The organism is Pseudoalteromonas luteoviolacea NCIMB 1944, from assembly GCF_001625565.1.
GTDB lineage: Bacteria > Pseudomonadota > Gammaproteobacteria > Enterobacterales > Alteromonadaceae > Pseudoalteromonas > Pseudoalteromonas luteoviolacea_F.
On record NZ_AUXS01000016.1, the window covers coordinates 346,030 to 461,372 of the forward strand.

The 115,343-nt window shown below is 42.1% G+C and carries 106 protein-coding genes, 1 other RNA gene and 3 pseudogenes (2 of these 110 only partly in view); 20 read left to right on the forward strand and 90 right to left on the reverse strand.

Annotation, left to right across the window (positions count from 1 at the left end; all coding sequences use genetic code 11):
- From N483_RS06305 to N483_RS06330, 6 genes and pseudogenes are all read right to left on the reverse strand, one after another.
- A protein-coding gene (locus N483_RS06305) for a hypothetical protein (RefSeq protein ID WP_023401895.1) crosses the window boundary here: on the reverse strand, positions 1–255 show its 5' portion. It extends 270 nt beyond the left edge of the window; the window shows 255 of its 525 coding nt (coding positions 1–255); its start codon is at positions 253–255; the stop codon falls past the left edge of the window.
- Positions 256–365: 110 nt separating this feature from the next.
- Positions 366–716, reverse strand: a complete 351-nt coding sequence (locus tag N483_RS06310; RefSeq protein ID WP_036977321.1) for a hypothetical protein — start codon at positions 714–716, stop codon at positions 366–368.
- A gap of 101 nt (positions 717–817) precedes the next feature.
- A complete protein-coding gene (locus tag N483_RS06315) occupies positions 818–1,351 on the reverse strand; it encodes a hypothetical protein (protein ID WP_023401893.1) in 534 nt (177 codons plus the stop codon).
- Positions 1,352–1,449: 98 nt separating this feature from the next.
- Positions 1,450–1,735, reverse strand: a pseudogene (locus N483_RS06320) (hypothetical protein); the annotation flags it as partial.
- A gap of 128 nt (positions 1,736–1,863) precedes the next feature.
- Entirely contained in the window at positions 1,864–2,196 is a 333-nt protein-coding gene (locus N483_RS06325) for a hypothetical protein (protein ID WP_023401891.1), read from the reverse strand.
- A gap of 1 nt (position 2,197) precedes the next feature.
- Positions 2,198–2,692: a hypothetical protein gene (locus N483_RS06330; RefSeq protein ID WP_023401890.1), complete on the reverse strand. Its 495-nt coding sequence runs from the start codon at positions 2,690–2,692 to the stop codon at positions 2,198–2,200.
- Positions 2,693–3,092: 400 nt separating this feature from the next.
- On the opposite strand from N483_RS06330, the pseudogene N483_RS27665 reads away from it, so the two are divergent.
- Positions 3,093–3,264 (forward strand): annotated as a pseudogene (locus N483_RS27665) (IS3 family transposase); the annotation flags it as partial.
- A gap of 480 nt (positions 3,265–3,744) precedes the next feature.
- On the opposite strand, the gene N483_RS06340 reads toward N483_RS27665, so the two are convergent.
- Positions 3,745–5,091 carry an amidohydrolase family protein gene (locus N483_RS06340; protein WP_023401888.1) on the reverse strand — a complete coding sequence of 449 codons (1,347 nt, stop codon included), beginning with the start codon at positions 5,089–5,091 and terminating at the stop codon, positions 3,745–3,747.
- Between the two features lie 720 nt (positions 5,092–5,811).
- Between N483_RS06340 and N483_RS27430 the strand changes: the two genes are divergently transcribed.
- Positions 5,812–6,006 (forward strand): phage integrase N-terminal SAM-like domain-containing protein, encoded by a 195-nt coding sequence (locus tag N483_RS27430; RefSeq protein ID WP_063383318.1) that lies wholly within the window; start codon positions 5,812–5,814, stop codon positions 6,004–6,006.
- Between the two features lie 332 nt (positions 6,007–6,338).
- Here N483_RS27430 and N483_RS27435 read toward each other — a convergent pair whose 3' ends face one another.
- The 6 genes from N483_RS27435 to N483_RS06370 all read right to left on the reverse strand — a co-directional run bounded on the left by N483_RS27435 (position 6,339) and on the right by N483_RS06370 (position 10,816).
- Positions 6,339–6,830: a hypothetical protein gene (locus tag N483_RS27435; protein ID WP_023401887.1), complete on the reverse strand. Its 492-nt coding sequence runs from the start codon at positions 6,828–6,830 to the stop codon at positions 6,339–6,341.
- Complete coding sequence (locus N483_RS06355) at positions 6,820–7,449, reverse strand: TnsA endonuclease N-terminal domain-containing protein (RefSeq protein ID WP_023401886.1); 630 nt, start codon at positions 7,447–7,449, stop codon at positions 6,820–6,822. The genes N483_RS27435 and N483_RS06355 overlap by 11 nt, the downstream gene beginning before the upstream one ends.
- Before the next feature lie 287 nt (positions 7,450–7,736).
- Entirely contained in the window at positions 7,737–8,861 is a 1,125-nt protein-coding gene (locus N483_RS06360) for an SIR2 family protein (RefSeq protein WP_023401885.1), read from the reverse strand.
- Entirely contained in the window at positions 8,839–9,294 is a 456-nt protein-coding gene (locus N483_RS27220) for a hypothetical protein (RefSeq protein ID WP_023401884.1), read from the reverse strand. The genes N483_RS06360 and N483_RS27220 overlap by 23 nt, the downstream gene beginning before the upstream one ends.
- A 48-nt stretch (positions 9,295–9,342) precedes the next feature.
- Entirely contained in the window at positions 9,343–9,996 is a 654-nt protein-coding gene (locus N483_RS06365) for a DCL family protein (RefSeq protein ID WP_023401883.1), read from the reverse strand.
- A gap of 163 nt (positions 9,997–10,159) precedes the next feature.
- The gene (locus N483_RS06370; RefSeq protein ID WP_023401882.1) at positions 10,160–10,816 is read right to left on the reverse strand and encodes a hypothetical protein; all 657 of its coding nucleotides are present in this window, start codon (positions 10,814–10,816) and stop codon (positions 10,160–10,162) included.
- Between the two features lie 159 nt (positions 10,817–10,975).
- On the opposite strand from N483_RS06370, the gene N483_RS06375 reads away from it, so the two are divergent.
- A complete protein-coding gene (locus N483_RS06375; protein WP_023401881.1) occupies positions 10,976–11,527 on the forward strand; it encodes a recombinase family protein in 552 nt (183 codons plus the stop codon).
- 234 nt (positions 11,528–11,761) lie between these two features.
- Here N483_RS06375 and N483_RS27440 read toward each other — a convergent pair.
- The 9 genes and pseudogenes from N483_RS27440 to N483_RS06420 all read right to left on the reverse strand — a co-directional run.
- Positions 11,762–12,297: pseudogene (locus tag N483_RS27440) on the reverse strand (transposase); the annotation flags it as partial.
- A gap of 246 nt (positions 12,298–12,543) precedes the next feature.
- The gene (locus N483_RS06385) at positions 12,544–13,383 is read right to left on the reverse strand and encodes a hypothetical protein (protein WP_023401878.1); all 840 of its coding nucleotides are present in this window, start codon (positions 13,381–13,383) and stop codon (positions 12,544–12,546) included.
- 9 nt (positions 13,384–13,392) lie between these two features.
- Positions 13,393–14,868, reverse strand: coding sequence for an AAA family ATPase (locus N483_RS06390; protein ID WP_023401877.1), 1,476 nt, complete (start codon positions 14,866–14,868; stop codon positions 13,393–13,395).
- Between the two features lie 109 nt (positions 14,869–14,977).
- Positions 14,978–16,618: an ATP-binding protein gene (locus N483_RS06395; protein WP_023401876.1), complete on the reverse strand. Its 1,641-nt coding sequence runs from the start codon at positions 16,616–16,618 to the stop codon at positions 14,978–14,980.
- A complete protein-coding gene (locus N483_RS06400) occupies positions 16,615–17,688 on the reverse strand; it encodes a DUF4297 domain-containing protein (protein ID WP_080672675.1) in 1,074 nt (357 codons plus the stop codon). The genes N483_RS06395 and N483_RS06400 overlap by 4 nt, the downstream gene beginning before the upstream one ends.
- A 406-nt stretch (positions 17,689–18,094) precedes the next feature.
- The gene (gene gmtX, locus N483_RS06405; RefSeq protein WP_023401874.1) at positions 18,095–18,733 is read right to left on the reverse strand and encodes a gamma-mobile-trio protein GmtX; all 639 of its coding nucleotides are present in this window, start codon (positions 18,731–18,733) and stop codon (positions 18,095–18,097) included.
- Positions 18,726–19,196 carry a hypothetical protein gene (locus tag N483_RS06410; RefSeq protein ID WP_023401873.1) on the reverse strand — a complete coding sequence of 157 codons (471 nt, stop codon included), beginning with the start codon at positions 19,194–19,196 and terminating at the stop codon, positions 18,726–18,728. The genes gmtX and N483_RS06410 overlap by 8 nt, the downstream gene beginning before the upstream one ends.
- A 186-nt stretch (positions 19,197–19,382) precedes the next feature.
- Positions 19,383–19,479, reverse strand: an RNA gene (gene ffs / locus N483_RS06415) — signal recognition particle sRNA small type.
- A 147-nt stretch (positions 19,480–19,626) separates the two neighbouring features.
- The gene (locus N483_RS06420) at positions 19,627–20,541 is read right to left on the reverse strand and encodes a DUF3014 domain-containing protein (RefSeq protein WP_023401872.1); all 915 of its coding nucleotides are present in this window, start codon (positions 20,539–20,541) and stop codon (positions 19,627–19,629) included.
- Between the two features lie 361 nt (positions 20,542–20,902).
- On the opposite strand from N483_RS06420, the gene N483_RS06425 reads away from it, so the two are divergent.
- Complete coding sequence (locus tag N483_RS06425; protein WP_023401871.1) at positions 20,903–22,048, forward strand: patatin-like phospholipase family protein; 1,146 nt, start codon at positions 20,903–20,905, stop codon at positions 22,046–22,048.
- Here the strand turns inward: N483_RS06425 and N483_RS06430 are convergent.
- Positions 22,045–24,042 (reverse strand): monovalent cation:proton antiporter family protein, encoded by a 1,998-nt coding sequence (locus N483_RS06430; protein WP_036977359.1) that lies wholly within the window; start codon positions 24,040–24,042, stop codon positions 22,045–22,047. The two genes, N483_RS06425 and N483_RS06430, sit on opposite strands and share 4 nt — an antisense overlap.
- Before the next feature lie 196 nt (positions 24,043–24,238).
- On the opposite strand from N483_RS06430, the gene N483_RS06435 reads away from it, so the two are divergent.
- Positions 24,239–25,135, forward strand: a complete 897-nt coding sequence (locus tag N483_RS06435; protein WP_023401869.1) for a GGDEF domain-containing protein — start codon at positions 24,239–24,241, stop codon at positions 25,133–25,135.
- A gap of 42 nt (positions 25,136–25,177) precedes the next feature.
- On the opposite strand, the gene N483_RS06440 is transcribed toward N483_RS06435, so the two are convergent.
- Positions 25,178–25,519, reverse strand: coding sequence for a hypothetical protein (locus tag N483_RS06440; RefSeq protein ID WP_023401868.1), 342 nt, complete (start codon positions 25,517–25,519; stop codon positions 25,178–25,180).
- Positions 25,509–26,831, reverse strand: a complete 1,323-nt coding sequence (gene tilS, locus N483_RS06445) for a tRNA lysidine(34) synthetase TilS (protein ID WP_023401867.1) — start codon at positions 26,829–26,831, stop codon at positions 25,509–25,511. The genes N483_RS06440 and tilS overlap by 11 nt, the downstream gene beginning before the upstream one ends.
- Before the next feature lie 666 nt (positions 26,832–27,497).
- Between tilS and accA the strand changes: the two genes are divergently transcribed.
- Positions 27,498–28,457, forward strand: a complete 960-nt coding sequence (accA, locus tag N483_RS06450) for an acetyl-CoA carboxylase carboxyl transferase subunit alpha (protein ID WP_023401866.1) — start codon at positions 27,498–27,500, stop codon at positions 28,455–28,457.
- A gap of 71 nt (positions 28,458–28,528) precedes the next feature.
- Here accA and dnaE read toward each other — a convergent pair whose 3' ends face one another.
- From dnaE to rpsB, 16 genes are all read right to left on the reverse strand, one after another.
- On the reverse strand, positions 28,529–32,020 hold the full coding sequence (gene dnaE / locus N483_RS06455; RefSeq protein ID WP_023401865.1) for a DNA polymerase III subunit alpha: 3,492 nt from the start codon (positions 32,018–32,020) through the stop codon (positions 28,529–28,531).
- Between the two features lie 2 nt (positions 32,021–32,022).
- Positions 32,023–32,616: a ribonuclease HII gene (gene rnhB / locus N483_RS06460; RefSeq protein ID WP_023401864.1), complete on the reverse strand. Its 594-nt coding sequence runs from the start codon at positions 32,614–32,616 to the stop codon at positions 32,023–32,025.
- Complete coding sequence (lpxB, locus tag N483_RS06465) at positions 32,606–33,760, reverse strand: lipid-A-disaccharide synthase (protein ID WP_023401863.1); 1,155 nt, start codon at positions 33,758–33,760, stop codon at positions 32,606–32,608. The genes rnhB and lpxB overlap by 11 nt, the downstream gene beginning before the upstream one ends.
- A gap of 112 nt (positions 33,761–33,872) precedes the next feature.
- Positions 33,873–34,643 carry an acyl-ACP--UDP-N-acetylglucosamine O-acyltransferase gene (gene lpxA / locus N483_RS06470; protein WP_023401862.1) on the reverse strand — a complete coding sequence of 257 codons (771 nt, stop codon included), beginning with the start codon at positions 34,641–34,643 and terminating at the stop codon, positions 33,873–33,875.
- Positions 34,644–34,645: 2 nt separating this feature from the next.
- Positions 34,646–35,098 carry a 3-hydroxyacyl-ACP dehydratase FabZ gene (fabZ, locus tag N483_RS06475; protein WP_023401861.1) on the reverse strand — a complete coding sequence of 151 codons (453 nt, stop codon included), beginning with the start codon at positions 35,096–35,098 and terminating at the stop codon, positions 34,646–34,648.
- 11 nt (positions 35,099–35,109) lie between these two features.
- Positions 35,110–36,150, reverse strand: a complete 1,041-nt coding sequence (gene lpxD / locus N483_RS06480; RefSeq protein WP_023401860.1) for a UDP-3-O-(3-hydroxymyristoyl)glucosamine N-acyltransferase — start codon at positions 36,148–36,150, stop codon at positions 35,110–35,112.
- Positions 36,150–36,668, reverse strand: coding sequence for an OmpH family outer membrane protein (locus N483_RS06485; protein WP_023401859.1), 519 nt, complete (start codon positions 36,666–36,668; stop codon positions 36,150–36,152). The genes lpxD and N483_RS06485 overlap by 1 nt, the downstream gene beginning before the upstream one ends.
- 11 nt (positions 36,669–36,679) lie before the next feature.
- Positions 36,680–39,151, reverse strand: coding sequence for an outer membrane protein assembly factor BamA (gene bamA / locus N483_RS06490; RefSeq protein ID WP_023401858.1), 2,472 nt, complete (start codon positions 39,149–39,151; stop codon positions 36,680–36,682).
- A 72-nt stretch (positions 39,152–39,223) separates the two neighbouring features.
- Entirely contained in the window at positions 39,224–40,576 is a 1,353-nt protein-coding gene (gene rseP, locus N483_RS06495; RefSeq protein ID WP_023401857.1) for a sigma E protease regulator RseP, read from the reverse strand.
- Entirely contained in the window at positions 40,576–41,784 is a 1,209-nt protein-coding gene (ispC, locus tag N483_RS06500; protein ID WP_023401856.1) for a 1-deoxy-D-xylulose-5-phosphate reductoisomerase, read from the reverse strand. Before ispC ends, rseP begins: the two co-directional genes overlap by 1 nt.
- Entirely contained in the window at positions 41,781–42,647 is an 867-nt protein-coding gene (locus tag N483_RS06505) for a phosphatidate cytidylyltransferase (RefSeq protein WP_036977315.1), read from the reverse strand. The genes ispC and N483_RS06505 overlap by 4 nt, the downstream gene beginning before the upstream one ends.
- Positions 42,648–42,658: 11 nt before the next feature.
- Entirely contained in the window at positions 42,659–43,432 is a 774-nt protein-coding gene (locus N483_RS06510) for an isoprenyl transferase (protein ID WP_023401854.1), read from the reverse strand.
- A 218-nt stretch (positions 43,433–43,650) separates the two neighbouring features.
- Positions 43,651–44,208: a ribosome recycling factor gene (gene frr, locus N483_RS06515; RefSeq protein ID WP_023401853.1), complete on the reverse strand. Its 558-nt coding sequence runs from the start codon at positions 44,206–44,208 to the stop codon at positions 43,651–43,653.
- A gap of 104 nt (positions 44,209–44,312) precedes the next feature.
- Positions 44,313–45,053 (reverse strand): UMP kinase, encoded by a 741-nt coding sequence (gene pyrH / locus N483_RS06520; RefSeq protein ID WP_023401852.1) that lies wholly within the window; start codon positions 45,051–45,053, stop codon positions 44,313–44,315.
- Between the two features lie 141 nt (positions 45,054–45,194).
- Positions 45,195–46,046, reverse strand: a complete 852-nt coding sequence (gene tsf, locus N483_RS06525; protein WP_023401851.1) for a translation elongation factor Ts — start codon at positions 46,044–46,046, stop codon at positions 45,195–45,197.
- 104 nt (positions 46,047–46,150) lie between these two features.
- A complete protein-coding gene (gene rpsB, locus N483_RS06530) occupies positions 46,151–46,879 on the reverse strand; it encodes a 30S ribosomal protein S2 (protein ID WP_023401850.1) in 729 nt (242 codons plus the stop codon).
- A 290-nt stretch (positions 46,880–47,169) separates the two neighbouring features.
- On the opposite strand from rpsB, the gene map reads away from it, so the two are divergent.
- The 3 genes from map to dapD all read left to right on the forward strand — a co-directional run bounded on the left by map (position 47,170) and on the right by dapD (position 51,607).
- The gene (map, locus tag N483_RS06535; RefSeq protein WP_023401849.1) at positions 47,170–47,958 is read left to right on the forward strand and encodes a type I methionyl aminopeptidase; all 789 of its coding nucleotides are present in this window, start codon (positions 47,170–47,172) and stop codon (positions 47,956–47,958) included.
- A gap of 191 nt (positions 47,959–48,149) precedes the next feature.
- On the forward strand, positions 48,150–50,768 hold the full coding sequence (gene glnD, locus N483_RS06540) for a [protein-PII] uridylyltransferase (protein WP_023401848.1): 2,619 nt from the start codon (positions 48,150–48,152) through the stop codon (positions 50,766–50,768).
- 11 nt (positions 50,769–50,779) lie between these two features.
- Entirely contained in the window at positions 50,780–51,607 is an 828-nt protein-coding gene (dapD, locus tag N483_RS06545; RefSeq protein WP_023401847.1) for a 2,3,4,5-tetrahydropyridine-2,6-dicarboxylate N-succinyltransferase, read from the forward strand.
- A gap of 454 nt (positions 51,608–52,061) precedes the next feature.
- Here dapD and putP read toward each other — a convergent pair whose 3' ends face one another.
- On the reverse strand, positions 52,062–53,540 hold the full coding sequence (gene putP / locus N483_RS06555) for a sodium/proline symporter PutP (RefSeq protein WP_036977311.1): 1,479 nt from the start codon (positions 53,538–53,540) through the stop codon (positions 52,062–52,064).
- A 275-nt stretch (positions 53,541–53,815) separates the two neighbouring features.
- On the opposite strand from putP, the gene N483_RS06560 reads away from it, so the two are divergent.
- A complete protein-coding gene (locus N483_RS06560; RefSeq protein ID WP_023401844.1) occupies positions 53,816–55,039 on the forward strand; it encodes an EAL and HDOD domain-containing protein in 1,224 nt (407 codons plus the stop codon).
- A gap of 229 nt (positions 55,040–55,268) precedes the next feature.
- Positions 55,269–57,296: a TonB-dependent copper receptor gene (locus N483_RS06565; protein WP_023401843.1), complete on the forward strand. Its 2,028-nt coding sequence runs from the start codon at positions 55,269–55,271 to the stop codon at positions 57,294–57,296.
- 62 nt (positions 57,297–57,358) lie between these two features.
- Here N483_RS06565 and N483_RS06570 read toward each other — a convergent pair whose 3' ends face one another.
- Genes N483_RS06570 through ccmA form a run of 10 tightly spaced genes read right to left on the reverse strand, consistent with a single transcriptional unit; the run spans position 57,359 to position 65,097 of the window.
- Positions 57,359–58,090, reverse strand: coding sequence for a VacJ family lipoprotein (locus N483_RS06570; RefSeq protein WP_023401842.1), 732 nt, complete (start codon positions 58,088–58,090; stop codon positions 57,359–57,361).
- A complete protein-coding gene (gene ccmI, locus N483_RS06575) occupies positions 58,091–59,365 on the reverse strand; it encodes a c-type cytochrome biogenesis protein CcmI (RefSeq protein WP_023401841.1) in 1,275 nt (424 codons plus the stop codon).
- A complete protein-coding gene (locus N483_RS06580; protein WP_080672685.1) occupies positions 59,362–59,814 on the reverse strand; it encodes a cytochrome c-type biogenesis protein in 453 nt (150 codons plus the stop codon). Before N483_RS06580 ends, ccmI begins: the two co-directional genes overlap by 4 nt.
- A 23-nt stretch (positions 59,815–59,837) precedes the next feature.
- Positions 59,838–60,407: a redoxin family protein gene (locus tag N483_RS06585; RefSeq protein WP_023401839.1), complete on the reverse strand. Its 570-nt coding sequence runs from the start codon at positions 60,405–60,407 to the stop codon at positions 59,838–59,840.
- Positions 60,404–62,362, reverse strand: a complete 1,959-nt coding sequence (locus N483_RS06590; RefSeq protein ID WP_023401838.1) for a heme lyase CcmF/NrfE family subunit — start codon at positions 62,360–62,362, stop codon at positions 60,404–60,406. The genes N483_RS06585 and N483_RS06590 overlap by 4 nt, the downstream gene beginning before the upstream one ends.
- Before the next feature lies 1 nt (position 62,363).
- Positions 62,364–62,843 (reverse strand): cytochrome c maturation protein CcmE, encoded by a 480-nt coding sequence (gene ccmE, locus N483_RS06595; protein WP_023401837.1) that lies wholly within the window; start codon positions 62,841–62,843, stop codon positions 62,364–62,366.
- On the reverse strand, positions 62,840–63,046 hold the full coding sequence (ccmD, locus tag N483_RS06600) for a heme exporter protein CcmD (protein WP_063383319.1): 207 nt from the start codon (positions 63,044–63,046) through the stop codon (positions 62,840–62,842). Before ccmD ends, ccmE begins: the two co-directional genes overlap by 4 nt.
- Before the next feature lie 2 nt (positions 63,047–63,048).
- Positions 63,049–63,786 (reverse strand): heme ABC transporter permease, encoded by a 738-nt coding sequence (locus N483_RS06605; RefSeq protein WP_023401835.1) that lies wholly within the window; start codon positions 63,784–63,786, stop codon positions 63,049–63,051.
- A 1-nt stretch (position 63,787) separates the two neighbouring features.
- Positions 63,788–64,474, reverse strand: a complete 687-nt coding sequence (gene ccmB / locus N483_RS06610; protein ID WP_023401834.1) for a heme exporter protein CcmB — start codon at positions 64,472–64,474, stop codon at positions 63,788–63,790.
- Positions 64,474–65,097: a cytochrome c biogenesis heme-transporting ATPase CcmA gene (gene ccmA / locus N483_RS06615; RefSeq protein WP_080672674.1), complete on the reverse strand. Its 624-nt coding sequence runs from the start codon at positions 65,095–65,097 to the stop codon at positions 64,474–64,476. Before ccmA ends, ccmB begins: the two co-directional genes overlap by 1 nt.
- Before the next feature lie 105 nt (positions 65,098–65,202).
- Here ccmA and N483_RS06620 point away from each other — a divergent pair, with 105 nt between their 5' ends.
- From N483_RS06620 to N483_RS06630, 3 genes are all read left to right on the forward strand, one after another.
- Entirely contained in the window at positions 65,203–67,707 is a 2,505-nt protein-coding gene (locus N483_RS06620; RefSeq protein WP_023401832.1) for a flagellar hook-length control protein FliK, read from the forward strand.
- Positions 67,708–67,709: 2 nt separating this feature from the next.
- Positions 67,710–68,006 (forward strand): EscU/YscU/HrcU family type III secretion system export apparatus switch protein, encoded by a 297-nt coding sequence (locus N483_RS06625; RefSeq protein WP_023401831.1) that lies wholly within the window; start codon positions 67,710–67,712, stop codon positions 68,004–68,006.
- A 226-nt stretch (positions 68,007–68,232) separates the two neighbouring features.
- On the forward strand, positions 68,233–69,105 hold the full coding sequence (locus tag N483_RS06630; protein WP_023401830.1) for a PD40 domain-containing protein: 873 nt from the start codon (positions 68,233–68,235) through the stop codon (positions 69,103–69,105).
- A 512-nt stretch (positions 69,106–69,617) separates the two neighbouring features.
- On the opposite strand, the gene N483_RS06640 is transcribed toward N483_RS06630, so the two are convergent.
- Entirely contained in the window at positions 69,618–70,529 is a 912-nt protein-coding gene (locus N483_RS06640; protein WP_023401828.1) for a glycosyltransferase, read from the reverse strand.
- Between the two features lie 98 nt (positions 70,530–70,627).
- Between N483_RS06640 and N483_RS06645 the strand changes: the two genes are divergently transcribed.
- Positions 70,628–70,846, forward strand: a complete 219-nt coding sequence (locus tag N483_RS06645; protein WP_023401827.1) for a hypothetical protein — start codon at positions 70,628–70,630, stop codon at positions 70,844–70,846.
- A gap of 92 nt (positions 70,847–70,938) precedes the next feature.
- Here N483_RS06645 and N483_RS06650 read toward each other — a convergent pair whose 3' ends face one another.
- From N483_RS06650 to N483_RS06800, 31 genes are all read right to left on the reverse strand, one after another.
- Positions 70,939–72,057, reverse strand: a complete 1,119-nt coding sequence (locus N483_RS06650; protein ID WP_023401826.1) for a serine hydrolase domain-containing protein — start codon at positions 72,055–72,057, stop codon at positions 70,939–70,941.
- Between the two features lie 158 nt (positions 72,058–72,215).
- Complete coding sequence (locus tag N483_RS06655) at positions 72,216–72,644, reverse strand: DUF2802 domain-containing protein (protein ID WP_419555106.1); 429 nt, start codon at positions 72,642–72,644, stop codon at positions 72,216–72,218.
- Positions 72,645–73,142 carry a chemotaxis protein CheW gene (locus tag N483_RS06660; RefSeq protein ID WP_023401824.1) on the reverse strand — a complete coding sequence of 166 codons (498 nt, stop codon included), beginning with the start codon at positions 73,140–73,142 and terminating at the stop codon, positions 72,645–72,647.
- Positions 73,143–73,166: 24 nt separating this feature from the next.
- A complete protein-coding gene (locus N483_RS06665; RefSeq protein ID WP_023401823.1) occupies positions 73,167–73,952 on the reverse strand; it encodes a chemotaxis protein CheW in 786 nt (261 codons plus the stop codon).
- Positions 73,945–74,730 (reverse strand): ParA family protein, encoded by a 786-nt coding sequence (locus tag N483_RS06670; protein WP_023401822.1) that lies wholly within the window; start codon positions 74,728–74,730, stop codon positions 73,945–73,947. Before N483_RS06670 ends, N483_RS06665 begins: the two co-directional genes overlap by 8 nt.
- Before the next feature lie 58 nt (positions 74,731–74,788).
- Positions 74,789–75,943, reverse strand: a complete 1,155-nt coding sequence (locus N483_RS06675) for a protein-glutamate methylesterase/protein-glutamine glutaminase (protein WP_023401821.1) — start codon at positions 75,941–75,943, stop codon at positions 74,789–74,791.
- A gap of 84 nt (positions 75,944–76,027) precedes the next feature.
- Positions 76,028–78,286, reverse strand: a complete 2,259-nt coding sequence (locus N483_RS06680; RefSeq protein WP_023401820.1) for a chemotaxis protein CheA — start codon at positions 78,284–78,286, stop codon at positions 76,028–76,030.
- A gap of 15 nt (positions 78,287–78,301) precedes the next feature.
- Positions 78,302–79,069 carry a protein phosphatase CheZ gene (locus N483_RS06685; protein ID WP_023401819.1) on the reverse strand — a complete coding sequence of 256 codons (768 nt, stop codon included), beginning with the start codon at positions 79,067–79,069 and terminating at the stop codon, positions 78,302–78,304.
- Between the two features lie 20 nt (positions 79,070–79,089).
- Positions 79,090–79,473, reverse strand: coding sequence for a chemotaxis response regulator CheY (gene cheY, locus N483_RS06690; protein ID WP_010364893.1), 384 nt, complete (start codon positions 79,471–79,473; stop codon positions 79,090–79,092).
- A gap of 47 nt (positions 79,474–79,520) precedes the next feature.
- On the reverse strand, positions 79,521–80,255 hold the full coding sequence (locus tag N483_RS06695) for an RNA polymerase sigma factor FliA (RefSeq protein WP_023401817.1): 735 nt from the start codon (positions 80,253–80,255) through the stop codon (positions 79,521–79,523).
- A gap of 2 nt (positions 80,256–80,257) precedes the next feature.
- Positions 80,258–81,118 (reverse strand): MinD/ParA family ATP-binding protein, encoded by an 861-nt coding sequence (locus N483_RS06700; RefSeq protein ID WP_023401816.1) that lies wholly within the window; start codon positions 81,116–81,118, stop codon positions 80,258–80,260.
- Positions 81,111–82,607, reverse strand: coding sequence for a flagellar biosynthesis protein FlhF (flhF, locus tag N483_RS06705; protein ID WP_023401815.1), 1,497 nt, complete (start codon positions 82,605–82,607; stop codon positions 81,111–81,113). Before flhF ends, N483_RS06700 begins: the two co-directional genes overlap by 8 nt.
- A 22-nt stretch (positions 82,608–82,629) precedes the next feature.
- A complete protein-coding gene (flhA, locus tag N483_RS06710; protein ID WP_023401814.1) occupies positions 82,630–84,729 on the reverse strand; it encodes a flagellar biosynthesis protein FlhA in 2,100 nt (699 codons plus the stop codon).
- Between the two features lie 74 nt (positions 84,730–84,803).
- Positions 84,804–85,934, reverse strand: a complete 1,131-nt coding sequence (gene flhB, locus N483_RS06715) for a flagellar biosynthesis protein FlhB (RefSeq protein WP_023401813.1) — start codon at positions 85,932–85,934, stop codon at positions 84,804–84,806.
- 9 nt (positions 85,935–85,943) lie between these two features.
- On the reverse strand, positions 85,944–86,723 hold the full coding sequence (gene fliR / locus N483_RS06720; protein ID WP_023401812.1) for a flagellar biosynthetic protein FliR: 780 nt from the start codon (positions 86,721–86,723) through the stop codon (positions 85,944–85,946).
- A gap of 1 nt (position 86,724) precedes the next feature.
- A complete protein-coding gene (gene fliQ / locus N483_RS06725; protein WP_023401811.1) occupies positions 86,725–86,994 on the reverse strand; it encodes a flagellar biosynthesis protein FliQ in 270 nt (89 codons plus the stop codon).
- A gap of 1 nt (position 86,995) precedes the next feature.
- Positions 86,996–87,739 carry a flagellar type III secretion system pore protein FliP gene (gene fliP, locus N483_RS06730; protein ID WP_023401810.1) on the reverse strand — a complete coding sequence of 248 codons (744 nt, stop codon included), beginning with the start codon at positions 87,737–87,739 and terminating at the stop codon, positions 86,996–86,998.
- Positions 87,740–87,744: 5 nt separating this feature from the next.
- A complete protein-coding gene (gene fliO, locus N483_RS06735) occupies positions 87,745–88,116 on the reverse strand; it encodes a flagellar biosynthetic protein FliO (RefSeq protein ID WP_023401809.1) in 372 nt (123 codons plus the stop codon).
- Positions 88,117–88,127: 11 nt separating this feature from the next.
- Positions 88,128–88,523: a flagellar motor switch protein FliN gene (fliN, locus tag N483_RS06740; RefSeq protein ID WP_023401808.1), complete on the reverse strand. Its 396-nt coding sequence runs from the start codon at positions 88,521–88,523 to the stop codon at positions 88,128–88,130.
- Between the two features lie 24 nt (positions 88,524–88,547).
- Positions 88,548–89,642 (reverse strand): flagellar motor switch protein FliM, encoded by a 1,095-nt coding sequence (fliM, locus tag N483_RS06745; protein WP_023401807.1) that lies wholly within the window; start codon positions 89,640–89,642, stop codon positions 88,548–88,550.
- Positions 89,643–89,651: 9 nt separating this feature from the next.
- Complete coding sequence (gene fliL, locus N483_RS06750) at positions 89,652–90,176, reverse strand: flagellar basal body-associated protein FliL (protein ID WP_023401806.1); 525 nt, start codon at positions 90,174–90,176, stop codon at positions 89,652–89,654.
- Between the two features lie 46 nt (positions 90,177–90,222).
- On the reverse strand, positions 90,223–92,469 hold the full coding sequence (locus N483_RS27445) for a flagellar hook-length control protein FliK (RefSeq protein ID WP_023401805.1): 2,247 nt from the start codon (positions 92,467–92,469) through the stop codon (positions 90,223–90,225).
- Between the two features lie 83 nt (positions 92,470–92,552).
- Positions 92,553–92,999 (reverse strand): flagellar export protein FliJ, encoded by a 447-nt coding sequence (gene fliJ, locus N483_RS06760; protein WP_023401804.1) that lies wholly within the window; start codon positions 92,997–92,999, stop codon positions 92,553–92,555.
- Positions 92,999–94,342 (reverse strand): flagellar protein export ATPase FliI, encoded by a 1,344-nt coding sequence (gene fliI / locus N483_RS06765; RefSeq protein ID WP_023401803.1) that lies wholly within the window; start codon positions 94,340–94,342, stop codon positions 92,999–93,001. Before fliI ends, fliJ begins: the two co-directional genes overlap by 1 nt.
- A gap of 20 nt (positions 94,343–94,362) precedes the next feature.
- Entirely contained in the window at positions 94,363–95,181 is an 819-nt protein-coding gene (gene fliH, locus N483_RS06770) for a flagellar assembly protein FliH (RefSeq protein WP_023401802.1), read from the reverse strand.
- Positions 95,182–95,184: 3 nt separating this feature from the next.
- On the reverse strand, positions 95,185–96,225 hold the full coding sequence (gene fliG / locus N483_RS06775) for a flagellar motor switch protein FliG (RefSeq protein WP_023401801.1): 1,041 nt from the start codon (positions 96,223–96,225) through the stop codon (positions 95,185–95,187).
- Positions 96,218–97,936, reverse strand: a complete 1,719-nt coding sequence (gene fliF, locus N483_RS06780; protein WP_023401800.1) for a flagellar basal-body MS-ring/collar protein FliF — start codon at positions 97,934–97,936, stop codon at positions 96,218–96,220. The genes fliG and fliF overlap by 8 nt, the downstream gene beginning before the upstream one ends.
- Positions 97,937–97,961: 25 nt before the next feature.
- Complete coding sequence (fliE, locus tag N483_RS06785; protein ID WP_023401799.1) at positions 97,962–98,297, reverse strand: flagellar hook-basal body complex protein FliE; 336 nt, start codon at positions 98,295–98,297, stop codon at positions 97,962–97,964.
- Positions 98,298–98,450: 153 nt separating this feature from the next.
- On the reverse strand, positions 98,451–99,860 hold the full coding sequence (locus tag N483_RS06790) for a sigma-54-dependent transcriptional regulator (RefSeq protein ID WP_023401798.1): 1,410 nt from the start codon (positions 99,858–99,860) through the stop codon (positions 98,451–98,453).
- Complete coding sequence (locus N483_RS06795; RefSeq protein ID WP_023401797.1) at positions 99,857–100,963, reverse strand: sensor histidine kinase; 1,107 nt, start codon at positions 100,961–100,963, stop codon at positions 99,857–99,859. Before N483_RS06795 ends, N483_RS06790 begins: the two co-directional genes overlap by 4 nt.
- Positions 100,964–101,187: 224 nt before the next feature.
- Positions 101,188–103,854: a leucine-rich repeat domain-containing protein gene (locus N483_RS06800; protein ID WP_023401796.1), complete on the reverse strand. Its 2,667-nt coding sequence runs from the start codon at positions 103,852–103,854 to the stop codon at positions 101,188–101,190.
- Positions 103,855–104,046: 192 nt separating this feature from the next.
- Between N483_RS06800 and N483_RS06805 the strand changes: the two genes are divergently transcribed.
- A complete protein-coding gene (locus tag N483_RS06805) occupies positions 104,047–104,652 on the forward strand; it encodes a DNA-3-methyladenine glycosylase I (protein WP_023401795.1) in 606 nt (201 codons plus the stop codon).
- A 16-nt stretch (positions 104,653–104,668) separates the two neighbouring features.
- Here N483_RS06805 and N483_RS06810 read toward each other — a convergent pair whose 3' ends face one another.
- Both N483_RS06810 and N483_RS06815 read right to left on the reverse strand, forming a co-directional pair.
- A complete protein-coding gene (locus tag N483_RS06810; RefSeq protein WP_023401794.1) occupies positions 104,669–106,105 on the reverse strand; it encodes a sigma-54 dependent transcriptional regulator in 1,437 nt (478 codons plus the stop codon).
- Positions 106,106–106,254: 149 nt separating this feature from the next.
- A complete protein-coding gene (locus N483_RS06815; protein ID WP_023401793.1) occupies positions 106,255–107,043 on the reverse strand; it encodes a flagellin in 789 nt (262 codons plus the stop codon).
- A gap of 225 nt (positions 107,044–107,268) precedes the next feature.
- On the opposite strand from N483_RS06815, the gene pseB reads away from it, so the two are divergent.
- Genes pseB through N483_RS06830 form a run of 3 tightly spaced genes read left to right on the forward strand, consistent with a single transcriptional unit; the run spans position 107,269 to position 110,588 of the window.
- A complete protein-coding gene (pseB, locus tag N483_RS06820) occupies positions 107,269–108,270 on the forward strand; it encodes a UDP-N-acetylglucosamine 4,6-dehydratase (inverting) (RefSeq protein WP_023401792.1) in 1,002 nt (333 codons plus the stop codon).
- Positions 108,267–109,445 carry a UDP-4-amino-4,6-dideoxy-N-acetyl-beta-L-altrosamine transaminase gene (gene pseC / locus N483_RS06825; protein ID WP_023401791.1) on the forward strand — a complete coding sequence of 393 codons (1,179 nt, stop codon included), beginning with the start codon at positions 108,267–108,269 and terminating at the stop codon, positions 109,443–109,445. Before pseB ends, pseC begins: the two co-directional genes overlap by 4 nt.
- Before the next feature lie 9 nt (positions 109,446–109,454).
- Entirely contained in the window at positions 109,455–110,588 is a 1,134-nt protein-coding gene (locus N483_RS06830) for a Gfo/Idh/MocA family protein (protein ID WP_023401790.1), read from the forward strand.
- 37 nt (positions 110,589–110,625) lie between these two features.
- Here N483_RS06830 and N483_RS06835 read toward each other — a convergent pair whose 3' ends face one another.
- Genes N483_RS06835 through pseI form a run of 4 tightly spaced genes read right to left on the reverse strand, consistent with a single transcriptional unit; the run spans position 110,626 to position 115,019 of the window.
- On the reverse strand, positions 110,626–112,176 hold the full coding sequence (locus tag N483_RS06835; RefSeq protein WP_023401789.1) for a class I adenylate-forming enzyme family protein: 1,551 nt from the start codon (positions 112,174–112,176) through the stop codon (positions 110,626–110,628).
- A complete protein-coding gene (locus N483_RS06840) occupies positions 112,145–113,734 on the reverse strand; it encodes a PseG/SpsG family protein (protein WP_023401788.1) in 1,590 nt (529 codons plus the stop codon). Before N483_RS06840 ends, N483_RS06835 begins: the two co-directional genes overlap by 32 nt.
- Complete coding sequence (locus N483_RS06845; protein ID WP_023401787.1) at positions 113,731–113,979, reverse strand: hypothetical protein; 249 nt, start codon at positions 113,977–113,979, stop codon at positions 113,731–113,733. The genes N483_RS06840 and N483_RS06845 overlap by 4 nt, the downstream gene beginning before the upstream one ends.
- Positions 113,979–115,019 carry a pseudaminic acid synthase gene (gene pseI / locus N483_RS06850; RefSeq protein ID WP_036977356.1) on the reverse strand — a complete coding sequence of 347 codons (1,041 nt, stop codon included), beginning with the start codon at positions 115,017–115,019 and terminating at the stop codon, positions 113,979–113,981. Before pseI ends, N483_RS06845 begins: the two co-directional genes overlap by 1 nt.
- Before the next feature lie 167 nt (positions 115,020–115,186).
- Between pseI and N483_RS06855 the strand changes: the two genes are divergently transcribed.
- On the forward strand, positions 115,187–115,343 hold the start of the coding sequence (locus N483_RS06855) for a cytidylyltransferase domain-containing protein (protein ID WP_023401785.1). Its footprint extends 587 nt past the window's final position; only the first 157 of its 744 coding nucleotides appear in the window; the start codon lies at positions 115,187–115,189; its stop codon lies beyond the right edge, outside the window.

The window sequence follows — 115,343 nt, forward strand, 5'->3', positions numbered from 1 at the left end:
CGTTTTTTCTTTGTCATCTTCACTTTTATATTCGTCTACACTCAAAGTCCAAGCGGACCAATCAATATCTTGATCAGGAAAACGCTTATCCAAGTTCTCAAATAGTTGCGGAGCAAACACGTTCTGTAATATGAACTTACCCTTGTCTTTATCAATTCTACTTACTTCATAAGACAGGCATGAAGCAAGTGGAGCTGGTTCTTGCGCCTCACTGAAATAACTAAAAAACATCAATACGATATAGAATGTGCGCAAGCTTCCTCCTTGTAACGCCTCGTTAAGAGGCAATAAAATAGTTGGCTAAAACTAGCGACGAAGGAGCGCGAGCCAACTTTTACGCGTCCGTTTTGAGCACTTTGTTAGGACTACTTTTCAGCGAAGTCTCTAAATATGACCTCAATAAAAGAGCCAATTGCATTAAACCCAACAAACCAATGTTTAAAATGCTCCTCTGGCGTTATTTCACCACACTTAATTAAATTTGCCAGTAACTCTGAATTTAGGACTTCGTAAACTCGATCATCACTTAAATCAGAAACAATGCATTCGTCGCTACTTAGAAACTTAAAATGGGGTACGTCAAAGAAGTTAAGTTGAACATCTTCATTCATCCAATTTTTGAACCGAACGCTTAAATCAAAGTTACTCCATTCAACCATAGGCTGCTCTGCACAGTCGGCAGTTGATGAGTTTAAATTTATCGATTTAACTTTCATTTATCAGTAGCCCTAACGCTCGCCGTAAACGGCACAAAATAGCAGGCTAAAATTGTCGACGAAGGAGCACAAGCCTGCTGTGTTTGTGGCCTTTTTAGGCATCAAAATGCTAATATTCTAGAAAAGCTATATAACAATTTACCTTCACAGCATTCATGATTATTTGAAATAAATTGAGCTGTCCATCCCTTTGTACCACTTGAACCAATTTTAAATTTAGTTAGCTGGTTATATAACTGCTCTAAGTTTAATTCTTGGAACGAAGATAGCCTTTCTTCCAAGTCTGTCGTACACCCCGATGAAGGTATATTTACATTTGCGTTGTAAATAGCATCAATTCTCTTAGGCTGGTAAGTATCAAATTTTGCAACCAGCTCAGGGTTATTTTCTATAAACGATTCCAACTCGTCTTTTTCATCAGAATCCAAATGAGAAACAAACGCTAAATCACAACATTCAGTTGAAAAGGAGCGCTTGTAAGAGTCGTTTACAAAACGTGAAGAGAAAACAATAGTTCTGGTTTTACAGCTTTGGCTTTGAATATCGAAATCACTTAGCTCTAGAATTCGGTGAACTCTCCATATTCCTGAGCCATAACTTCTGACCCAATCTCCTATCTTAATGTTTTTTACCATACTTGCCTGGATCCCTACGCCTCGTTATGAGGCTACAAAATGTTGGCTAAAATTTGTGAAGTACGAACAAGATAACAAATAGGACAGGCACTTTTCTTTTTACTAAGAGCATCACCGTTTAGGTGTCTATCAATGATTGACCTACCCTTGTATAACTTGTATCACCTCGTTATCTCGCCAATCCAGTGCTTTCAACCTATTCACTTTAACAACCAAGTTATAGCGGTTACTCATAATGGCATATGCGGCTATTTCAATCGCAAATACACCGCTTAACAGCTTCATTCGCTCTACTAGCCATGTCCGTCTGTGGTCAAAGTTTTTACCTGTGTACTTATCCTCTCCATATAAAAAAGCACGGCGTACACACCGTGCTTTTATCATTTCTATTCAACTCAATCTCAAGCTGGATATTTAAACAGAAGTAAAATAGCACGATTTAAGCAATAAGTTTGTGCCAGTCCTAAATAGTGACAAATTACTTTCTATATCGTATCCACCTATATATTACTCTAAAAAAGAACTTTATGAATTCGACACAAACCCGTAGCATTCTTACTTTTATCTGTTTGTATAGTAACTGTACCGCCAGACACCTTTGATGTAAGTAAGCCGCTATAAACGATATCTTTGTTTGAAGCGTTATGTTGTAAATAATAAGTCAGACCACAACCGCTTGGCGTTGCGGAGCCACTCCCTAAAGTAACCCAGACTCCATACGGGTCACTGCCATTGGCCCATACTTGAATATTACTGATTTTTCCAGATGCATTGGCCCATGTACTCGCTTTAGTACCAAAAGAAATAGCTCCAATGAGTAACCCAATAAAGAGAATTGTTTTCATATTACAGTCCTGTTTTAAGTTTTTTTTCGAGGCTTTGCCAGAAAGCATCTGACGTTTTTAAATCATCGAACTTGATTGTTTCTAGTTCAATAGAAACAAAGTCAATGTCACTATTATCTTCCACTTTAATAACCAAGCTTGTGTTTACCAAATTTTCATCTCTTTGTGCAGCCGTGAAATCAAGCTGTGACAAGCTAAAACTTTCAGCGTTTGGAAAATATCCGTTTAGTAGAAAAGAAATATTTTTAATATATTTGGCTTTATGTATTTCAATTTGTTGATGAAAGTCTTTAGCTATACCTATATCTATTGCTACACCTACACCAATTCCCATAGCACCAAGAGAGCCAACCAACATAGGCCCGGCATTTGTTCCCTTTCCTGTATATGACGCCTCAGGAATTTCCGGGCTAAGGGGTGCTGTAGCTCTTGAGCTAGAACAACCTGTAATTACGAAAATTACGGTAGATAAAATTAATAAAATTCTTATATTCATGCTAACAATTACCGATAAAGGCTTTTGAAATCCAGATTAAAATAAAATTTAAGGCTGTTTTAAGTATTTAAAATCAGCTAAAACCAGTCCTTTAAGCAGAGTTGTAATTTCAAACTACACATAACCATTAAAAGGAACTTAATTCAAAAAATAAAAACAATGGAAGTATACACTTATTGTTGTTTTATTAAAACTATTCTCAGCAACCAAATTAGGTTACATTAATTCTCTGCTAAAATAGCTCGCATATTTTAGCTAACCAATATTGTGTTTATAGACTTGAAGCATAAACGCATCTGGGGGCCGTGTTGTTTATAAGCTAATGCTAGCATTAACTCTGATTTATTAGTTTAAGACTTGGTGAAAGTTGGAAATTAATGTTAATGCAATCAAAGTGCATGTACTGGAAATATGTCGTAAACATGGGGGTACATTTTATAAGTGGCGTTCTAAATATGGTCCTCTGATGTAAAGATTTAAAAGAGCTTGAATTTGAAAACCGCAAGCTAAAAGATATGTTTGCGACCCTCCGTTTAAAACACTCGATGCTTGAGGAAACCACCTCAAAAAAGGCGTAAAAACAATTAGACGCAGAGCTTGGGTCGAGCACTTACGAGCACGGTTTGAAGTAAGCGCGGCATTTGCTTATGATGCAGCTCTAATAATTTATAAACCTTATTAATGTCATCTGATTCAAATTTCATGTAGCCACCTACAGATGAGGTAGTATCAATGACATCCTTACTTCCAATTTGGAGTCTAGTGCTAATTTCGCTTCCACCATTGAACATACCACTTTGGGTGCGATAGTAATGAAATACTCCCATTGCTCGGGACTGTGGGAGTATCCGCGTTATTATGAATAAATAAAATATACTCCATGGTTTATCTCCTGAGAAACTTAACGCTGCAATAAGCGGTGAGTAACAGTTGGCTAAATGTGGAACGAAGCGGAACCGAGCCAATTGTTACGAATCCGGCTTAATTACTTTGTTAAACGGCACATTTCTATGCACACAAGAATATTAACTTACCAGTGGTCTCTGCAAAAACTACGACTTGTCATCGTTAAAACTATTTTGTACCACGATGTTTCCATTTTTGACCACAAGAGAAATACTCTGTGTATTCATAATATCCTCGCTCGGTGAGGCATTTAAGATAACAAAATTGGCCTTATCGCCTTCATTGACACCACTTTTAATACCCATAAAGTTGGCAGAGTAAGATGTTGCTGAAGCAATCGCTTGGTGAGGTGTCATACCCGCATCAACTAGAAGTTTCATCTCTCTATGAACAGAATAACCTTGAATAGTGTTCCAATTCCCCGAGTCCGTGCCTACAAGAACCCTAACACCAGCATTAATCATTGCGTTGACTGAAGAAAAAGTGACAGAATTTCGCTCTCTAAATTTAGCCTGCTTACTCTTATATTTAGCAATTAGATCTGCGTGGCGATAGGCTGATATTAAAGCATCTGGAACAAGTTCCTTGATTAAAGGGGCATCTAACACCGTTGGGTCAAATAAATAATTAACGAAATCTGTATGAATGGTTAATGTGGGTATCATCACAATTCCGGCTTTCGCCATAAGGGCTGGTATGTCCTTTGGAATTTCACCGCGTGGTACATGGGTGACAGCTGAAGCACCAACTTCTATCGCATCTCTAATATCTTGCCAGGTTTTAATGTGAACAATAGATTTGATACCAAACTGCTTAGATGTTTTAACTAATTGCGCAAATACTTCTTTTGAAATCGAAGGTTGATCGTCAGAAGGTTGATAAACAATTTTTATCACATCAGGGTCCTGGGTCGCTAACTCGGTCATCTCTCTTACTGCATCCGCAACAGATGTCACCGTTCTTGTAGCAATACCATATTCGGAACAATGGCCTTTAGGTGCTGTAAAACAAGTCAGGCTAGCATATATATCTGCCCCCAGAAATTCCCCATTTCGTTGCTTAGTTCTAACATTAATAAGACTTTGTTCATCACCGAATAAGTCAACAAAGCCAGTGACTCCTGCTTTCAATACTCTTTCTGAAACAGCCTGTGTGCCCGGTGCATCGTTCTTAGAATAAGGTATAAAGTTTCCAAACGAATGGGTGTGCATGTCAATAAGGCCCGGGATCCCCCATTTTCCCTGCAGATCGATTTTTTCCCCTGGAAAGTCGTCAGGTAAAGTCTCTGTTTTGGTGAAAACAGTCCCATCTCTAACAACAATAACCTTGTTTTCAAAACCATTCTTTGGATCAAAAAAGTGTCCATTTACATAAGCGGTATCTTGTACAGAATAAACATTTTGGTTGGTTTCAATCTGGCCTAATGAGCAGCCAAACAACAATACTGAAAAAAGTATAATCGTTAAATACTTTAGGTTAATGGGTAAAAACATGTCTAAAACTCCATGATCATGTAAACACAATTTTTTTGTAATTATTTTTATACCAAGGCTAGGAATTACGCGCCGTGATGTTTAACGCCACGCACAGCGGCTGGAAAATCTGGCGGTTTTTGTGCTACGTAGCTGCACAAAAAATGACAGGTTTGACAGTCCGTTGCTGCGCCTTGTTATGCTGTTATTGCTCAAGTATTGCATATACCAACTCGTTAATTTGAAACAGATCTGACTCGGTGAAACCTGTCTTCAGCTCAATTCTCTTGATAGCAGCGCCATTGTAGTTGCCCTAGGCTTGATCAGATGTTGCAAAAATCCACCCTGCAAGCTCTTTTTCAATGATATCTGATCCTGATAAATGTGCTGATACAGCCTCTAACGCTGAAATTAATTTGGATATTTACCAAATCTCGAAGTGTAACCAACCCCCTCGAGAGCATGATATTGAATAATTTCCTTAACCTCTTTGTATTCCATAATCTCTTAGTGCATAACAATTTTATAGTTCACGCGTCGCGCATCTTTCTGCCGATGTCACGCTCATATATTTAATAAATCTACTTTTTAAAATAACGTAATGCATTACCAACTATAAATATTTTACTGGTGATAAAGATATTCAGAAAAAAGAAAATGCGCTCGGTGCTCATTTTCTTGAATACGGGAGCAGAATAGTCAGAACTGTATATTTACATAGTCACCCTTATTGATGATGACATGAAAACACGCTCCCCACTTTTAAATTATATCGCTGATTATATGTTGGTACGTCAGCATTCATTACGCGCCGTAGAAACGTACCTAAAATGGATTGCATCTTATATCCATTTTCATAACAAGCGTCACCCCGCTTCAATGGGGGACAACGAGGTCGAGTACTACCTAGAGCATTTAACAAGAGTTGCACCATGAACACAAGCCACGGCACTCATTTCATTATTATTTTTATAAAAACATATAATAAAAAAGAACTGTCGCTAAACTTAAATTTTGCCCACAGAAAAAACAAGCAAAACTATCTGTCGTTATGACACCAGAAGAAGTTAAGCTGCTTATAACTCATTTAACTAAGCGTTATTGCCTTATTGCCTTATTGCAGGCCTTATATACGGAAGTGGTTTAAGAGTAATGAAAGCGGTACAATTAAGAGTGAAACAATATTGACTTTAATTGTAAGTGCATTCAAGTATGGAATAGCAAAGGCAATAAGCACCCTATTGTAACGCTATCTACTGAACCAATACCTATTCATATAAATAAATTATACATATTGATAACTTTCTAAAACTTGAATTAAATAATTCGGAATACGCTGACGCAACAGACGGTATTTCTCTTATTAAATAACGCATGAGGGCAAGTTCGAAGAGTTTATCTGTCTCGGTGCGAGCTTGGCGGTTGCCCTTGCGATGATGCTTTGGGATCAAAGCATGAATGTCTTCCTCGGCTTTAATATAGTCAGCATGCCACCCAGCAACAGTGCGCCACTTTGGCTTTTCTTGCCCTTGAAATTCAGGCATTTCATCCAGTAATGGCGTTAAATTTTTTTGTGTCCAACCACCAATTAAACGCTGTTTGAGCCACTTGATATATTTAAGTCGAGCAAGTGTAGCTGCCTGCACTTCCTCTGGTAGTGACTCTAAATCGCGAGGTTGAGGGTTAGGCTCTTCCGCTTTAGCGGTTTCAACTAACTTTTGGGGTTCTTCCTCAACGTTAAACTCGTCTTCAAACTCCATCAGCCCAAATCACCGACTCTAAAGTAAGTTCTGTGTTTAAGTCTGAATTAACACTGCCTAAAGACAATAAACGATATACCGAGGCAAGTACCTCACCGATGGAGGCTTTTAGGGTCATTACCAAATCTTGAATAGTAAGCTTTTGCCATTGGTTAAGTAGCTGAATGATGGAGAGTTGGAGGTCTGTTAAAGACTGAAACCCCGAGTAACGATGAAGCAACTTTAAGTTGTCTAAGGTTGGATAAACACGAATTTGCTTGTCGGTAACTAATATCAGTTCAATACCTAATTGCTCTTTGGCAACTAACTGTTTTTGCGCAAAGCGTGCCCTAAATTCAGGGTTTGATATTTTACTAAAGGGTTTAACTTCAATAAGTTTTTGCGGCTTCTCATGATGAGTAATCAAAAAATCAGGAGTGTACGCGCAAACCTTGCCATTGAATTCATATCCAAATACTAACGGTTGAGCCTCAAAAGCTTTTATTTCACGAGAGTATTCAAAGTGAAAACACGCATCGAACTCTAAGGATGATTCAACTAAGCAAGTGGCTTTGTTCTTTTGACTTGCAAACTTATAGAGATTTTTGACTCTGGAGTGCTTTAGTTTACGCCTGATCATAACCATCACCGAATATACGAGACGATTTAAAAGTAGGCTATGCAGGGATTATAATTCAATTTTTATGCGGGGTTTTACTACAAATTTGCAGACTTACAAATTTATAGTGGAAAGTGTACTAAATATAGAATACACAAATAAAACAATGAGATATAGCAATGAAAAATTAGTAGTCAAAAAAGGAAGTCACTTACATAACATTTCAACTGTATCAAGCATTTTGACTTGCTATATACTAATACCGAAAGTTTGGGGAATAAGCACCTAAAAATTTCTATCGAGGCTTGTTATTGCCAGCCCCATTTCAGTCGATCATAAAGTGCAGCTAGCTTTCTAAAACTACTTGCGTAGCTAGAGTTTTCATAATCAAATTTGTCTTCATTCTCAATTAAAAATTGATGTAATAAATCAACGTTAATTTTATCTAGACTTAGAAATGGAATGTATGCTGCGGCATTTTCAGGTGTACAAGCCTCAAGGATCTGTTCCATATTCATATGCCTATAATTCCTAAAATATGGCTTTGAGTATGAGTTCATTCGAAGTTTCTTAGGATCTCTAAATACAACTTTATCTAACATAAACTCTGAACTTTTGTAAGCCAGCTCGTCAGTAATACCAATCTTGTGTAAATACATAAACACAGGAACATTTGGTGTTGATTTGCAAGATTTTGGCGCCACATGCCTTAGGATTTGTTCACCATCGTATTCTTTATTTTCGTGCAGTAAGTCCTCAAAAAGATCATTAGTATCAAGGCTTTCGTAGCCAATAGGAGATGGTCCAACTGACGCTTGCTGAGCAACTCCAACACCAACTAGAAATTCAACATCATCTTTTGATTCTATTTCATCAATATCAACCACGCATATTTTTTTCTCCGGCTCAGAAGACTGTACCAATTCGTATAATTGCTCCTTGCAATATCTAAGCACTCTTGCTGGTATTTTTCTCTTTGTAGAATGTATTGCCTTATAAACTGGAAGAAAATCATTTGTTTTGACTAATACTAGCGGTATTTGAATTCCTTCAATGGTCAAGTAAGTATCGGATATGTTAGGTTCTTCCCCCTCTGATAGTCGCTGAATAAATATTAAATTCTTTCGAAGTTGTTCTATATTCTCTCTTCCTATACAACCAGATATTGCCTTAAGTAGGCTACTAATATTCTCATCAGAAATTGAATACCCTATAAATACTACTGGGTGTTCAACAAACAAGGTAATTAATTTCGCTGCTAAATAAGTGTTTTTTAGATTAAATGAATCATAATCAGAATCGGTTAAAACCAAAGAGCTGGAACTTGTTGAACAGCCGTGAATTTTATATATTTCACCTATTTCTTGCGGGTTAGAGAATAGGAGCTCTTCTTGTCCAATGTATGTTTTTCTATTCTGGGAATAGTTGCTCAATAAACATATCCCAGTTTGTAGTAATTACTCCATCAACATTTAAGTTTGAGAGTAGTTTTACTTCTTCCGCGTATTTAGACTCTTTAGCTATAGATTGATCTAATGTCGATAGGTAATTACAAATCTCTATTCTAAGAGCTGATGTTTCATCTAAAATTTTTAATTTAAATCTCTCTACACTTTTTGAGTACTCAGCTTCACTCCACCAATATTCATTAAAGTCCTTAGCAAGCAGTGCCGCAACCTTAGGGTAATTACCATTAGCTGCTGACAAGTAATATTCGAAAGGCTTTCCTGTAATACAGAACTTGCTAAGTAGTCCTCTCCAGTCCTCTAAGCCCAAAAATCTCCTTGAAAACCCAGAACCTAAAAATAAAAAAGGCCCAGCAGAGCGGCTACGAAATATCTCAACTAGCTTACTCTCTATATCCATACTTACTCTCGTTATTTCCACTTAATTCAAAGGACGTTTAAAGCCCTGTTAGATTTTCAATCTACGTAGATTTGCTTTTGCACTAAGCAACTGCAAAGTCGCATTATTTTGATGATAATTACGCCACTCCTCTACCAAGCTAGGCTCCGCTACCTGCCCACGTTGATCTGTGTCATCGGGGCTAGGGTTTGTTAACGCAACAGACTCAATGTCTATTTGACGTTCACTGAGGAAGTTATTTAAAAGATTTTCAAATGAAGGGGTTAAGTAAGAAACATGGCTATTGTCATAAGTCAACGTAACCCCGAGTATTGGGCACATATCAACTTCCTCTAACTGGGCTTTTTTATACGCCATAATCAATTTTTTAACCGCTCTCCTAAATGCCATTGAGATCACTGTTTTCCTAGATGCTGGTTGTATACAGTGCACCCAACTACAATCGATTTCAGTGCCATCTACTCTGTGTATATATAAACATCGATTATTGTGAAAATCTCTTTGAACTTTAATATGATCTATCCCAACACCTTTCTTTTCCTCAAACTCAGAATGAAGCGTAAATAGAGATGCAAAAAAAAGCTCGTCCTCAACACTAAGTCGCTCACCTCCTTGATATTTATTTATCCTGAGACGTGCCTCTTCAATAGCTCTTTTCTTGGTTCTAAATTGGTATACTCCAAAAGCAATCGGTTTTGCCATCTAACTCTCCTTGAAAAACTAACAATCTTAGTGAACGAGAACCTTGTAACTAAAAAGCCAAAAATAAAGAAAGCGAAGATCTGCTCCTCGCTTTTTCACTTCATTTCTGCGTATTTTGAAGCCTATTCACCATCCATCTATAGCTGCATGGTTTTAGCTCACTTTAATCAGCTTCACGCCTTTCAGCATTAAGCTTCTCAAGCTGCTCTAAAAGCTGGTCATAAACCTTTTGATACCTCACAACCGTATGCGTGCGCAGGTATTCGTTGATCACTTCATCAATTAGGTTATGTACTTCTTGAGGTAGTTGCTTGGTGCGATTACCTTTGGCTTTATGCCTTGGCATAAGTGCGTGTTTATCCCAGCCGCTTTCCACAAAGGTTTTGTTCCAATGGGCTAGCGTGCGCCATGAAGGTGGGCTGCTGTCGTTTATTTCCGCTGCCTTTTGGGTAATATACGGAGTTAACCATTTTTCGGTATAAGCTGGTACGCTTTGTTCAATTGCGCCTTGCACATACTTATAACGTCGCTCCATTTCTTTTCTGGAAGCAAGGTCTTCAGCTGCCTCCATTTCAGGCTTTTTAACGTTATTGAGTGGTTTAAAGGTTAGCTTGGTGGGCAGTTCTCGCCGTGCAATGGTTCTGAGATGACCGTTTGAAACCAGTTGCTCAAGCCTTGGCTTTGCAAAATTAAACAGCCCACCGCTTTCAATATCCGTCAACACCACATCGGTACCCGCAATGCTTTCAACCGCGAAGTAAGAGCATGAATGCTCCGATAGGCGCTTGACTAAAATCAGGTCGGGGTTTTGCAAGTCCATTGTGGTGGCGTTTCCTAAAACTGCGGCAAAGCATAAGTTCAAATAGCGTATACCCTAATTGATCATCACCAATGCTGATTAAAAGTGTTCATTTAGGGTGGTTTAAGGCGTTAGTACGCACTATGTTTATTTAGTCTAGATGCTAAATGAACAATTACCATGAGTAAGATTGGATATGCGCGAGTTTCAACTACAGATCAGTCTTTAGATTTACAAGTAGCCAAACTTGAGGAAGCTGGTTGTGACAAGGTGTTTACCGATATGGCATCAGCATCGAATACCAAACGCGATGGGTTTCAAGCCCTACTTGCCTACCTTCGTGCCGGTGATACCTTAATCGTGACTCGAGTCGACCGTATCGCTCGTTCCGTACTCGATCTACAAACCTTAGTGAACCTCTTAAAATCCAACGACATTCAGCTACAAGCGCTAGAGCAGCCCATCTCAACCGACTCGGCCTCGGGCAAAGCCTTTTTAGATATGCTCTCCGTGTTCGCCGAGTTTGAGCTTAATATTAGAAAAGAGCGCCAGCTCGAGGGCATTGCAGCTGCTAAAAAAGCAGGTAAATACAAGGGCCGCAAGCCAATATCCAACGACGTAAAACTTGATATCCACCGCTTACACAAGCAAAATCAACCGATTGCAGCAATCGCTAGAGAGCTAAATATCTCTAGAAATACTATTTATAAAACCATCAAGACTAATAATTAGTTGTACTCATAGGTTTATCATAAGGAAAATTTAGTGATTTTAAGTCTAGGACAATATGTAGAGGCTGTTTCTGAGCTCAACCATGACCTTTGGTTTAGAGGTGTAGGAAGTACAGATTTTCAATTAACTCCGGAAAAAATAGGACAGGCACTTTTTAAAAGTTAGAATTAAATTGTGGAAATATATTTCCAAGCCTAAGGTTTTTTCGTCGCAATGCGATTAAAATCCGCCTGATTTTAAAAGGCCAACATCAATATCATACTCGGCCAGCATTGCCGAGAGTGTTCGACTTCCTGCGGAGCCTCGGCTTAATTTAAAGCACTCTTTGAGTTTAGCTCGAAGGTACACCTCGCAAGTATCAATGGCACTAAGGCGACGCTTGTAGTCATAAAAACTTGAACGGGCGACATCGAAGACATTACAAACCAGTTCAACCGGATCTTGCTCACTTAATTGGTCTATTAACGAATACTGTTTGTTTCTTCTGACATTAAGAGAGCGGTAGCCTTTTTTAGAATCGATTTCTCTCGTTCTAAGCGATTGATACGGGCTTCAAGCTCTTGGATCTTCTGTTGTTCAGGCGTCAAAGCTTTCGACTTCGGTGTTTCACCGCTCCTTTCAACCTCAAGTTGCTGAACCCACCGTCTTAGGGTAGTTTCACCCACATCCAAGGAGCGGCATGCATCTGGAAATGAGTAACCTTTATCTAAAACTAAGCAAGCTGCTTCAAGTTTAAACTCTTTACTAAATGTTCGACGTTTTCTGTCCATTTGACACGACTAGTTAAGTGGTAATCATACTACCTAAAGTTGTGTCCGGGTTTATTGAACCACAACACCGTGCAATTAAGTGATAATAAGATGTCGACGTCAAATCTATCAGTGCTTCCTTGCTCTTGTAATTCCTATTTAACTCAACCTTAACTGGATATTTAAACAGTATTCAAGCAACGTAATTTATGCAAATAGTTTGTGACTGTCACATTAGGTTATTCCTGATTTGGTTATTATTATACGCTATTTCACCACAGGCTTTTGAAACCCTCCATTACAAAAATCTACAGACCCTGATAGGGCTTTGTAAAGGACTGGCTTCCAGTGGTTCTTTGAATATTCCACCTCTAATTTTGAAGCCTCAGTCCTTAAAGATCTTGCTACATCACAAGCTGTTCCTCCTCCGAAAAATATCCTTTCTAAACTTCGTCTTTTTCTACTTATTTCAGATGCAGCTTTTATTCTGTACCTTTTCTGTAAGGCTAGCTTTTTGAAATGGTTGTCAAACAAATCAGAAAAGTAAGGCTCATTAACTACTGCAATTGGCAAGAATTCTATTGCGACCTTATTATTTACTGTAATTAATGCATTCAAAAAACATTCATCTGGAAAAATATCATAGTATGTATGAATAAATAGACGCTGACCATTATTAATCCAATTGGAACCTTTGTAATTGCTATTACAAACCCCACAAATAGGAATTAGGTTTTTTGCTAAAACAGAAAACTCAGGAAAATTCTCTTTGGGCAAGTAATGGTCAAGTGTAGTAGGTTCACCAATCCCACAAAATGGACAAGCATCAAAGTCTTCTATATCTGGATACAAAAGCTCATCTCTTAAAGTTGACATTTCACCAGTTTTAGATGTGTAGCATTTTATAAGAGCATCAGCATTAACACCTGTGATGGTACTTATAGCCAAGTTTTCAAGCTGCTCTGCATGAGCATCATATTCATCATACCTGCGTTTTACCGCTGGTCGAACACGAACTAGTCTACCTTTGTAAGGTCTGTTTTTAGAGTTAATTATTCTTGTTAGTTTCTTTTTATTTAAAGTAGTTGGTATAGGTAAATTTCTCATACTAATAACCTACAACGTCTCAATAAAGCTTTTTGCAGTAAAGCCTAAACGTTTTTCAAACAACTTCTCTATTTCTGAAATTGAATATCCCTCTTTAGAAAGCTTACTAAGTGTTTTGTAAAAGTTCGCATCTTCATAAGATACGTGAAACACTTCTTCAGTTAGTGTCGATATTTCTTCGCCAAAGGACTCTAACTTCAAAGATTTTACAGAAGGTATACTCGTAGTTCCACCGAGTACTTGTACAAACATTGACGGTGTTTCTTGCAAAATAACAGGAGAGTGAGTCGCTATAATTGCGTAAGAGTCAAAAGACTCTAGAATATCTCTGAGAGAGTGCATAAATGCAGACATTAAGGATGGATGTAAGTGAGTTTCTGGTTCATCTAAGATTATAAGTGAATTATTTTCAATATGCTCATACACACCAGCAAGTATAGAGAGTATTATCTTTTGGCCAGAACTTAACTTCTTAAAACTTTTCCTTAACTTATTCTTACTTAAATTTTGAAATGACAAATCATTTAACACATGCTCTATACATGAAAACCACTCATCCTCTTTTCCTAGATTTTCTATTTTCTCAAAGGAGGCGTGAAAGTCTTTAGTTATTTCTGATATATCCTTCAATCTATACTGTTCGCTACTAATTCTTTCTCTTAGACCACAGTACTTATAACCATGAACGTGACCTGCTAAACTGAGTTTATTTCTTTCTTGTTCATCTTTTCCAGGTATTTCAAAGCTGTCAAATGCAGAATATGAAATAACTATTACATGGCCAAAAACAGGGTTAGTATTGCCAAACTTATTATCTCTAGATTCTATTAGCTCATCTTTGTCAAAACCATAACCTGAGATCGTTTTAGCTAAATCACTAAGTAATTGTGTTTTACCTGTGCCATTTCTGCCTATAACAACATTTATATTTGACGGTATTTTTTTGTCTTTTTTATCAAAAAATTTAAAATTTAGCTTGTGGCTTTTCTTAAAACCTTTTAGCAAAGTATTAAATGTAAAAGAGTGGCAAGGTTTAATATCACTGTTAATAGTTCTTGAAAATACCTCCCGCCCAAAACTCAAAGCTTGCTCCGCAGTACTGAATCTTACAGCGGAAGACTTAAACTGGTCTAAATCTCGGAAAATTTTATATATACCATCATCATATGCACAATCATTTAGAGCTTTAAGTATTAAATCAAACTCAGTTTTTGATAATTTCTTTAAGTCTCTATAGTATTCCTTTGTTTGGCCAAGAGAGCACAAATTGTAAGGTAAAGAGCTTATATCATTGTCAACCTTTACCTTGCCAACACCTTTCTCTGAGTCAATTAGTTTTGCTTCACCGAGATGAATCTCTTTGAATCCATTGTAATAATAGACATTATATGTTGACTGATATGAGTAGTCATCCCAATTACTATGCTCTAGAAATATGTACTTTTCTTTGCTTTTCTTTGGGTGGCTATCAGTATAAATTTTCATATGATCGTCTCAATATTATAAATAATGGATTAAAAAATTCTTTTCTGGCATATAGCACCTCGTTAAAAGCCAACTGTTTTCGGTCTTTTTAACGATTTGTTACAAGCCGTTAATAGCACATACCTTTTTCATAAAAAGGCATTATTTTTTTATAAGCCTCTTCATAATCATCTAACTTCAATAAACTATACTTTTCTGTAAGCTCAATTTGATGGTAACCATGCATATTACTTTCTAGTGATACAGCGCCAATAATTACTTGATTATTTCTCCCTAAATCTTCTGTACATAAAGCAATTAGCTTCTCGGTACCTTCCGTATCAAGATCTTGCTGTTTAGGAGAATCAATTACAATAGGTAGCATGTTTACAGAAGAGTGTTTTTCCATAGTTTTTAGTAGCCCATAATGATAAGCAAAAATAGATCTTGGGCTTCTACTACCTGTCTTGCTCTTTGTGATTTTCCCATACTGAATTAAGGGAGCAATAATAGGCGAGCCTATGCCCAACTTTTCCTGCGCCATCGATAGATAAGATTTGAAATCATCGTTTATACTTTGCGTGCGTTTTTTATCAGTAAACTCATTTTGACGTTTAATTAACGCTTCTAAAGCAGTCGTTTTAGAACCAATTTTTTCATGAAGGCTTTTTATTTGTTCATCAAAAGTAAACTCTACTTCTTTACTTGCTTGAGACTTTATTACATCCTGTAATGTCAATTCACCTCTAACCTCTTTCATCATTGAGTTTAGTTCTGAACTTAATGTTTGTGACTGGCGCAACTCTTCTTTGATTGAGTTTATTTGGTCATCTAAACCTTGCTTCTCATCATACATTTGAGGAAGAATTTCTAAAATTTGCTCCCTATTTTCAAACATGTGATATTTTTCTGCTGCGTCATTAGTTGTATAATCATCAAAGTTTTCTATGAGACCTCTGCATATGTCAATTTCATTTGCTATAGAATCTCTATTAGAAAGTAAGCTTAATAGTTTTAATCTAAACTCTGATTCTTCTTCATTGAGTTCCTGACATTTTGCTAAAAATTTATTCAGCAAATCTTGATAGTATTCAATATCTATATCAAATAATACTCTGCCAAACGACTCTTCAAATCTCTTCTTAGCTGCAAGAACTACTGTAAGTGTTGCACTAAGTTCTTCAAGTTCGAGCTGTATTGTTTTGATTTCACCTACCAATTCATAATATTCTTTTGGCTTCATCCCTGAATGAAACTGTAAAGAGTTTTTTTGCCAATCATCATACATCGCTAAACCTAAAAATGATGATAAAACGGTGTGCCAACCATTATCTTGATCGATATAAAAAGGCAGGTATAGACATGCTGGATTAGCTTGGCTTTGTTTGCCTGTTTTTTTGTAAGATAGCTGTAAATTAAAATCGAAAATTTCCCGAACTTTATCAGCAATAGCGCTCATGTGGCTCGATGTTACTATTGGCTTCGTATCGTCTGAATTTGAGAATATTGAAATCCTCTTGTTATGCCTGACAAATGTATAACTTTTCCCTTTAACGCTTATGCAAACTTTTGTAATAATATCATCATCTTTCCAATCTTTATCAATCCGACAATCGCCGCCAAGCGTGAAGTATAGCGCCTTAATCAAACTCGATTTACCTGTATCATTATCACCAAAGATCATATTTACAGTAGGTGAAAACTCAAAGCTAAAACCTTTTTTATCTCTTCGAGAAAGAATCGATATATCTTTAAAATGTATGAGGCTCATAATTCCTCGCCTCCTATGATATTTTTAATTACTGAATAAACAATGATGCATTCTTTCTTAGGTTCAGTAAGAGCCAAAGAGTAATCAGGAAGAGTTATTTCTAATGATTTAATTGATTCGGCGATATACGCAATCATCGATGCTTCTACAGCTTGTTTGTCGAATAACAAGTCTGCTTTTTCCAAGTACAGTTTCTCAACACTTGTAGATGACTTTACTGAGATGCTTATACGCGTAAATGTCGACTGCAATGAAAGTAACTGAATATGATTTTTCCCCATATCAGCGAATATCGCACGTGCATTTTCCCAATCAGGTTGTAAGATCTTTGTTGCACAAATATTATTAAGCGTTTCTTTTACAAATGTAGAAGTAAAACCTTTCCTTCTGATTAGTTCATCGAAGCTTCGAATATCTGATGATCTTACTTTCGCTCTGTCTCTGCATGCACTTTCTAGAGTTCTAGCAAAAGATGCTGGATTAATTTCAAGATTATCGTTGAAATAGCTCTCAAAAAAGTCACAAATTTTACCTTTTAAATGAACAGAGTGGTCTTCTAAACTCAAATCAGATGTTAAGAATGTTAATTTTGAGAGTTCTAAAGCTTCCTTACTAGATAATTGATTAGATACTTTGCTTATTAAAGCATCTTGATCCTCTGGTTTGAGCTCATCAGCCTTGAACGTATTCCTATTATCAAAACTAAAATAAGCATTAGAAACAAACATTAATTCAACATCTGAATTATTGAACTTATTCTTTTGTTCAAATAACTTTCCAATAAATGAAATAGGCTTTTTCTTTGTTGCCGAAATTAATTTACTTAATGTCCAAGGTTTCTCATTAGTTTTAACTTGAGCAAACGTAGCTTTTTTTGGAAAGTTTTCAGAATCAAGAATAAGTACGTCGTCATGATATTCAAAAACAAAAACATATTCCTTACCTTGTAGTTCATATTCAAACATATGAGAAAGTGCCCAACAGGCTTGAAAGTCAAATCCTCTTTGAGCTATTTCTCCGCCTCTTTCTGTTTGAGGTACATCAATAAGACTTTTAGCTAACTCCATCATAATCCTTTACAAGAATCACAGGTATACTCCATGCCGGCTTACGGCTTACGGCTTATAACAATTTAACATCGACCCAATGGTTCGTTTTCTACCACTAATTGAGTCGTTTATCTGATTGTTCCAGTTTTAACATAAATAATAACATGTTGCTACCTATCACATTTTTATGGTCACGGTGTTTTAGCAAATATATAAAAACGACCCATTTGGTCGTTTCCATGACTACAGGAGCAAGTTGCTAGTTAAGGAGCTAAAAAGCAACGTTCTCAAAAAACGATGAAGGTCCACTTTTCGCTCAAAGCAGTCTTTTAGAGCATTTATGTTAACCCATTAAGAGGCAGAAACGAGTTACGCTGATAGACCGTTTCTGGCATTTAGACAACCGCCAGGTTAGAATTCGCTCACCTCAAAGCAACTTCCTCAACCCATTCACATACCCGCGCTTATAAACCTCATTCCCCTCAGCATCTTTAACTTGCCCTGTGGGCATAACTCCCCAGCCATATTTATTGAAAAACGCATCAGAAATTGCGTCTTTAATGGCTTCAACTTCCAGCGGTACCAGTTGTTTGTTTTCAAGTGTGGTGTTGGTTTTATCGCCTTTGGTTCGGTCAATAAACAAGTCTGAGTTGGCTTTTAATGTATTGAGTTGGTCACGGTATTTGTTACGCTCGGCAATCAATGACCCTACTACGGCTCTAATTACAGGGTCGTCGATAGCATCCAAAATATGTTGGTCGTTGCTGTTCAATAACTGCTTTTGACGCACTGAGAGTGGCTTTTTACACGTTGTGCCTGTATAGGCTGCCCAGGCCTCAATTAATTGCTGAAAATGCTTACCTGTGCGATTACGGATGGTTTGTGTTGATGGGCCGCCTTGCTCTTTAGACAGCCGCCCGATCGTTGCCATGGAAAAATCAAGAGGCGTTATTTTACTTTGTTGCTCCAACACAGCATTCAATACCGTTAAAGCATTGGCGGTTCTTGTGGTGGCGCTTGCGCAAAGCTCTTGCAGCACTATCGTTGGGTCAACTGGATTAGCCATTTTTCTTCACTCCTAAAGTGGCTGTTGCCATGTTTGCTAATGTTCTGATGCTAATGCCTGTTTTACTTTCAATCGCTTGTACACCTTTCTCGAGCAAACCTGCGTCTTTTAAGTAAGCTTCAGTATCAAGGTAAGTAGAGAGCATTGTCATGGCTTTGCTTTTGTCTGGCTCTTTAGTGGCAGTTAGCATGGCATTGACCATCACATTACCAAGCTTAAGCTGCGCTTCGTCGTCGAGCGGCATCAGGATTGGTTGGTAGCCCATGCGCATCAGCATGGTATTTAGCATGTTTGATCTATGATTGATGGCCGTGGTTTTCTTTAAGTCATCTTTTAAGTCTGTAAAAACTTCTGCGTCATCGCAAATTTGGATCAGCTGCCTAAATTCAGATGTCGTGTCTAAAAAGCTAAAGAATGGTGATATGTCTTGCTCCGAGCCAAGCGAAATAACTTTGACTAACACGGTAACTAAACCAATTAGTGCTGATTAGTTTTAGTAGATTAGTATATGAAGTGCTATTGATCTAATGAACTACTGTCTAGTTTTTTACTTTAGAAAGATAGGAATTAGTACAGATTAGTATAGTTTTAAGTACTATAAATAAGACTTACACTTCAAACAACATCAATGAGGAAATTTGGGTGGTAGTCTTACCAGCCACATCCCGGCACACAAGTCATCCGCTGTGGCTGCTTCCTTCCGGACCTGACCAGGTTCACGAACTATTGTTGCGAGAGGACCAATAAGACTACCATTGAGGGCCTTGTTTGGCGCGGGTTGAATTATGGCGATTTTCTTACTGGGATGCAAGCGAAAACTAAAAAAGCTTGCTCGTTTGCTGTTTGTTTAAGCAAGTAAGCAAGCTTTTGATTATTTAAGTATTAAATTTGTACTAGTTAGCCAATGCACGCTGAAAAGCTTGTAGGCGCTTTTTGGCTTTTTTCATATTTTCAGGACCCATACGCAAGAACAGTTTTTGTGCATCTGACAACTGCTCCCACTCTGCGTAAGCATACTTATAGGTCACTGACTCTTGAATAAGCGGCAAGTTTGACTCTGGAATAGGCGTTTCAAGTAACTCGCCCAGCGCTTCTTGTAAGGTATAATCGAATTCGCCGCCGTTGTAGCCAATCTCTTCATAGGCTTCATTGATAAGCGGCTTATACTGCTCATATAAACGCACAAGTTGCGCGGTGCTCATTGAGTTCAACATATTTACATAAGGCGTGTAGCGCTCAAAGCTATTCGGGTCCGTGATAATTAAGTCATCTTCAATGACCATAAAGTTATCGGAAGGTTTACTCACAGGGTAATGTTTTTTAGCCACTTTACCTTGCGCTAAATTGTCAATAAACACCACACTGCGCCTAACCATATCTTCTGTTACCAGCAGCTCCATCGCCTGTTTGCTCAGGTAGTTTGCAACTGTGTCACGCACACTATTGTCGCTGTCATCTAAACTTGGTAGTACAGGTTCTACTGGCTCTTGAGGTCTTGGCTCAGGTTCTGTCACTTGAGAAACCGTTGGCTCTTCAACCACTGGTTCTGGCTCAACACTTGGTGCAACCTCAGCTGATTTGTTTTGCTCAGCTTCTTGACGCGCTGTATTCACAACGGTTTTAGGGGTTTCTTCAGGCACGACGACATCCTGTCGAAATTTTGTATTTTCTGCGGGCTTACTATCTTTGTTCGCTAATACAAATACAGCCACAATGATCAAGGCAACCACTGCGATTGCCGCAAGAAGTAATTGACTGTTAGAAGGCTTTTTATTTGTCCTTGGTTCTGCTGAACTGTGCTCTGACATGGAGGCTCCGTAAAATTCGCTTAAAAAACTCGGCGGCTAAGGCATTTACCTCAGCGGCACTTTGTAATTAAAACACAAACTAAAAGATATCTCATCTGCGTCAACGCGCATTAACGAGAGTTTATCTCAAACTCGCGCCGATTTGCTGACAATTACATGAACACCCGCGCAAACAAGCACCAAATCGACAATAAACCACATAATCATGACACTTTTTTACCACTTAATATTTGTCAAAATTACGTAACAGGCTGATATTTATAAGAGATGTAAAATATACATTCGTCATCAATTGATTATAGTATAAGAAAGCGACTTGTTTTTATCGTTGCAACTTACACCCTACTTCGAAGGAACAAATATGAAAAAAGTACAGTGTAAAATTGGCAAGCCGCATATCGCGTTGTTACTTACCGGTGGTGGAGCGAGAGCGGCATATCAAGTGGGTGTACTCAAGGCCATTGCGCTGAGTTTACCCAGAAGTGCCCCTCTACCATTTAAAATTATCAATGGGACTTCTGCCGGGGCTATCAACTCCACCGGCCTTGCGTGTTACTCCTCTAACATGCACCTCGCCATTCGAAAAATTGAATGGATCTGGAAAAATTTTCATACCAACATGGTGTATAAAAGTACATTGCTCGGCGCATTCGGACACTTATTTAATAACGTTATGCGCAGTTTTCAAGCTGATTACTTAAATCACCCACCAGCCAGTTTACTCGATAACACCCCGTTACGTGTCTTGCTAGAAGAGGTGCTTGATTTGGCGAGAATTGACCGAAATATTCAACGTGGTTTTATTGATGCTTTATCAGTGACCGTATCGAGTTACTCCAGTGGAAAATCGGTGGCATTTTTTCAGTCAAAGGAAGCCAAACCGTGGCAGCGCGCTAAACGAGAGGGCATTCAAACCCAGCTAAATATAGACCACCTTATGGCTTCTAGTGCTATTCCCATGGTGTTTCCAAGTGTTAGAGTTAAACATAACTATTATGGCGACGGTTCCATCCACCAGCTCTCGCCTTTGAGCCCATCAATACACCTAGGTGCAAGCAAGATATTCATCATTGGTGTTGAACAACCAAAAGTACAACAACCCCTTGGCTATGAGCCCCACTTCCCGGGTATGTCTGTCGTCGCTGGCCACCTGTTAGATAGTATTTTTAGCGATACTTTGCAGTCGGATTTAGAGCGACTTGAACGAGTCAACCGCACACTCAGTTTGCTGCCAGCCAGAGATAAACACAAAGAGTTAAAACGCGTTGATACACTTATTGTCAACCCATCACATAACTTCAATGAATTGGCTATCGATTTTTACGACGACCTCCCCATTGCGGTGAAGCTCCTACTGAGAACCATAGGTGTGAAAAAGCATTCTCAATCAAGTTTAACCAGTTACTTGTTGTTTGAAAAAAGCTATACCCAAGAGCTCATTAATATTGGATATCAAGACGGGCTAGAACGACTGGATGAGATCAAAGCATTTTTAGAGTTAGATTAAGGCAAACCGTCTAGAATAAACTGCTCTGCCCGCTCTACCCGTCTTGGTTTGCCTTTGAGCAATAGCACATCGCTCGATTGCAGCAAAATATCTTCATCAGGCATGGAAATTTCAATACCATCACGTCTGAGCGCCTTAACCACCACTTTATGTCTAACGAGTTGTAACTCTGAGATGGTTTTATCCACTGCATAGGCATCTTCGGGCAGCGCAACCGCATGTAAATACTCTAGTCTATCGGTCACAAAGCTAGAGTGATTGTTTCCATACTCGTTCATTTCATCTGGACTGCCGGTAAAAAAGCCATGGAGGTATTCATAGCGATTCTGCCGCTCTTTACTCACCCGCTTAAATATTCGACGCATCGGCACCCCTGACATATAAAGCACATGAGAAACCAGCATGAGGCTTGCTTCCAAAGACTCCGGGACCACTTCAGTCACACCCAGTTGCTTTAAGTCCTCCAAATGGGTGTCATCTTGCATTCTTACCAAGATTTTTACTTCAGGGGCGTAGTGCTTCAAAGCATCTATTACTATTTGGCTTTGCTCAAAGTCATCCATGGTCACAATTACCAACCGCGCTTTATTGACACAGGCCGATTTTAAAATGGCCTTTTGCCCCGCGTGGCCAAAAATAACAGGCTCTCCTGCAGTTTGCGCTTCTTGCACAATAATTGGATTGCGCTCAATGGCGATATAAGGGATTGCTTCTGGTTTTAAAAATCGTGCGATAGTTTGGCCAACACGGGCATACCCAAAGATCACCACATGATCTTTCACTGTATTTTCTTTAAATCCCGCATAAGAAAAATCAGATTTATGTTCACCATCTAATTTGAACAATTTAAGTAACCGCTCAATTTCTCCAATTAAGTACGGTGTAAGGGCCATAGATAACACACCGAGTGCAATCAAAAATGAGGCTGTATCTGGGGTTAGTAAATTATGCTGTCCTGCTAGGGCAACCAACACAAAACCAAACTCCCCCATTTGCCAAAGCATCACACCCGATGCCAGAGCATCTCTTTTCCTCTCCCCCATCAACTGGGCGCTAAAATAAATAATGGTTACTTTAGCCAACAACAACGCAGCAAGTGCCGCCACAATATAGCCAAAAGCTGTTATCACATAAGCCACATCTAATTGCATGCCGACGGTCACGAAAAACAGACCCATTAAGATATCTCTAAATGGCCTTATTTCTGCTTCAAGCTGATGCCGGTATTGGCTCTCTCCGAGCATCATGCCTGCCAAAAATGCCCCCAGAGCCATTGATAACCCAAATGCATAGGTAAGCGCACCGGCACACAAAGCGACCACGAGCGTCGTTAAAACAAACAGTTCATCGGTCCTTGCCAGTGCAACCTCATTGAACACTTTGGGTAGTATCCACTTACCAATTGCCCATAGTAGCAAACACACAAAAGCGCCCTTAGCCAAAGCTAAGACCAGCGCGCCAACTAAAACTTGATTGTCGGTACTCGCCATAAGCGGAAAGATAATCAGCATGGGCACTACTGCGATGTCTTGAAACAGTAAAACCCCTATTGCAAGCTGGCCTTTACGCATATTCAACATACCGCTTTCTTTCATGATTTTTACGACGACAGCTGTTGAAGAGAGTGAAACAATGCAGGCAATCATGAGAGACTCTGAGCCACTATAGCCAAATAACGAAACCAGCGATGTGCCGATTAGAATAGACAGCAAGACCTGTGCACTGCCTAAGCCAAATACCACACTGCGCATGGCCATTAGTTTAGGGATAGAAAATTCCAACCCCAAACTAAACAGCAAAAAAACAATTCCCACTTCAGCTATTAAATGGATCTCATGGCTGTTATCTATCAAGCCATAACCTGCGGCTACCAAACCTGTGAGTAAATAGGCTAAGATCGGCGGCAGCCCTACTCTTTTAAATGACCAAACCAAAATTACCGCACATAAAAGAAGAGCGACAACATCGGCAAAATGACCATGTACGGCGTTCATGAGCCCGGCGATGATTTTATCGGAAAAAAGCCCGGCAAAATTTTGCTGCAAACTGCCCCCTAAGTGTCAAAGAATTGTTTTGGATTATTTTTCATACAATTTAACTATAGCAACCAACTGTTTTTCAGCCAGTTTAATTTTTTGGCACGAAACTCGCTTATATGTTCGGGAATGTTGTAATTAGGGGAATTACCAGATGGAAAATGTCCATATTTTGGCACAACGAACGCCGACGCGCGGTGATTATGTTCCGTTCGCTACCGAACAGTACGTATCGCAAGCGCCTGAACAACCCAATGTGCTCGTTGAAAAGCTGCAAACAACGCTAGAGGTCAATGGTATTTTAGATATCTTTGCTTCTTACGTTAAGCGCATAACTGATCTTGCAGGGCTGCAGTTTCATTCAAACCAAGGACTGTTTCAAACTCAACAAGGTGACAACCAACTTAAGCCTTATACATTTGATCTAGACCTAGAGGGTCAGCACTTAGGGCAATTGGTATATTTCAGCAAATACAGTCTCAGTGGCACGATACGCGCACGCTTAATGCAACTGCATGCCTGTCTGCTTTACCCGTTAAGAAATGCCTTGATGTACCACCGAGTGCTGCAACTGGCAACGAAAGATACACTGACCGGGCTTTATAACCGTAGCCAGTTTAATGAATACCTGGATACTAAGCTTGAGCGCAGTCGTCGACAACATCGTAATTTCAGCTTGATGCTGTTAGACCTAGATAACTTTAAACAAGTGAACGATGAATATGGTCACAAAAAAGGTGATGAGGTACTCATTGGCTTTGCTAGCATATTAACCTCGAGTATTCGAGCAACTGATGCCGTATTCAGATTTGGCGGAGATGAGTTTGCGATCTTAATTGACGACCCTGCATTTACAACCAATAAAGTCATTGCTGAACGCATTATGCAACGTGTCAATAGCAATAGCCTTTTGGCCAAACACCAAGTTACCACCAGCATTGGCTTTACACTGGCGTCGAGCCAAGATTGTTCAAATGAGATCTTTGCCCGAGCAGACAGTGGTTTATACAAAGCAAAACAAGCCGGTAGAAATTGCGCACGGGCGGTTTAGCATATTCGGTACTTACCATCCCCTAATTGGTAAGTACCTCCCTTAACGCTGACTAGACAGCAGTTTAAATAGCCAAAGGAAAATGGCAAAACCACAAAAAAATCCACTTATCACCCAACCCAATGCCCAAAAATCGGGAAGCTCGCTTAACACGATAGACAACATAGGTGCTAACAGGCCTAAAATAAAATAACTTCCGCCTTTACCGTGCCAATACGCTAACAAAAGCCCGGCAGACAACGTCCCTACACCAAGTGATAACAAAAGATTTAGCCAATTTAGTGGAGAGCAGAGCGACAATAATATAAAAATCACCACACACGTAATGACAACAATGGGGGCTTTATTCGCCAAAGATTGACCTATTTGATTATTATTCTGCATCTTGGATCTGCCAATTAATGCCTGACTTTTCGGCATAATCTGAATTAATAAAATAACCTGCTACCGCAACGAGCGCCTCATTGTAATAGACCATGGGTATTCGCGTGCGCTCCCAACTGGGCACTTTGGCCTCTTTCAACCAATGCTTGACGGTATTACGACCGGGTTTACCAAATGGCTTTATTTTATCGTTTAGACGACCAAAGCGAATGGCCACGGACTCTGCTGCAAGCGGCTTTCTCACACCCTCACTTGAAATCGTAAGCAGTGTACGCCCATCAGCCAATTTCATCTCAGCGGTTAGGCTAATATTCTCAATGTCGGCCAACTCAATGTGATTTTTTGGTACCCAGTACAACAAGGCGTTGTAACGTTTAACAGATCCAGTGCGCAGCTCGATATTCACTTGTGCGTCCTCTCGTCCGTTAATCGCTTGGTCAATAATTTGTGCCAACTGCTTTTGCGACGGCATGCTGACGCCTTGTTTGGCAAACCAAGCTCGGACAACATTGCTTTGCCTAAGTGCTGACAAAGTTGCTAGTCGTACTATATCAAGTTGCTCATTGTCGCTGCATGATTCTAAGTCACTCTGTGAGATCTCATCAACCAAAGCTTGCTGCGCCTGCAATAACGATATTGATCTTAAAACGCTAGGAACAAAGCCACTAAAACGGGATTTTAAAAGTGGGATCACTTGATTACGTAAAAAGTTTCTGTCAAATACGTCGCTGTGGTTTGATTCATCTTCAATGTGTGTCAATGAAAAGGTCTGAGCAAACGCCTCGATATCTTTTCTCTCGATGCCCAGCAAAGGTCTAATACAATCCCGCCCGCTAGCTAGCTGCGTTTTTGCCCGCATAGCCCCGAGCCCCTGTAAGCCAGAGCCTCGTTTGAGGCGAATTAAAAACGTTTCAATTTGATCGTCAGCATGTTGTCCAAGCACTAAAACTGCGCCTTGACTGGCATGCGTATCCAGTGCTAAATAACGCGCATCCCTTGCTTGCGCTTCCAAGCTGGTTCGTGATTTAGCTTGTATATCTACACTAACTGCGCGAAAGGGAACTGCCAGCTTTGCGCATAACTGTGTACAAAACTGCTGCCACATCAAAGCATTGTCAGATAAACCATGATTAACATAGATGGCTTGAAGTTTGACCGTTCCATTTAACTTGGCATATTGATGGCATAAATGTAGTAGTACCACAGAATCAACCCCGCCGGACAACGCAACACACAGCTTCTGCTGTAAGCCATTGTGATTTTGCTGCTCAAGCGCGGTGACAAACTTTTTATAAACGTTGGTCGATTCCATACTATTTCCTCTAACAATCCCGTGCGTTATACCTGATCCTCCCTAAATTGCAATGCGATATACGATGACAGCTACTTTATTGTGCGCCAGATCAGCGCTTGCTCAAAACCTGCCCTTGGTTTAAGTAATATTATTCTCACAGAGATATATAATTTTGTTTCTCAAATAGGCTAGCCTTTAAACGCCACAACAACTTAATTATACAAAAAAACAATTTTACCAACTGCTGTGAACTGACATTGATTTATTGTAAAAGGTATTTTCAATATTTACATCGATAAAACAAACCCGAAATTAATTGACATCAGTGCTAAAATCTAGGTAAATCCCTACTTATGTTTAAAAAGTCGCATTATCTTGCTGGTCTGTTTTCAAGATGCAGCTCGGGGCAGTATAATGTGCATAAAATTGTATGTGATGACAGAGAACTCGCCTTCACGAAGGAAAAACAGTTAAAAAATGAAGAAGGTAAATGTAGCTAAAATACGCTATCTTCTGCAAAAACTGACTTAAATAAGCGATACTAACACTTAGTTTAAGCTCCATTTAGCACATTAGACTATGCTGAATATTATGCTGAAAAATAACTGAGTCACGGCATTTTGAATCTGTACTCTCTACATAAAACCGAGACAAACTTTAAAAAATTATCAGATAGGTTAGAAAATGAGCTTAAATTATCTAGAATTTGAACTTCCAGTAGCTGAATTAGAGCAAAAAATTAAAGAGCTACAAGCTGTTAGTCGCTCAGGTTCTTTGGACCTAAGTCTGGAAGAAGAAATCAGCAAGCTAAAAGAAAAAAGTGTTCAGCTTACTGAAAAAATTTACTCAGAACTAAACCCATGGCAGCTACTACAACTTGCTCGCCACCCAATGCGCCCTCACGCAAGTGATTACATCAAGCGCATGTTTACAGAATTCGACGAGTTTGCTGGCGACCGTGCATTTGCAAACGATCCTGCGATCATTGGCGGTACAGCACGACTAGATGGCAAGCCTGTTATGGTTATCGCACAGGAAAAAGGCCGCGACACAGCGGAGAAAATCAAACGTAACTTCGGTATGCCACGCCCAGAAGGTTACCGTAAAGCAAAGCGTCTAATGGAAATGGCAGAGCGTTTTAAAATGCCTGTTATCACATTAATTGATACACAGGGTGCATACCCAGGTATCGGTGCAGAAGAACGTGGTCAAAGTGAAGCTATCGCAATGAACTTAAAAGTGATGGCTGCATTAAAAGTACCTACAATCTGTAGTGTTATCGGTGAAGGTGGTTCTGGTGGTGCACTTGCCATTGGTGTAGGTGACCGCGTAAACATGTTACGTTACAGCACATATTCTGTAATCACACCAGAAGGTTGTGCATCAATCCTTTGGAAAAGCGCAGAAAAAGCACCGCTTGCAGCTGAAGCCATGGGTGTTTCTGCACAGCGTATTAAAGACAATAACCTTATCAATGAAATCGTATCTGAGCCGCTAGGCGGCGCACACCGCGATTACGATACTGCGGCGAGAAACCTAAAAGCACAAATTCTAAAAGATCTTGATGCAGTTTCTAAGCTAAGCCAAGAAGAAATGCTAGAGCAAAGATATCAGCGCTTAATGTCATTTGGTTATTGCAACTAAAGAGAACACAAATTGAAAAGGCCACCAAGTATTACTTGGTGGCCTTTTTTGTGTCTCGCTTTTGAGCTGAATTAGTCGAATATCAATTCAACTTCTTGCCCTGTGAGCTTTTTCAACGCTCGGATCAGCTCATCACTGGGCGTCACACACCACTGTGTACCTAACGTCAAATCAGCCGTCGCATCGGGTCGATGGTATTCTATAATCACTTGGCACGTACCAAACTTATATGGCTCAAGTACACGTTTTAGATCTTCGCCAAAGCCTGCGTCAATTTGCGTCATACTGAGTGTCATTTTAAGTGCATTGATGCGCTTTTCTCGCGCTTGAGCAATGGTATTCACGTCTCTGGCGGTCATGGTTATCCCCCCGGAGAAGTTATCAAAACTCACTTGTCCGGTGATCACCAATACCTGATTAACCTGTAGCAACTCTTCGTACATTTCAAACTGCTCAGGGAAGAAACGAACATCAATACGCGCACTCTTATCGTCTAACGTGATCAATCCCCAGCGATTGCCCTTTTTGTTTATTAACGTGCGGGCGTTAATGACAAGTCCGGCAGCAGTCGATTGCATATCCCTATTTGTAGGCTGTAAATCCACTAACTTGCCTGAGGTATAATGCTTTAATTCTTTACGGTATTGATTAATTGGATGACCGGTCAAATATAACCCAAGGGTCTCTTTTTCACCATGTAACCATTCGTTATCACTCAGCGGCGGTGCATGTACAAAGGCCTGTGCCACCTCATCTGGTTCAACAGCAAGTAAGCCAAATAAGTCGGACTGACCAAGTTGCTCTGCCTTGTGGTGCTGCTCGGCGGACTTCATAGCGTCTTTTAAGCTTGCCAGTAAAGTGGCGCGGCCGCCTTGCTTTTTCTCTGGACCAAGCTTATCTAGTGCACCCGCATAAATAAGCTTTTCAATTACACGACGGTTCAACCGTTTCAGATCAACACGCGCACAAAAATCAAATAGGTCTTTAAACTCACCGCCTTGTTCACGCGCTTCCAAAATGGCTTCTACAGGGCCTTCACCGACCCCTTTTATAGCGCCAATACCGTAAACAATTTCCCCTTGTAGATTAACAGCAAACTTGTACACGCCTGCATTTACATCAGGTGGGAGCAAGGTCAATTTCATGTTTTCACATTCATCAACCAAGGTGACGATTTTGTCGGTGTTATCCATATCTGCCGACATAACCGCAGCCATAAACTCTGCGGGAAAGTGGGTTTTCATCCATAGCGTTTGATAAGAAACAAGCGCGTAGGCAGCCGAGTGAGATTTGTTAAAACCGTAGCCCGCAAACTTTTCTACAAGATCGAAGATCTTCATCGCAAGTTCGCCGTCAACACCGTTATTTATTGATCCCTCTTCAAAGGTTGAACGCTGCTTTGCCATTTCCTCAGGTTTTTTCTTACCCATCGCACGACGTAATAAGTCAGCGCCACCAAGGCTATAGCCCGCCAATACCTGGGCGATTTGCATTACCTGTTCCTGATACAGGATGATCCCGTAGGTTGGCTCTAGAATTGGAGCCAAGCTCTCGTGCTGATATTGTGCATCCGGAAATGATATTTCTTCTCGACCGTGCTTACGGTCGATAAAGTTATCTACCATCCCCGATTGCAGAGGACCTGGACGGAAAAGTGCAACCAGTGCGATCATATCCTCAAAGCAGTCCGGCTTTAGACGGCGAATAAGATCTTTCATACCACGCGATTCTAGCTGGAAAACGGCGGTTGTTTCGGCTCTGAGTAACACTTCAAAGCTGGCATGGTCGTCAAGTGGGATAGCATTTATATCGACAAATGATTTCCCTTCACGCGCCAAGCGCTCATTGGCCATGTCCAACGCCCATTGTAAGATCGTCAAGGTTCTTAGACCAAGGAAGTCAAACTTAACCAGACCGGCTGTCTCTACGTCGTTTTTATCGAACTGCGTAACCGGGAATTTACCCTCTTCGTCACAGTAAAGTGCGGCAAAGTCAGTAATACTGGTTGGCGAGATAACAACACCACCTGCGTGTTTACCTGCGTTACGAGTACAGCCTTCAAGGATGCGGCATTTATCGATTAACTCTTTAACCTCGTCATCGCCATCATAAGCTTCTGGCAGCCTTGGTTCGACTTCAAAAGCTTTGGCAAGTGTCATACCCGGATCGCCCGGTACTAACTTTGAAATACGATCGACAAAGCCGTAAGGGTGTCCGAGTACTCGACCTACATCTCGAATTACGGCTTTGGCCGCCATGGTACCAAACGTGATGATCTGTGATACCGCTTGTCGCCCGTATAGTTTGGCAACGTGATCGATTACCTCATCTCGTCTATCCATACAGAAGTCGACGTCAAAGTCAGGCATTGATACACGTTCTGGGTTCAAGAATCGTTCGAATAGTAAGTCGAACTCAAGTGGGTCAAGATCTGTGATTTTGAGTGCATAAGCAACCAGTGAACCTGCACCCGAGCCTCGACCAGGGCCAACTGGAATATTGTTATCTTTGCTCCACTGGATGAACTCCATTACGATTAAGAAGTAACCTGGGAATCCCATTTGGTTGATTACATCTAGCTCAATTCTGAGACGATCATCATATTCAACACGCTTAACTTTGCGGTCTTCTTCGTCAGGAAATAAAAATTGTAAACGCTCTTCAAGGCCATCCTCTGACACCTTAACCAAGAAATCGTCAATTTTTAAATCGCCAGTTGGATAGTCTGGTAGAAAGTATGTGCCTAACTGTACCGTCACGTTACAACGCTTGGCGATCTCAACTGTATTCTCAAGGGCTTCGGGAATATCACTGAACAGTTCAGCCATTTGTTCTGGCGTTTTTAGATATTGTTCCTTAGAAAAGCGTTTGGGTCTGTTTTTATCTTCTAGGGTGTAACCATCGTGAATAGCAACGCGGATCTCATGCGCTTCAAAGTCTTCTTCATGCAAGAAAACCACTTCATTGGTTGCTACAACAGGTAAGTTTCGCTCTGTTGCCAAGGCAACAGCAGCGTGCAAATACTCTTCTTCTTGCTCACGTTCAGTACGATGAAGCTCCAAATAATAATGATCTGCAAAGTGTTCTTCATAGAATGCGAGCGTGTCTGCTACAAGCTGCGGGTTGCCTTTGAGCAACGCCTTTCCGACATCGCCATCTTTCGCACCAGAGAGTAGGATCAACCCCTCTTTATATTGTGCTAACCACGCTTTGTCGACGACTGGGCGATGAAACACATGACCACGCAAAAAGGCTTCTGAAATCAGCAATGTCAGGTTTTTATAACCTTCATTGTTTTTTGCTAAAACCACTATACGGCAAGGTTCTTCAGGGAACTCATCACTTTTAAGCCACAGATCTGCGCCAACCATTGGCTTGATCCCTGCGCCATGAGCACCCCCATAAAAACGTACCAAACCACATAAGTTCATTTGGTCCGTAATTGCAAAGGCTGGCATTTCAAGCTCTTGCGCTCGAGCCACAATCGGCTTGGTTTTAGCCAAGCCATCTACCATAGAAAAATCGCTGTGTACGCGTAAATGTACAAAATTAGGCGTTGGCATAATTACGACTGCTCCGCTAGGATGCGCTGTACAGGCTTAAAGCTTTTTCGATGATGCGGCGTAACACCATGCTCGGCCAATGCTGCAAAATGCGCTTTGGTCGGATAACCTTTGTGACCAGCAAAACCAAACTCTGGATATTGTGCATCTAGTTCAATCATTTCATTATCACGCGTCACTTTAGCCAAAATAGACGCGGCACTGATCTCGGCTACTAAGCTATCCCCTTTGACCACGGCTTGTGCAGGAACTGAAATATCAGGTAGGCGATTGCCATCGACAAACACAAACTCAGCAGGGATTTTTAAACCTTCTACCGCACGTTTCATCGCCAACATAGTTGCGTGTAAAATATTCAGCTCATCGATCTCTTCGACAGTTGCGCGAGCAATACAGTAACACAGTGCCTTTTCTTTGATTTCCTCAGCAAGCGCGTTGCGTTTCTTTTCAGAGAGTTTTTTAGAGTCTGTTAGTCCTTCAATTGGTTTGGACGGATCTAAAATAACTGCGGCGGTTACCACATCACCAACAAGAGGGCCACGCCCAACTTCGTCTACACCCGCAATATGATTAACTTCTGGACGCTCAATCTGCATCTATAACCTCCGCAACAGCAACCGCTGCTTGTTCACTGGCATTCAAACGAATGTCTTTATGTATTTCATAAAAGCGCTCTATCAAGGCTGAGTTATCCCCTCTTAATAACGGCAATAGCGCATCTGTTAGCGCATCAGGGTTACAATCATCTTGTAAAAACTCAGCAACAAGCGGCGCATCAGCCAACAAATTAGGCAGTGAAAAGTGTTTAATGTTAAACGTGAAAAATGTGCTGAATATTTTGTAGCTTAGGGTTTTAAGGCGATAGCCAACCACCATTGGCTTTTTATACAGCATAGCTTCTAGGGTAGCAGTACCCGACGCCAATAACACCGCATCAGCAGCACTCATCGCCAATGAAGACTTGCCATCTAATAAGATGGGTCTCAGCTCTGGCGCGACTTTATTCAGTATTTGGGAAAATTGCTTTTGACGCTTTTCATTCACCAAAGGAACGACAATTTTTAAGTCTGGAATTTTATCTACCAACTGTTTTGCAGTCAGTAAATAGGTCTCACTCAATAGCCCTACTTCTGAGCCTCGACTCCCTGGAAGCAGCGCCAGCACGGTATCTGACTCACCTAACCCAATTTCACGCCTCGCAGCCAATGTATCTGATTCAAGTGGAATTTCATCCGCTAATGTATGACCCACAAATGTACACGGTACTTCATATTTGTCATAAAATGCTTTCTCAAATGGAAGTAGCGATAAAACCAAATTGGTTGCTTCTGCAATAGTATGGATGCGTTTTGGACGCCAAGCCCACACGGACGGGCTCACGTATTGAACAGTTTTAATACCTGCTGCCTTAAGTGGCTTTTCTACGCGAAGATTAAAATCAGGTGCATCAACACCAATAAAAACGTCTGGTGGGTTGTCGATAAAGTAATTTACCAGCTCTTTGCGGATCTTAAGCAACCTAGGGAGGCGCCCGAGCACTTCCACAAGTCCCATAACTGCCAACTCTTCCATATCAAATAGGCTTCGGCAGCCTTGCGCTTGCATTTTAGGGCCCGCGATACCGACAAATTGAGCATTGGGAAAGCGCTTTTTTAACGCCTTAATAAGGCCTGCGCCAAGGATATCGCCAGATAACTCGCCTGCGACGATCCCGACGGTGATTAATTTTTCGTTTGCCATTTTTGTTCTTCTAGAAAATAAAAAACGCCATACTAAGTATGGCGTTATTATATCAGAACCAGCTCTTTGTTATCTGATAAATTACAATAAGGCGACAAAGAGCGCGCTTGGATTAGCGAACTAGTCCGCGTTCTGATGTCGCAATAAAGTCAAGCATTTGCTGAACAGCAGGAAATTGCTTTGCCTCATCTTGTAATGCAGCGACAGCTTCATCCAATTTAAGTCCTTTGCGGAACAAAGTTTTGTATGCTCTGCGAGTTGCCATTACTTCGTCAGACTCAAAACCTCTTCGTTTTAAGCCCTCGGTGTTAATAGCAACAGGTCTTGCTGGTGTGCCTGTAGTCGTTACAAAAGGCGGGACATCTTGATTGACCCCTGAGTACATACCAACAAAGGCATGAGCACCCACTTTACAGAATTGGTGTACACCAGAGTTACCCGCAAGAATAACCCAATCACCAATATGAACATGACCAGCAACACTTGCGTTGTTCGCAAAAATTACGTTACTACCGATGACAGCATCATGTGCTACATGGGTATACGCCATGAATAAGTTGTTACTACCAATGATGGTCACACCTTGATCTTGGATAGTGCCACGGTGGATCGTTGCACACTCTCTGATCACATTGTTGTCACCAATAATCAATTTGGTTGGTTCATCCTTGTACTTTTTATCTTGACAGGCTTCGCCTACCGAAGCGAATTGGAAAATATGGTTTCCTGAACCTATCTCACTTGGGCCTTTAATTACGACGTGCGATTCTATTTTACAGTCGTCACCGATAACGACATCATTACCGATATAACTGTAAGGTCCAACCGAGACATTGTTTCCTAATTTAGCGCCAGGCTCAATAATTGCAGTAGGATGGATCACGCTTAAAACTCTCTTCTAGCACACATAATTTCAGCACTACACACAACATTGCCGTCAACTTTTGCCTCAGCTGAAAACTTCCAGATGTTGCGGCGCTCTTTAACAAACTGTACGTGTAAATGCATCGTATCACCAGGAACAACTGGCTGCTTAAATCTAGCGTTGTCGATGGCTGCAAATAAGTATAGCTCATTATCACTGCGGTTCTCGACAGTCTTAAAACCGAGTAGACCCGTTGCCTGAGCAAGTGCTTCTAAGATCATTACGCCTGGGAAAATCGGTTGATCAGGGAAGTGGCCGGTAAAGATTGGCTCATTTGCCGTCACATTTTTTACTGCGTGTAAATACTCTCCGGGCTTATGATCGACAACCTTATCCACTAGTAGCATAGGGTAACGATGAGGAAGTAACTTCAAGATTTCTTGAATATCAAAGCTGTTTAATTCGTTGGCCAAAATAGTACCTTTTATTTATCCGTATGTTGTAACTGCTCGGTAAGATTCTCGAGAGCTTTAATGCGCGCTTTAAAATCAGAAAGATTACGCAAATGGGCAATACTCTTGCGCCACTCTTTGTTGGTGGTATGTGGCATACCTGATGAGTACACTCCAGGCTTAGTGATGCCTTTAGTAACCATACTCATACCAGTAATCACAACGCCATCGCACACCTCGTTATGGCCGTTAATAGCTACCATGCCGCCGATTTGGCAGTACTTACCGATTTTTACGCTTCCGGCAAGTACCGTACAACCCGCTATTGCAGTGCCATAACCAACTTCAACGTTGTGTGCAATTTGAATTTGATTGTCGAGAATGACATTATCGTGAATGATTGTATTGTCAATCGCCCCTCGGTCAATTGAAGTACACGCACCGACTTCAACGCGATCACCAATGATCACAGTACCAATCTGTGGTATTTTGACCCACTCACCTGATTCATTAGCGTAGCCAAAGCCATCACTGCCAATCACACTGCCTGATTGAAACAAACAATGTTCGCCAATTTCTACTTCATGGTAAACTGTGACGTTGGCCCAGAGCTTCGTGCCAGCGCCAATACGTGCATGCTGTCCAATAAAACTGCCAGCGCCAATTTCAACATCGTCACCAATCACAGCACCAGCTTCTATAACAGCATTTGCGGCAATTTTAACATTGTTGCCTAAAGAGGCACTCTCATCTATCACTGCACTGCTGTGTATTGAGTTCGCCGCGCTTGGCGTTGTATCCATATATTGCGCAAGTTTTGCATAGGCCACGTACGGGTTATCACAAATGAGTTTGTTACCCGAAAAATAAGCCGCATCTTCCGCCGATAAGATCACAGCGCCAGCTTGCGTTGATTCAAGCTGGCTGCGGTATTTTTTATTTGCCAAAAATGCGATGTCTTGATCTTTCGCATTGAGTAAAGTGGCAATTTTTACAATTGGCTGATCCGCATTCCCCTCAAGGGTTGCTCCTAAATGATCAGCCAGTTGCGACAACGTATAGTGTTTAGTCATTACTTTTTGCTAACTGCTTCAACAATATCATCCGACAGATCGCTAACTTTATCAGGGTTGAAGTAGATTGTCGTTTCTTTTAGTCTAACTTCGTCAAACTTTCCTTTTTTAGCAACATTTTCAATTGCATCTAGGATCAGTTTTTGTATTTTTGCTAACTCTTGGTTTTGACGCTGTTTAATTTCTTGCTCAAGCGGGCGACCTTTCTCAGCAAGTGTTTTTTGCATGCCTTGGATTTTGTTGCGTAGCGCTGTTTTTTGCTCTTCGCTCATTGTCGCACTTTCACGCTTAAACTTTTCAGCTTCAAAACGGATGTCACCTTGTAGTTTTTCAAGTTCTTGGCGACGCTCTGAGAATTCACTTTTCAAAGTTTGTTCAATTTTTGCCATTTGTGGCAACTGCGAGTAAACAGTCTGCATATCAACAATGCCCACTTTATGTGCAAATGCATTGATTGAGTTACCCATTAATAACGCTGCTAAAATACCCATAGCAGAGGTTTTAAAAATCTTTTTCACAATTAAACTCCTTAGAATGTATTACTGATGTTGAAGCTGATGTTCTTAGTATCATCGTCATCTTCTTTCTTCAGCGGATACGCAAAACTAATTAACATTGGTCCCATCGGTGAGATCCATTGAATAGACATACCGGTTGAAACCCTAAAACGGCTTGGATCAGAGAAATCAGACAGTTGATTATACTGATGCTCTGGCAGGTTTGCGTAGCGGTCTACGTCAAACTCAGTATCCCAAACGTTTGCCGCATCGACAAAGAAACTCGTTCTAACAGAACTTGTGTTTTCGTCATCTAGGAATGGTGTCGGCACAATCATTTCAGCACCAAATACGGCTTTCGCATTACCACCAATACGACCAGCTGTAATCAATTGGTCGAACGCTGGATCGCCCCCGATAATGTTACTATCCGAGCCATCTGGGAGAGGAGAACCAATAATAGATTGAGGTCTACGTTGTACCGCAAGTGGTAGTATCGTATTTCGCTCAAAACCTCTCAATTCCATCTCGGTGATACGATAGAACTCTTGGAACGGAAGAACTTGATCAAAGCCATTTTCCGAACCGTAACCATTACCATATGCCAATGATGCTCTGGTTGAGAACACCCAACGGTGATCATTACTCACAGGCCAATAAAAACGCGAATCGTAACTTAATTTAAAGTAATTTAAATCTGAGTTTGGCGTCGTAATATTAAAGTTGGCATTTTGACGAGAGCCATCTGTTGGGAACATACCACGGTTTACTGTAATACGTGACCAGCCAATCCCTAACTCATACTTAGTGAAATCATACCCACCATCTGGGTCATTTGGATCTTGGAAGGTTAGTCTGAGAACTCGAGTCTGTTCATAATCAGCGATTCGGTCAAGTTCTTCTTCAACCCAACGGAAACTAAAGTTCAAACGGTTAACCGGGTTAATTGGAATACCAAAATGCGTACCAATACCGTAACTACGAGAGTCGTAATCAATTAGACCAATTTCAGAACCATCAAACTTACTGAAGAAGACACTACTACCTTGAGAAATACCATCAGGCGTGAAATATGGATCTGTGTACGATACGCTATAGCGTGTAGACGCCTTTGACGTATTGACGTTAAACGCGACTTGGTCACCAGAGCCTAAAAAGTTTGACTCACTCACACCGACATTAAACTGTAAGCCCGCATAAGAACCGTACGCAACACCTGCTTGGAAACTACCAGCAGGTTGTTCTTTAACGTTAAAATCTACATCTACTTGATCGTCCACACCAGGGATTGGTTTGACTTCAAAATCCACGGTCTCCATGTACGGTAGACGTTGAATTTGCAGTTTAGAACGCTCAAGGCTTTGATTAGATAGCCACGCACCTTCAAGTTGTGTCATTTCTCTTCGAACAACGTGATCGGCTGTACTTTGGTTACCATTGACAAGAATACGACGAACATAAACACGCTTGCCCGGATCTACGGATAAGGTTAAATGCACTTCTTTGTTTTCATCATCAATATCTGGAATTGTACGTACTTCAGCATTGGCATAACCAAAGCGTGCTAAGTAACCCTTGATGAATTCTTCTGATGAAGTAACCAATGAACCGTTATATAGCTCACCAGACTTTAACGGAATGACGCTTTCTATCAACTCTTCACGTCCAAGTAAATCACCGATAAAGTCAAACCCTTTAACCGTGTACTTTTCACCTTCTGAGATGTTTGCGGTCACGTAAACTGACTCGCGCTCAGGGCTAACAGAAACTTGCGTTGAGTCGATATTAAATCTCAAATAGCCTCGATCAAGATAGTAGCTACGGATTTTCTCCAAATCGCCTTCAATCGTTTGCTTTTGATAACGATCGCTAGACAAGAACTTCCACCAAGGTAAATCTTGCTGAGACTCCACTAGTCGAAGTAATTGCTCGTCAGAGAATAATTCATTACCAACAAGGTTAATCTGACGCACAGAAGCTGCATCGCCTTCATCAAACTCAAACTTAAGCTTAACTCGGTTACGTGGCAACTCGACAATGCTTACTTCCATTTTTGCATTGTATTTACCAATACTATGGAAGAACTCGATAAGACCTTTTTCAATCCCGTCGATAACCGTTCTATCTAGAGTTTCACCTGTTCGAATGTCTTTACCATCCAAACTTTCCTGCAACTGTTCATCTTTTATGTCTTTGTTGCCATCAAATTCAATTGAAGCGATGGTTGGACGCTCTTTCACCTTGAAAACAATTTGATTACCATCACGGTAAGCAGAAATATCGTCGAAATGCCCTGATGAAAACAGCGCCTTAATGGTTTTTGAAACCGTATAGTTATCAACTTCATCACCAACGTTAATTGGAATATGAGTCAAGGCTGCACCTAGTGCAACACGTTGTAACCCTTCAACTTTTAAATCTTCTACGATAAAGGAGTTTTGCCCTAGAGCAGCAAAACTAGCGCCAAGTAAACTCGTTACAGCTAAATGTTTTTTTATAGGCATTTTGTTATCTTTATCCTTTACAGCTTACGGCGAACTACGCGCCACGTGCGCTACCGCCCTTATTCTAAGAGCCTAGAGCCTCGATACATCATTAAACAGTGCAAAACAGGTCAGTGCCAGCAACATCATTGCTCCCAGCTTATAACCTAACTCTTGTGTCTTTTCAGAGACCGGTTTTTTTCGAATTAGTTCAATTAAGTAATACATCAAATGTCCGCCATCCAACATCGGCAGTGGTAAAAGGTTAAAAACCCCTAAGTTGACGCTTATCAGAGCTAGAAAGCTCAAAAAGGCAACTAATCCATAACTAACACTGTCACCAGCCCCTACTGCAATTCCAACAGGCCCACTGATATTTTTCACAGAGACTTGGCCTGTGATCAGGTTGCCTATCATATCGAAGCTCAGCATGGTCAGGGCATAGGTTTTCTGAACGCCAAGCACGATACTATCGAACACACCATACTGTCTAGTCTCAATGTACCCTGAAGGCCAACTTTTCTGTCTAGGTACAACCCCTAAATACCCAATGGATGTTCCCTGCGAAGTTTCACGGGCATCTGGTGTAATATTCAACGTTACTGTCTGATTGTCTCTCAGTACAGTGAGCACACTTTGTTTGTTGGGTGATAACTGGACTAGCTCGACAAATTGTGACCAACTAGAAACCTGCTCTTGGTTAAACGATACGACCACATCGCCAACTTGCACGCCCGCTTTTTGAGCAGCTGAGTGTTCTGCTACCAATGCTAGCTCTGTTGTAATATCAGGCCGATATGGCGTTATACCGATTGACGTCAATGGCGCTACATCCCGCTCATCTAGCTTCCAACCATCGACATTGAGTGTTCTTATCGCAATTTGGCCTTGTTTGTCTGTCACCTTAATATCTAAGCGCTGCTCACCGAGGCTTGATATCACTGCAAAGTTTACATCTTGCCAAGAGGTGACTTCTTCGTCTGCGATACGTTTGATGACATCTCCCGGTTGCACTCCTGCTTGATAGGCAATTGAGTTTGGTACAATAGTACCGACCACAGGCTTTATATTCTGTACGCCGATGATATACATTATTGCTAACGCAAATATTGCAAACAAGAAATTAGCCAATGGTCCAGCAACAGCAACCGCCATTCTGGCGTAGACGGACTTACTATCTAAGGTGCGCGTTCGGTCATGTTCTGCCACATCATCCACGCGAGAGTCCAACATTCTGACATAACCACCTAAGGGGATCACTGAAATGGCGTATTCTGTGCCGAGTTTGTCGTACCAAGTGATAAGAGGCTTACCAAAGCCTATTGAGAAACGCAGAACTTTCACACCGGCTTTTCTGGCAACCCAAAAGTGTCCATATTCATGTACTGCGACTAAAATACTGAGCGCAACAACGAAAGAACCAAGATTCCAGAAAAAATCAATCATTAGCGCATCTGCCTCATAACAAGTTCATTAGCACATCTGCGAGCTTCTGAGTCTGCGTCCATGATCTCCTCCAATGAGTTCACTTCACTCAGTGCACTCATTGACAAAACTTGCTCATTCACTTTGAAAATATCCATAAAGCCAATTTGGTTTTTCAAAAACGCTGCCACTGACACTTCATTCGCGGCATTGAGCGTAGTCGTGGCGGCTTGGCCTAGACGACACGCTTCTATTGCTAATTTTAAATTTGGATAGCGAGCGTAGTCTGGCTCGGTAAACGTAAAATCTCTCATGTCAGAAAAATCGAGAGGCTTTACACCCGCATCAATGCGCTCAGGGTAAGCTAACCCGTATGCAATAGGTGTTCGCATATCTGGCTGTCCCATTTGAGCGATAACAGAACCATCTTGATACTGTACCATTGAGTGGATCATGCTCTGCGGGTGGATCACGACCTCTATATCATCAGCCTGACAATCAAATAACCACTTGGCTTCGATAAACTCAAGGCCCTTATTCATCATCGTAGCAGAATCAACGGAGATTTTTTGGCCCATAGACCAATTCGGGTGAGCGACGGCTTCTGCAACCGTAACAGCATCTAGCGTTTTTATATCGCGGTTTAAGAAAGGTCCACCAGATCCCGTTAAGAGTATTTTTCGTATCCCCAAAGGCGCAAAGTTGGTTTGAATACCTTGTTGCATTTGACGAGGCATGCATTGAAATATTGCGTTGTGCTCACTGTCTATCGGCAGTAGTGTCGCACCGTGGCGCTTCACTTTATCCATAAACAACTTGCCAGACATGACCAATGACTCTTTGTTGGCCAGTAATACTTTTTTGCCAGCCTCGACCGCAGCTAATGTCGGCAGTAGCCCCGCAGCGCCAACAATGGCAGACATCACAATATCTACATCACTGTGCGCTGAAACGTCGCACATGGCTTGGGTGCCGCTAAGGACTTCTGTGTCTACATCCTGCAAGCGCGTTCTCAAAGACCGAGCTGCGGCTTCGTCATGCATAACCACATATTTAGGTTTGTGGAGTATGACTTGTTGGTGAACCACATCGACGTTTTTACCGGCAACAAGAGCAAAAACATTAAAGCGTTCTTTGTTTCGGCTGATTACATCTAAGGTTGATGTACCGATAGAGCCACTAGAACCGAGTATAACTACTTGCTCAGTCACTGACTTTACTGCGCTCATAACGTCACCGTCCACGCATAAAGTAACGCGAATATAGGTGCCGCAGCTGTCAGGCTATCTATGCGATCTAAAATTCCGCCGTGACCAGGCAAGCAACTTCCTGAGTCTTTCAACCCTGCTTCTCGTTTAAACATACTCTCAAGCAGATCACCAATCGCCGAAAATAGCGCAATAACGACCGTCAATAAACCGTACATTAACCAGTGTTTGTGTCCAACGTCTGCGCAAAAACAAAAAATTAAAACAAACACAACAGCCGTAAGCAGCCCACCAATAAGCCCTTCGATTGTTTTGTTCGGGCTCACATTTGGCATAAGCTTTCTCTTACCGAGATTTTTACCGGCAAAATAAGCACCAATATCTGCACTCCAAACAATGCCCAGCACGACCATAATTAACACTGAACCAAACTGTTCAGACGAATGGTATTCTGCGCTTCTTAGGACATTCAAAGCTAGCCATAAAGGGATGAGCGTTAAAAAGCCTGCGATCCCAGGCATAACCATCCCTTGGCTCCAAGACTTAGCCATTTTTGGATATCGCAGTACAAGCAGCGTCGCAACAATCCACCACGCCGCTGCAAGCGTAAATATATAATTGGCATCTGCGACTAACTTTTTCCCTTGCCAAAGACTTTCAATTGGCCAGTGAAAGTGCAATGTCGCAATCAATACACCCGTCACAGCAACATAGGCCAACCGATACAGTGGCTTGGTGATACCCATTAACGACGCCCATTCCCAGGCACCTAGTAACACAATTGATGCGGCTATCACACTAAATAGGTTCAGTGGGGTATAAAATACTAAAATTAGCGCCAGCGGTGCGAGCACAGCTGACGTCATAATGCGTTGTTTTAACAAACTGTATACCTTTAACTTGTTGAATTGCTCTCGGCGAGTAGTTGTTTTATTTGTTCACCTGTGCAACCAAAGCGCCTTTCTCTAGAAATATAGCAAGCGATAGCTTCTGAGAAAGCTTCTTCGTCAAAATCAGGCCAAAGAGTCTCTGTAAAATACAGCTCTGCGTATGCAGCTTGCCAGAGCAAGAAATTGCTTATCCGGTAATCTCCTCCAGTACGGATTAGAAGGTCTAGTGGGCTTTGATCAGCCATAGTTAGCTGTTTTGATAAAGCTTCTTCAGTGATATCAGCTACATCCAGCTCGCCACTTTTTACTTGTGATGCTAAAGATTGAGCTGCCGTGATGATATCCCATCGGCCTCCATAGTTTGCAGCGATATTTAATTGCAAGCCAGAATTCTCGGCAGTTAATGCATGAGCGCTGTGTACTTTATCTTGCAAGCTTTGAGGAAACTTTGATATATCGCCAATAATATTCAGTTTTACATTATTTTTATGTAACTTTTTTACTTCTTTACTCAAGACGAAAAGGAATAATTCCATCAAGGTACTGACTTCATCCTCAGGTCTACGCCAGTTTTCACTGCTAAATGCGAACAGAGTTAAAGACTCTATGCCTAATTTAGAGCAAAACTGTACAGCGCTGCGAACAGAGTCTACACCCTTTTTATGACCATAAGCTCTTGGGCGTTTACGGGCTTGAGCCCAACGTCCATTGCCATCCATAATTATGGCAACATGCTTTGGTAGTGATTGTTGAGAAATCGCGTCAGCGTTTAAAACCATAGTACTATTTTAAATAAAAAAAACGCCGCCTAGTATAGCGCAGTCGTCGCTGCAAACCTAATAAAATTCTTTATCTTCAAATTACAAAAAAACTGCTGAAATTTTACACCGAAACTTTATGAGTATGTAAATATCCTAAATCCGCAATAATTTTTACCTCTGAACACGAAAAAAGCCGCTATAAAGCGGCTCTTCGTTTAAAGCTTTGGTGGCTGGAATTAGATTTCCATCAGCTCAGCTTCTTTTGCACTTAACTGTGTGTCCATTTCTTTAATGTGCGCATCTGTGATCTTTTGGATTTGATCTTCAGCTTGGCGCGCTTCATCTTCAGAAATTTCTTTGTCTTTTAGTAGTGCTTTGATGTCACCATTCGCATCGCGGCGAATGTTACGCACTGCTACGCGGCCGCCTTCTACTTCGCCACGAACAATTTTGATTAAGTCTTTACGACGTTCTTCTGTAAGTGGAGGAAGCGGTACACGAATAACAGTGCCAGCTGACATTGGGTTTAGACCCAAATCAGAAGCCATAATCGCTTTTTCAACCGCTTGCGCTAATGACTTGTCGAAGACATTGATAGCAAGTGTACGAGAATCTTCAACAGTTACGTTCGCAACCTGGTTAAGTGGCGTATCAGCGCCATAGTATGAAACTGAAATACCATCAAGTAGTGCTGGATGAGCACGACCAGTGCGAATTTTAGATAGTTGGCTAGCTAGCGCTGCCACACTTTTTTTCATGCGCTCTTGAGCGTCTTTTTGGATATCATTAATCACAGTTGCAATCCTATTTTTACTGTTCCAACCTCTAGCTAAATCACGCTATTTAGGCTGGGTTATTCTAAGAGAATGGGGCCTCAAGCCCCATTCTCAATTGCTGTTTATTCCGCTGCTTTTTTCGACGTGATCAGGGTACCTTCATCTTCACCCATGATGACACGCTTCAAAGCACCTGGCTTGTTCATGTTAAATACGCTTAACGGCATATTGTGGTCACGAGCCAAAGTGAATGCAGCTAAATCCATTACTTTTAGTTCTTTATCAATTATTTCGTCATGAGTCAGCTGGCTATACAAAGTTGCTTCAGGGTTTTTAACAGGATCATCACTGTAAACACCGTCTACTTTCGTTGCTTTGATTACTGTATCAGCTTCAATTTCAATACCGCGTAAACACGCAGCTGAATCAGTGGTAAAGAATGGGTTGCCGGTACCTGCTGAAAAGATAACAACACGGCCTGATTTTAACAAGCTAATTGCCTCAGCCCAATTGTACGCATCACACACACCATTTAGTGGAATTGCAGACATCAAACGGGCATTAACGAACGCTCTGTGCAATGCATCGCGCATCGCCAAGCCATTCATCACTGTCGCTAACATGCCCATATGGTCACCAACAACACGGTTCATACCCGCTTCCGCTAATGATCCGCCGCGTAAAAAGTTACCGCCGCCGATAACCAAACCCACTTCTACGTCGAGTTCTACAAGCTCTTTGATTTCTTGCGCCATACGATCCAATACTTTTGGATCAATACCAAAGCCTTCATCTCCCATTAAAGCTTCACCGCTTAATTTAAGAAGAACGCGTCTAAAAACAGGTTTTCGATTGATAGTCATAATTTCCGGGCCAAGTTAAAATTGAGACAAAAAATAACCGCGCTTATGATAGACATAAATGCGCGGTTATTTTAGAGAATTTTCTTCATTGACGCAAAAGCAAATCAACACTTTTATGTCAATAAGATTATTCTATTGCGATTATTCGCCTTTTGCAGCAGCGATCTGTGCAGCAACTTCAGCAGCGAAGTCTTCTTCTTTCTTCTCGATACCTTCACCAACTTCTAGGCGAATGAATGAAGAAACAGTAGCACCTTTCTCTTTAAGGTACTCACCTACAGACTTCTTAGGCTCCATGATGAAAGCTTGACCAGTAAGAGAGATCTCACCAGTGAACTTCTTCATGCGGCCAACAACCATTTTTTCTGCGATTTCAGCAGGCTTGCCTTCGTTCATAGCGATTTCAACCTGAACCGCTTTTTCTTTCTCTACAACGTCAGCTGGTACGTCTTCTGGGTTTAGGTAGTCAGGCTTAGAAGCAGCAACGTGCATTGCAACGTGCTTAAGAGTTTCTTCGTCAGCATCACCAGTTACAACAACACCGATACGGTCGCCGTGACGGTATGCAGATAGCTTGTCACCATCGATGTACTCAACGCGACGAACGTTGATGTTTTCACCGATTTTAGCAACTAGAGCAACACGTGTTTCTTCGAACTTTGCTTGAAGGTCAGCAATTGTCGCTTTAGTAGCAACAGCGTCGTCAAGAACAGTGTTAGCGAAACCTAGGAAGTTTTCGTCTTTAGCAACGAAGTCAGTTTGACAGTTAACTTCAAGAAGTGCAGCGAAGCCTTCGCCTTGCTTGATAAGGATTGTACCTTCAGCAGCGATGTTACCTGCTTTTTTAGCAGCTTTAGCAGCACCACTTTTACGCATGTTTTCGATCGCTAGATCGATGTCACCGTTAGTTTCAGTTAGTGCTTTTTTACAATCCATCATGCCAGCGCCAGTACGCTCGCGAAGTTCTTTAACTAGGGCAGCAGTTACAGCCATTAGAATATCCTCAATTCTGAATTCGGTTTTTTGATAAGCGAATTACCGCTTGTAAAGAATATCAAGCCTTCATCACATTTGGATGAAGACTTGATGACAGCTAATTACTCAGCTTCTACGAAATCGTCGTTTTCTGCTTGAGCAACGATGTTGCTTTCACGACCTTCAGTGATAGCAGTTGCAACAGCTTTAGTGTAAAGCTGGATTGCGCGGATCGCATCGTCGTTACCTGGGATGATGAAGTCAACACCATCTGGGTTTGAGTTAGTATCAACAACAGATACTACTGGAATACCTAGGTTGTTAGCTTCGCGGATAGCGATGTGCTCGTGGTCAGCATCGATTACGAAGATAGCGTCAGGTAGACCGCCCATATCTTTGATACCGCCAAGGCTCTTCTCAAGCTTTTCCATTTCACGCGTTTTCATTAGCGCTTCTTTCTTAGTAAGCTTCTCGAAAGTACCGTCTTGGCTTTGAGTCTCAAGGTCTTTAAGACGCTTGATTGATTGACGAACTGTTTTCCAGTTAGTCAACATACCACCTAACCAACGGTGATTTACGTAGAACTGCTCACTTGAGATAGCTGCTTCTTTAACTGCTTCACCAGCTGCGCGCTTAGTACCAACGAAAAGGATTTTACCTTTGTTAGATGCAACGTTTGATAAAAACTTAAGTGCATCGTTGAAAAGTGGAACTGTCTTTTCTAGGTTGATGATGTGAACGCGGTTACGTGCACCGAAGATGAACGGCTTCATCTTAGGGTTCCAGTAACGTGCTTGGTGACCGAAGTGAACACCAGCTTGAAGCATATCGCGCATTGAAACGTTTGCCATTGTATTTTCCTCTATTTTAGTAGGGTTAGGCCTCCACATATCCCATAGCACCAACATGCTTATTGCGTATCTTTAACCGATACAAACATGCACCCAAGTGTATGTGTCGATATGTGTGTGTGTTAAAATTAAATTTTGCTTGTCTTAAGTACAAACAACCTCAAGATCAAATCTAGAAGATTTATTTGTAAAAAGACGGCGCGCTTTATACCATATAAAATAAATTAACTCAATGATGAGAACAAAAATTGCTCGTCATTGCTTTGTGAAAATTATGACTTGGAGTCTCAATGAGTGCAGTGATTAAAACCCCTGAAGAAATCGAAAAAATGCGTGTTGCCGGTAGGTTAGCGGCTGAAGTATTGGAAATGATCGAAGAGTATGTGAAGCCTGGGGTTACCACAGACGAATTAAACACAATTTGTCATAATTACATTGTGGATGTTCAAGGTTGCATTCCGGCGCCACTCAATTATCACGGATTTCCAAAGTCAATTTGTACCTCAGTTAACCATGTAATCTGTCACGGTATCCCAAATGAAAAGCCACTTAAAGAAGGCGACATTATCAATATTGATGTCACAGTCATCAAAGATGGTTACCATGGCGATACGTCAAAAATGTTCTACGTTGGCAAGCCAAGCATTCAAGGCAAGCGCCTAAGCGAAATCACTCAAGAGTCTCTTTACCTTGCTATTAAAATGGTAAAACCGGGTGTACGTCTTGGTGACATCGGTGCCGCAATTCAAAAATATGCTGAAGGTTTCAATTATTCAATCGTTCGTGAATATTGCGGTCACGGTATTGGCGCACAATTTCACGAAGACCCGCAAGTCATGCACTATGGTAAACCAGGTACAGGCGAAACCTTAAAAGCAGGTATGTGTTTAACAATCGAGCCTATGGTTAATGCTGGTAAACGCCAGTGTAAACTGCTCAAAGATGACTGGACAGTCGTAACTAAAGATCGCAGTCTATCCGCACAGTGGGAACACACCTTGTTGGTTACAGACAACGGTGTTGAAATCCTAACTCACCGTAAAGACGACACCATAGATCGTATTATTGAGCACGGATAATACAATTGTAGCTGCTTGCAAGGTCAAGCAGCTACCTACACAGCAACGGTCTAAAAATTGACATAATTTTAGGTAAAAATTACGCAATTAGATGACTTCTGAAATAAAACCAATAAAAACGCGCGCTCCCTGCTTCAAGTCATTCCAATATACAAGTAAACTGACTTTATCTCGTGTTCCAAGGATATCTCGTGGCGTTACCCAATAAAGTAAAGTTGCTGCTCGAACAAGCAGAACAGCTCAATGATTATAAAGGCTGCCTGACCTATTTTTATAAGTGGCTAAATAATCAGTTTTCAAAACAACCTGTTAGATTACTCATCAACGCTCGCTCTGAATTTATCGACACCCTGCTTAAGGAACTGTTTGTTCAAACTGGATTGTCTAAATTCCCTCAATTGGCATTGATTGGCATTGGTGGATACGGGCGTGGTGAACTCCACCCATTTTCAGATATTGACTTTCTGTTGCTTACAGATGGCGAACCCAGTGAAGAATTGCGACATGCATTAGAAGTGTTTGTTACCTATTTGTGGGATCTAAACCTCGATATCGGTCACAGTGTACGAACCCATGAGCAAGTCTTGGAGCAAAAACGTAAAGATGTTCACTTTACCACCAGCTTGCTTGAAAGCAGACTTATTTGCGGTAACCTTGTTGAGTTCGAACGGTTAAAAAGTCACATCGTCAAGACACCAATTTGGCGCTCAGACGACTTTTTTATCGCCAAAGTTAAAGAGCAAAAGTTACGACGAAAAAAATGCCACGGTACCGCCTATAACCTCGAGCCAAATATTAAAGAAAACCCTGGTGGACTCAGAGATCTGCAAACCATTTTTTGGGTCGCAAAAAAGCATTTCCACGCAGAAACGCTTGAGGAGCTAATCGGTCACGGTTATTTAACGCACGAAGAATATCAAGAGCTGATGGAATGTCTGGAAAACCTATGGAATATACGCTTTGCTTTACACCTTGCGGCTGGCCGTAGTGAAAACCGTTTGTTATTCGACTACCAGCCTCATGCTGCCGAATTGCTGGGCTTTGGCTCAGAAGGCAAACCGTCAGTTGAACGTATGATGAAACGCCTCTTCCGCATCATGAGCCGAGTGCGAGAAATGAATCAAATGCTGCTGGCTTATTTCGAGCAAAGTATTTTGCCGGAACAAGATGCACTTGTTATTACGCCTTTAGATGCGCACTTTGAGCGGATCGGGAACAAAATTCGAGTCAAAGACCCATCAGCCTTCTTTTTGAGAGAAAACCTCTTAGTGCTCTTTGAGCATATTGCTGATAACACTGATATCACCGACATTGATCCAAATACCATACGATCGGTTCGCCAAGTAAGAAGGCGCCTTCTTGGAGATTTGCAAGATTATGCAGCGTGTCGAGATGCATTTATGCGTCTGCTCAAACATCCAAATGGTATGGGTCGCGCTTTCACGCTCATGCACAAGCATGGGATCATTGCAGCCTACCTACCCCAGTGGCGTAGCATTTTCGGTCAAATGCAATTTGATTTATTCCATGCGTACACAGTCGATGAGCACACCCATAAACTGATCAATAATATTCATAAATATCGCGACAAGCAGCTTAACAAGGCGTTTCCAATTTGTGCTGAAATCATGACCCGCATGGATAAGCCTGAACTCCTTTATCTGGCTGGTATTTTCCATGACATTGCCAAAGGTAGAGGTGGTGACCACTCTGAATTAGGCGCTGTCGATGCCAACGCGTTTGCTAGCATGCATAAGTTAACGCCCTCTGACGCTAAGCTGGTCGCTTGGTTGGTAGAGCACCACTTGCTCATGTCTGTGACAGCACAGCGCAAAGATATTAATGACCCTGACGTTATCAATGAATTTGCCTCCAAGGTTAAAAACGAAAGGCAGCTAGATTATCTGTATTGCCTGACCGTTGCAGACATTCGTGCAACCAATGATAATTTGTGGAATGACTGGAAAAACACCCTGTTAAGAGAGCTCTATTTACATGCTCAAAGAGCTTTGAGGCTAGGCCTAGAACACCCAATGGATATGCGTGATCAGATACGAGATAAAAAAGCGCAAGCCATGCAAAGACTGATTGAGTCGGGACATTTAGAAGAAAAAGTAACCAAGCTTTGGTCTCGATTTAAACCCAACTATTTCACTGGCTTTAGTGAAGAACAAATCTCCTGGCAAAGTGAGTACCTACTTTCATTAAATGAGCAGAGTAAATCAGGCGTTGCTGTATCTGAAAAACCCATGCATGGCGGTACTCAGGTGTTTGTTTATGCACCATATGAAGCCAGTTTATTTGCCAAGTTAGTTTCAGTGATCGGAAGCAAAAAAGCGCAAATCCAACACGCTCAAGTCATGACTACAAAAGATGGCTATGTGGTCTTTAGTTTCGTTATATTGGAAGTCAATGGCGACGCCATCAGTGGCAGTAGAGCCAAAAACTTACGCCGCGGCCTCGATAGTATTCTCGCAGATCCTAAAAAGAAGATACGCTTAAAGAAAAACCGCTCGCAGCGCTTTAAAGATTTTAATATCAAACCAAAGGTTATTGTCCGTCCACATGCTCGTGATGATAGAAACTTAGTCGAGATTCAGGCTGTGGATATTCAGGGCCTATTAACCAAAATTGCGGAAGTATTGCAGGTTCACAACCTACATATCCACGCCGCGCGGATCACCACAGTGGGCGAACGCGCAGAGGACTTTTTCGTAGTCTCAAATGAACATTATTTAGCCTTGAGTGAAGATGAAAAAACAGCTTTACATCATTCACTTATGAAAAAATTAAACGCCGAATCTGAATAAACGAGGAAACTATGTCGGATTTAAAAAGCATTATTGAACAAGCGTGGGAAAACCGCGATAACATTACACCTTCATCTGTCGCGCCAGAAGTGAAAAAAGCGATTGTGGATTCACTAGAGTTGCTCGACAAGGGCGCTGCTCGCGTAGCGGAAAAAGTCAGTGGTGAATGGGTGGTACACCAGTGGTTGAAAAAAGCCGTACTATTGTCGTTTAGAATTCGTGACAATCAACCTATGAGTGATGGTGTAAACCAGTTTTACGACAAGGTACCGCTTAAGTTCAGTGACTATACACCTGAGCAATTTCAGCAAGGTGGTATGCGCGTAGTGCCTAACGCCGTTGCTCGCCAAGGCAGTTTCGTTGGTAAGAACGTCGTGTTAATGCCGTCATACGTAAATATTGGCGCGTATGTAGATGAAGGGACAATGGTCGATACATGGGCTACTGTTGGTTCATGTGCGCAGATCGGTAAAAACGTTCACCTTTCTGGTGGTGTAGGCATTGGTGGCGTGCTTGAACCGCTTCAGGCAAACCCAACTATCATCGAAGACAACTGTTTTATTGGTGCCCGCTCGGAGATCGTTGAAGGTGTAATCGTCGAGGAAGGCGCAGTGATTTCAATGGGTGTTTATATTTCTCAAAGCACACGCATTTATGACCGAGAAACTGGCGAAATTCACTATGGTCGAGTGCCTGCGGGCTCAGTCGTTGTGCCTGGTTCTCTGCCAAGCAAAGACGGTACACATAGCCTATATGCCGCAATTATTGTTAAAAAAGTAGACCAACAGACACGTGAAAAAGTGGGTGTGAACGCCCTGCTTCGCTCTGTTCAGGACTAAGAATCCCCTGCCGTGCAAGCTTTTTGCACGGCTGCTTTGACAACCGCTTTCAAGGTTGCTTACAACCCTATCTGTGTGTGGTTAAAATCAAGCCACATTTAAACGTGGGGCAATCACAATGATATCAATCATTCGCCAACTCACTGTCACTGCACTTTTCTTTATATGACAGGGTGTGCTAACACAACCACTGTGCATATTTATGCCAAGTACACTCCCAATAAAGCGTGCATCAACTTGCATAACGCGTTGCAGAAGCAAGGTTTTGCTGTCAAAACCAATACGCTTGATTTTCCAACCACAATCTCCCGCAATACAATTTTACATTCATTGATGTTACTAGACCCAGATGCACTGCAGCTGGTAAAACAAACAGCACAAAATAGTGGGTTTCAAACAACCAAAACAAAAAAGGTGGGCCAAGCCCACCTTATAAAATACATGTAATTTTGTTTTACAAACCGCGATGCATTTCTTCAAACTTTTCTTCGATAGTTGCCGAAGGGGGTGAAGTCATTAAACTGACAGCGACAATCGCAATAGACGCGGCGATGAATCCCGGTACAATTTCATAAATAAATCCGCTTGGACTTTGCCCTGCAATGGTAAATGGTGCATAGATCCAAACCAATACAGTTGTGGCACCAACCACCATACCTGCCAGCGCGCCTGAGAAGTTCATACGCTTCCAAAACAGACTAAATAGTACCAATGGACCAAATGCAGCACCAAACCCGGCCCACGCGTTGCTCACTAAGCTCAAGATGGTACTTTCTCTGTCATGGGCAAGATAAATCGCAAGAACAGAAACCGCAGCCACACTAATACGCCCGACTAAAACAAGTTCTTTGTCCTTCGCATTTGGTTTAATAAACACTTTGTAAAAGTCTTCTGTCAATGAGCTTGAGCTGACTAACAACTGCGAAGAAATGGTGCTCATGATAGCAGCTAAAATTGCAGCCAATAAAAATCCAGCTATCAATGGGTGGAATAACAATTCTGACAAGACCAAGAAAATTGTTTCAGCATCTTTGACAACGATATTGTTTTCATGAGCGTATGCAGCGCCAAATAGACCTGTTGTGATAGCCCCAATCGTCGCAACAACCATCCAACTCATACCTATGTTTCTAGCCGTCGGCATATCTTTAACACTGCGAACAGACATGAAACGTACAATGATGTGCGGTTGACCAAAATAACCCAAACCCCAAGACATCGCAGAGATAATACCGATCACGCCACCAGCACCAACCCAAGTTAACATCTCTGGATTTAACTCATTCAATGTCGCAACGAGCGGCTGATCTAACAAGCTGAATGTCACTAGTGGCACTAATACAAGCGCAATGAACATAATGCAGCCTTGTACAAAATCAGTCAGGCTAACGGCCAAGAAACCACCAAATAACGTATAAAGAACAACAACACCGGTTGTTACGTATAAGCCAGTTTCGTAGCTCATGCCAAATGAGTTTTCAAATAACTTGCCACCAGCTACCACGCCTGACGAAGTATATAAGGTGAAGAACACAATAATTACGATCGCAGAAACAATACGAAGTGCATTGCTGTTATCTTCAAATCGATTAGCAAAATAATCCGGAATGGTGATTGCGTCGTTGGCAACCTCGGTATAAACACGCAATCTAGGTGCGACAAGCAAATAGTTCAAAAATGCGCCAATAACTAAGCCCACAGCGATCCAGGTACTGCTGAACCCAGTTAAAAACATCGCGCCAGGCAAACCCATTAAGATCCAACCACTCATATCAGAGGCACCTGCTGACAGTGCCGCTACACTCGGCGGTAAATTTCGACCACCCAACATATAGCCTGATACATCATCGGTAGATTTACGATAGGCATAAAGGCCAATAGCCAGCATTGCCGCAAAATACAAAGCCAGCGATATCATTGTGCCAATTTCCAAAATGACCTCCGTCAATAAAGAGCTTCTCTCCGAATAGCAGTTAATCAAGTCAATAACTGATATTGGAACAAAAGCCAAATACAAAGGCGCACTATATCACGGCTCCACTCGGCCCCCAAGTAAGTGAGATTAAATAGGTTCTATTGCACATTTAGCACTCTAAAATATTACCCTTTAGTACGAAAATACTAAGAAAGTGTAAATTTCATAATGAAATACGTTGTAGATTGCCTTATATTGAAATGAAATGAAGTAACTACTGGGTGTCTCGTTCCATGTATTTTTATGCCGCTAGGCAACCTATTTTAAATATAAATAAAGAAGTCGTCGGCTATGAACTGTTGTTTCGCGATGGCGTAGACAATGTGTTTCCAAATGTTGATGATGTAGAAGCAACTTCCAAACTCATCGAAGGAAGTCAGTTTAACTTTGGCCTAGAAGATCTTACTGATGGTAAACCTGCCTACATCAACTTCACTTTAGAAACTATTTTAAAGGGTTACCCCACCATGATGGGGCGCGACCAATTGATAGTCGAAATACTGGAAACTGTGCAGCCGGGTAAACGGTTGCTCGCCGCAGTTCAAGACTTGAAGTCCAAGGGCTATAAGCTCGTTTTAGACGACTACAAACATCAAAAGGTGTGGCGCCATTTTTATCCATTTATAGATCAAATCAAAGTGGATATGCTAGTAACCAGTATTGAAGAGATCCACGAACTCAAACAGGCTATTGAACCCTACAAAAATATTGAGTTAGTCGCCGAAAAAGTTGAAACTTACGAGCAATATCAGCTTGCACTAGAGCTAGGCTTCACTCTGTTTCAAGGCTTTTTCTTCGCCAAGCCCGAAATGGTGCAAACAAAGGCACTGCCACCATCAGAAATGACCTTGGCCGAGCTTTTATATGAAACATCCAGCGTCGATGTTGACCTCAAGCGCATTACGCAAGTTTTTGAGCGCGACGTTAATCTAAGCTACAAATTGTTGCGCTATTCTAATTCAGCGGCATTCAAACGTAGAGCTGAAATCTCCACCATCAAACAAGCACTCGTGGTACTTGGCAACCAAGAGCTGAAAAAGTTTCTGTCACTGCTGTTTGCGTCTCAAGTGGCATCAGAAAAACCAATGGAGCTGATTAGATTATCCCTCACTCGAGCGAGGTTTTGTGAGCTAATAGCTATCAAACACAATAAAATGAAAGACACTGGTATGGCATTTTTGACCGGTATGATGTCTTTGATGGATGCCATCTTGGATGAAACCATGCAAAGTGTCATGCAAAAACTGCCCTTAACCATAGATATCAAAGATGCTTTATTGCTTGGTGAAGGTATGCTAGCGAAATATTTGCGCCTTGTGACGTCGTACGAACAAGCCAACTGGAATGACGCGTCACAGTTAACAGAGCAACTGGACCTTCAGGCTCAATCACTACCTGAGCTGTATAAAGACGCATTACAGTGGTGCGATCAACAGATAGAAGCAATGGGAATATAAAACTCATTGCTAGATTCACATAAGTGATGGCATATCATATGCCATCGCCTATCTAGAACATTAAATTGACCTAAATCAACAAACCTTGTGGCAGCTATTCAAGTGCGACATTATGTCACATCCCATCCTACCTCCACCTCAGTAAAATACGCGCCAGAATAATCTATTTGTAATTAAATCAACTGCATCCCTAACTGTTGCGTTGATACATATACCTATGAGGACAAAGATGAAAAAGCGCCTGATCTGCACGGTTATAACAGCAGCAATTGCTTGGCAAGGGCACGCACAATCGGATCAAACGATGGAGCATATTGAGGTAATTGCGCCAATGCATAGCCCACTCGATATTAAAACAGACCCCAAGGCAACCAGACAACCGCTCCCAGCGCAAGATGGTGCAGATCTGTTATCGAGTATTGCTGGATTTTCGTTAGTGAAAAAAGGCGGCGCAAGCAGCGACCCTGTATTTAGGGGAATGGCAGGATCACGTATTAACATCATCACAGATGGTGGCGTTACACTTGGCGGCTGCGGTGGCAGAATGGACCCACCTACCGCATATATCACACCACAAACATATGACACCCTAACGGTTATCAAAGGTCCACAAACTGTCTTATATGGACCGGGAAATAGTGCTGCAACAGTTGTCTTCGAGCGCGAATCAGAACGCCTATTAGAAAGAGGTACAACTGGCTTTATTAACACTACAATCGGCGCTTTTGGTAAACGCGTCTTAAATAGTGATATAAAAACGGGTACGCAAGATTATTTTGCTCGAGTGGCTGCCAGCTATAGTGAAGCCGACGACTATCAAGATGGTGATGGCACGCACATACATTCAGCATATGAGAAATGGAATGTAGATTCACAATTTGCCTACACCCCTGACGACTCGACTTTGTATAGTGTCAGTATTGGCCGCAGTGACGGCGAGGTAGCGTATGCCGACAGAATGATGGACGGCAGCCTTTTTGACCGCACGCAAGTCGCTTTGCAAATGACAAAAAGTGAACTAGATGGCTTTGTCACCAGTATCGAAGCCAATGTGTTTTTCAACGACATAGATCACATCATGGACAACCACAGCTTGCGCCAGTTTATGCCAAACATGATGATGAAAACCCCGGTTTCCTCAAATCCTGACAGGCGTACTTGGGGAGGAAAAATCCTCTTAAACTCTCAATTAAATGATCAGATAAGTTTGGCTTACGGATTAGATCACCAACAAAATCGTCATCGACTTAGGATCAGCCGAGATCTCGTCAATATGCCCATTGAATCATTGGTACGATTGGAGACCGCCGAATTCGAGCAAACAGGCTTATTCGCTGAAGCTGAATATAACCTTGGGCAAAGCAGCCAATGGGTAAGTGGTTTACGAATTGACAGCTGGGAAGCCATAGACAGACGCCAAACTCGCTCTGTTATGATGCAAGTTGTACCGAACCCGACCGCTGATCTCTCGCGAGATGACACATTGATCAGCGGCTTTACTCGTTATCAAGCGCAATCTAAAAACAGCAGTTACTACATAGGTGTCGGCCGAACAGAACGTTTTCCAGACTATTGGGAGCTGATGGGAGGCGGTCGCGGTGGAGTTAATAGCCCTAGCGCATTTTTAGTCGACCATGAGACAACGAACCAGCTAGATATTGGCTGGCTTGGTCAATCAAAGTCCGTTACTCACTCAGTCTCCGTTTTTATCAATCGTATCGACAATTACCTGCTCACAGACAACCTATATGAAAAAATGGGGATGACCAGCAAAGTAACGCGAAATATAGACGCACAAACTTATGGCTTTGAAGCTGAAAGTCGCTACAACGTGAATAAAAACCTCGTGACCACCGCAAGCATCAACTATGTCAAAGGTGAAAATCGCACTGATGATATTGCACTTGCCCAGCAACCCCCTTTGCAAGTTCGCTTTGCACTCAGTTATATCAAAGGCAAGTGGCAGTTTGGCAGTTTGTGGCGAATCGTTCAAAAACAGCACCGTGTTGCCATTGGCCAAGGTAACATTGCAGGTCAAGATGTCTCAGAAAGCCACGGATTTGGTACGCTAGCACTAAATATGTCGTACTCTCACTACGATGATCTCGTCTTTAATTTGGGTGTCGACAATGTGTTTGATAAAACCTATGCCGAGCACTTGAGCCGGTCCGGTACAATGGTAAGTGGTTACCCACAAACAACCAAAGTCAATGAAGCTGGTAGGACACTTTGGCTCAATATGAACTGGAAATTTTAGAAAGTAACCATCTGAAAAAAATAAAAAAAGCCAGCTAACGCTGGCTTTTTTATACGCATGACTTAAAGGTTTTCTAAGAAGTCATCATCGAAGTCTTCCGGCTCTTCCTCCATAGGAGGGTTGCCATCATGGAGTTCATAAAGTTGCCTTTGAAAATACACATCTTTTAAAAAGGTGTACGGATCCAAAGACTCATTTAGTAACTTCTCTTGCGACATCAGTGATGCACGCGCCTCTACCGCTCTCAATGCAAACACAATTAACGTTTGCGGTGTCGTCAAAGCGATTTCAGGTAATACAAGGTTGTCTACCAAATCACCCGCTGTATTGCGAACGGTAGAAGGGCCCATTGCTGGTAACATTAAATACGCACCGTCACCCACTCCCCACACACCAAGAGTTTGACCAAAGTCTTCATCTTTATGCTCAAGGCCTATTTCTTTGGCAACATCAAACAGACCTAAAACACCTACTGTTGAATTGATCAAGAAACGTGCAACATTGATACCTGCATCACCGGGTTTTCCCTGTAATGCGGCATTTATAGCGTCAGTAGGCGCTGCAATATTGGTAGTAAAGTTTACAATGCTACTGCGCACGGGTGTTGGTGTAATTGCGACATACCCTTTCGCAGCTGGGCGCAAAATATAGGCATCAAGCACATCCATATTGAAGTCATAGATGGGCCTATTCATTGATTGCAACGGATCACGGGGATCTTGTTTCACCTCGGGGACCTGCGCACAGCCAACGAGCATGAACGCAAGCGCTGCACCGACAATTTTTTTATACATTTAGCTTCCTGTGCTGGTTATAACACGACTTATAGTGACACTAACCTGTTGACGCAAATCCTTATTCAGCGTGATCACATCAGAATGTCCTTCAAGCTCACCAGCTTGTGTCATAACCGAGTCATCAACCGAGATACGCGCCGTTATCACAACTTCATCGAAATTGGACAACTTCAGATCTGGCAACATTGCCATACTATCATTCAAAGTGACATCTAAAGGCAAGTTAAAAACTGTAAGTTTTTGCACTGCAAGTGGCATTCTTGGTCCGTTTGCTGCTTTTGCAAACACAAACAAAGTCGCATTGTCGGGTAATTGAGCTTTTAACTTATCATCAAGGTAAACACGCACACTTAATTCAGGGCCCGCGGCACCTATCGGTGAAGCACTTTCGCCGAGCTTTTTAGTAACTTCATCGATGCGTTGTTTGATCATGTTATAGCGCGGGTCGTTAGGTTGCACTGTTGTCAATAAAAGCTCAAAAGCTGACTTTGCTTCCAACCAGTCTTCCCGTTGATACGCAATTAAAGCTAGTAGCGACACGGCATCAATATTCTGCGGGTCCTTTCTCAATACGCTCGAAAGCATTCTTGCGGCACGATTAACGCTCGACTCAGATCCCTCGATCAACAGTGCCTGGCTGTAGTTAACTAACACATTATGGTTATCTGGTTGCATAGCCAGCGCTTTATCAAATGCTTGCATCGCCATTTCGTAGTCATTCAATGACATCGCAACACGGCCTAATAACATCCACGCAACAGCATCATCGCCACTGTTTGCTAATTTAGTGCGTAGCCCCAATGCAAAAGCTTGTAGCTCATTCGCTGATAGCGGTTCGCCTGTTTGCAACACGGCTCTTTCACCATATTCTGGCAACTTTTCAACGGCTTTTTGCCAATTGGCAATTTGCTGATGACTGCCAGTAAAATAGTAAAAGACACTGCTGACAACAAGCGTAAACGCAATGCCCGTCGCTCCAAGTACCAAGTTGTTGCCGCGAGTGTCCAGAGTTTGCTCAGGTGATAGCTCATTAAGCAATCGCCTTTTTAACTCGATAACAGACTCTTCAAAATCAGTTTTTCCAATACGCTGGTTTTCTAGTTCGACCTTTAGTTCATCTAATCTTTGATGATAAATATCAATACGCTGCGCATTGGCATCATGATCAACTGACACAACCTTTTCTTTTCGTAAAAAGGGCACAACCACAAATAGGCAACTCAAAACTGCCAATAGGGCAAATATTCCCCACATTTGTGTTAATTCAATCATTGATGACGCTCCTTACGCTGATATTGCGCTATCAACTTTTCTAGCTGCTTCTCCTCTTGCACACTCCACTGCTGTTTTTTTGCCGCTTTCTTTTGTCTAAATACAATAAAGCCAAAGCCCAAAACAACAATTATGACAGGTAAAACCCAAAGGATTATAGTCGCAGGCGTGACAGGAGGCTGGTAGTGCACAAAATAACCGTATCTATCAATCATATAATCAATTATTTCTTGCTTCGAGTTCCCTTCATGAACCAATGACAGCACTTTGTCCCGCAGATCTTTGGCGACCACGGCATCGGAGTCCGCTATATTTTGATTCTGACACTTAGGGCAACGCAGCTCCAATGTGAGCTCTTTAAATGTTTGCGCTTGCGCCGCATTTTTAAATTCGTATTGATCTTCTGCCGCATTAACCACCACGGTACTAGAAAATAACAACACAATCATAAGGATCACAGTTCTAATTTTCATTACTGTATCTCCTCTAGAACAGGTAGAAACTTACTACGCCAGACTCTTTGGTTAATGTCCCCAGTATGATGCAATAAGATGGTGCCTTGTTTATCCACTAGAAAAGTTTCAGGTGCGCCAGATACACCCAAGTCCAATGCCAAGCTGCGTTCCAAATCAAGTATATTAAATTGATATGGGTTGCCCGCCCGGCCAAGCATTGTCTGTACTTCATCTCTCAAGGCGTGAATATCAAAGTGATCGCCAAAGTCAGGATCATAGGCTTGCTCGTAATACAAACCGACAATTTTAACCCCCTGCTCACGCAGCCTAGTTAGATAACCCAGCTCCGCAATACAAGTTGGACACCAAGTACCCCAGACATTCATTAAGTACACTTCACCCAACAACTCTTTTTCTGTCCAGCGAGTTTGCTCATCCATTAAATCTGGTAAATTAAAACTCGGCATAGTTTGCCCAAGGCGACCGGTTTGCAATTCTCTTGGGTTGCCAAAAAGCCCTTGATAAAGAAACACACATAACAATACAAAAATCAAAAATGGCAAAAAGCCCAGTATTTTTCGATTCATAGTGACTCCTGAGCGACTTTTTTAACACGACGACGGTAGCGTTTATCTGCAAGTACAATGAAGCCAGCCAGTGAAATTAAAATCCCCCCTAGCCACATCCAACGTACATAAGGCTTGTGATAAATGCGTAAAGACCAAGCACCTCGACTCATTTGCTCGCCCAGTGCCAAATACAAATCACGGAAAAAACCATCGTCAATCGCGGCTTCTGTCATAAATTGCATACCAATATCGTATAAACGTTTCTCTGCGTACAATTCAGTAACCACATTTTCTTGTTTAAGCACCGTCACCACACCAGCATACCCGCTGTAGTTAGGTCCTCGGATCTCTTTCACACCCTCAAAACGGTATTGATATTCGTTCAGTGTTGCAATATCCCCGGGTTTCATAGCCACAGAACGCTCTACCGAATATGCAGAGGTCAGAGTGACGCCAGCAATAACAAATGCAAGCCCAACATGGCCCAATACCATTGCCCAATAACTGAGCCCTAGTCTCTTAAACCCCTCTGTTATAGAACTTTGCAAAGAGACTTTTTGTAACAAGTCTGCCGCAGTAGCAAATACAATCCACACAGCCAAAGCAGTCGCTACAAACGTTAACCCAGAGACCATGTCATAGCTGGAGAACAGCCATGCAGCGGTAGCCACCAAACTTAGGCCTATCGTTACCAACCACTTTTTAGCCATTGCTGACAACTTGTTCTGCTTCCATCTGAGCATTGGCGCAATTCCCAAAAGTAGCGCAAATGGCACAATGATGATTGAAAACATTTGGTTAAAAAATGGTACACCTATAGAAATTGACCCTAAGCCCAACTCTTTATGGATCATCGGCAGTAAAGTACCAAGCAGTACAATCAGAGTCGCAACGACCAAGAAGATATTATTCAGCCACAGTGCAACTTCTCGAGAGACAAAACGATAACGTCCTTCACTATGAACCTGAGACACTCGAGCAGCATACAGTGCTAAGCTGCCACCGACGACAACAGCAAGGAATGACAGAATATATAAACCTCTATCAGGGTCCGTTGCAAAAGCATGTACAGAAACAATGATCCCTGATCGAACAATAAAGGTGCCCAATAAACACAAACTAAATGCCGCAATGGCGAGCAATACCGTCCATGATTTGAACACACCGCGTTTTTCCGTCGCGGCCAAAGAATGCAATAGCGCGGTAGCCACAAGCCAGGGCATCAAAGAGGCGTTCTCTACAGGATCCCAAAACCACCAGCCTCCCCAGCCTAACTCTGCATATGCCCACCAGCTTCCTATCGTTATACCCAAGGTAAGAAAGGCCCATGCAACCATTGTCCATGGACGCGACCACTTAGCCCAAGTGTTGTCCAGTTTGCCAGTCAGCAAAGCCGCAATGGCAAAAGAAAATGATACGGAAAGACCTACATACCCCATATAGAGTAAAGGTGGATGAATGATCATACCAGGGTCTTGAAGTAGCGGGTTTAAGTCTCGGCCTTCTACTGGGAAGTATGGCAGCAAGCGCTCAAATGGGCTCGACATCCACAGGGTGTATAGCATAAAACCAACCCCTAAAAAGCCAAGTACGCCCAATACTCTGGCTCTTAGCACCCAAGGTAAGGATTTAGACATCATTGCAACCAGTGCTGTCCAACTAGATTGCATCACAAGCCACAACAAAATGGCGCCTTCGTGCCCACCCCAAGTCGAAGTAACTTTGTAATACCATGGAAGAGTACTACTGGAATGGTGAGCAACATATGCCACCGTGAAATCATCTGTGAGGGTAACGTAGATCAAAACCCCAAATGAAAAAAGTACAAATAAACACTGCCCTAATGCCAACGCAGGTGCAGCTCGCATTAATCTCAAGTTACCCGTGTATGCCCCCCACAAGGGAAAAATACACAGTAAGAGGCTTAACGCCATAGCTAAAACTAGAGCGAAATATCCTATTTCTGGGACCATACTAGTTCTCGCTATTTAAATTATATTTTGGTTTTTCGTGTTTGATCCCTTTGACTGCCTCAGCAACTTCTGAGGGCATGTACTCCTCATCATGCTTTGCCAGTACTTCAAAGGCTTCAATAACGTCTGACTCTATTAGAGTCCCCTGAGCAACGATCCCCTGCCCTTCACGGAACAAATCAGGTAAAATTCCCTGATATCGAATAGTCACCAAAGGCCCTGTATCTATCAGCTTAAACTCTACATCTAAGGATGTTTCGTCACGCACAACCGAACCTGGCACCACCATACCGCCAATACGCAGTTTCTGCCCTATTTCAGGTTTCTCATTTTCAGGCCCCTTACCATTAACTAGCTCACTCGGGGTATAAAACAGATTAATGTTCTCTTGCAACGCATATAACGTAAGACCAACTGCTGAACCGATTCCAAAAATAACCGCCAATACAGTAAACATACGTTTTTTTCGTCTTGGATTCATACTTGCGCCTCCAATTCTTTGGCCTTTTTAATACGTTCTTCTCTGGCCATTTGGGACTTCACTTCTTGTTTTAATTTTTTATTTTCATAAAGTGAAGAGAATAACAAACCTAATATGATCCCTGCACAACTTCCATAAGAAAGCCATACATAAAACCCATAACCGCCCATGGCGATAAAGTCGCTCAATGATTCAAACTGCATAATCAACCTCGACTAACTAATTGACGGACCCAAGGGCGATGCTTCTCAACCTGCACAATTTCATTTTTAAGGCGGATCAGAGAAAGCGCGCCTACCAAGGCTGCAAAACCTAGAATATTGATCAACAACGGCCACAGCATAGTAGGGTCAATAGCCGATGTATCAAACTTAGTGATGGTCGCTCCTTGATGCAATGTGTTCCACCACTCCACCGAAAAATGGATGATAGGTAGGTTAACTACGCCAACAATTGCCAAAATACAAGCAGCCTTGCCCCCTGCTTTTTTATCTTCAAAGGCGTGAAACAAAGACAGCACACCCAGATACAAGAACAACAAAATTAACTCCGATGTGAGCCTTGCATCCCATACCCACCAAGCTCCCCACATAGGTTTGCCCCACGCAGATCCAGTGATCAATGCGATGGCAGTCATTGCAGCGCCTACCGGAGCAATCGCAATCACTGCAAGTTCTGCATTACGCAACTGCCAAACCAACGCAATAATGGCCGCAATGGCCATTGAAGAATATGCCCCCATAGACAAAATAGCCGACGGCACATGGATAAAGATAATCCGGTAACTATCCTTTTGTTGGTAATCCGCAGGAGCATAAGCAAGCCCCCAGACCCATCCAACGACAATACATAGCACGGACACCACGGCAAAGTACGGAAGCAAGGTGTTACACAACTGGTAAGCACGCTCCGCTTTGGCATAAGGATGTAACCACTTCCACATTTTAACTTACACTCACTCTTAAAGCTGACGATATAGCAATTGGTGCGGTGACAAAAGCGACGGCTAACATCGCACCAAGGATCGCAAGTTGTCCACTATATGCTAAAGACATTATGCTTGTATCAATAGCAGACGTTGCAAAAATTAATACCGGTATATACAGTGGCAAAACAAGTAAACTCATTAAAATACCACCTTTTTGCAGACCGACGGTCAGGCCTGCACCTATGGCACCAATAAAACTCAATAAAGGGGTGCCAATTAATAACGTTAATATAGTTGCACCAAGTGCTTGTGATTCTAAATTCATCAACAAGGCAAATACTGGTGCCATGATCACCATGGGTAGCCCGGCTGTCGTCCAGTGAGCAGCCACCTTGGCTAAAACTGCTAACGACAATGGGTAGGGAGAAGCAATTAATTGCTCAAGTGATCCATCCATGTAATCATCACGAAAAATCTTATCTAACCCTAACATAGTTGATAATAGTGCTGCGACCCAAATAATGCCTGGTGCCATTCGCGCCAATAACCCGGGTTCAGGTCCGATAGCTAGAGGAAAAAGGGTGATTACAATCAAGAAGAATAATAGTGGGTTAACTATCTCGGCGCGCTGCCTAAATGCCAAAGTGAGGTCTTTTTTATATACCGTACAAAATAGAGTCCAATATGAGTTACTTACGTGCATCAGTGACGGTACTCCAAAACCAAGGTCTGTAATGAAGCAAATGTATCTGTCAAATCTTGATGAGTTGTTAACAAAATTGCGCCTCCCTTGTCTAAATGTTGCTGAAATCGGGATTGCAACATGGCGACCCCCTTCTTATCAAGGGCGGTAAAAGGTTCATCCAAGATCCACAATTTAGCGTCATTAAGCCATAACCGAACCAAGGCAACACGTCTTTGCTGTCCAGCAGATAAGGTTCGCACAGGGACATCTTCAAGACCGACCAAACCAAGTTTGCCTAAGAGGGAATAAATTTCCGTTTCGGTACTAGTATAACCATGAACGCTAAGCCAATGGGTGACATTTTCGTAGGCGGTAAGCTGCTGATTGACACCTGTTTTATGGCCAATAAAGAGTAATGACTGGGCATACCCATCGTAATCTTCGTCAATATTTTTCATATTAAACAAAACGTTACCACCATCAGGTTGAGAGAAACCGGCTATGATTCTCAACAGTGACGTTTTCCCTGCACCATTTGGGCCTTCTATTTGCATGATTTGACCAGATAACAATGAAAAGTTAAGTGATTCGAACAAACAACGGTCTTGTTTGATACAAGTTAAAGCCTTAATCTCTAGCAAAATTTGTTATTCTCACGACCCCAAAAGTGGGCGTAAGTCTATCATAGTGATATGGTAATACGTATATCACGTTGCGACCAATTACCGAAAATTTGATTTAGAATAATGAATAAGCAAACAATTCCTGTACAACATCAGACAAATGTGTCATCTACAACACCTTATTCACAAGGTCGCAACACTCAGCCGCAACTTGATGCAGAAAAAACGTTTTTGGCTCGTAATATTGTAATTAAGCCAGATTCAATTCAAATGGAAGTGGCATTAGATGGACGTTGGCAACCTGTTCGACTAAGTAGCCAAGCAAATGTAGAACAGGCATTAAAATTGCCTGAGGCTCAGTTAAAATTGGATGCAACAGGTACTGTCCTTACACTGACCACACCCGAGGCTAAACTCTCTCTTAAATCGGCTCAGTCGCTACTCAGTTTGCTGGGCGTGTTAAAAGGGTTTGGTGATCACAGCGCCATTCAAACCGATGCTCAGATCAAACAAACTTCTGGTATGCAACTAACATTACCAAAACTAGGAATTAACGTGCCTATTCCACCCAGTGTCGGTAGCTTGCTCCAACAAGAATCAAAATTAATAGCCAGTCTAAGTGCCAAAAGCGATAAGATATTGATGCAAGTATTTAATATGTTTGGTGACAAATTACATCAAATGCCTATTGCAAAAAAAGCAATTGCCCAGCTAGTTGGACAACTTAGCCAGAAAGAACCTAATTATGTGCAACTGACACAAAACAAAGGCACGCTAAAACTTGGTCGAAATCAACACAACATGACGCAGCTGCAGACACCAACGCCCTCTGAATTAAACCAACTACAAAAGCAAGTTTGGCACAGTGCAAAACTCAGCAGTCCTCACGATGGTATCGAGGTAGCGATTGCAACCAAATCAACCACAATCAAACTCACCACCTCACTGAAGAGTATATTGCCCAAGTTAGATACACATGAATTTCAAGAGCAACTAAAAGTCGCCACTCGCAGGCAAAGTGAACCAACTTTAAAGTATGACAAGCCACTGTTTAACGTGTCATTGGCGGATATCAAACAAACAGTCAAGCAAGCACTGCAATCTATCACCCAAACGCCATTTTTTAACCGTGCTGCGAAACAGAGCACAGCCCAAACGAATCAGACAATCCAACAGTCAATACCTGCTATATCTTCAACCAATTTGAGCTATTTGCACAAACCATTGGTTACACCTGCTGCAATACGTCCAAATAGCTCATTGCTGATGACGCTTAGTGAAGGTATCAAACAAAACTTTTCAGGACTTGATAAACTTAATACCTCGCCTAATACGCCTCAGGCTGCAAACCAGCCAAGCAATACTGTTTCACCAAAAGCAACAATACAACCAAGTACGGTACATAGTGATAACGCGCAAAAACAACAAAATAAAGTGCCAGGTGCGGAGCCGCCAGCAACATCGTCAAAACCGGTTTTCCCCTCTGCAAATAGCAGCAATATAAAAATCCCATTCGAAGCGCGTATGCAGCTACTCCAGCAAGTATTCGCCGCAGCCTTGCCAAAAGCAACGGCCCCCATTGCCGCTGAACAGCTCAATTTAACGCAAACCAAGTTGGGATCGCAGCCGCCCCTAGATAATTCAATACCGATGCGCAGCGCACAAGGTAAAGCAATTACGAGCACACCGTCATTAGCGCTTGCTCACATTCTCACCAAACCTTTGCGCGAATCAAGTTTAGCTCAAGAACAGACCCCTGATCACAAAGATCATGCATTGTTAAGTGAAAAGATATCTGAAAAAATAGCCTTCAGAAGCGGCCAATCCGCGGACCTAACACGCCTTGTTCACCAGGCTTTTTCACGCTTGATGGATGAGAGTAAAGCAACCCCTGAAACGGTTAGTCAGGATCTCTTTAGCCGATTGCCCAGCATTGCAACACCACTCAATACCGGCGTGCCAATTACCAGCTTTACCCAAGCATTAGACAAGCTACTTGTAACCTTATTGGGCACACAATTAAGTACGCAAACTGACAGTCAATTACCCAAGAATGTGACTCAAGAACAACGTGTTGCAACTATGGTTGAAACTTTGTTCCCAGGCAACAAACTACAGCAACCAAAACAGTTTATTCAAGCCGTTAACTTGACCGCACAACAAAGTTTGGTTGAGGATCTCGGCTTTATTCAAAATGCCATGTCTGCGGCCAATCAAACCCAAGCACTTGGGCAAAAATTTGATAGTGAGAGTCAGCTATTAATCAATTTGTTTCTGCCAATGAAAACACCGCCTGAATGTAAACAGAGTGAACTACAAATTGGCAATTATAAAAAACCAGGTAAGGCTGGGCTTCCAGATAAGCAAGTATGGTTTGTCAGACTAAACTTTGATTATGAAGCTCTTGGTCAATTGAGCGTGCAAGCAGAACTTATGGACAAAGCTGTCGATTGTGAAATCATTGGCGATAGTACAAGCGTATGCCAACTTGCAGCGCCGCATATTGATGCACTGCGCAGCAAACTTGCTGCCCATGGTTTACAAGTCGGAGATATTGAATTACGCGAAGATGCTGTCCAAGTAAGGCAGTTTTATGATAAACATGCCATCGTCAATATAAAGGTATAAAAATGGAACAAAAAACAGCCGTCGGGCTATTATATGAAGCTGGTAAATCACCCGAAGTTGTATGCAAGGGCTTTGGGGATCTTGCCGAAGAGATCATCGCACTTGCAAAAGAAAAAGAGATCATGATCCATGAAGATGCGGCATTGGTTAAAACACTAGGGCAACTTGACTTACACGAAGAAATACCAAAAGAACTCTACTATGTTATCGCAGAGCTCATCGCTTTTTCATATGTCTTACGCGGTAAATTCCCACCTGGATGGAAAAACTTTCAGGGTAAATTGAATATAAAAGCCTAGGAAAGTAAGACCTTAATAACAGCAGCTAATACTGAATTATTTTTGCCACAACAATCAGTAGGTAAATGATATCAATGAATATAAATTAGTCCCTTCATGATCAATTGATAAATCAGCAGGAAATCATTACAACATCAAGTATCGTGAAAAAACGTACCTTATTATATGTGTAAATTAAATACGCATGTCCTAGCTTGCTAGGGTCATTCGAATATAAGGTAATCCCATGAAACAAACAAACTTGATTGGCACGCTTGTTTTATCTGCCGTATTTATTTCAGTAGCTGCTAATAGCAATGAAACTCCTTCGTCTGATCTCAATCCATATTTAGGTGAACAGCCTCCTGGTCTAACACCCAAACCTTTTGCTCCAGGCAAAGTCACGACAAAGCACTACGAGCTCACAGGGTTATTCTCTCATGACATGTCTTCATTCTATTTGATACGCAATGGAGGGTCTTACACAGCCCCAACATTGACAAGGTTTAAAAATGAAAAAGGTCAGTGGCATGAGGAAATCGTTTCAAAACGAGTTGGCACCCCGTTTATTTCCCCTGATGGCCAAACTATGTATTTAAGTAGCCGCTACAAAACCAAAACTGGTGATAAATGGTCCGAAATAAAAAAGCTACCGGCACCATTTGGTACGTTACCGACAATGCGCCTGACAGTGTCAGCAAAAGGAACCTACTTTTTTGATGAATTTAAAAAAGATTTCACTGGCGACATCCGTTACGCTCGATTGATTAAAGGAGAATATGAGACTCCCAAGCTTTTAAGTAAAAACATCAACGCCGGAAAAAGCTTCCACCCATTTATTGCTCCAGATGAGTCCTACTTGATTTTTGATACCACCCGAGCTGGAGGGTTTGGTGGTTCAGATCTCTATATCAGCTTCAAATCTTCCGATGGTAGCTGGGGAGATCCGATAAATATGGGCGACAAAATTAATACACCAGCATGGGAAGCATTGGCCAATGTTACACCTGATGGAAAATACCTTTTTTTCAATCGAAATATGAATATTGGCAACTATGACAATGTCGATATTTTCTGGGTCGATGCACAAATCATTAATAATTTAAAATCACAGCAGTAACGCTTTTAAAACAGCTCAATCAATTGCAACCTTTAAGGATTGCCTCTCACACTTGAGCAATAAAAAGTTGTCTAATAATTTAATGTCATATGGTTGTCCCGTCAATAAACACCGAGGCGGTCTCATTGCCAACCTCTCCTCTATCTCGGCGATAGAATCGGGCTTGCGTCCCTCCTGGATATGAAAATGTTGAATAGCTTCCAAAATCACCATGCTATGCAATTCCATACTATCCCGATTGGCATCTTCGGGAGAATAAAAACAAAACAGATCTAGTAGCAAGGCTACTGCTAATACAAAAATTGGTGAAAAAAACAAACAGCGCTTTAGCATAGGTATACTTCATTACTCAAACTCTCCCGACAAATAATACTTCACCACACATTCAGCACTGCTAAACAATGTCTCGTGATATAAACCGAACATGCAGTTTGAGTAACAGGCTCCACGTAATCACAAAATGTCTGCATATTCGCAGCGCTTCTCTAAGCAGTTGCTTAATGAATTATTGCCTATGCAGAAAAACTCGCATTGTAAGCCAAGAACTCTTCGAAGCTGTTTTTATTGAGGAAAGACAAATAGTATTCACGATGGGCTTGGACTTCTTCGCGCATATCATCTAGCAAATCTCGTGCACCTTCCACTTGATTCACACTGTTCAAAAAACGGTTCACCATGTGATCTGCTAATGCCTTTGGCTGCAATACCGACGCAATATAAAGCTGGTTGTAAACATTTAGAGTTTGGGAGCATTCGTATGGATATATTTCTCGATATACATGACCCACAGAGAGTTCATGAAGCAATGCGCAGCGCCCACCAAACATAAAAGCTTTCGCACTCAAAAACTGCTCATCACCACCCCACTGAAGTAAACCAGATAACCCACCAAGCTGCTCATAAAAGCTTTTATTAAAGCAATACGCCGCGCCAAAAATACAAGGTACTGAATGATCATCAGTCGGATTAACTAACCACTTTGTCGCGAGAAAATCTTGTACATTGTCAAATGGTATGAACGCACCACAGCCTTGGGGTGCATCGCTAACAACCTCCCAGTTTAGATTTAAATATACTGAGCGTGCGCAAAAAATAGTGTTGGGTTCGTGTAAAACTCTCTCAAGCACCAGCTTATCCCAACCTGTCTGGAAAAACTGCATATGCGCATCTAGAAACATCACAGCTTCATTACTCGCAAGTTTGACACCCAGATCCCTGCATGCTGCAACGCCGATCCTGAATGAGTTACGAATGTATTCACAGTGATATTGCTTAGCAATCGACTCGTAAACAAAATCATCATCACTGGCATCGTTAATCAAAACCACCTCTACATCACCTGTGACAGTACTAAAAATGCTAGATAAGGTTTTTTCAACGTTAACCCCTTCGTTTAAAAAGGGAATAATTATACTCAAACTCATGCCGACTCCTTGACGTACCGATTAAATGTTGTACTACAGTACCATATAGGGTACATTTACACAAAATTAACCTAAATAGAACAAACAAGGAGTGAACAATGAAACCTTCAATGAACAAAAAGCATTTGAAGCAACTAATGAAAAATGGCAATGCCATGCAAGATGCAACACCCAAAGTTGCAGGAGGGTTTGGATCTTTGCCCCCTACAGATCCAATGAGGGACTGTAAAGTGACCAAAGGCCATACCGGCTGTATTGCTTGCATGCCAACCCAAGAGTATTCTTGCCGTGACGGTTGCACGACTAAGTGGAATTAACATAACGGGTTATTGAGCCTAAGTTTGAAGTTTGCAGTCTCAGACTTAATTAACAAAATAGACGTCAATTACTGGATCTCGTTATACCAACTTTAAAATATATACCAACCTTTGTATCTGGCCCAGGCTATCAGACGAGAATAAGTGTCTGGCAAGACGTGCTGCTGTAGTGAACTAATGAGGCGGCTGCTCCAAACGCCATCAAGATTACCATTTGTTAGGTAGATAAAAAGCATATATTCACCCGTTACCTGATTTAGCATCGCCGTTACTCGCAATAAAGCTCCACCATCATGTCCAACACTCTGCCAACGCCCCATTTTTTCAACGTGCCAACCAGAAGCAAAATAATTCATATCACCATTGGTGAGCTTACTTTGCTGCCAAAGCTCTCGCAAGAGCGCAACATTCACCAGCTTGCCTGACATTAATCCTGATAAAAAACTATTTAAGTCGTGTGTCGTGGAGTATGCACCAGTGTGAGAGTTAGCGTATGCAGGAAAAACATATCGATTAGCCACAAGGTCTTGTCCGCCGCCGGGAAGATATGACGCAACTGAATTACTGGTATTGGAACGTCCATGCAGATATGTGTTTGACATTAGTAATGGATTAAATATGCGTTCCTCTACTAGCGTTTCGTATGATTGTGCAGTAACTGCCTCCAGCAGTAACTTAATCAGCAAATAATTGGTTTGTGTATATGCTATTTTCTCATTTGGTTCTGATATTGGCTGAAAACCCTGCAGTGCTATCATTACTTCTTCAATGGAGCTCGGCGCGACCACCTGACCATCCGTTACTGTAAAGTACTCAGGTATGCCCGATGTATGGTTGAGTAATGAACGTAAGGGAGTTTTTTGCCATTGCTGCGGTAAATTTAAATAGTCACCTATATTATCTTCTAAGCTTAATTGCCCTTTTTCTAATAGCTGATAAACAAGTACATTAGCAAACAGCTTACTCACAGAAAAAATAGGAAAGACGCTATGCTCATCTAGAGCCTGGGGCAGGCTGGAACTCGGTGAATTCGTAGCGAACTTAAAAATCACCTTACCATTTTTATTTACAAGAGCAGCTTGAGCCGGTATACCATGCGCTGCTGCATTGTCGACAACCTGCTGTTCTAATTGTTGTTGCAGTCCATCTACTGTTTGAGTGCAGCCTATAACAGTCCACAACACAATTAAGCCTGTCAATATTTTGAACACTGTTCCTCCTTGGAACAAAATAACAGCCAGATAAGGTTGCAGACGACTCACTATCGCTAGAATAAGCCACACATAGTGAGTGAATTTTTTAAAGGTTAAACTTAGCAAAGCTCGTTAAAGCCTTAAAACTAAAAAGGCGCCATTTGGCACCTTTTAATTTAAGACTTATTATGTAAAGACATAAGTAGTTCAGCTTCAGCCCTTGGCAGCTCACATTCCCTCATGATCTCCTCAAGGTCAGCACCGAGCTCCACCATTTTGACAGCCCGAGAATATATTTTTGCGTCTGGGTCATCGTATTTTTGCGCTGCTTGCTGCTGCGCCAAATCTTTGGCAAAACTCTCACAAGCGACAAGACGCTTTCCGATACTTAGTACACTTGCCCTAACTTCAGCAATTTCGCTTCTTAAAATGCTAATTTGTTCTGCATCATTTTGTGTTTGTTTAAGCAATCTAGCATTACTTTGCTGGGTCTGATGTATCCGCTTACTAAACACAAAAAGCAAACCCAAGCACAGCAAGCTAATCAAGCTCGCCGCTATTACAAGTACAATAAGTACATCATCTAATGTTACTGCCGCCACAATTTACAGATGACTCAACTCATCCCACTCATCATCGCTGAGTAGTTTGTTAAGATCGACTAAAATCAGTAGCTCACCTTCGCGGTTAGAAACACCTTGGATAAACTTAGCACTTTCTTCGGTGCCAATATTTGGCGCGCTGTCAATTTCTGAGCTGCGCAAATAAACAACCTCAGCAACACTGTCTACTAAAATGCCAATGACTTGCTTTTCAGCCTCAATAATAACAATACGAGAGTTGTCAGTTACTTCAGCACTCATCAGTCCAAAACGGGCACGCGTGTCTATAACGGTTACAACATTACCACGTAAATTGATAATACCTAACACATAACTTGGTGCACCTGGAACAGGGGCTATTTCAGTGTAACGAAGCACTTCTTGCACCTGCATTACATTGATACCGTACGTTTCTTCCTCTAGTTTGTATGTCACCCACTGCAGGACTTCATCATTACTATCGGCATTTTTATCTGCAGAAAGTATTCTTTCTTGGCTCATGATTAAACTCCAGATTGATGCTAGTTACTGCTCTCGGCTATCGAGGCCTTGTTCTAGCAACCTATTTAAATTCTCTACGTCAATAAGCGCACACATTTTTTCTTTGATAACACCAGCAAGCCATGGACGCTTGCCACATGCTGTTCGCCACTTAACATCATCTGCTGAGAGCGTGATATTATTCACTAGCTTTTCCGCTAACAACCCCCAGGGGCTGTCTCCTAGCATGATTAAATATTGATAGTTAAGCTGAGATTCTAACTCAGGGGTATACTTTTCAGGCATAACCCAACGCGCCGTATCGACAACATTTAACTTTTCTTCGCGGTTTAACATCACACCTTTAAACCACTTCGGTTTACCAAATAGCTGGTTGACCTCTGTCAGCTGATGAATTCCACCAAGTGCCTGTAAAGGAACCGCTAACGTTAACCCTGCCACTTCAAAGAATAAAGCCTGAAATTCACCCTCGATAAAAGCTTCCTTTGCAGCACTTTGCGCGGGAGCTTGTTCTTTGATAATAGTTGTATTTTCAGTTATCTCAAGCTCTTGAGTTGGCTTCACCGGAGTTTCTTGCAGAACTTCCTCTACAGGAACCTCCTGAGTCTGAACTTTCAGCTCAACTTTTGCTTTCGGTTCTTCTATTGCCTCGGCTTGTTTGAGTAGCTGCTCTTGCTTTTGAGCATCTGGGATAGATTCAAGCAACTTTGCAACGGGTGCAAGTGCAACATCCTGATCTTCCTCTTCTTGCAGTAGGGCACCAAGATATTGTTTCATCACTTGTTCGTTTGCAAACAGGTGCTTACTCATTCTTACCTCTTTCTAATTCACCAATATGCTCAAGCAAAGCTCGATACGCATATACTCCCCTTGATTTTGGGCAGAATTGTACCGGAACCTTTTGCGCCAAGCTAGCATCTCTGAATTTAGTATCAACTGGGATAACACCTGGCCAGACTTTATCCCGATATGACTCAACCAAAGATTTGTAGGCTTCTAGCGACGCTTTTGTACGCTTATCATACATTGTAGGAACTATAGTATATTGATATTGCTTAGAATGCGAACTTTGCATTAATGTCATTGTTCGCATCATTCTATCTAGACCTTTAAGCGCTAAAAACTCGGTTTGTACTGGGATTAATATTCGCTCACTTGCAGCCAATGCATTGACCATCAGTACTCCAAGCACTGGGGGACAGTCTAAAATCGCATAGTCATAATACTCGCTGATTTTCGCAAGCGCTTTTTTTAGTATCAGCCCCATACCAGAGCGGTTTCCCATGCTTCTATCCAGTGTTGCAATGGCCATAGTTGCTGGCAAAATATCTAGATTTTCAACAGTAGAAGGACATAGCGCTTGTAAGATCTCTTCGCTTTGCATATTAGAGCCGCGTATAAAAATATCATATACGCTCACCTCTAAATCTTCAGAGTCTATTCCAAAGTAATAGGTTAGTGATGCATGTGGATCCGTATCAATCAATAATACTCTCTTACCTTCAGCGGCCAAAATACCGCCTAAGCTCACAGCTGTGGTTGTTTTGCCCACACCACCTTTTTGATTAGCTACCGTCCAAATTTTCACTTTATTATTTTATTCCTTTGTGACTCATGGCAAAGCTGTTTTAACAATTCAATATGCCTTAAGCAATCCCCAGCTCTTTATTGATACGTAAAGCTACATCTTGCAATGCTAAGCTTTCAGATGATAAACCAGCAGCGGTAACTGCTTGTGGCATACCATAAACAACACACGTTTTTTCATCTTGTGCCCAAATGGTTGCTCCTACTTGCTTGAGCATACGAGAACCGTCTCTGCCATCAGCGCCCATTCCAGTCAAAACAATCGCCAATACATCACCTGAGTATGCTTTTGCCGTACTCGCAAAAGTTACATCAACACAAGGTTTATATGTAATTCTCGGGCTATCATCTTCAAACACTTTTAATGATTTGCTGCCGCCTCTCGACTCAACCATCATCTGTTTGCCACCTGGCGCAAGATAAGCGACACCCGGCATCAATTTGTCACCCTGCTCAGCTTCTTTCACCTTAATTTTACACAAGCTATTCAATCGCTGAGCAAAAGCTGGTGTGAACGCCGCTGGCATATGCTGAATAAGCAATATCGGATGAGGGAAGTTAGCGGGCAATTGAGTTAATATTGTTTGCAGAGCTACCGGACCACCTGTCGATGTACCAATGGCGACGACCTTATATGATTTGCCAGATGCCTTGAAACTTCTTTGTGTTGTTGTCTCTGGTGTTGCTCTTTGGAAGCTTCTATCCGGCTGCGAGACTGTTGAGGTAGAACGTAAACTTGATGGCGCCGGTTTCGCTGCTGGACTAGCTGGAGTCGCGGGTTTAGGCGAGGTCATTGGCCTCGTAAATCGACTAACTCGCTTCCTACCAATTTCTTTAACTTTGGTCTGCAACGCCCGTGTAGCATCTTCGCTATTTCGTGCAATGTCTTCAAACTTTTTGGGCAAAAAGTCAACCGCACCTGCGTCTAGTGCGTCTAAAGTGGCGCTTGCCCCTTCTCTTGTTAACGACGAGAACATTAAGATTGGCGTCGGGTTACTTTGCATTATTTTTTTAACGGCGCTGATACCGTCTAATACAGGCATTTCAACATCCATTGTAATTACGTCAGGGCGTAATTTACTGGCTTTCTCAACGGCCTCTTGACCATTTACTGCAAAATCAATGACTTCAATACCAGCATCTTTTTCCAGTATTTCACTTACACGACGACGAAAAAAACTTGAGTCATCAACAACTAATACTTTTACTGCCATTGGCATCGCTCTTTTTTATGTTACAGATCCGAAAAGTGGTGCCCTTGGCACCACTAATTCGGTGACAGCAAAAAGCGTCAAACGCTATTTGCCCGCGTAATGCTTCAACATACTTGGTACATCCAAAATCAATGCAATCCCGCCATCCGATGTGATGGTCGCACCTGCCATGCCTGGAGTACCTTGTAGTAAAGAATCGAGTGGTTTAATGACCACTTCCTCTTGACCTATTAATGAATCAACTACAAAACCAACTTGTTTAGTACCGATTTGTACTATCACCACGTGGCCTTCAGCTTTCTTCTGACTGATGTCAGTGCCTTTGACTAACCAATGTTCAAGATAAAAGAGTGGTATCGCTTTTTCTCTCACAATAATAGTCAATTGCCCATCAACTACATTGGTTTTAGTTAAATCGAGGTGGAAGATTTCGCTTACCCCAGCCAACGGCAAGGCAAACGTCTGCTCTCCAACCATCACCATTAATGTAGGTAAAATAGCAAGTGTGAGTGGCACTTTAATTTCTAATATGGTGCCCACTCCCAGCTCTGACTGAATGTTCACTTGGCCATTAAGCTGAGTAATTTTGGTTTTTACAACATCCATTCCAACACCTCGGCCCGAGATGTCAGATATTTGTTCTTTAGTCGAAAATCCTGGTGCAAAGATCAGGTTATATGCCTCTGTATCCGACAACCTGCTTGCCTGATCAGAATCAATTACGCCTTTACTAATCGCTATTTTCTTCAGTTTTTCAGGGTCCATACCGGCACCATCATCTCTGATGGTCAATAGGATATGATCACCTTCTTGTGAAGCTGACAAGGTCACTGTACCTGTACGCACTTTTCCAGCCGCTTCACGAACATCTGGCATTTCTATTCCGTGGTCAACAGAGTTTCTAACCAAGTGAACCAAAGGATCCGCCAGCGCCTCTACGAGGTTTTTATCTAAATCAGTATCTTCACCTTCAAGGATCAGATTAATATCTTTTTTAAGGCTACGCGCCAAATCCCTAACAACGCGAGGGAAGCGACCAAATACTTTCTTAATTGGCTGCATTCGCGTTTTCATAACAGCACCTTGCAAGTCTGCGGTAACCACATCTAGGTTTGAGATGGCTTTACCCATAGCTTCGCTGTTGCTGTTATTGGCAAGACTTACTAAACGATTTCGAACCAATACTAACTCACCGACCATATTCATTATTTGGTCTAAGCGTTTTGTATCAACACGGACTGTGGTCTCAGCTTGCGCTGCTGGCTTTTTCGCTGCTCCACCTTTTGGCTCTGCTTTAGCAGGCGCTGGTGCCGATTTTGCCGCAGGCTTCGCAGCCGGTTTTGGCGCTTCCACTTTTGCAGCTGGCTGAGGTTTAGGCTTTGGAACAGGGGCAGGTTCAGCTTTTGGTGCCGGTGCAGGTTCCGATTTTTCTGACGACTCTTCCTTGTTCTTAGGCGCCTGACCTTTACCATGTAGCTCGTCTAATAAGGCCTCAAATTCGTCATCATTTATTTCCTCATCAGCACCTGTCGATTCTGTCGCAGGCGCTGGTGTTGGTGCTGAAGCAGCTGGAGCCGCTGGCTTCTCAGGTTCAGTGGGTGTAGAACCAAACTGACCAACACCGTGTAACTCATCTAACAAACTATCGAATTCATCGTCAGTAATATCACCGTCATTTGCATTTGCTGGCGGTGCAGCAGGCGACGGGGCAGCCGGTGCTTGCTCTTCTACCGAAGGACCGTTTCCTGAGCCATGTAGCTCATCTAACAGGCTTTCAAATTCTTCTTCTGTTATTTCATCAATGTTATCAGACTTAGCGGGCTCGCTACTTTCTTCACTACTGCCATCTAAGTCAAAAAATACGTCAGCTTCAGGTTCGGGTGGTGCTTCTGGCGGCGGGGCAACAACAGCCTCTGGTTCTGGAGTTAATGCGACAGGTTCTTCGTCAGCAGATGCTGGTTGGCTAAGCTTGTGCAATACATCAAGTAACGCTTGATCAGCAGGTTCTGGTTGCTCGCGGTTTTGAATACAAGCAAACATATCGTTTATTGTATCCAGTGACTGCAAGATCACATCCATTAATTCTGGGTTGACTGAACGTTGGCCTTGTCTCAGTACATCGAAAACATTCTCAGCACCGTGACAAGCATCAACCAGCTCATTCATGCCTAGAAAGCCTGCACCACCTTTGACGGTGTGGAAACCTCTAAAAATTGCATTTAGTAAATCTTTGTCATCTGGGTTGTTTTCTAATTCAACGAGTTGCTCAGATAACAGTTCGAGTATTTCTCCAGCTTCAACAAGAAAGTCTTGTAAGATATCTTCATCGACTTCAAAGCTCATTATTATACTCTCCTATTAGAAACCCAAACTAGATAACAAATCATCAACTTCATCCTGACCAGACACAACATCGTCTCGTTCTTCAGCGTCAATGATAGGTCCTTCTGGACCAGATAGTTCATCAGTGGTGGTTTCAACTACTTCTTGTGGTTGTTGAGCCGTGCTAAGTTGACCCACTTCTGACGTGCCAAATACAGTTAATAAGTGAATTAAACTGTCTTCAACCTCTCTGACAAGTTCAATGACTCGGCGAATAACTTGACCGGTCAAATCTTGATAATCTTGCGCCATCAATACATTTGTCATCAAGGTTTGTAGCTCGTCGGTACGGCCTTGTGAAGATTGCATAAAGTCGTTTAAGTCGTGACACAGGGATTTAAACTCCCCTAATTGTATATCACGACTCATTAACCTATCCCAGGTAGGCTTTATTTCAGAAAGCTCATCTGCCAACTGTTGAGCAAGCGGCAAACTCGCTTCCACCGCGTCCATTGTTTTGTTAGCCGCGTTTTCTGTCATTTCCATGACATAATTTAAACGTTGTTTTGCATCTGGTAAGGCTTCAGTTGTTAAGTCTGATAAACGCGTATCTAACTCGAAGTTTTTCAACGATTCGTGTAATTGGCGTGTCAATTTTCCGACTTCAGCAAATAATTCAGATTGTTCTTTATTAGTCGCTTCAATTAAAATTTGATCAGCTTTTTCTTGTTCACCATTTTCAAGAAACTCAACAAGTTGCTTTGCTTGCTCTAATGTTATTTGTGGCGCAGAGGATTCTGACATAAGCCTATCCTTACTCGTAACTAGCCTAAGCGTTCAAAGACTTTTTCTAACTTAGTTTTCAATGTTCCAGCTGTAAATGGCTTGACGATATAACCATTCACACCAGCTTGAGCTGCTGCAACAATTTGTTCTTTTTTAGCTTCTGCAGTTACCATCAGCACAGGAATGTGCTTAAGGCTGTCATCGGCTCTTATCGCTCTTAGCAGGTCGATACCTTGCATACCTGGCATATTCCAATCGGTAACAACAAAGTCAAATTCTTGATTTTGCAACATTGGAAGCGCAGTGCTGCCATCATCTGCCTCTTGAACATTTGTAAAGCCTAAGTCTCTCAACAGGTTTTTGATTATTCTTCTCATTGTAGAGAAATCATCAACCACGAGAATTTTCATGTTCTTATCCAAAACTTCCTCCGGTGAGGTTTGAACCTAAATAAATAATAAAATGTACTCTAATTGATCCAGTCATTTATCTTGGCTCTGAGTTTAATCATTGCCTGACCATGAATCTGACTCACTCGAGACTCGCTCACATCAAGGATCTGGCCAATCTCTTTTAAATTCATTTCATCGTTATAGTACAAAGACAGAACCATCGCATCTCGCTCCGGTAATGTTTTAATTGCTTCTACTAACGATTCATTAAAGCGCTCATTCTTAACGTTATTGAATGGTTTGTCTAGCGCTAAATCACTGCCTGCAGGTGAAATTACATCTTGATCGACACCCAAGTCTTCAATGCCAATAATTTTACTTGCATTTACGTCATGTAAAATATGATGGTACTCATCTAAGGGAATATCAAGTTTTTCAGCGATTTCAGTATCTTTAGGCTCTCGGCCTAAGGCTGTTTCCAGCTCAGAAATTGCCTCTGCCACCATACGGCTATTTTTATGAACTGAGCGTGGAGCCCAGTCTCCGCGGCGTATTTCATCTAACATAGCACCGCGAATTCGAATCCCAGCAAAGGTTTCAAAACTAGCCCCTTTACTTGCATCAAAATTCTTTGTCGCTTCAATTAAGCCGATCATGCCTGATTGAATTAGGTCATCGAGTTGAACGCTCGCGGGTAGCCTCGCGAGCAAATGACAAGCAACTTTTTTGACTAAAGGTGTATGACGCTCAACCACCTTATTCAGGTGATCTGCTGTTTGATATCCCGCCATTCGATTGACCGGTGTAGCCATAATTACCCGTTAACTAGTTGCTCAATGAAAAACTCTAAGTGACCTGAAGGCTGGTGAGGTACAGGCCATTTCACTGCTTTACTTGCCAATCCCCTAAATGCAACTGCTGCTGGGGAATTAGGGTAGAGTTCCACGATCGTTTTTTGACGACGCGAAGACTTTCGCATATTTTCGTCGAAAGGTATTGTTGCAACGAGTTCAAGCGCTACATCTAAAAACCTGTCCGTCACTTTCGAGAGCTTTGCAAAAAGTTCTTGGCCTTCGCGAAGGCTTCTCACCATATTCGCGACAATTTTAAATTTGTAAACTCCGTGCTCTCGGCTTAATACTTTTATCAGTGCGTAAGCATCTGTGATTGACGTTGGCTCATCACAAACGACAACCATGACATCTTGAGCTGCTCTTGAAAAACTGAGTACCATATCTGAAATACCAGCAGCCGTATCAACAATCAGAACATCAAAATCGTTGCTTAATTCACTGAATGCTCGAATAAGACCTGCATGTTCTGCTGGGCTTAATTCAACCATATTTTGAGAGCCTGAAGTAGCAGGCACAATTCTTATACCAGCAGGCCCTTCAACTAAAATCTCATCTAATTCACATTCGCCGGATAGCACATGAGACAGGTTGCGTTCAACACGTAACCCTAGCATTACGTCACAATTTGCTAATCCAAGGTCAGCATCTAAAACTAATACTCTATGGCCTTGTTGTCCTAACGCAATCGCAGTATTCAATGAAACATTGGTCTTACCGACTCCTCCTTTACCACCAGTTACTGCTATTACTTTTACTCCGTGGTTACTTTTTTGATTCATTTTACGCAGGCCACTTGCTTGATCTAAAACTGTATTAATCATACATTCCTACTGTCTGGGACGCCACTGCTTCACGTCGTGAATGTTGTGCTTTTGTTCTTTTTAAATACAATTGCTCAGCCTTTTTAACTAATTTTTGAGCATTTGCTACACGAATGTCTTCTGGCACTCGCTGTCCGTTGGTAAGATACCCTATTGGCAAACGATTTTGAATCGCAATACTAATAATCTCACCTAAACTTAGACATTCATCAAGTTTTGTAAAAATGCAACCGCTTAAATTTACTTTCTTAAAGTGATTGACAGTTTCTTGTAAAACATGCATTTGCGATGTTGCACTTAATACTAAATAGCTACGAATATCAACTCTTGAACTACGCATCAATGTATTAAGTTGTTCAGTTAAACGCAAGTCTCTTTGACTCATGCCTGCAGTATCTATTAATACTAGTCGTTTATTTCGTAAATGATAAAGAACTTCTGCTAATTCATTAGCATCTTTAACTTGCTTTACCGGACAGCCAATGATTCTACCATAAGTTGCCAATTGCTCGTAAGCACCAATTCGATATGTATCTGTGGTAATTAAAGCAACTTTATCTGCACCATACTTTTGAGCGCCTAATGCAGCTAGCTTTGCAACAGTAGTTGTCTTACCAACTCCAGTTGGTCCAACCATGGCATACACACCGCCTTGACGAAGAATATCGTTATTGGTTGTGTGCATTTGATTTACAACCATATTTAAAAGTGCATTCCACGCTTCTTTTCTCGATACGTCATCAGGGATAAAACAGGCCATTTGCTCTGCGACATCAGAACTAATACCCATACCTTGAAGGCGGTCCACTAAACAAGCTCTGGTCGGATCACGTCGTTCCATTTCTTGTTTCATTAAACCCGAAAGCTGATATTCAAGTAATTGACGTATCGCATTCATCTCATCACGCATCGAGCTCATTTCATCTTGTGGAGCGGCTTTAACTGTTTGTTGCGGATCCAGCTCTGAATCTAAATCATCGTCAAAACCCCAATCTGAAGAAATAGGATCTGCTTCTTTAACAGGACGTTGACGAGCGCTAATAGGTTGAGTTTGCTGAGTTTGATTAAATTCAGGTCTCTGTGCTTGTTGAGGTTGAAACAAGTCATCAGTATCTATACCTGAGTTCGAAAACATAGAAGCAAGCTCAGGAGAACGAGGTTTTGGAGCTTGACGCTCTAGGAGCGCTTCTAGGCTATCAGCCACTTGAGCCTGAGGCTGTGCTTGAGGACGACGCGTTTGAGGCTTAACCACTCTTGCAGGCTGACTATATGTTGGCTTTTGTACAGCTGCAGGTGCAGGCTCTGGACGAGTATCCACGGGTGCTGCCTGTGCCTGCGGCGCTACACGGTCGTTGTCAATTGCAGCGACAATTTCTACGCCGTCAGCAAGCTTTTTGTTTGACATGATCACCGCGTCTGCACCTAATTCATCTTTTACTTCTTTTAGAGCAGTACGCATATCTTTTGCAAAAAATCTTTTAATCTTCATAACTCAGCACCTCGTTCCTCTATTATTGCCCTACAGAGCTAATAATCTTGATTTGTCTCTCGTCTGGTACTTCCTGATAAGACATCACTCTTAATCCAGGGATCGTATGTTTGACAAATCGAGATAAAACACTTCTTAACATACCTGAGGTTAATAAGATGGACGGCTCGCCTAGCATTTCTTGCGTTTGATGCGCTTCTCTCAATGAACCTTGAAGTCGCTCTGCAAGTCCTGGCTCTATGCCTGCCCCCTCATCACCTGCGTTCTGAAGTGACTGATGCAACATCTGTTCCAACTCGGGCGCCAATGTTATGACAGGTATCTCATCAGCGTTACCAACAGCATCTTGAACAATGAGTCTGCGTAGTGAAATTCGCACTGCAGCCGTTAGTACATCAGGGTCTTGGCTTCGCGGACCGTATTCAACTAAGGTCTGTACAATTGATCTCATATCTCGAATTGCCACACCTTCATTGAGTAAATTTTGCAGTACTTTTACAATCGTTGTCAGTGGTAGTACATCTGGAACTAGCCCTTCAACTAATCGCGGATGGCTTTTCGCTAACATATCTAATAAGTTTTGAACTTCTTCATGGCCTAACAGCAAAGAAGCATTATTGGTCAACAGCTGGCTAATGTGCGTTGCAACCACTGTAGCCGCGTCTACAACCGTATAACCTAAAGAGTGAGCCTCATCTTTTTGGTCAGGTTTAATCCAGACAGCATCTAATCCAAAAGCCGGATCTTTTGTAGCGACACCTTGAATTGGTCCAAATACCTGGCCTGGGTTAATCGCTAGTTCATCGCCATGTTTTAGTTCGCCATCGCCAGACCCAACGCCCATTAGCGTGATCTTATAAGCATTAGGATCTAACTCTAAATTGTCGCGAATGTGAACAGGAGGGACGAGAAAACCAAGCTCTTGTGATAACTTTTTACGCACACCTTTAATTCGGCTCAGTAACTCACCACCTTGAGCCTGATCGACAAGTGGAATAAGTCTATAACCTACTTCTAATCCAATCACGTCAACTGGTTGAACGTCATCCCACCCAAGCTCTTTTTGATCTTGCTGCTTATTAGCTACTTGCGTACCTTTGGCTTCTTGCTCAGCTTGTTCAGCAGCAGCTTTTGCTTTGTGCTGCTTCGAGTAATATGCTAAGCCACCTATTAAGCTCCCCAAGCCTAAAAATGCAACATGTGGCATACCCGGCACTAAGCCCATTACGATGAGGATACCAGAGGCAATGTACAGTGACTTTTCATTACCTAACTGCTGTGTTACCTGCTCACCCATGTTGTGCGATTCATTTTGACGTGTCACAACGATTGCGGTGCCGATTGATAACAACAGCGAAGGTAACTGTGCAACAAGGCCATCCCCTATCGTCAGTAGCGTGTATACCTCCATAGCTCTGCCGAACGTAAGGTCATGCTGTACCATACCGACAAATAGTCCACCAATAATATTGATCGCAAGTATCACAATGCCAGCGATCGCATCACCTTTTACAAATTTACTGGCACCATCCATCGAACCATAAAAATCCGCTTCTCTTGTCACTTCTTCTCGGCGGGTACGTGCATCTTCAGCTGAAATAAAACCGGCATTCAGATCTGCGTCAATTGCCATCTGTTTACCTGGCATCGCGTCTAATGTGAAACGTGCTGATACCTCTGAAATACGTCCAGCACCTTTGGTGATTACCACAAAGTTAATAATGATAAGAATTAGGAAAACGACCAAACCAACGGCATAGTTACCGCCGATCACAACAGAGCCAAATGCTTCAATCACTTTACCAGCCGCATCACCACCGTTGTGACCTTCGAGAAGCACTACTCGAGTACTGGCAACATTCAGTGCCAGCCTCATGATTGTTGCAATAAGAAGCACCGCCGGGAACATACCAAACTCAAGTGGTTTTAGCGTATATACCGTTACCAATAATACGACCAATGCCAGTGCAATATTGAATGAAAATAAGATATCTAACAAAAACGGAGGCATGGGTAATATCACCATACCTAGCGCAGCAAGAACCAGTAACGGTGTACCTATCCCCTTCGCATATTCTTTTTTGTCTCGATTAATTTGTTGTAGAACCGCTTTAAAATCCATAACTTATCAACTTCAATTTATTGACGCAGATAAGTTAAAGCAAACTTCGTTCCAACTATCAGTGTTTCAAACTATCAGTGTTTCAAACTATCAGGAATAGGTAAGTCTTTACTCAGCTCGTTAGGCCTGCGACCACGGCCTTTATTGAATTTTTTCAGCTGGAATACATAAGCGAGCACTTGTGCCACTGCAGTAAACAACTGATCAGGTATTTGGTCACCCACTTCTGTGGTGTGATACAAAGAACGAGTCAACACGGGAGATTCGACAATCGGCACCTCATTACCTTTAGCCACTTTTCGGATCTGCATTGCTAATTCATCGACTCCTTTGGCTATAACCATAGGTGCACCTGCTTTTTCTGTGTCATATTTCAGCGCTACTGAGTAGTGTGTGGGGTTTGTTACAACAACATCTGCATCAGGTACATCTTGCATCATGCGCCGCTGTGACATTTCTCGTTGTGTTCTACGAATGCGCGCTTTAATTTGTGGATCACCTTCTGAGTTTTTATACTCATCTTTCACTTCTTGCAACGTCATCTTCAATTGCTTGTTGTGGTTATAACTTTGATAAGGTGCATCAATGGCAGAAATTATGATCATGGTGCAACTGAGAGCTAGGAACAGCCAAGACAAAATCTCCAATGAGTGGATAACACTACCTGGTACCGATTCGATACTCAGGTGTAAGATGTCGTAAAACATCCACTTGATGAATAAAATTGCAAACCCAGCAACCAGTACAAACTTTAATATCGATTTAAGCAACTCGACTGCGGCTTGCGGTCCAAACATGCGTTTGATCCCTTTCATCGGCGACATTTTGCTGGGCTTTGGAGACGCGGCTTCCCAGCTAAAATTAAAGCCGCCAAGCAGTGTATTACCGATCACACCGGCGACAAGAATAATCAAAACAAACATCGACATAGGAAAGAAAAGTTCGGAGAATGCATCCCCCCAAACAGCAAACATTTTGGTTGTATCATATGTTTCATTGCGATTGAGTGTGAGCATGCGGCCCATGATGTTATAAAGGCCTTTTGCGATATCCGCCCCATATAAAATGAGTGCGACGGCCGAGAAAATAAGTACAAAAGTCGTCCCCAGTTCCTTAGAACGAGCGACTTGGCCTTTTTTTCTCGCATCACTGATCTTTTTCGCGGTGGGTTCTTCGGTACGTTCTTGACCCGAATCTTCAGCCATCTTACTCTCCTACACCGTACAGCCAATTAAATTACACATCAGCTCTGTCATTTTAAGCCACTGAAACTCATACTGCATGGTAAAGTTGCCCAGCGTCGCCCAAATAATCATTAGTCCAGCTACTAGGGTAAACGCAAAGCCAACAGAGAAAATATTCATTTGTGGCGCGGCACGCGTCATGATACCAAAGGCCAAATTTATCACTAACATTGCAGTTAAAGGTGCCAGCGAAAGAGACAAAGCCGTTGCGAACAGCCAAGACCCCCAGTTAGCAATGTCATAATAATTATCCACATGCCACCAGTCGCCTCCGATAGGCCACGACTGAAAGCTAAATACAATCATTTGGATCATCATCAAATGGCCGTTGAACACAAAAAACAACAGTGTTGCTAGAATTAAGTAAAACTGGCCTACGGCAGGCACGCTCAAACCATTTGATGGATCAACAACGGATGCGAAGCCCAAGCCAGTTTGCATCGCCAAAACTTGACCGGCAAGAATAAAGGTATTTAATAACAGCAGCGAAGCAAAGCCAATCGCTACTCCAACAATCATTTCTTGGATCACCACCAGTATCATCTGAAACGAAAATAAGTCGGTAAATTGTGATTGCGGTATTGCGGGAGCAACAGCTAGAGTCACCACCATAGATAAACAAATTTTTATCCGCTTTGAAACACTTTGCGCACCTAAACCAGCCATCACCATGATCATTGAACTAATGCGAATGAAAGGGATCAAGTAATCACTTAACCCCTGCATTATGTCTGAGAATAAAAACTCCATCCTAGCCTGCTATTTCAGGGATACGCATAACCATTAGTTTAAAGAAGTCCATCAACTCTTGAGTCATCCAATGGCCCCCTGCGATTAAGGCAACCAGCGTAATGATGAGTTTTGGTAAAAAGCTTAAGGTTTGCTCATTGATTGATGTAGCGGCTTGAAACACGGACACCACAAGACCAACCATCAAGCCGGGAAGCACAATTGCGGAAACTAATTTGATGACGATAAACAGTGAGTCACTTAAAATATCTACAAATATTTCCGGTTCCATCTTACACTCCTAAGCCGAAACTTCGTGCCAATGTCCCCATAACCAAGGACCAGCCGTCAACTAAGACAAAAAGCATGATCTTAAATGGTAAAGAGACAATCATGGGTGATAGCATCATCATACCCATTGCCATCAAAACACTGGCGACCACCAAATCAACAATTAGAAATGGAATGAAGAACATAAACCCAATTATAAAAGCGGTTTGCAGTTCGCTAGTTACAAACGCCGGTATGATGACGATAAATGGCGTATCTTCTGGGCTATCCAACTTATCATAACCAGCTATTTTCGCAAAAGTCTCCAAATCTTTTATCCGTGTTTGCGACAGCATAAATTCCTTCATTGGCTCTTTTGCTGCATGCAAAGCTTGTACCGACGTCATTTCTTCATTGATATAGGGCTGCACCGCTTCATCATATATTTTGCTAAAAATGGGGGCCATAATAAAAAATGTCAAAAATAATGACATACCAACCAAAATTTGATTTGACGGTGACTGCTGCAAGCCAATTGCCTGACGTAATATCGCCAGTACCACGATGATCCGGGTGAATGAAGTCATCATGATCAATGCGGCAGGTATAAAACTAAACGCCGTCATGATGGCTAACACTTGAAGTGTTACAGAGTACTCTTGAGACCCGTCAGGGTTGGTCGTCACACTCAACGCTTCGATACCATCATTAGCGCTTACTTGTGGAATAAATACAGTTAATCCAAGTAGAATTAGCAATCGAAGCATGATATTCACTTTGTTTTTTTTATGGGTTGATTCATAAAACGACTGAGCTCTTTGACAAAAGGGGCCGTTTGATTTTCACTTAAAGGAGTTTCCAACTGATATAAGTAGTTGATATTTTGGGGAGTAACACCGAGTAAATGCTGTTTGTCATCAATTTCGATTACAAGCAATCTCTCACGAGTCCCTAAAGGCATACTTCGGATCACTTTAAAATCTTGATTGTTACCCACATTAGGGTTTATCCGCTTCACCAACCAAGCTAAGCCAACTATTAGAACAACAATAGCAGCCAGTGACAACATCACTGTCACTATTTCCAGGCTTGCTCCTTGTGGCTGCGAAACTGCAGCCGCATTTGAAAACATTATCCAAGTCATTTTTTAATATATTACCTGAGCTTTTTAATTCGCTCTACTTGGCTAATGACATCTGTTAGTCGTATACCAAACTTATCGTTTACCACGACTACCTCACCGTGAGCTATCAAAGTCCCGTTAACGAGTACATCTAAAGGCTCACCTGCAACCCTATCTAACTCGACGACCGAACCTTGGTTAAGCTGTAACAGGTTACGAATGTTTATTTTAGAACGACCCACTTCCATTGAAATGGTAACGGGAATATCTAAAATCGTATCTAGCTTTCTTTTTTCATCAACACTTAGGTTGGCGTTGCTTTCTTCAAGCTCTTCAAGCTCGGCTACTTCAGCATCACCTTGATCAGCATCTTCTGCTTCAGCAAGTGCTGCCGCCCATTCGTCCATTGTATCTTGATCATCACTCATGCACTAACTACCTTAAAAACTTGATCACCAGTCAAGGTCTACACCTTCAGACAGGTGCAGATCTTCTTCTAATTCCGCCAATTCTGCATCCGAATCGAGCTTTTTACCACCTTTGGTAAATACGTGAAGCTCTGATTTAACAGACTCTGGACGTTTGATTTTTTCACTTATTTGTAAAGCAACATTGTCTCTAGAACGACCCATTTTTGCTCTAAATGTAGGTAGCTCTTCGACAAAAACAGTAATATGTTCTGGCATCTCCACAGGAATAATGTCTCCTGCTTTTAGATCCATAATTTGTTGTAGTGACAAGTCGACTTCCAATAACTGTGTTGACATTTCGACTTCAACGTCCATTATTTCATCGCGAAGCGCCTTACTCCAACGTAGGTCTGTATCTTCTGTATCCGACTGTACACCTGCGTCCAGTAATTCTCTTATAGGCTCTAGCATTGAGTAAGGAAGAGAAATATGGAAGTCTCCACCACCTCCATCTAGTTCTATATGAAATGAGCTAATAACGACTACTTCGGTAGGCGAAACGATATTCGCCATCGCGGGGTTAACCTCTGAATCTAAATATTCAAATGACACATCCATGACAGGTGCCCAAGCTTCTTTATAATCTTCAAAGATGATCTTGAGCAGCATTTGAACAATACGGCGTTCTGTCGGCGTAAACTCTCGCCCTTCAATTTTGGCATGGTAACGACCATCGCCACCAAAGAAGTTGTCCACCAAAATGAAAACCAGTCGCGCTTCCATAGTGATGAGGCCTGTACCTTTGAGTGGACGAAACCGCACCATATTCAAACTAGTGGGTACAAACAAAGTATGAATATACTCACCGAACTTAAGCATTTGGACGCCATTGATAGACACTTCAGCAGTGCGTCTCATCATATTGAATAAACTGATCCGCATATGTCTCGCAAAACGTTCATTCACAATTTCAAGTGTTGGCATCCGACCACGAACAATGCGGTCTTGCGATGAAAAGTCGTATTGCAAGGCATTTGCATCCTCGCCCTCTTCACCTGTGGATACTTCATCTTCTTCGACTTCATCAACGCCATGGAGTAGCGCGTCGATTTCGTCTTGCGATAATAAGTCACTCACAATTTAGTCCTACTGCATTACAAAACCAGTAAACAGCACACGCTCTATCACCTTGCTGCCCTCAACGCCTTCCATTGCAGCTTGCACCTTGTCCAGTGCTGTCAAGCGCAGAGTCTCTTTGCCTGCACTCGTACTTAGTTCGTCTGCAGTAGTCGTCGAAAATACGCTCAATAAAGTCCCCTCAATAAGCGGGATATGCTTCTTGGCAACTTCTTCATTAACGTCTCCGCGCACCAAAAGTTGCACTTTAATTTGCACAATTCGGTCTCTACTCGCACCAGGCACGTTAAATACGAAAGGTCGCGGCATAGCAACATATAATGCACTACCCATTTCAGCTGAGTTTTGTTCGCTTAAGTCTTCCTGTACAGCGGTCGCTTCCTCTTCTAACGAAGCTTCCTCTTCTTCACCACCAGACAATAGGAAAAAGGCTGCTGCACCACCTAAAATAACCACCGCAGCAGCGATTATGATGATAAGTTTCTTCTTCGACCCACCCGTTTCTTCTATTTCTAAATCGGTTTCTTCTGCCATATGTGCGCTTCTATAACTCAATAATCTTTTCTAATAATAGCAGTTGTTAAGCATAGTAATCTATCGCCGAATCACTTTGTTTTCTGCTAGTCACTGATTGTTCTTTATTATTTTGCGCTTCACTGCCTTCATTAGCAAGTTTTCCATGACCATTTTGCTCATTCCCTTCGTTGTCGCTGTTGCCTTCGGACTGTTGTTGAATATTACTTTCTCCTAATTCAATGCCTTGTTCCTCTAGCATTTCTCTCAGTTTAGGCATAGATTCTTCCAGCAGCTCCTTAGCTTGTTGGTTTTGAACAACAAAATTTATTTGTGCCTGTTCAGCATCTGAGCGGATACGGATTTGCATACTGCCCAGTTCAGCAGGATCAAGACGTATTTCAGCCTCTTTATTATTTAAGTTAATCATCATGTTAACTTTATCCTGCAACATTTTTGCGGCATCATTTCTTGCTAGATTCAAAGCTTGTGTTACAGCCGGATCAGCCTGTAATTTAGCCTGCGCTGTCACTTGTTGTTGCACAGTTTGCTGACTCTGACGAGACTGTTCAACCTGATGGATCACTTGTTCAAATTCTTCTTTGCTCTGTACCTGCTCTGTGCCTAAAGTGCGGATCGCTTTGAAGATATTTTCCACATTTGCACTAGCGGTTTGGCGCTGGTTGCTACCCGAATTTTGCGACTGTTCACTATCGGTATCAGATGTCATCTCTTGTGACTCATCACTTGGTGCTACCTCAACATTTTGTTTAGGTGACTCTGCAGTTGTTGTTTCTTTGGCTGAAACAACTTTTGTTGAATTATACGTTACTTCTGGTTTAGCTGCTTGAGGTGTCTTCGCATCGCTAACTAAGCTATCCAACTTAGATTGACTTTCAACAGTCTTGTCTGACTTTTGCCCTACGACTGCAACATTTTGTGCCTGTGCTGTCCCTGCTTCACCCTTGCTAGCTTCTCCTACTGGTTTGCCAGTTACCATTGCATATAGCGTACTTTCTATTCGCTTAACTTGGGGATCTGCTGCTTTGTCGCTATTGATACTTTCTTTGAGCGCCACTTCTAATTGTTTTTTCTCTTGAGGGCTCAGCTGTTCGACCATGGCTTTTAAGTCGGATATGGACTTGTTACTCATATCAGCGGGAATACGCTGCATAGCACTAGCTTCTGTGTTTTTACCCATATTCACAGCTGCTGGTTGTTCATCTGTTTGTTGTGTTGAATTCTGAGTAGATGCAGGCTCTCGGGCTTGTAACAGCGCTTTTTTAATATCAGCTGCTAACTGAGTTGTTTCAGCTTGAGGGCCAACTTCTGGTTGCTTAACAGGCTTTGTTAGATGCTCTGTAGACTCGCCATTGACATTCGATGCAACACTTGGTTTCTCTGCACTTTGGGACACTTGAGTGGCTTTTACATCAGCTTGTTGCTGGGCTATTGCCTCTTGGCTTGCCGCATTTTTATTGTGTAAAAACCATTCCCTCGGCTTAATTTCACCGTTAAATGCTTCTACTTTTGAGTTTAAGTTTTTGCCGCGTTCAAGTTGGTCATTATTCGTTTGGCTCGCTTTAGCGTCAGTTGGCTCCTTTGAGCCAATAATTGGGCCTTCAGAGTATCTAGGACCTGGCTCTGTCGCTTTGAAGGCTTCTACATGAGTTTGTTTAGTTTTTGCAGCTTGCCCCTCTTCTAAGCCACTTCTGCCGGTCACCTTAACACCATCCGTTTCAACTTGCGGCTCTTCCCCTTGCTTAACTATCGGACCAATTAAATCAATCGGACCTTTTTTAGTCTCTTTGGCTATTATGTCGGGAGCAACAATTTCAACCTTTCCAGCATGATCCTGCATAGATTTTGGCAGTGCCCCGACGTGATGTTCAACATCTGTCTTTTGGTTATTTGAGGCAGTAATTTGAGATAGCAAACTATCAGGGCTAGTTGACTTTGATTGGTCTTGCTCTCCTGCTGACTTTTCAACTTGCAACATGACATCTGGGCCATTTTTTGGTTTTGGCAAGTGTGAGTCATCTAGTTTAAGGCGTTCATCTGGGCCGATGTGGTTGGGGTTGTCAACACTATTGACGTGCTGCTCTTCACTACTCTCTTCGCTTTTTGTAGTGAAAAATCCGCGTAAAACCTCTTTACTGCCTTCATTGTCAGTACTGGCTCTTTTTTCCTGCTCCTGCTCATTCGCCTGCGCCATAATGGCCATAAACTTCTGATCATCTTGGTTTTCTTCAGTCTGTCGATGTTGAGGTGAAACTGTTTTGTTTAAACCTACATCTAGCGAAACATTAGCCATACTCTCACCTTTTCATGTGGCAATTTAAAACCGCTTGCCTACTTCAAATACTATTATTTCCAAAAAATGCAATTTTCAAGCCACTAATTGAGCAGTTTATTGCGCATAAATATATTAGTCGCAAATTCATCGAGCATTTTTTGCTCTGCTTTTGCTTCTAATCTTTGTTTTTCATCTTGTTTTTTCTCAATCAGCTTAGCGATCGCCTTTACTTTTGCCTGCTGAGATAGCCACAGCTTTCTTCGCTGCTCAACAACTCGTTTTGCAGTTGCAACCGTATTCGCTTGTTGTTTGATGGCCTCTTCAATTTTATTTATGAAGCTATGATATTGGGTAAACCCGCTACTACTTAGCCCCTGCTGCGCCTTTGTATGCAGTTGTTGTGTATATTCCAAGCGAAAATCATTTAACCCTTTGAGCTTCTGTTGATTCTCATTCAGGCTATTTTCGGCTTGTACAAAATTAATTCTCAGTGAATCTTCTTTATCTGTTTCAAGCTTATGTAACAAAGATAATTTATCTGCAGCCATTAACCTTGTCCTAGTATTTGTGATAAGCCTTGTAAGCACTCATCATAGTTAAGTACATCTTTCATACCTTGTTGCAAGAACCCATTTACAGTCGGCATCATCGCTATCGCTTGATCTAACATAGGATCACTCCCTTTTTGGTATGCCCCTAGGGTGATCATGTCTTTGTTCTGTTGATACATTGAATAAACCTGCTTCAGTACTCTTGCTTGCTGCATATGCGTATCTGATACAACTTGAGGCATAACACGACTAATGGACTTTTCAATGTCGATAGCGGGATAGTGCCCGCTATCAGCCAGTTCTCTAGACAATACAATGTGGCCATCAAGAATTGCCCGTGCTGAGTCTGCAATTGGATCTTGCATATCATCCCCCTCACTAAGCACAGTAAAAAATGCAGTAATTGAACCCTGTCCTTCACCTCCGTTACCTGCTCGCTCTACCAGAGCTGGTAACTTGGCAAATACAGAAGGCGGATAGCCCTTTGTTGCAGGCGGCTCACCAACAGCCAAAGCAATTTCACGTTGCGCCATTGCATAACGTGTTACCGAATCTAAAAGTAATAAAACGTTTAGTCCTTGATCTCTAAAATACTCAGCAATGGTGACTGCACTTTCACAGCCTTTTAACCTCATCAAAGGAGATGCATCTGCTGGTGCGGCGACAACGACAGAACGACGGCGACCTTCGGCACCCAGTATGTCATCTATAAACTCTTTAACTTCTCGCCCCCGCTCTCCGACTAGGCCTACCACGATGACATCTGCTTCACTGCCTCGCGTCATCATGCCAAGCAGTACCGACTTACCCACACCACTACCAGCAAACAGTCCCATCCGCTGCCCCTGTCCAACTGTGATGATGGAATTTATCGCTCTAACTCCCACATCCATTGGCTCTTTAATTGGTCTTCTTGCAAGGGGGTTTATGGGGGCTTGTGCGAATTTCAGTCGTGTATCGGCTTGAATTGCACCTAAGCCATCTAAAGGTCTACCTAAACCATCAACGACCCGGCCTAATAACCCCATACCAACAGGCAAGCCCGCTTCTTTAACTTGAGGAATAACCCGTGCGCCAGGTAAGACACCTGATATACGATCATTTGGCATGAGATACAGAACATCATTATTGAAACCTATGACTTCAGCATCAATAAAGCCATTTATTGTTTCAATCTTGCACTGACTGCCTACTGCAGCATTTAAACCTTTCGCTTCTAGGGTCAGCCCAACAACACGTGTTAGGCTCCCCGCAACGGCAACACCGAAAGGGTGAATATGTTTTTGATACTTATTTAAACGTTGTGCAAACGACTGACTTTGTGATTCAAGATCTGACATGACACATGATGCGGTTATTCTTAGATACCGCTATCATGCAAAAACTTTTCCAATATTTCAGTTAGGCGCGTTTTTATTGTTAAATCGATAGAAGAGATAGGCGATTTTATTTCACATCCACCGCGTTCGAATGTTGGCTCAGGGATCAGTTGCCATTGCTGCTTTTGTATCATTTCTGCGCCGTACGCCTCTTCCACTAGCGCCAAGTCTTCTGGGTGAAGATGTACTTTTAACTGTACCTCTGCAATTGGCAGCGCATCCAAACCTTTTTTCAACGCTTGAAGAATTAAACTAGGATTGGCTTTAATTTCATGAAAAGTGATTTGTTGCGTCAATAAACTGACAAGTTCTATCAATTGCTTTTCACACGCCTCATCAACTTGCTTCAGTGGGTCATGCATCTTTTCAATCAGAGAGGATAACGTGTGTAGCCTTTCTTCCACCAAGGGCTTAGCATCTTCAAGGCCCTGTTGTTTACCGATCTCAAGTCCCTCTTTTTGACCCGCTTCGTTTCCTTCTTTAGCGCCTTTTTCAAAGCCTTCTATGTATCCTTGTTCGTGACCCTGTTTGAGGCCCTCATCATAGGCATCTTGGCGGATTTGTTCTAACTCTTCAAGCGTCAGAGTGGGGATTTCTGGCTCAACTGCTTCAGGTTCAACATTGCGCTCGGTTTTGGTGTATAGCTCTTCTAGGGGCGTACCCATCGCTGTTGAACGCCCCGACAAACCACTCAGATCCTCTTTCACATCTGGAATGGGCCAATCTTCTAAGTGCTCTAATAATGCATCGACTGCATCACCTTGCACGGGTCTGCCGCGTTGTAACTTAGGTTCAGACATGGTTTATAAGAACTCCTCACCGCCACCGCCGCCAAGCATGATCTCTCCTGAGTCAGCCAAACGTCTTGCTGTTGCTAATATTTCTTTTTGTGCCGCTTCTACTTCACTAATACGAACAGGTGGCATTGCTTCAAGGTCATCTGCCATCATTTCTGCGGCACGCTTCGACATATTGCTAAGGATCTTGTCTTTCAAGGAGTCATCAGCGCCTTTAATGGCCTTCATTAACACATCCTGCTGCACCTCGCGTAATATTGCCTGAATACCTCTGTCTTCAACATCCATTAAGTTTTCAAACACGAACATAAGGTCTTGGATCTGCTGCGACATTTCTTCATCATGTTCGCGGATAGAATCCATTAACTGACCTTCCACGTTCGTATCAAGGTAGTTCATGATGTCAGCAGCCGCTTTCAAGCCACCCATCTTCGCAGCCTGTGCCCCAGCTTGCCCTGCAAACTGTTTCTCCATAATTTCGTTTAGCTCTTGCAATGCAGCTGGTTGTACTTCTTCCAAGTTCGCAATACGCATTGTTAAATCAAGTCGTACTTTCTCAGTAAACTGCGACAAAATTTCCGCAGATTGCTCCGGCTCTAAATACGACAAAACGATAGTTTGGATCTGAGGGTGCTCATTTCGAATGATATTTGCAACCTGCTTAGAGTCCATCCATTTCAATGAATCTAAACCCTTCGCGCCTGAGCCCATGACAATTTGGTCAATTAAGCTCGCGGCCTTATCTTCACCCAACGCAGCCGTTAATGCCTTTTTAATGAAGTCTTCTGATTGGAAACCTATGGTACTAAAGCTTTGAATTTGTTCGATGAACAGATTATGTACCGCACTAATTTTAGATTGCGACAGGTCATCTATCGCGGCCATAGCCATACCGACTTTTTGCACTTGCTTAGGCTCTAAGTGCTTTAAGATTTGCGCCGCATCTTCCTCTGTTAGGCTCAGAAGCAAGATGGCTGCCTTGTCGACACCATCTAGCTTCTCAACATCGAATGTTGGGGGCAGTTGTTTTTGTTCTTCATCACTCATCTTCAGTTAACCACGCTTTGACCACTTGTGAAGAAAGCTCTGGTTCATTTGCTACCAATGCACGAACCGCTTTCAATAGATCTTCATCTCCATGTAAGTCTGGCAATTGTAATGTACCATCCGAGGAGAAGCCAACAGCTGATTCATCAAAGTCATTACTTAACATATCTAAAGTACTATCTCCTAAGTCTACACCAGCAGTAAGTGCATCCTCATCGTAGTCCTCAAGTGTATCATCTGGGTAAATAAGTCTTTTCAGCATAGGGCGAACTACTGCCATTATCAATACAATGATAACCAAAGCACCTGCTGCTAAACGGGCAACTTTCATAAACCACTCTTGTTCCCACAGTGGTTGCTCTGATGCCTCTAGAATATCTTCACGTACAAACGGAACAGTAACAACCTCTAGCGCATCACCTCGCTGCATATCGAAACCAACACCACCTTGCAGTAAACGACGAATGTTATTTAATTCTTCTTGAGCGCGGGGCACCATGGAAACATTGCCTTCTGCGTCCGCTTTTGCGACATAATCGACTGCTACTGAGACACTGATCCGACGGATCACGCCAGTTTGTTGACGCTTATGAGAAATCGTTGTATCCAGCTCGTAATTGCGCGTAGCCTCTTTTTGCGAACGACTCGGAGTCGTGCCTTTACCGCTGCCACCAGCACCTGCTACTTCAGGAATATTCGAGTCCATCGGTGGCTGATTACTCAACGCACCTGGGATACCTGCGGTTATCCCGCCAATGTTACTCTCTTCAAAAGTGGTTTCGCTGCGCACTGCAGGTAAGTCAGGGTTAAAGCGCTTTTGCGTTTCTTCAACCGCACTAAAGTCCATGGTCAAGTCAACTTGTGCTGTGAAATTGCCCAGCCCAACAACCGGGATCATAATGCTGTCTATTTTAGATAGATATTCAGATTCACGTTTGCGTTCAATTTCATATTCTTTGCGTGAGCGAGCAGCCAATGAATCTTGAGAACCTGAATTGAGCAGTCGACCATTTTGGTCAGTCACAGTAACACGTGATGGCTCTAAGCCCTGTACCGCGGACGCGACGATATCTACAATTGAGTCAACCTCTTCACCATCTAGTGTACGGCCGCGTTTCATTGTTAATACCACAGTCGCTGAAGGCTTTTTCTCTCTGCGAGCAAATACATTCTCTTTAGGTATCGCCAACAATACTTTTGCACGATTGATGTCTTGCAACTCTTCAATTGTGCGAGCTAGCTGCTGCTCTCGGCTATGCTTTAGTCGCTCTCTTTCAAGACGTTGACTCACACCAAAACCCATATCTTGCATTAAGATATCTGCGCCTGACGACGGTGATTGTGAAAACCCATCTCGCGCCATTTTTAATTTGATATTTTGGTAGTCCGATTCGGCAACCATGATGGTATTGCCTTCAAGGTCATACTCAATTTTTTGCGCGTCTAAAAAGTCTAGGGTTTGCACCAATTCATCAGTGGGATATTGACCCAGCGGACGCATATCTGGCTGACGCGCCCAAATGATGATGAAAACAGCGATTGCCAAGCAAATTGCCAGTGCGATGACGAGCGTAACTTGACGTAGCATATCAACGCCGCTCAAAGCGCTAAAATAGCCAGACTTTTGCTCTTGCTGGGTGTCTGCGCCTTCAGCTACAGCACCTGCTTGGTTGTCTGAAAGTGCTAAATCTGTCGTTTGATTCGTAGCCACAGTTACTCTCCAATCATCTCTTCAATTATACCGGCATGCTCATGATATCTTTGTAAGCTTCTACAAGTTTATTACGAACTTGTACAGTTGCTTCAAAAGCGACCGATGATTTATTTTTTGCAATCATCGCCTCTGCCAAAGAGACACTGCGATCTCCCATTTCAACGGCTGTCACTTTTTCTTTTGCGTCTCTTTGCAACCCGGCCACTGTATTCAATGCATTTTGCAGTACGTCACCAAACTGTGCCGTTGACGTAGCAGCACTTTCTTGAATAGGCGGCTTCGCCTGTGGTTGAACTCGGCCCGCTTGCGCTGCCATAGATTGCATTTCTTGATATAGACTGGTGTTTTGAATTTTCATGTCGCTCACCCTGTAAATACTCTTACACTGGATAAAGCACTAATCATGCCAACTTTTAAACCTTTAATTTCAAAAGGTTACAAGTTAATTTGGAGGGGCAATATTTTGACAGGTTATAAAGCAACCAGTTGATAACTGGTTGCTTTATATAAATTAGGCTGGAACTGGTAATCCTAAATCTCGCATTTTAGCTAATTTATATCTTAGCGTTCTGGGGCTTATTCCGAGTATTTCCGCTACGTCCTTACGCTTACCGTTACAACGCGTTAATGTATCCAGAATAATTTGATGTTCCTTGTCTTGGAGCTCTTCTTTGTAGCTCAGGCTATCTACTGGTGTTGTATGGTTTTGCTCTTCACCAGGCTCTACTTTAAAAGGAGATGCATCCAATTCCACTGGATTTGGGTTGAGGATGGTTTCTCCTGAAGCTTCAATGGGAATCAAATTTTCAATAAAAACATCCGCATCAGATACTTCATTGCCTTGTTGTAGAATAAGGGCACGCTGAACTACGTTATCGAGTTCCCTAACATTACCCGGCCATGCATGTTGCAATAATTTTTGCTGAGCAGCCACAGTAAGCTGAGGTGTCGGCTGGTTGGACTTTTGACAATGTCTGTCCATTAAATGCATCGCCAAAGGCACAATATCTGCGGCTCTGTCTTTCAATGGTAGCCATGTTAACGGAAATACATTCAGGCGATAGTATAAATCCTCACGGAATTTGCCTTCTGCAACCGCATCTTTTAAATCTCGGTTACTGGTTGCCAAAACTCTGACATCCAATTCAATGGTTTTCCTACCACCTAGCCTTTCAACTTCACGCTCTTGTAATACACGGAGCAGCTTAGCTTGCAGACCTAGATCCATTTCGGTGATTTCGTCAAGTAAAATGGTCCCCTTTTGCGCTTGCTCAAATTTACCTGGACATGCTTGAATCGCCCCGGTAAAGGCACCTTTTTCATACCCGAATAATGTTGCCTCAAGCATGTTTTCAGGTATTGCAGCACAGTTAATTGCAACAAAAGGTTCACTCTTTCGCTCAGAGTTGTCATGGATATAACGTGCCAAAACTTCTTTACCTGAGCCACTTGGACCCAACACCATGACACTGGCATCTGACAACGCCACTTTTTTGGCGAGATTCAAAAGCTGCAAACTTTTTTCATCTGCAACAATTGGCCCATCCGTTTCTTTCTCTTTCTCCGGCATGTAACGGCTGACCATATTGAGTAGCACCTCTGGCGCAAATGGCTTAGCCATGTAATCAATGGCACCCAAGCGCATTGCTTCTACAGCATCATCAATGGTTGCATAAGCCGTCATCATCAATACCGGTAAATTTGGAAAGTTCAGTTTAATACTTTTGAGCAAGTCAATACCGCTCATCTGACCCATTTGAACATCACTGACAACCAGTGAGAAGCTCTGCTGTTTTAGCAATATCATTGCTTGCTCAGCGCTATCTGCCTCAACACAATCAATACCGGCGAGCTCTAGAGTATCCAAAAGTGCTTCACGTAAACCTGCGTCATCTTCAACGACTAGAATTTTATTGCTCATACAACCTCCTGAAGTTGAGTATGTTGAGAAATGGGTAATAGCATACTGAAGCATGCTCCTCCGTTTTGCGCGTTGTTCACTTCAACGCGCCCTTTATGCGAGTTGGCCACTGAGCTAACAACTGCTAACCCCAACCCAGTACCCTGTGATTTGGTGGTAAAAAATGGTTCAAATAATTTATCGGCTACCGTCATATCCACGCCCGGGCCGTTGTCACACACAGAGATCCGCACAAGGTCTGCTTCGTCTCTCACTGCACTCAAGGTAATTTGAGCACCGGAGCCAATAACCTGCACACTGTTGTGAATAAGATTCTGAATAGCGCTAGCAAGTGCTGTTTTATTGCCGATAATTTCTATATCCGGATCAGGTAAAATAACCTCTAGCTCTGCATTATTAAGCGATAACATGGCATCAGATCCCGCTTTTACTTCATTGAGTAATTGTTGCATAGAGACCTGCTCAATCACTTGTTGCTCACCACTTTTGGCAAATAACAACATGTCGTTGACTTGATTTTCGAGGTCTTTAAGACGCGACATTAATTTGTTATGAAACTTTTCGCGGGATTTAGCTGGCAAGTTTTCACTGCCTAGGTTAGCGCCGTAAAGCATAGCGGCTGAAAGCGGTGTACGGACTTGATGCGCAAGTGATGCAACCATCTTACCTAATGCACTTAAGCGTTGCATATGGGCAACACGCGCCTGCAAACGTCGCGTTTCAGTCAAGTCTGTCATTAGAATCAATTGGCCTGGCTCTGGCGTTAGGGCTGTGATCTCAAGTTTGATCAAACGACCGTCACGCAGTGACACCTCATGACCATCATCTTGTTGCGGACTAAAAGAACGCTGAATGATGTTGAACCATTTTTCGCCCTCAAGCGGTTCGCCAAGCATATCTTTGGCTATCTGGTTTGCTTTGGCAATCATGCCCTGCCCATCTAATACAACTATGCCTGCGGGCATAGTGTCAACCAAATGGCTCAACCAACTTGCCTGCTGTCGCAAATCACTCAGCTCACCAATATACGCTTCTTGCAGTAAGCAAGGGTTAAATTGGTTTTCTGGCACAAATTGTGGGTTTATCACTTTCGCTAACGCCATGACACTACTCTCATGAATCTTCCTAATATGAACAAAGCAAATGGCGTGCCAAATTTATTTTCCAATAATTACAGTGTGTTAGATTAAGTTTTTAAGCAGACAAAACTTTGACACAGCTTTATGTAGTCAAATCATGTGCCATATTTTAAGAGGAGTTATAGATGAAATGCGCAGAAGTAAACACAAAATAAGGCTGATCTCAATCAGCCCTATTGACGGTCAATTTAATAGCTAATATTGGTGTATCCTTGGGCTACCATTTCCGCCAAGTACGCTCTTGTAGAAGCTGATAATGGACTATAAATTAAAGAAATCTGTGCTTCTTTATTGTTGATCCCGTCTATGCCTGACACTCTATTCATATATGAAAAGCCGCCATAAAAAGACTCTAGACTGGTTAAATTCTGAAAGTCGAACTGCGTTACTAATGTACCGTCGATACTCATTGACTTAATTTGATTGTGTTCTGGTATTTCAATACTAGAAATCTTTGTATTTGATAACCCTATTGACTCAACCTCAGGGAAGTTATCCAAACTCACGCTGTTTAAGTCGCTATTTGATGCATATAGACTGATTAGCTTTGGCGCATTAAACTGCGCAAGACTAGTTAATTTACTATATGAAAGATCAAGTACTTCCAAAACCTGCTGTGCTTGTGTGTCAATGTTTAATGCCAAGAATGGGTTGCCACCTATATGTAATTGTTTTAAGTAAGGAACACCAGTTACCTCAAGCGAAGAGATATCGTTTGCACGTAAATCAATATACTCAAGAAACTCGCTGATACCTGTGGAGAAACTTGTGAGGGAATTATCTGACAACTCAAGATGCGTGATATTTGGTAATTGTGTATTCCAAGATTTAAGATTGTTTTGAGACAAAACAAGTGTTTTAAGGTTGTCCGCCCCATTCAAATCAATTGCTGATAATTGGTTTTGATAAGCGCGGAATTCAGTGATTGAACTTACATTACCAATTGCAATCGAGGATATTTGGTTGTGCGAAATTTCGACTACCTCTATGTTCTCTGCATTTGATATATCTAGCTCTACCAATTCATTGCCAAATAAATTAACTGTTTTCAAACTTTTGTTGTTAGCTAAATTTATACTTTTCAAGCCGATGCTAGCCAAGCTAACGTCGCTTAATTCCGGTACTTGAGAAAAGTCTAAACTCTCTATACTACCTCCACTGATACTAAAGCTCGTCATGGCTTTAAAGTTGCTTGGCTGTAGCTCGTTCAAGTTCGTACTCTGTAAATCAAGGGTAGTAATTTTATTATTTGCATTCACACTGAGAGAAACAAGCGGGTTTGACGCCAAATAAAGGGCAAAAGACAATTTACTATTTTTAGACAGATCTAATTGGCTTAACTTATTTTGAGATGCAAATAGAGAGGTTAATTCGGTGTTGTTAGACAAATCAAGTGTAGCAATCTTATTGTCTGAAACACTGAGGCTTGTCAGCATAGTTAAATGCGATACTGAAAGTGATTCAAGACTGTTGCTAGAAGCATGTAATTCCACAATACTGTCCGCTCCAGATATATCCAAAGAAGATAACTGATTGTCGTATAGCTCCAATGTCGTTAGCTTGTCAAAGTTTGTTAAATTTAGTTCAGTTAAAAAGTTATTGTTTAATCTGAGCTCTTCAAGGTTATTAGAACCAGAAAGGTCAATGGACTTTAGCTTTGCATAAGATGCATCTAAGTAAGCTAGTTTAGGTTTATTTGTTAACCCATTGACTTCAATTGTGCGGTCATAAAAAGAGCCAATATTGACATAGTCTAGATTTGTATTTTTACTAAAATCCATATATTCAAGCGGCACCGCCGTTAGGTTTATCGTTTTTAACTTAATTTGATTACTCAGATCAAGCGTGCTCAAACCTTGATACTCAAGCACTATTTCTAATAGTTCATCATTATTCTTGAGATCTAAAGCTGTTAGTACCCCTTCACACCCTTGGCTCTTATAACAACCAGGTACCCTTAAAAATGTCAAAGGTGATGCGTCTGGTAGTATTAGTTCGGTGAGAGGCAACCAAAGTAATTCAACACGCTCCAAACTACTTGTTTTGCTGAGATCTAAGCTCTTTAAATTCCCTTCATTGATGTAAATATCTCGTAGAGCAGAATTGTCCGCCAAGGTTAATCCAGAAAGGTCAGCATTGAATAGGCGAATTGTTTCTATACTGGGAGCACGGGATAAATCAACCTTGCCAATCGGTTTAAGCGTATCGTTTGAAATTTCAAAATATCTGAGTTTTTCGCTGCCCAATAATTTTATATCGCCTTTCAATTCACTATTTCTGAGAGTAAGTTCTGTTAGTTCTGTCAAATTCTCAATACCATCCAACGACACAACACCCTCACAGTGTATTGCAGTTAGATCAGACGAATATATGTAGCCATCGACACAAGTAGCAAAAGCAGCATCTTTAATATTAAACATCTCAGAGAGCTTCATACCATTGTCTTTGGCTATGAATGGCAGGTCTAATGAGCGTTGGACTTTGTTGCCAGATTCTTCAACAATCCATGAGACTAACAAACTTGCATCAGTATCACTCGTTAACTCCGGGACTGAAAAGGACAACGATTTTGCAGTAGTATCGAGTGACACCTGCTCAAAGTAAGCGATCTCAGGGATAGAAATTGACGCTTTGAGTTCGCTCATACCCTTTTCATCACCCGAAACGTTATAAGTCACTGTATATGTATGTAACTCAACATAACTACTGCCTAGCTGCGCTGTGACATCAGCCGGGGCAAGTTTATTATCTGTTCCTTGGCTCGCGTTATTTGATGTACTAGGGCTTTCACTTCCGCCGCCCCCACCACATGCAGTCAGTGCAACTGCAAACAGGGCAACTAAATAATTCTTCATTTTATTACCTTTATGAAATATAAAAAATAGAAAACGCTGCAATTATATACCGAAATTAGGGATAAACACATTTCTATCGAGAGTTTATTAACATATACATAAACAATGTCTTATATCTAAATACACCTATGAATTGTCAAAGCATCAGTTAAAATATTAATAGAGAATGTATAACGTTTCCCCGGACGAAATATGTGTAAAAGATGCCTATGGCTCGATGAGAGCAAACCCGACTATGTGGCCTATCATGATGATGAGTGGGGCGACCCTATATGGGACGACAATAAACTATTTGAGTTTATCACTTTGGAGTCTGCTCAAGCTGGGCTCAGCTGGTATACGATTTTAAAAAAGCGTGCGAATTATAGAGACGCATTTCATGATTTTAATGTTCAATTGGTTGCGAATATGAATGAAGGGGATGTTGAACGCTTGATGCAAAACCCTGGTATTGTTCGAAATAAAGCAAAAATAGTCGCCACCATAAACAATGCGCAGCGCTTTATTGAAGTACAACAAGCCTACGGAAGCTTTGCCAAATATCAATGGGAATTTGTCAATTTCACTCCCATTGTTAATGACATTAAAAGCAAAGAAGATTACCCAGCTACCAGTGAAATAAGTATTCGATTTGCGAAGGATTTAAAAAAGAAAGGTTTTAAGTTTTTAGGTCCTACTACTGTATATGCACATATGCAGGCATGTGGCATGGTCAATGACCATGATAACGACTGCCATAGAAAACAGCCGTTAATTGACAAGTTGGCAACGCTAGATTTAGCCAATAAGCTAAACTAGCGCCTAGAGTACAACCTTAGTCTCTATTAAGGTTGTACTTTTTCATTTTCTCAACCAAAGTAGTGCGCCTCACACCCAAAATTTCAGCAGCGCGTGCCACAACGTAGTCATATCGCTCAAGCGCTTGCGTGATCAGGCTTATTTCCAGTTCAGCCAAATAATCCTTTAATTCAATTCCCTCGTCTGGCAGTAGACCAAGCATGGGTTGATCAGGTGCGACATCAACATCTTCTTCTTCAAAGTCGCTAAAGCCCTCGCTGAAAAGCTCGTTGAACGCATCTTTCTCCATCAGCTCTTCTGGGTATTCAGGCTCGAATGCTTCTACTTCAATATAACGGTATTTTGATGGTAAATCAGTGACATCCACCAGCTTATCTGGAAACATAATGGCCATACGTTCTACCAAGTTAGCCAGTTCTCGAATATTGCCTGGCCACGCATGAGATTTAAGGCTTTCGATTGCTCGATCAGTAAACTTAACAGCTTTATTGCCTTGCTCAGTCACTCTTCGTAAAAGCTCTTTAAGCAATAAAGGGATGTCGTCAACACGTTGGCTCAAAGATGGATTTTCAATTGGGAAAACATTTAAGCGATAGAAGAGATCCTCACGGAATTTGCCCTCTTCAATCATATGCTCAAGATTTCTGTGTGTAGCGGCGATGACTCTGACATTTGCTTGAATAGGTTTAGTACCACCCACTCGCTCGTAGCTTCGCTCTTGTAATACACGCAGTAACTTTACCTGCATTTGCAGTGGCATATCACCAATTTCATCTAAAAACAGCGTACCGTTTTGAGCGAGCTCAAAGCGACCCTTTCGAGCTGAGATCGCACCTGTAAATGCGCCCTTCTCATGACCGAACAATTCACTTTCAAGCAGTTCACCGGGAATGGCACCACAGTTGACCGGTACAAATGGGCCAGAAGATCGATTTGAGAGCAAATGAACATTGCGCGCCACCACTTCTTTACCCGTACCAGACTCACCTAAGATCAAAACGTTGGCATCTGTTTTGGCAACTTGTGAAATTAAAAAGCGCACATCCTTAACTGCTTCAGTATCACCAACTAGGCCATCAAAAGACTTTGCATCTCTGCCTTGGTTTGTTTGGCCTGGTAGCAAACTCAAATATTGCTGACAGTCGTGAAGTAACTGCATTGTCACATCATGGCTAAACGGCTCACTGATTAAACCAATCACATTTGCAAGAGACAACAAAGGCCTGAGAGTTTCACCTACTAGAATAAAAGGCTGGGCAGGCAAGCTTTTTATATGGCGCTCATGATCCAATCCTTCGAGTGCACCCAATACAACTTTACATTCTTGATATTTTTTAACCAACTCGGGAGAAAATTCTGATTCAACCACGACACGAGCAGGTTGTCCACAAAATGAAAGTGCGGCTGCTAGTCCAGAGGCGCGATTATTGTTGTTATCGATGATCAGTATCATTTGGACTGGATCCGAGAGTATTTATAAGTCTATGGTTATGATTGTAAGGGAGTATAATAGGGATGCAATACCTAAGTGGCATTTTATTGACGTAAACGCCAAATAAATGCCACGGGGTATGTTTCAAATCAATACAATAGTATTAATTTTTACTGTAGTAGTCCAAGTACTGACGACGCAGACTGATTAGCTTGGCCTCGAAGTGCAATGGATGCCTGAGACAAAATATCGTTTGCAGTTCTTTCAGCAGCAGCTTGTGCAAAATCAGTGTCGGCGATGCGACTTTGACTTTCAGCAATTCTGTCACTTTGGTTACCTAAACCGCGAATCGTGCTATCTAACGTATTTTCAAAAGCCCCCAATTGTGAGCGCTGTGTATTAACGTCTTTTGCAACTTGATCTGCAGCGGTAATGGCGGCTTGTGCACCCGCTTGAGTTGAAATATCAACACTTAAGATACCTGCGGCGACAGTTCCATCAGTTGGCGTGAAACTTTGGGTTGTATTTGCATCCGGACCAACCTGAAAACTGGCCTGTTGTCCGTCAAATAATGGATCACCACCAAATGTTGTATTTTCGAAAGTCTCTGTAATTTGCGTTTGCAGCTGTGACACTTCATCTTGAAGCGCTTGTCTATCGCTGTCAGTTAACGCTCCACTACCAGCTTGCAGAGATAATTCCCTGATCCGGCCGACAGCATCGTTAACACCAGACAATGCTGAGTCGGCTGTTTGAGAATATGAAATGCCGTCATACGCATTTCGGATTGATTGGTTATACCCCTCTTGTTGAGAGGTTAAACGATTAATAATCTGCAGCGCTGCTGCATCATCAGCCGCTGAGTTTACCTTTTTACCCGTCGCTAGTTGCTGGTTTAATTTATTATTCGTTTGCTCAATCCGGTTAAAGAAAGAGTTACTCGGTGAATTGACTTGCATGACACCTTCCTCCGCAATACCCATTGTTCCAGTCTACGCCTATTAGTGCAAAAAGTCACCTATAGCTTAAAATTCACTACTCAGTCCCTGTTAAATACTGCAAAAAATAAAAAAGTGATATAAAGTATTGAGTAATCACTTTTTTTAGGATGCAGGGGCAAAATCTTTACCTAATACTTTTTTCCATAGTGTAAAGAAATGATTGCACCTTTAGATGGGTAAAATATGTTTGATAACAAAACAATCTTGATTACTGGCGGAACTGGCTCCTTCGGTAAGAAATACGTCAAAACTCTGCTTGAAAGGTATCGCCCTAAAAAGATTATAGTTTTTTCTCGCGACGAACTAAAACAATTCGAAATGCAGCAAACTTATAATGCCTCGTGTATGCGATACTTTATCGGTGATGTCCGAGATAGAGAAAGACTACGCAGAGCCATGCAAGGCGTAGATTACGTTATTCATGCAGCGGCATTGAAACAAGTACCTGCGGCTGAATACAACCCAATGGAATGCATAAAAACAAATATAAATGGCGCAGAAAACGTGATCGAGGCCGCCCTCGATTGTAATGTCGATAAGGTTATCGCGCTCTCCACCGATAAAGCTGCAAATCCAATCAATTTATATGGCGCTACAAAATTGGCTTCGGACAAGTTATTTGTCGCAGCGAATAATATTGCAGGTGGACACAAGACAATGTTTTCGGTGGTTCGCTATGGCAATGTCGTGTGCTCGAGAGGTTCAGTCGTACCCGTTTTCCAAAATTTTATTGACGAAAACAGAGATCATATTCCAATTACCCACCCAGATATGACTCGATTTTGGATAAGTTTGCAGCAAGGCGTTGATTTTGTTCTTAAGAATTTTGAACGTATGTTAGGTGGCGAAATCTTCGTTCCTAAAATTCCATCTATCAAAATAACCGATTTGGCAACCGCTATGGCGCCCAATTTGAAACAGAAAATTGTTGGGATCCGACCTGGCGAAAAGCTCCATGAAGTAATGTGCCCAGAAGACTTATCATTTGATACCTATGAATTTGATGATCACTTTGTCATCGCGCCGGGGATCAAATTCAGTAGTCGGACAAATAATTTCGACACCAATGCCCAAAATGAGAAAGGGAAGCCTGTACAGCCTGGGTTCGAATATAATTCTCTTTCTAACCCTGAGTACTTATCTGTGGAAGAAATTGTAGAATTTAATAAACAGGCTTTATTATGATCCCCTACGGAAAGCAAACGATATCACAACATGATATTGATGCTGTTGTAGATGTATTGCAGTCAGACTGGCTAACACAAGGGCCAAAAGTTCCTGAGTTTGAAAGAACTGTCTGTGAATATAGCCACGCCCAATATGGCACTGCAACCAACAGTGCTACCTCAGCACTGCATATTGCATGTCTCGCTTTAGAAGTCGGACATAACGATATTGTTTGGACCTCCCCTAACTCATTCGTAGCGTCGTCAAACTGTGCCCTGTATTGTGGTGCAAAAGTTGACTTTGTCGACATAGACGCAAATACCGGGAATATGTGTATTGATGCTCTGTCTAGCAAACTTAAGCATGCACGCACCAATAATATATTACCAAAGGTACTTATACCCGTTCATTTCGCCGGTCAATCATGCGATATGCAAGCCATTGCGCAACTTGCAGAACAATACGGCTTTAGTGTCATTGAAGATGCTTCACATGCTGTAGGTAGCAAATATCAAGATCTCCCCGTTGGCAATTGTCAGTTTTCCGATATCTGTATCTTTAGTTTTCACCCTGTGAAAATAGTGACTACTGCAGAAGGTGGTATGGCGCTGACCAATCAGCCTGAGCTCGATAAAAAACTCAAGCTCTTTCGCAGTCACGGAATTACAGCAGATAAATCACAATTGCAACAAGAAGCCGACGGCCCTTGGTATTACGAACAACAAGCACTGGGGTTTAATTACCGCATGACTGATCTACATGCGGCTTTGGGTATTTCTCAATTTTTGCAGCTTGACCAATTCGTCGCCACACGTAACCAATTGGCCAGTTATTACGACAAGCAGTTGAGCAACCACCCGAAAATTCAACCACTGGAGCAAAGCGAAAGTGTCTACAGTGCATATCACTTGTATGTTGTTAGAGTAGCATCTGCGACTGCTGATATTCACAGACAATTGGTTACACAACTGAGAAGTAAAAATATATTTTGCCACGTGCATTATATCCCTATTTACTTGCAACCTTATTATCAGGAACTAGGCTTCAAGGCCGGGTATTGTGCAAACGCTGAGGCTTACTATCACAGCGCGATTACTTTGCCTTTATTTCCAGCATTAACACAGCAAGAACAAGAGTATATTGTCGAGACATTGACTGAATCACTCGCAGCCTTAGAAATACCAACTCAATAGGAAACACAGATGTCAAAACACTGTTTAAAACTCGCATTTATCGGTGGTGGTGCCAATTCAGCAGTGGGCTACGTGCATTTTTCTGCGGCGCAATTGGACAACAGATTCAAAGTGGTTGCGGGGGCTTTTAGTCGAGACAGTGAACACAACTTACTCACAGCACAACAGTGGGGTATCGAAGCCAAGCATACCTACAGCAACTGGCAAACCATGCTAGAACAAGAGCAGCACAATATTGATGCGGTGGTTGTTCTGACGCCCACACCTCACCACTTGGAAGTGCTTGAAACGCTTTTTAAACTCAACATTCCAACCATTTGCGAAAAGTCTTTGGTGTGTGGAAGTGATGAAATGCAACAATTAGCTAAATGCTATAACCCAAAAAAACACTTTTTGGCAGTCACTTTTAACTATTCTGGTTATGCCATGATTAGAGAGCTTAAGAGTTTAATTAAGTTAAATAAGCTTGGAGATATTCAAAAGATCCACCTTGAGATGCCACAAGAAGGGTTTAAACGTCCACCTGAAATTGCGGGTAAAGCATCTCCTCCCCAATCTTGGCGTTTGCAGGACTATGCCGTACCAACGATTTGTCTTGATTTAGGTGTACACCTGCATCACCTCTCAAGTTATCTGCTAGATTTGGAACCAACACAGACCAGTGCGCTGTATGCTACACACTCTCAGTACCCAAATTTGGTCGATGATGTGCAGATGTTGCTTAAATACCCAAACAACATTACTGGCAGTATGTGGATGTCAAAGACGGCCATCGGTCACAGAAATGGCCTAAAGGTAAGAGTGTATGGTACAGAGGGAAGCGCAACCTGGTATCAACTCAACCCGGATGAATTGGAGCTGTACTTTAACGATGGCCGCCGAGAAATATTAGACCGGGCTGGGCAGTGTCAGTACGCTCACCAGTTTAGATACAATCGAATGAAACCTGGGCACCCAACCGGATTTGTTGAGGCCTTTGCTAATTTATACACGGATATTCATCAAGCGCTGTGCAGCTATTTAAATTCAGAAGAAAACGCCAACGAGTATGTCTTTGGCTTTGATCAAGCACGGGACGGATTGGCATTATTTGAGGCTGCAACTCGCTCAAATCAGTCTGGAAGTTGGGAAGTCGTCAAATAAATTGGTTATCTAAGTGAAGGGCTAGCCCTTCACTTCGTTATTGATTTTGCAGTTTAACATCATTTCTGAGCACTTTACCCATTTGATTCCTAGGGAGTTCACTTAGACGTACAAACGTTCTCGGCTGCTGATAATCTGTCAGCTCCTGTAAGCACATTAACCGCAATGCTCTATCTATCGACGCTTCACCTTGCTGCTCGTAGACTACTTTAATGATTTCACCTAGCTGTGGCTCATCTACACCAAATGCGACACAATCGATAACATCAGGATGGCGCTTGATCACAGCTTCAATATCTTGGGGGAATATATTGATACCGCCACTGGAAATTACCTCTTTTTTCCGCCCTACATAGTACAAATACCCCGACTCATCGAGATAGCCTAAATCACCAGTATAAAAATACCCTTCTTTATCGTAGGCAGCTTCTGTGGCATCCGGCATTTTATGATAACCGCTGAAACCTGTAAGCGTTTTACAGGCAATCTCCCCCACCACACCTTGCTGAACAGGCTGACCAACTTCTGAACATATTTTAACGTTAACAAATGGCAAAGGACGCCCAACACTACCATTTTTTTCTGGAGAATCTGACACACAAAAGTCGGTCACTACTCCCACTTCAGAAGCCCCATAACACTCGTGAAATGCACATTGTAATCTGCTTAGTAATGCACGTTTCGATTCAGCATTTAGCACTGCGGACGAAGAGACTAGGCAGCGCAACGAGCTCAAGTTAAAAACCGGCCCTTGATAGGCGAGAAAGCTCTCTAACTGTGCAGAAACCGCAAACAAAAAACTAATACGATGCGTTTCAATCGCATCCAGCCAGCCCTGCAAGGCAAATTTAGCCATAATTACCGTTGTTGCGCCAAGCATTAAGGGCATAAGCACGCCTCTTTGAGCCAAAGAATGATACAGTGGTGTCGCAACCAATACTTTGTCATTCTCATCCAAGCCATAGTAATTCTGAGTCGCTTCAATAGCACGCATGATTTTACAGTATTGGCTAAGCACAATGGGCTTCGGTGTTCCGGTTGAACCTGAAGTCATTGTTAATATAAACGGCGCATTTACATCCACTTGTTGGGGTAACTTCTGCGTAGAGGGGCTTAATGGTGTTTGGCGTTCAAAGACTTCTTGCCAAGTAATCTCTCCGGCAACGCTTTTCTCAAAGCTAATCAGCTTATCTTTTTCTATGAGATCTTTTTCAAGCAAGATTTTACTGATACTGGGCCAAGACAAGACAGCTGCAACTGGTGTTTTTTTAAGTGCGACCTCAAGGGCTGTCCCTTTGAGGCTGATCGGTAAAGGTACAACCGCCAAGCCAATTTTTGCGGCGGCTAATAAGACGACTGGATACTCAATCCCGTTGGGCGCAAACAGAGCAATTCGATGGCCTGAATTTAGCCCAATATGCTCAAAGTATGCCGCCAACTGGCAAACTTTTTGGTCCAAGTCTCTATATGTTAAATATGTATGCTTAAAAATCACAGCAGTTTTGTCTGGCGCCGCTAAAACACGGCGTTTAAAGATTGGATATATACCGTCCATATTAAGCTCTACTCGCTGGGAATTTTGCGACATAATTAAACTCATCTTCTGATGCTTGAGGAAATAACCTTTGCGTGACGGAAAACTCTTGAGATTCTGGCGTCAAAGCTACAAAACCTTCCTTTTGGTTCAACAAATTTACAAATTTATTGTCTTTGTTGATCACAGCCAGCCACACCGCCTCTGGGTGCTGCGCTGCGCAGTATTCTAGCTGCCAATTTAGAATAAGTTGTGCGTGCACAAAATTAACGTCATTGCTGGCGGCAAACCATCCACCAAAGAGGTAATCTTGCTGGTTATCTCGATACACCTGATGCCACACATAAATGAGCGGTTTGTTGTCTTTTTCTAACACATACGAATGACGATTATTGTTAAACCACCATGCATAGTGATCAACTTCTTTAATGGTATCTGTTATCGTCATACGCCACATATTTTCACTGCGATTGCGTGCTCGCAAATAACCATTTACATCATTATTTGTAACTTTGCGCACGTGAAGCGAATCAGACAGCTCTGAAACAACCTCAACTGCATTGCTAGACTCAGGTTGTAGCTGTTTGCGTTGCTTCACTGGTGTCCCTAGCAAGGTATCTGCGATGCGTTCTTGGCCCAAGCCATCGACATGAACACTAGGGTGCCTGCGCTGCGCTGCAATGGTACTGCGATGTTCAAATAACGTAATAATAAGCTTATACACATTACTGACTGGGTAATCTAGCAGATCCGGAACGTGGTAATAGTGTCCAAGATCTTGCAAATTTTCAATCTCGTTATGTTGGTTTACAGCAAGCGAGAAAGTCAGCGCAGGTGTTTTCGTCACAGCTAATTCGTACAAAGATGTACCAAGCGCACCGACAAATAACCCCGTTTTTCTGTAAATAGATGCCAAACTCTTAGGCGCATCGACTAGTACTAAATTGTCGAATTGATTCTCTAGTTGGCGTAACTTTTCGGTATTCAGCGCTTTTGGCCCTATCACAGCCAATATATTGCATGTTTGTTCACCACAAAGGAAAAGTTGTTCAATAACCTCTGTTAGCTGAGTCCAATCTCCGCCGCCACCCAATGAGAAAGTAATGGTATCCGGCCTTTGCTCTAAGCTTTCATTTTCCTGATATTCAGGAGCAAGAATGGCAAATTCAGGTCCTAGCAAACAGTCTGTACCCGGTGCCACCAAGTTCTCATATCTTGAGTGAGTATCCTTACCTGCCCATTTCATATCAACAACCAGATCTGCGTGATGTTCGCGGCCTAAATCATCCATACTCATGAGCTGAACACCGTGCTGTCGGGCCTCGTCCTCCCATGTCACATCAAAGCCATAGCCATCCAAAACGACCCATTGAATATTCATAGCTTGAGCGTCTAAATAGGATAGGCAAAATTCAGCATCCTCTCGGCAGTTTTGAAACTTAGGCACCCAGACAATTTTCGCTTGCAGCGGCGCCATAAACTCACCAACAGCTGCGTTTTCATCAATAAGAAACACTGTCTTAGCGCCTCTACCTTCAAGCGCTACAGCGAGCCACTTCATACGCATAAAGTGGCCCATACCACACTGTGTATCAACCCGAAAAGCTATCATGCCTGTTCCAGCATTGCAGTTACTAGATTACCAACAATGGCATTATTTTCATCTAACAGTAATGAAGGCGATACCACAATCGAGAAATGTGCCTCAAGCCCCATTGTTAAAGAGAGGATCTCAAATGAATCTAGGGCACCTTCGGAAATAAAGTTGTAACTTTCCAGCTCTGAAGTGCTTAACAAAACGCCACGCTCTTCCATAAATTGCTGAATGTACTCTAGTAATGCTTCTTTTGTAACCATTACAGCATGTCCTCCCAACGTAACTGCGTGCCGCATATCAACGGCTTATTAACTCGGCGTCCTATCAAGTTAGGTAACTCTTTAGGCATAATTTCTCCACCACCAGGACGCATTTGTCTTAAATGTTCCGCGGTCAAAACTTCGTTGGCCTGAATATCTTTGACAATATAAACACAGCGACGGGCTTTAGATGCTTCACTCGGATAATGAACCGTCCCCATGGCTTTTTCTATTTGTCGCACACCGTGGACCAAAGCTTTTAACTCATCAGGCGTCATCGAAAAAAAGCTATCAGCAGTGTTGTCTTTTTTATCTAATACGAAGTGCTTTTCAATCATACACGCTCCCACGGCCACCGATGCCAAAGGCACATCATTTCCGAGCGTATGATCCGACAAACCAACAGGACAGCCAAACGCTTCGCGCAGGTGCGGCATGGTCCGCAAATTAATTGACTCGGCAGGGGCGGGATAGGTGCTTGTGCACTTCATCAAGGCTAACTCCTCAATTCCCGCATCATGGGCTACTTTAACCGCTTCTGCAATTTCAGTGAGGGTCGCCCCACCCGTTGACATAATCACGGGCTTTTTAGTTGCCGCGACATCTCGGATCAATTGATGATCGATAAGCTCTGGAGAAGCAATTTTATATGCCGGGGCATCAAATTGCTCGAGTAAATCAACTGCGGATTTATCAAATGGAGAGGAAAAACAAGTCAGCTCCAATTTATTTGCCAGTTCAAATAGCTCAGCATGAAAATCCCAAGGCATATAAGCGCCTTGATAAAGGTCGTATAAATATTGACCTTGCCAGGGACCCGTAGCTTCAAAGTGCGGCAACTTACAGTTCATCGTAAGCGTATCTGCTGTATATGTTTGCAGTTTAATCGCATCGGCACCAGCTTCTTTGGCCGCGTATACTAATTCTTTGGCTTTAGTCAGTGATTGACCGTGATTAGCAGACATCTCGGCAATGATATAACATGGAAAGTCATGACCAACATCCCTGCCCGCAATTTGGAATTGAGATTTAAAATTCACAATGCTCTCTTCTTTTTTTGGCATATAACTTTAACTGTGTAAGCAAATATCGCGCCGACAATTAACATTGGTACAAAAAGCACCCAACGCCAATAAATACAACGCACACAATCACTTTTTTATTCTGTATTTGAGTGTAATGATTTGCTATATTGAACGCAATTATAATGATAACAACGACTTCGATGGAAAACGTTCAAATCATCATTCAAGCGCGAATGACGTCAACCCGTTTAGCGGGAAAAGTACTCTTACCATTGTGTAATTCAACCGTCTTGCAGGTTATGCTGCAAAGGCTCAATGAGTTTAAAGATCACATCGTTA

Excerpts from the sequence above, each read along its gene's own strand:
- N483_RS06310 (WP_036977321.1), bottom strand. The coding sequence starts at position 716 with ATGAAAGTTAAATCGATAAATTTAAACTCATCAACTGCCGACTGTGCA.
- N483_RS06315 (WP_023401893.1), bottom strand. The coding sequence starts at position 1,351 with ATGGTAAAAAACATTAAGATAGGAGATTGGGTCAGAAGTTATGGCTCA.
- N483_RS06325 (WP_023401891.1), bottom strand. The coding sequence starts at position 2,196 with ATGAAAACAATTCTCTTTATTGGGTTACTCATTGGAGCTATTTCTTTT.
- N483_RS06330 (WP_023401890.1), bottom strand. The coding sequence starts at position 2,692 with ATGAATATAAGAATTTTATTAATTTTATCTACCGTAATTTTCGTAATT.
- N483_RS06340 (WP_023401888.1), bottom strand. The coding sequence starts at position 5,091 with ATGTTTTTACCCATTAACCTAAAGTATTTAACGATTATACTTTTTTCA.
- N483_RS27430 (WP_063383318.1), top strand. The coding sequence starts at position 5,812 with ATGAAAACACGCTCCCCACTTTTAAATTATATCGCTGATTATATGTTG.
- N483_RS27435 (WP_023401887.1), bottom strand. The coding sequence starts at position 6,830 with ATGGAGTTTGAAGACGAGTTTAACGTTGAGGAAGAACCCCAAAAGTTA.
- N483_RS06355 (WP_023401886.1), bottom strand. The coding sequence starts at position 7,449 with ATGATCAGGCGTAAACTAAAGCACTCCAGAGTCAAAAATCTCTATAAG.
- N483_RS27220 (WP_023401884.1), bottom strand. The coding sequence starts at position 9,294 with ATGGATATAGAGAGTAAGCTAGTTGAGATATTTCGTAGCCGCTCTGCT.
- N483_RS06365 (WP_023401883.1), bottom strand. The coding sequence starts at position 9,996 with ATGGCAAAACCGATTGCTTTTGGAGTATACCAATTTAGAACCAAGAAA.
- N483_RS06370 (WP_023401882.1), bottom strand. The coding sequence starts at position 10,816 with ATGGACTTGCAAAACCCCGACCTGATTTTAGTCAAGCGCCTATCGGAG.
- N483_RS06375 (WP_023401881.1), top strand. The coding sequence starts at position 10,976 with ATGAGTAAGATTGGATATGCGCGAGTTTCAACTACAGATCAGTCTTTA.
- N483_RS06385 (WP_023401878.1), bottom strand. The coding sequence starts at position 13,383 with ATGAGAAATTTACCTATACCAACTACTTTAAATAAAAAGAAACTAACA.
- N483_RS06390 (WP_023401877.1), bottom strand. The coding sequence starts at position 14,868 with ATGAAAATTTATACTGATAGCCACCCAAAGAAAAGCAAAGAAAAGTAC.
- N483_RS06395 (WP_023401876.1), bottom strand. The coding sequence starts at position 16,618 with ATGAGCCTCATACATTTTAAAGATATATCGATTCTTTCTCGAAGAGAT.
- N483_RS06400 (WP_080672675.1), bottom strand. The coding sequence starts at position 17,688 with ATGATGGAGTTAGCTAAAAGTCTTATTGATGTACCTCAAACAGAAAGA.
- gmtX (WP_023401874.1), bottom strand. The coding sequence starts at position 18,733 with ATGGCTAATCCAGTTGACCCAACGATAGTGCTGCAAGAGCTTTGCGCA.
- N483_RS06420 (WP_023401872.1), bottom strand. The coding sequence starts at position 20,541 with ATGTCAGAGCACAGTTCAGCAGAACCAAGGACAAATAAAAAGCCTTCT.
- N483_RS06425 (WP_023401871.1), top strand. The coding sequence starts at position 20,903 with ATGAAAAAAGTACAGTGTAAAATTGGCAAGCCGCATATCGCGTTGTTA.
- N483_RS06430 (WP_036977359.1), bottom strand. The coding sequence starts at position 24,042 with ATGAACGCCGTACATGGTCATTTTGCCGATGTTGTCGCTCTTCTTTTA.
- N483_RS06435 (WP_023401869.1), top strand. The coding sequence starts at position 24,239 with ATGGAAAATGTCCATATTTTGGCACAACGAACGCCGACGCGCGGTGAT.
- N483_RS06440 (WP_023401868.1), bottom strand. The coding sequence starts at position 25,519 with ATGCAGAATAATAATCAAATAGGTCAATCTTTGGCGAATAAAGCCCCC.
- tilS (WP_023401867.1), bottom strand. The coding sequence starts at position 26,831 with ATGGAATCGACCAACGTTTATAAAAAGTTTGTCACCGCGCTTGAGCAG.
- accA (WP_023401866.1), top strand. The coding sequence starts at position 27,498 with ATGAGCTTAAATTATCTAGAATTTGAACTTCCAGTAGCTGAATTAGAG.
- dnaE (WP_023401865.1), bottom strand. The coding sequence starts at position 32,020 with ATGCCAACGCCTAATTTTGTACATTTACGCGTACACAGCGATTTTTCT.
- rnhB (WP_023401864.1), bottom strand. The coding sequence starts at position 32,616 with ATGCAGATTGAGCGTCCAGAAGTTAATCATATTGCGGGTGTAGACGAA.
- lpxB (WP_023401863.1), bottom strand. The coding sequence starts at position 33,760 with ATGGCAAACGAAAAATTAATCACCGTCGGGATCGTCGCAGGCGAGTTA.
- lpxD (WP_023401860.1), bottom strand. The coding sequence starts at position 36,150 with ATGACTAAACACTATACGTTGTCGCAACTGGCTGATCATTTAGGAGCA.
- bamA (WP_023401858.1), bottom strand. The coding sequence starts at position 39,151 with ATGCCTATAAAAAAACATTTAGCTGTAACGAGTTTACTTGGCGCTAGT.
- rseP (WP_023401857.1), bottom strand. The coding sequence starts at position 40,576 with ATGATTGATTTTTTCTGGAATCTTGGTTCTTTCGTTGTTGCGCTCAGT.
- ispC (WP_023401856.1), bottom strand. The coding sequence starts at position 41,784 with ATGAGCGCAGTAAAGTCAGTGACTGAGCAAGTAGTTATACTCGGTTCT.
- N483_RS06510 (WP_023401854.1), bottom strand. The coding sequence starts at position 43,432 with ATGGTTTTAAACGCTGACGCGATTTCTCAACAATCACTACCAAAGCAT.
- pyrH (WP_023401852.1), bottom strand. The coding sequence starts at position 45,053 with ATGACTATCAATCGAAAACCTGTTTTTAGACGCGTTCTTCTTAAATTA.
- tsf (WP_023401851.1), bottom strand. The coding sequence starts at position 46,046 with ATGGCTGTAACTGCTGCCCTAGTTAAAGAACTTCGCGAGCGTACTGGC.
- rpsB (WP_023401850.1), bottom strand. The coding sequence starts at position 46,879 with ATGGCAAACGTTTCAATGCGCGATATGCTTCAAGCTGGTGTTCACTTC.
- map (WP_023401849.1), top strand. The coding sequence starts at position 47,170 with ATGAGTGCAGTGATTAAAACCCCTGAAGAAATCGAAAAAATGCGTGTT.
- dapD (WP_023401847.1), top strand. The coding sequence starts at position 50,780 with ATGTCGGATTTAAAAAGCATTATTGAACAAGCGTGGGAAAACCGCGAT.
- N483_RS06560 (WP_023401844.1), top strand. The coding sequence starts at position 53,816 with ATGTATTTTTATGCCGCTAGGCAACCTATTTTAAATATAAATAAAGAA.
- N483_RS06565 (WP_023401843.1), top strand. The coding sequence starts at position 55,269 with ATGAAAAAGCGCCTGATCTGCACGGTTATAACAGCAGCAATTGCTTGG.
- N483_RS06570 (WP_023401842.1), bottom strand. The coding sequence starts at position 58,090 with ATGTATAAAAAAATTGTCGGTGCAGCGCTTGCGTTCATGCTCGTTGGC.
- ccmI (WP_023401841.1), bottom strand. The coding sequence starts at position 59,365 with ATGATTGAATTAACACAAATGTGGGGAATATTTGCCCTATTGGCAGTT.
- N483_RS06580 (WP_080672685.1), bottom strand. The coding sequence starts at position 59,814 with ATGATTGTGTTGTTATTTTCTAGTACCGTGGTGGTTAATGCGGCAGAA.
- N483_RS06585 (WP_023401839.1), bottom strand. The coding sequence starts at position 60,407 with ATGAATCGAAAAATACTGGGCTTTTTGCCATTTTTGATTTTTGTATTG.
- N483_RS06590 (WP_023401838.1), bottom strand. The coding sequence starts at position 62,362 with ATGGTCCCAGAAATAGGATATTTCGCTCTAGTTTTAGCTATGGCGTTA.
- ccmE (WP_023401837.1), bottom strand. The coding sequence starts at position 62,843 with ATGAATCCAAGACGAAAAAAACGTATGTTTACTGTATTGGCGGTTATT.
- ccmD (WP_063383319.1), bottom strand. The coding sequence starts at position 63,046 with ATGCAGTTTGAATCATTGAGCGACTTTATCGCCATGGGCGGTTATGGG.
- N483_RS06605 (WP_023401835.1), bottom strand. The coding sequence starts at position 63,786 with ATGTGGAAGTGGTTACATCCTTATGCCAAAGCGGAGCGTGCTTACCAG.
- ccmB (WP_023401834.1), bottom strand. The coding sequence starts at position 64,474 with ATGCACGTAAGTAACTCATATTGGACTCTATTTTGTACGGTATATAAA.
- N483_RS06620 (WP_023401832.1), top strand. The coding sequence starts at position 65,203 with ATGAATAAGCAAACAATTCCTGTACAACATCAGACAAATGTGTCATCT.
- N483_RS06625 (WP_023401831.1), top strand. The coding sequence starts at position 67,710 with ATGGAACAAAAAACAGCCGTCGGGCTATTATATGAAGCTGGTAAATCA.
- N483_RS06630 (WP_023401830.1), top strand. The coding sequence starts at position 68,233 with ATGAAACAAACAAACTTGATTGGCACGCTTGTTTTATCTGCCGTATTT.
- N483_RS06640 (WP_023401828.1), bottom strand. The coding sequence starts at position 70,529 with ATGAGTTTGAGTATAATTATTCCCTTTTTAAACGAAGGGGTTAACGTT.
- N483_RS06645 (WP_023401827.1), top strand. The coding sequence starts at position 70,628 with ATGAAACCTTCAATGAACAAAAAGCATTTGAAGCAACTAATGAAAAAT.
- N483_RS06660 (WP_023401824.1), bottom strand. The coding sequence starts at position 73,142 with ATGAGCCAAGAAAGAATACTTTCTGCAGATAAAAATGCCGATAGTAAT.
- N483_RS06665 (WP_023401823.1), bottom strand. The coding sequence starts at position 73,952 with ATGAGTAAGCACCTGTTTGCAAACGAACAAGTGATGAAACAATATCTT.
- N483_RS06675 (WP_023401821.1), bottom strand. The coding sequence starts at position 75,943 with ATGGCAGTAAAAGTATTAGTTGTTGATGACTCAAGTTTTTTTCGTCGT.
- N483_RS06680 (WP_023401820.1), bottom strand. The coding sequence starts at position 78,286 with ATGAGCTTTGAAGTCGATGAAGATATCTTACAAGACTTTCTTGTTGAA.
- N483_RS06685 (WP_023401819.1), bottom strand. The coding sequence starts at position 79,069 with ATGTCAGAATCCTCTGCGCCACAAATAACATTAGAGCAAGCAAAGCAA.
- N483_RS06695 (WP_023401817.1), bottom strand. The coding sequence starts at position 80,255 with ATGGCTACACCGGTCAATCGAATGGCGGGATATCAAACAGCAGATCAC.
- N483_RS06700 (WP_023401816.1), bottom strand. The coding sequence starts at position 81,118 with ATGATTAATACAGTTTTAGATCAAGCAAGTGGCCTGCGTAAAATGAAT.
- flhF (WP_023401815.1), bottom strand. The coding sequence starts at position 82,607 with ATGAAGATTAAAAGATTTTTTGCAAAAGATATGCGTACTGCTCTAAAA.
- flhA (WP_023401814.1), bottom strand. The coding sequence starts at position 84,729 with ATGGATTTTAAAGCGGTTCTACAACAAATTAATCGAGACAAAAAAGAA.
- flhB (WP_023401813.1), bottom strand. The coding sequence starts at position 85,934 with ATGGCTGAAGATTCGGGTCAAGAACGTACCGAAGAACCCACCGCGAAA.
- fliR (WP_023401812.1), bottom strand. The coding sequence starts at position 86,723 with ATGGAGTTTTTATTCTCAGACATAATGCAGGGGTTAAGTGATTACTTG.
- fliQ (WP_023401811.1), bottom strand. The coding sequence starts at position 86,994 with ATGGAACCGGAAATATTTGTAGATATTTTAAGTGACTCACTGTTTATC.
- fliP (WP_023401810.1), bottom strand. The coding sequence starts at position 87,739 with ATGCTTCGATTGCTAATTCTACTTGGATTAACTGTATTTATTCCACAA.
- fliO (WP_023401809.1), bottom strand. The coding sequence starts at position 88,116 with ATGACTTGGATAATGTTTTCAAATGCGGCTGCAGTTTCGCAGCCACAA.
- fliN (WP_023401808.1), bottom strand. The coding sequence starts at position 88,523 with ATGAGTGATGATCAAGATACAATGGACGAATGGGCGGCAGCACTTGCT.
- fliL (WP_023401806.1), bottom strand. The coding sequence starts at position 90,176 with ATGGCAGAAGAAACCGATTTAGAAATAGAAGAAACGGGTGGGTCGAAG.
- N483_RS27445 (WP_023401805.1), bottom strand. The coding sequence starts at position 92,469 with ATGGCTAATGTTTCGCTAGATGTAGGTTTAAACAAAACAGTTTCACCT.
- fliJ (WP_023401804.1), bottom strand. The coding sequence starts at position 92,999 with ATGGCTGCAGATAAATTATCTTTGTTACATAAGCTTGAAACAGATAAA.
- fliI (WP_023401803.1), bottom strand. The coding sequence starts at position 94,342 with ATGTCAGATCTTGAATCACAAAGTCAGTCGTTTGCACAACGTTTAAAT.
- fliH (WP_023401802.1), bottom strand. The coding sequence starts at position 95,181 with ATGTCTGAACCTAAGTTACAACGCGGCAGACCCGTGCAAGGTGATGCA.
- fliG (WP_023401801.1), bottom strand. The coding sequence starts at position 96,225 with ATGAGTGATGAAGAACAAAAACAACTGCCCCCAACATTCGATGTTGAG.
- fliE (WP_023401799.1), bottom strand. The coding sequence starts at position 98,297 with ATGAAAATTCAAAACACCAGTCTATATCAAGAAATGCAATCTATGGCA.
- N483_RS06790 (WP_023401798.1), bottom strand. The coding sequence starts at position 99,860 with ATGAGCAATAAAATTCTAGTCGTTGAAGATGACGCAGGTTTACGTGAA.
- N483_RS06795 (WP_023401797.1), bottom strand. The coding sequence starts at position 100,963 with ATGGCGTTAGCGAAAGTGATAAACCCACAATTTGTGCCAGAAAACCAA.
- N483_RS06800 (WP_023401796.1), bottom strand. The coding sequence starts at position 103,854 with ATGAAGAATTATTTAGTTGCCCTGTTTGCAGTTGCACTGACTGCATGT.
- N483_RS06805 (WP_023401795.1), top strand. The coding sequence starts at position 104,047 with ATGTGTAAAAGATGCCTATGGCTCGATGAGAGCAAACCCGACTATGTG.
- N483_RS06810 (WP_023401794.1), bottom strand. The coding sequence starts at position 106,105 with ATGATACTGATCATCGATAACAACAATAATCGCGCCTCTGGACTAGCA.
- N483_RS06815 (WP_023401793.1), bottom strand. The coding sequence starts at position 107,043 with ATGCAAGTCAATTCACCGAGTAACTCTTTCTTTAACCGGATTGAGCAA.
- pseB (WP_023401792.1), top strand. The coding sequence starts at position 107,269 with ATGTTTGATAACAAAACAATCTTGATTACTGGCGGAACTGGCTCCTTC.
- pseC (WP_023401791.1), top strand. The coding sequence starts at position 108,267 with ATGATCCCCTACGGAAAGCAAACGATATCACAACATGATATTGATGCT.
- N483_RS06830 (WP_023401790.1), top strand. The coding sequence starts at position 109,455 with ATGTCAAAACACTGTTTAAAACTCGCATTTATCGGTGGTGGTGCCAAT.
- N483_RS06835 (WP_023401789.1), bottom strand. The coding sequence starts at position 112,176 with ATGTCGCAAAATTCCCAGCGAGTAGAGCTTAATATGGACGGTATATAT.
- N483_RS06840 (WP_023401788.1), bottom strand. The coding sequence starts at position 113,734 with ATGATAGCTTTTCGGGTTGATACACAGTGTGGTATGGGCCACTTTATG.
- N483_RS06845 (WP_023401787.1), bottom strand. The coding sequence starts at position 113,979 with ATGGTTACAAAAGAAGCATTACTAGAGTACATTCAGCAATTTATGGAA.